General features: G+C 67.7%; 102 protein-coding genes and 1 pseudogene (1 of these 103 running past the window's edge). 67 read left to right on the forward strand and 36 right to left on the reverse strand.

What is annotated here, in order from left to right:
* Both LCM15_RS15225 and LCM15_RS15230 read left to right on the forward strand, forming a co-directional pair.
* On the forward strand, positions 1–423 hold the 3' portion of the coding sequence (locus LCM15_RS15225) for an ABC transporter ATP-binding protein (protein ID WP_007793709.1). 237 nt of this gene lie to the left of the window's left edge; the window shows 423 of its 660 coding nt (coding positions 238–660); its start codon lies beyond the left edge, outside the window; the stop codon is at positions 421–423.
* Positions 401–2,152 (forward strand): capsule biosynthesis protein, encoded by a 1,752-nt coding sequence (locus LCM15_RS15230; RefSeq protein WP_224857887.1) that lies wholly within the window; start codon positions 401–403, stop codon positions 2,150–2,152. The genes LCM15_RS15225 and LCM15_RS15230 overlap by 23 nt, the downstream gene beginning before the upstream one ends.
* Positions 2,153–2,231: 79 nt before the next feature.
* On the opposite strand, the gene LCM15_RS15235 is transcribed toward LCM15_RS15230, so the two are convergent.
* The 6 genes from LCM15_RS15235 to LCM15_RS15260 all read right to left on the reverse strand — a co-directional run bounded on the left by LCM15_RS15235 (position 2,232) and on the right by LCM15_RS15260 (position 9,697).
* Positions 2,232–2,798, reverse strand: coding sequence for an NADPH-dependent FMN reductase (locus tag LCM15_RS15235; RefSeq protein WP_224857889.1), 567 nt, complete (start codon positions 2,796–2,798; stop codon positions 2,232–2,234).
* A 171-nt stretch (positions 2,799–2,969) separates the two neighbouring features.
* Complete coding sequence (locus tag LCM15_RS15240) at positions 2,970–3,896, reverse strand: electron transfer flavoprotein subunit alpha/FixB family protein (RefSeq protein ID WP_224857891.1); 927 nt, start codon at positions 3,894–3,896, stop codon at positions 2,970–2,972.
* Positions 3,896–4,654 carry an electron transfer flavoprotein subunit beta/FixA family protein gene (locus tag LCM15_RS15245; protein WP_224857893.1) on the reverse strand — a complete coding sequence of 253 codons (759 nt, stop codon included), beginning with the start codon at positions 4,652–4,654 and terminating at the stop codon, positions 3,896–3,898. The genes LCM15_RS15240 and LCM15_RS15245 overlap by 1 nt, the downstream gene beginning before the upstream one ends.
* Positions 4,655–4,826: 172 nt before the next feature.
* Positions 4,827–5,975: a M48 family metallopeptidase gene (locus LCM15_RS15250; RefSeq protein ID WP_224857895.1), complete on the reverse strand. Its 1,149-nt coding sequence runs from the start codon at positions 5,973–5,975 to the stop codon at positions 4,827–4,829.
* A 5-nt stretch (positions 5,976–5,980) separates the two neighbouring features.
* Positions 5,981–7,186, reverse strand: a complete 1,206-nt coding sequence (locus tag LCM15_RS15255; RefSeq protein ID WP_224857897.1) for a DUF898 domain-containing protein — start codon at positions 7,184–7,186, stop codon at positions 5,981–5,983.
* A gap of 87 nt (positions 7,187–7,273) precedes the next feature.
* Positions 7,274–9,697 carry a DNA topoisomerase IV subunit A gene (locus tag LCM15_RS15260; protein WP_224857899.1) on the reverse strand — a complete coding sequence of 808 codons (2,424 nt, stop codon included), beginning with the start codon at positions 9,695–9,697 and terminating at the stop codon, positions 7,274–7,276.
* Between the two features lie 183 nt (positions 9,698–9,880).
* Here LCM15_RS15260 and LCM15_RS15265 point away from each other — a divergent pair, with 183 nt between their 5' ends.
* Genes LCM15_RS15265 through LCM15_RS15280 form a run of 4 tightly spaced genes read left to right on the forward strand, consistent with a single transcriptional unit; the run spans position 9,881 to position 12,269 of the window.
* A complete protein-coding gene (locus LCM15_RS15265; RefSeq protein WP_224857901.1) occupies positions 9,881–10,537 on the forward strand; it encodes an SH3 domain-containing protein in 657 nt (218 codons plus the stop codon).
* 59 nt (positions 10,538–10,596) lie between these two features.
* A complete protein-coding gene (locus tag LCM15_RS15270; RefSeq protein ID WP_224857903.1) occupies positions 10,597–11,430 on the forward strand; it encodes an SDR family NAD(P)-dependent oxidoreductase in 834 nt (277 codons plus the stop codon).
* A 60-nt stretch (positions 11,431–11,490) separates the two neighbouring features.
* The gene (locus LCM15_RS15275; protein WP_224857905.1) at positions 11,491–11,694 is read left to right on the forward strand and encodes a twin transmembrane helix small protein; all 204 of its coding nucleotides are present in this window, start codon (positions 11,491–11,493) and stop codon (positions 11,692–11,694) included.
* A gap of 2 nt (positions 11,695–11,696) precedes the next feature.
* Positions 11,697–12,269: a cob(I)yrinic acid a,c-diamide adenosyltransferase gene (locus tag LCM15_RS15280; RefSeq protein WP_224857907.1), complete on the forward strand. Its 573-nt coding sequence runs from the start codon at positions 11,697–11,699 to the stop codon at positions 12,267–12,269.
* A gap of 306 nt (positions 12,270–12,575) precedes the next feature.
* On the opposite strand, the gene LCM15_RS15285 is transcribed toward LCM15_RS15280, so the two are convergent.
* Both LCM15_RS15285 and LCM15_RS15290 read right to left on the reverse strand, forming a co-directional pair.
* Positions 12,576–13,853, reverse strand: coding sequence for an acetylornithine deacetylase/succinyl-diaminopimelate desuccinylase family protein (locus LCM15_RS15285; RefSeq protein ID WP_224857909.1), 1,278 nt, complete (start codon positions 13,851–13,853; stop codon positions 12,576–12,578).
* Between the two features lie 136 nt (positions 13,854–13,989).
* On the reverse strand, positions 13,990–14,940 hold the full coding sequence (locus LCM15_RS15290) for a DUF2125 domain-containing protein (RefSeq protein WP_224857911.1): 951 nt from the start codon (positions 14,938–14,940) through the stop codon (positions 13,990–13,992).
* Positions 14,941–15,007: 67 nt separating this feature from the next.
* Between LCM15_RS15290 and LCM15_RS15295 the strand changes: the two genes are divergently transcribed.
* The 4 genes from LCM15_RS15295 to serB all read left to right on the forward strand — a co-directional run bounded on the left by LCM15_RS15295 (position 15,008) and on the right by serB (position 19,708).
* The gene (locus tag LCM15_RS15295; protein WP_224857913.1) at positions 15,008–15,550 is read left to right on the forward strand and encodes a gamma-glutamylcyclotransferase; all 543 of its coding nucleotides are present in this window, start codon (positions 15,008–15,010) and stop codon (positions 15,548–15,550) included.
* A gap of 54 nt (positions 15,551–15,604) precedes the next feature.
* Positions 15,605–16,837, forward strand: a complete 1,233-nt coding sequence (locus LCM15_RS15300) for a biopolymer transporter ExbB (RefSeq protein ID WP_224857914.1) — start codon at positions 15,605–15,607, stop codon at positions 16,835–16,837.
* Positions 16,838–16,840: 3 nt separating this feature from the next.
* A complete protein-coding gene (locus LCM15_RS15305; protein ID WP_224857916.1) occupies positions 16,841–18,724 on the forward strand; it encodes a peptidoglycan -binding protein in 1,884 nt (627 codons plus the stop codon).
* Positions 18,725–18,838: 114 nt separating this feature from the next.
* Entirely contained in the window at positions 18,839–19,708 is an 870-nt protein-coding gene (serB, locus tag LCM15_RS15310) for a phosphoserine phosphatase SerB (protein ID WP_224857918.1), read from the forward strand.
* Between the two features lie 41 nt (positions 19,709–19,749).
* On the opposite strand, the gene LCM15_RS15315 is transcribed toward serB, so the two are convergent.
* A complete protein-coding gene (locus tag LCM15_RS15315; protein WP_224857920.1) occupies positions 19,750–20,748 on the reverse strand; it encodes an asparaginase in 999 nt (332 codons plus the stop codon).
* Between the two features lie 174 nt (positions 20,749–20,922).
* Between LCM15_RS15315 and LCM15_RS15320 the strand changes: the two genes are divergently transcribed.
* Positions 20,923–21,453 (forward strand): invasion associated locus B family protein, encoded by a 531-nt coding sequence (locus LCM15_RS15320; protein ID WP_224857922.1) that lies wholly within the window; start codon positions 20,923–20,925, stop codon positions 21,451–21,453.
* Positions 21,454–21,533: 80 nt separating this feature from the next.
* On the opposite strand, the gene LCM15_RS15325 is transcribed toward LCM15_RS15320, so the two are convergent.
* Positions 21,534–22,334: a helix-turn-helix transcriptional regulator gene (locus LCM15_RS15325; RefSeq protein WP_224857924.1), complete on the reverse strand. Its 801-nt coding sequence runs from the start codon at positions 22,332–22,334 to the stop codon at positions 21,534–21,536.
* Positions 22,335–22,448: 114 nt separating this feature from the next.
* On the opposite strand from LCM15_RS15325, the gene LCM15_RS15330 reads away from it, so the two are divergent.
* The 10 genes from LCM15_RS15330 to argE all read left to right on the forward strand — a co-directional run bounded on the left by LCM15_RS15330 (position 22,449) and on the right by argE (position 32,140).
* The gene (locus LCM15_RS15330) at positions 22,449–23,516 is read left to right on the forward strand and encodes an ABC transporter ATP-binding protein (protein WP_224857926.1); all 1,068 of its coding nucleotides are present in this window, start codon (positions 22,449–22,451) and stop codon (positions 23,514–23,516) included.
* Positions 23,516–24,436, forward strand: coding sequence for an ABC transporter permease (locus LCM15_RS15335; RefSeq protein WP_224857928.1), 921 nt, complete (start codon positions 23,516–23,518; stop codon positions 24,434–24,436). The genes LCM15_RS15330 and LCM15_RS15335 overlap by 1 nt, the downstream gene beginning before the upstream one ends.
* Positions 24,433–25,245: an ABC transporter permease gene (locus LCM15_RS15340; protein WP_224857930.1), complete on the forward strand. Its 813-nt coding sequence runs from the start codon at positions 24,433–24,435 to the stop codon at positions 25,243–25,245. Before LCM15_RS15335 ends, LCM15_RS15340 begins: the two co-directional genes overlap by 4 nt.
* A 20-nt stretch (positions 25,246–25,265) precedes the next feature.
* Positions 25,266–26,291, forward strand: a complete 1,026-nt coding sequence (locus tag LCM15_RS15345; protein ID WP_224857932.1) for an extracellular solute-binding protein — start codon at positions 25,266–25,268, stop codon at positions 26,289–26,291.
* 9 nt (positions 26,292–26,300) lie between these two features.
* Entirely contained in the window at positions 26,301–27,068 is a 768-nt protein-coding gene (locus LCM15_RS15350; protein WP_224857934.1) for a carbon-nitrogen hydrolase family protein, read from the forward strand.
* Positions 27,069–27,070: 2 nt separating this feature from the next.
* Entirely contained in the window at positions 27,071–28,435 is a 1,365-nt protein-coding gene (locus LCM15_RS15355; RefSeq protein ID WP_224857936.1) for an aminotransferase class III-fold pyridoxal phosphate-dependent enzyme, read from the forward strand.
* A gap of 300 nt (positions 28,436–28,735) precedes the next feature.
* Positions 28,736–29,860, forward strand: coding sequence for an aromatic ring-hydroxylating oxygenase subunit alpha (locus LCM15_RS15360; RefSeq protein WP_224857938.1), 1,125 nt, complete (start codon positions 28,736–28,738; stop codon positions 29,858–29,860).
* Positions 29,861–29,926: 66 nt separating this feature from the next.
* Positions 29,927–30,343 carry a RidA family protein gene (locus LCM15_RS15365; protein WP_224857940.1) on the forward strand — a complete coding sequence of 139 codons (417 nt, stop codon included), beginning with the start codon at positions 29,927–29,929 and terminating at the stop codon, positions 30,341–30,343.
* A gap of 37 nt (positions 30,344–30,380) precedes the next feature.
* Positions 30,381–31,058, forward strand: a complete 678-nt coding sequence (locus LCM15_RS15370) for a DUF1028 domain-containing protein (protein WP_224857942.1) — start codon at positions 30,381–30,383, stop codon at positions 31,056–31,058.
* Positions 31,058–32,140, forward strand: a complete 1,083-nt coding sequence (gene argE, locus LCM15_RS15375; protein ID WP_224857944.1) for an acetylornithine deacetylase — start codon at positions 31,058–31,060, stop codon at positions 32,138–32,140. Before LCM15_RS15370 ends, argE begins: the two co-directional genes overlap by 1 nt.
* 2 nt (positions 32,141–32,142) lie before the next feature.
* On the opposite strand, the gene LCM15_RS15380 is transcribed toward argE, so the two are convergent.
* The 8 genes from LCM15_RS15380 to LCM15_RS15415 all read right to left on the reverse strand — a co-directional run bounded on the left by LCM15_RS15380 (position 32,143) and on the right by LCM15_RS15415 (position 38,545).
* The gene (locus LCM15_RS15380) at positions 32,143–32,844 is read right to left on the reverse strand and encodes a glycosyltransferase family 2 protein (protein ID WP_224857946.1); all 702 of its coding nucleotides are present in this window, start codon (positions 32,842–32,844) and stop codon (positions 32,143–32,145) included.
* Complete coding sequence (locus LCM15_RS15385) at positions 32,841–33,413, reverse strand: DedA family protein (protein ID WP_224857948.1); 573 nt, start codon at positions 33,411–33,413, stop codon at positions 32,841–32,843. Before LCM15_RS15385 ends, LCM15_RS15380 begins: the two co-directional genes overlap by 4 nt.
* Before the next feature lie 3 nt (positions 33,414–33,416).
* Positions 33,417–34,553 (reverse strand): ceramide glucosyltransferase, encoded by a 1,137-nt coding sequence (locus LCM15_RS15390; protein WP_224857950.1) that lies wholly within the window; start codon positions 34,551–34,553, stop codon positions 33,417–33,419.
* Positions 34,550–35,371: a UDP-2,3-diacylglucosamine diphosphatase gene (locus LCM15_RS15395; protein WP_224857952.1), complete on the reverse strand. Its 822-nt coding sequence runs from the start codon at positions 35,369–35,371 to the stop codon at positions 34,550–34,552. Before LCM15_RS15395 ends, LCM15_RS15390 begins: the two co-directional genes overlap by 4 nt.
* A 149-nt stretch (positions 35,372–35,520) precedes the next feature.
* Positions 35,521–36,621, reverse strand: a complete 1,101-nt coding sequence (gene modC / locus LCM15_RS15400; protein ID WP_224857954.1) for a molybdenum ABC transporter ATP-binding protein — start codon at positions 36,619–36,621, stop codon at positions 35,521–35,523.
* Complete coding sequence (modB, locus tag LCM15_RS15405; RefSeq protein ID WP_224857956.1) at positions 36,618–37,310, reverse strand: molybdate ABC transporter permease subunit; 693 nt, start codon at positions 37,308–37,310, stop codon at positions 36,618–36,620. The genes modC and modB overlap by 4 nt, the downstream gene beginning before the upstream one ends.
* An 8-nt stretch (positions 37,311–37,318) precedes the next feature.
* Entirely contained in the window at positions 37,319–38,089 is a 771-nt protein-coding gene (modA, locus tag LCM15_RS15410; protein ID WP_224857958.1) for a molybdate ABC transporter substrate-binding protein, read from the reverse strand.
* Between the two features lie 60 nt (positions 38,090–38,149).
* Positions 38,150–38,545: a winged helix-turn-helix domain-containing protein gene (locus LCM15_RS15415; protein ID WP_224857960.1), complete on the reverse strand. Its 396-nt coding sequence runs from the start codon at positions 38,543–38,545 to the stop codon at positions 38,150–38,152.
* A 76-nt stretch (positions 38,546–38,621) separates the two neighbouring features.
* On the opposite strand from LCM15_RS15415, the gene LCM15_RS15420 reads away from it, so the two are divergent.
* Positions 38,622–39,230 (forward strand): CDP-alcohol phosphatidyltransferase family protein, encoded by a 609-nt coding sequence (locus LCM15_RS15420; protein WP_224857962.1) that lies wholly within the window; start codon positions 38,622–38,624, stop codon positions 39,228–39,230.
* 75 nt (positions 39,231–39,305) lie between these two features.
* Here the strand turns inward: LCM15_RS15420 and LCM15_RS15425 are convergent, their stop codons facing one another.
* Entirely contained in the window at positions 39,306–39,512 is a 207-nt protein-coding gene (locus LCM15_RS15425; RefSeq protein WP_224857964.1) for a cold-shock protein, read from the reverse strand.
* Between the two features lie 218 nt (positions 39,513–39,730).
* Between LCM15_RS15425 and LCM15_RS15430 the strand changes: the two genes are divergently transcribed.
* Complete coding sequence (locus LCM15_RS15430) at positions 39,731–39,913, forward strand: hypothetical protein (RefSeq protein WP_224857966.1); 183 nt, start codon at positions 39,731–39,733, stop codon at positions 39,911–39,913.
* A 308-nt stretch (positions 39,914–40,221) separates the two neighbouring features.
* On the opposite strand, the gene ettA is transcribed toward LCM15_RS15430, so the two are convergent.
* A complete protein-coding gene (gene ettA / locus LCM15_RS15435; RefSeq protein ID WP_224857968.1) occupies positions 40,222–41,877 on the reverse strand; it encodes an energy-dependent translational throttle protein EttA in 1,656 nt (551 codons plus the stop codon).
* A gap of 230 nt (positions 41,878–42,107) precedes the next feature.
* On the opposite strand from ettA, the gene LCM15_RS15440 reads away from it, so the two are divergent.
* Together LCM15_RS15440 and dacB are read left to right on the forward strand one after the other, a co-directional pair.
* A complete protein-coding gene (locus tag LCM15_RS15440) occupies positions 42,108–42,722 on the forward strand; it encodes a nicotinate-nucleotide adenylyltransferase (RefSeq protein WP_224857970.1) in 615 nt (204 codons plus the stop codon).
* A 58-nt stretch (positions 42,723–42,780) separates the two neighbouring features.
* A complete protein-coding gene (gene dacB / locus LCM15_RS15445; protein ID WP_224857972.1) occupies positions 42,781–44,280 on the forward strand; it encodes a D-alanyl-D-alanine carboxypeptidase/D-alanyl-D-alanine-endopeptidase in 1,500 nt (499 codons plus the stop codon).
* Between the two features lie 332 nt (positions 44,281–44,612).
* Here the strand turns inward: dacB and LCM15_RS15450 are convergent, their stop codons facing one another.
* Positions 44,613–45,038, reverse strand: a complete 426-nt coding sequence (locus LCM15_RS15450) for a tellurite resistance TerB family protein (protein ID WP_224857974.1) — start codon at positions 45,036–45,038, stop codon at positions 44,613–44,615.
* A 151-nt stretch (positions 45,039–45,189) separates the two neighbouring features.
* On the opposite strand from LCM15_RS15450, the gene LCM15_RS15455 reads away from it, so the two are divergent.
* The 3 genes and pseudogenes from LCM15_RS15455 (at position 45,190) to LCM15_RS15465 (ending at position 49,703) form a co-directional block, all read left to right on the forward strand.
* Entirely contained in the window at positions 45,190–46,767 is a 1,578-nt protein-coding gene (locus tag LCM15_RS15455; protein WP_224857976.1) for a lysine--tRNA ligase, read from the forward strand.
* Positions 46,768–46,825: 58 nt separating this feature from the next.
* Positions 46,826–47,230, forward strand: coding sequence for a DUF4864 domain-containing protein (locus LCM15_RS15460; protein WP_224857978.1), 405 nt, complete (start codon positions 46,826–46,828; stop codon positions 47,228–47,230).
* A 191-nt stretch (positions 47,231–47,421) separates the two neighbouring features.
* Positions 47,422–49,703 (forward strand): annotated as a pseudogene (locus LCM15_RS15465) (right-handed parallel beta-helix repeat-containing protein).
* A 57-nt stretch (positions 49,704–49,760) separates the two neighbouring features.
* Here LCM15_RS15465 and LCM15_RS15470 read toward each other — a convergent pair.
* Entirely contained in the window at positions 49,761–50,219 is a 459-nt protein-coding gene (locus LCM15_RS15470) for a HugZ family protein (RefSeq protein ID WP_318246065.1), read from the reverse strand.
* Positions 50,220–50,285: 66 nt separating this feature from the next.
* On the reverse strand, positions 50,286–50,957 hold the full coding sequence (locus LCM15_RS15475) for a hypothetical protein (RefSeq protein WP_224857980.1): 672 nt from the start codon (positions 50,955–50,957) through the stop codon (positions 50,286–50,288).
* A gap of 121 nt (positions 50,958–51,078) precedes the next feature.
* Between LCM15_RS15475 and parA the strand changes: the two genes are divergently transcribed.
* Both parA and LCM15_RS15485 read left to right on the forward strand, forming a co-directional pair.
* A complete protein-coding gene (parA, locus tag LCM15_RS15480) occupies positions 51,079–51,720 on the forward strand; it encodes a ParA family partition ATPase (protein ID WP_224857981.1) in 642 nt (213 codons plus the stop codon).
* A 53-nt stretch (positions 51,721–51,773) separates the two neighbouring features.
* Positions 51,774–52,616 (forward strand): DUF6206 family protein, encoded by an 843-nt coding sequence (locus tag LCM15_RS15485; protein WP_224857983.1) that lies wholly within the window; start codon positions 51,774–51,776, stop codon positions 52,614–52,616.
* 83 nt (positions 52,617–52,699) lie between these two features.
* Here the strand turns inward: LCM15_RS15485 and LCM15_RS15490 are convergent, their stop codons facing one another.
* A complete protein-coding gene (locus tag LCM15_RS15490) occupies positions 52,700–52,999 on the reverse strand; it encodes a hypothetical protein (protein ID WP_224857985.1) in 300 nt (99 codons plus the stop codon).
* 44 nt (positions 53,000–53,043) lie between these two features.
* Positions 53,044–53,697 carry a fructose-6-phosphate aldolase gene (gene fsa, locus LCM15_RS15495; protein ID WP_224857987.1) on the reverse strand — a complete coding sequence of 218 codons (654 nt, stop codon included), beginning with the start codon at positions 53,695–53,697 and terminating at the stop codon, positions 53,044–53,046.
* Between the two features lie 107 nt (positions 53,698–53,804).
* Between fsa and LCM15_RS15500 the strand changes: the two genes are divergently transcribed.
* The 17 genes from LCM15_RS15500 to LCM15_RS15580 all read left to right on the forward strand — a co-directional run bounded on the left by LCM15_RS15500 (position 53,805) and on the right by LCM15_RS15580 (position 71,973).
* Entirely contained in the window at positions 53,805–55,994 is a 2,190-nt protein-coding gene (locus LCM15_RS15500) for a primosomal protein N' (RefSeq protein WP_224857989.1), read from the forward strand.
* A 388-nt stretch (positions 55,995–56,382) separates the two neighbouring features.
* Entirely contained in the window at positions 56,383–57,180 is a 798-nt protein-coding gene (locus LCM15_RS15505) for a S49 family peptidase (protein WP_224857991.1), read from the forward strand.
* A 1-nt stretch (position 57,181) separates the two neighbouring features.
* Positions 57,182–57,349, forward strand: coding sequence for a hypothetical protein (locus LCM15_RS15510; protein WP_050768403.1), 168 nt, complete (start codon positions 57,182–57,184; stop codon positions 57,347–57,349).
* A 2-nt stretch (positions 57,350–57,351) separates the two neighbouring features.
* Positions 57,352–58,314: a calcium/sodium antiporter gene (locus LCM15_RS15515; protein ID WP_224857993.1), complete on the forward strand. Its 963-nt coding sequence runs from the start codon at positions 57,352–57,354 to the stop codon at positions 58,312–58,314.
* 13 nt (positions 58,315–58,327) lie between these two features.
* Positions 58,328–59,119, forward strand: a complete 792-nt coding sequence (locus tag LCM15_RS15520) for an SDR family oxidoreductase (protein ID WP_224857995.1) — start codon at positions 58,328–58,330, stop codon at positions 59,117–59,119.
* A gap of 308 nt (positions 59,120–59,427) precedes the next feature.
* Complete coding sequence (gene uvrC / locus LCM15_RS15525; protein ID WP_224857997.1) at positions 59,428–61,308, forward strand: excinuclease ABC subunit UvrC; 1,881 nt, start codon at positions 59,428–59,430, stop codon at positions 61,306–61,308.
* 96 nt (positions 61,309–61,404) lie between these two features.
* Positions 61,405–62,268 carry a branched-chain amino acid aminotransferase gene (locus LCM15_RS15530; protein WP_224858003.1) on the forward strand — a complete coding sequence of 288 codons (864 nt, stop codon included), beginning with the start codon at positions 61,405–61,407 and terminating at the stop codon, positions 62,266–62,268.
* Between the two features lie 79 nt (positions 62,269–62,347).
* On the forward strand, positions 62,348–62,803 hold the full coding sequence (locus LCM15_RS15535) for a universal stress protein (protein WP_224858007.1): 456 nt from the start codon (positions 62,348–62,350) through the stop codon (positions 62,801–62,803).
* 243 nt (positions 62,804–63,046) lie between these two features.
* Positions 63,047–63,607 (forward strand): NifU family protein, encoded by a 561-nt coding sequence (locus LCM15_RS15540; RefSeq protein WP_224858009.1) that lies wholly within the window; start codon positions 63,047–63,049, stop codon positions 63,605–63,607.
* 58 nt (positions 63,608–63,665) lie between these two features.
* Complete coding sequence (gene tsaB, locus LCM15_RS15545; protein ID WP_224858011.1) at positions 63,666–64,289, forward strand: tRNA (adenosine(37)-N6)-threonylcarbamoyltransferase complex dimerization subunit type 1 TsaB; 624 nt, start codon at positions 63,666–63,668, stop codon at positions 64,287–64,289.
* Positions 64,286–64,705 (forward strand): GNAT family N-acetyltransferase, encoded by a 420-nt coding sequence (locus LCM15_RS15550; RefSeq protein WP_224858013.1) that lies wholly within the window; start codon positions 64,286–64,288, stop codon positions 64,703–64,705. The genes tsaB and LCM15_RS15550 overlap by 4 nt, the downstream gene beginning before the upstream one ends.
* A 150-nt stretch (positions 64,706–64,855) precedes the next feature.
* Positions 64,856–65,860: a BMP family lipoprotein gene (locus LCM15_RS15555; RefSeq protein WP_224858014.1), complete on the forward strand. Its 1,005-nt coding sequence runs from the start codon at positions 64,856–64,858 to the stop codon at positions 65,858–65,860.
* 129 nt (positions 65,861–65,989) lie between these two features.
* Positions 65,990–67,588 carry an ABC transporter ATP-binding protein gene (locus LCM15_RS15560; RefSeq protein WP_224858015.1) on the forward strand — a complete coding sequence of 533 codons (1,599 nt, stop codon included), beginning with the start codon at positions 65,990–65,992 and terminating at the stop codon, positions 67,586–67,588.
* A gap of 101 nt (positions 67,589–67,689) precedes the next feature.
* Positions 67,690–68,784, forward strand: coding sequence for an ABC transporter permease (locus LCM15_RS15565; RefSeq protein ID WP_224858016.1), 1,095 nt, complete (start codon positions 67,690–67,692; stop codon positions 68,782–68,784).
* Complete coding sequence (locus LCM15_RS15570) at positions 68,784–69,749, forward strand: ABC transporter permease (protein WP_224858018.1); 966 nt, start codon at positions 68,784–68,786, stop codon at positions 69,747–69,749. Before LCM15_RS15565 ends, LCM15_RS15570 begins: the two co-directional genes overlap by 1 nt.
* A gap of 65 nt (positions 69,750–69,814) precedes the next feature.
* Positions 69,815–70,729: a methionyl-tRNA formyltransferase gene (gene fmt, locus LCM15_RS15575; protein WP_224858019.1), complete on the forward strand. Its 915-nt coding sequence runs from the start codon at positions 69,815–69,817 to the stop codon at positions 70,727–70,729.
* 257 nt (positions 70,730–70,986) lie between these two features.
* Positions 70,987–71,973 (forward strand): glutathione S-transferase family protein, encoded by a 987-nt coding sequence (locus LCM15_RS15580; protein ID WP_224858020.1) that lies wholly within the window; start codon positions 70,987–70,989, stop codon positions 71,971–71,973.
* 6 nt (positions 71,974–71,979) lie between these two features.
* Here the strand turns inward: LCM15_RS15580 and LCM15_RS15585 are convergent, their stop codons facing one another.
* Complete coding sequence (locus LCM15_RS15585; protein ID WP_224858021.1) at positions 71,980–72,348, reverse strand: response regulator transcription factor; 369 nt, start codon at positions 72,346–72,348, stop codon at positions 71,980–71,982.
* Between the two features lie 176 nt (positions 72,349–72,524).
* On the opposite strand from LCM15_RS15585, the gene LCM15_RS15590 reads away from it, so the two are divergent.
* A complete protein-coding gene (locus tag LCM15_RS15590; protein WP_224858022.1) occupies positions 72,525–73,700 on the forward strand; it encodes a lytic murein transglycosylase in 1,176 nt (391 codons plus the stop codon).
* 64 nt (positions 73,701–73,764) lie between these two features.
* Positions 73,765–74,187, forward strand: a complete 423-nt coding sequence (locus LCM15_RS15595; RefSeq protein WP_224858023.1) for a hypothetical protein — start codon at positions 73,765–73,767, stop codon at positions 74,185–74,187.
* Here the strand turns inward: LCM15_RS15595 and ade are convergent, their stop codons facing one another.
* Entirely contained in the window at positions 74,188–75,885 is a 1,698-nt protein-coding gene (gene ade, locus LCM15_RS15600) for an adenine deaminase (RefSeq protein WP_224858024.1), read from the reverse strand.
* Positions 75,886–76,030: 145 nt separating this feature from the next.
* On the opposite strand from ade, the gene LCM15_RS15605 reads away from it, so the two are divergent.
* On the forward strand, positions 76,031–78,130 hold the full coding sequence (locus LCM15_RS15605; protein WP_224858025.1) for a methyl-accepting chemotaxis protein: 2,100 nt from the start codon (positions 76,031–76,033) through the stop codon (positions 78,128–78,130).
* 272 nt (positions 78,131–78,402) lie between these two features.
* Positions 78,403–79,017, forward strand: a complete 615-nt coding sequence (locus LCM15_RS15610; protein WP_224858026.1) for a response regulator transcription factor — start codon at positions 78,403–78,405, stop codon at positions 79,015–79,017.
* A gap of 28 nt (positions 79,018–79,045) precedes the next feature.
* Here LCM15_RS15610 and hemF read toward each other — a convergent pair whose 3' ends face one another.
* Genes hemF through clpS form a run of 4 tightly spaced genes read right to left on the reverse strand, consistent with a single transcriptional unit; the run spans position 79,046 to position 82,210 of the window.
* Positions 79,046–79,942, reverse strand: coding sequence for an oxygen-dependent coproporphyrinogen oxidase (gene hemF / locus LCM15_RS15615; protein WP_224858027.1), 897 nt, complete (start codon positions 79,940–79,942; stop codon positions 79,046–79,048).
* Between the two features lie 55 nt (positions 79,943–79,997).
* On the reverse strand, positions 79,998–80,798 hold the full coding sequence (locus LCM15_RS15620) for an SDR family NAD(P)-dependent oxidoreductase (RefSeq protein WP_224858029.1): 801 nt from the start codon (positions 80,796–80,798) through the stop codon (positions 79,998–80,000).
* Between the two features lie 46 nt (positions 80,799–80,844).
* Complete coding sequence (locus LCM15_RS15625) at positions 80,845–81,822, reverse strand: class I SAM-dependent methyltransferase (RefSeq protein WP_224858031.1); 978 nt, start codon at positions 81,820–81,822, stop codon at positions 80,845–80,847.
* A gap of 25 nt (positions 81,823–81,847) precedes the next feature.
* Positions 81,848–82,210, reverse strand: a complete 363-nt coding sequence (clpS, locus tag LCM15_RS15630; protein WP_224858033.1) for an ATP-dependent Clp protease adapter ClpS — start codon at positions 82,208–82,210, stop codon at positions 81,848–81,850.
* A 95-nt stretch (positions 82,211–82,305) separates the two neighbouring features.
* Here clpS and LCM15_RS15635 point away from each other — a divergent pair, with 95 nt between their 5' ends.
* Complete coding sequence (locus tag LCM15_RS15635) at positions 82,306–83,004, forward strand: HAD family hydrolase (RefSeq protein ID WP_224858035.1); 699 nt, start codon at positions 82,306–82,308, stop codon at positions 83,002–83,004.
* A 300-nt stretch (positions 83,005–83,304) separates the two neighbouring features.
* Positions 83,305–84,777, forward strand: coding sequence for a D-alanyl-D-alanine carboxypeptidase family protein (locus LCM15_RS15640; protein ID WP_224858038.1), 1,473 nt, complete (start codon positions 83,305–83,307; stop codon positions 84,775–84,777).
* Between the two features lie 314 nt (positions 84,778–85,091).
* Here the strand turns inward: LCM15_RS15640 and hemC are convergent, their stop codons facing one another.
* On the reverse strand, positions 85,092–86,051 hold the full coding sequence (gene hemC, locus LCM15_RS15645; protein WP_224858039.1) for a hydroxymethylbilane synthase: 960 nt from the start codon (positions 86,049–86,051) through the stop codon (positions 85,092–85,094).
* Between the two features lie 91 nt (positions 86,052–86,142).
* Between hemC and hemE the strand changes: the two genes are divergently transcribed.
* The 7 genes from hemE to LCM15_RS15680 all read left to right on the forward strand — a co-directional run bounded on the left by hemE (position 86,143) and on the right by LCM15_RS15680 (position 92,134).
* Positions 86,143–87,174 (forward strand): uroporphyrinogen decarboxylase, encoded by a 1,032-nt coding sequence (hemE, locus tag LCM15_RS15650; protein WP_224858041.1) that lies wholly within the window; start codon positions 86,143–86,145, stop codon positions 87,172–87,174.
* Between the two features lie 84 nt (positions 87,175–87,258).
* Positions 87,259–88,047, forward strand: coding sequence for an exodeoxyribonuclease III (locus LCM15_RS15655; protein WP_224858043.1), 789 nt, complete (start codon positions 87,259–87,261; stop codon positions 88,045–88,047).
* Positions 88,048–88,117: 70 nt separating this feature from the next.
* A complete protein-coding gene (gene cls / locus LCM15_RS15660; protein WP_224858045.1) occupies positions 88,118–89,539 on the forward strand; it encodes a cardiolipin synthase in 1,422 nt (473 codons plus the stop codon).
* 28 nt (positions 89,540–89,567) lie between these two features.
* Positions 89,568–90,239 (forward strand): endonuclease/exonuclease/phosphatase family protein, encoded by a 672-nt coding sequence (locus LCM15_RS15665; RefSeq protein ID WP_224858047.1) that lies wholly within the window; start codon positions 89,568–89,570, stop codon positions 90,237–90,239.
* A gap of 108 nt (positions 90,240–90,347) precedes the next feature.
* A complete protein-coding gene (locus LCM15_RS15670; RefSeq protein ID WP_224858049.1) occupies positions 90,348–91,265 on the forward strand; it encodes a thioredoxin family protein in 918 nt (305 codons plus the stop codon).
* Between the two features lie 27 nt (positions 91,266–91,292).
* Positions 91,293–91,940 (forward strand): LON peptidase substrate-binding domain-containing protein, encoded by a 648-nt coding sequence (locus tag LCM15_RS15675; RefSeq protein ID WP_224858051.1) that lies wholly within the window; start codon positions 91,293–91,295, stop codon positions 91,938–91,940.
* Positions 91,937–92,134 carry a Trm112 family protein gene (locus tag LCM15_RS15680; RefSeq protein WP_224858053.1) on the forward strand — a complete coding sequence of 66 codons (198 nt, stop codon included), beginning with the start codon at positions 91,937–91,939 and terminating at the stop codon, positions 92,132–92,134. Before LCM15_RS15675 ends, LCM15_RS15680 begins: the two co-directional genes overlap by 4 nt.
* Positions 92,135–92,356: 222 nt before the next feature.
* On the opposite strand, the gene LCM15_RS15685 is transcribed toward LCM15_RS15680, so the two are convergent.
* The gene (locus LCM15_RS15685) at positions 92,357–93,328 is read right to left on the reverse strand and encodes a threonine/serine dehydratase (RefSeq protein WP_224858054.1); all 972 of its coding nucleotides are present in this window, start codon (positions 93,326–93,328) and stop codon (positions 92,357–92,359) included.
* Positions 93,329–93,429: 101 nt separating this feature from the next.
* Between LCM15_RS15685 and LCM15_RS15690 the strand changes: the two genes are divergently transcribed.
* From LCM15_RS15690 to rpsO, 3 genes are all read left to right on the forward strand, one after another.
* Positions 93,430–93,969 carry a DUF1643 domain-containing protein gene (locus LCM15_RS15690; protein ID WP_224858056.1) on the forward strand — a complete coding sequence of 180 codons (540 nt, stop codon included), beginning with the start codon at positions 93,430–93,432 and terminating at the stop codon, positions 93,967–93,969.
* A gap of 78 nt (positions 93,970–94,047) precedes the next feature.
* A complete protein-coding gene (locus LCM15_RS15695) occupies positions 94,048–94,980 on the forward strand; it encodes a calcium-binding protein (protein ID WP_224858058.1) in 933 nt (310 codons plus the stop codon).
* Between the two features lie 168 nt (positions 94,981–95,148).
* A complete protein-coding gene (gene rpsO, locus LCM15_RS15700) occupies positions 95,149–95,418 on the forward strand; it encodes a 30S ribosomal protein S15 (RefSeq protein ID WP_224858060.1) in 270 nt (89 codons plus the stop codon).
* A gap of 62 nt (positions 95,419–95,480) precedes the next feature.
* Here the strand turns inward: rpsO and LCM15_RS15705 are convergent, their stop codons facing one another.
* Entirely contained in the window at positions 95,481–95,972 is a 492-nt protein-coding gene (locus LCM15_RS15705) for a DUF3280 domain-containing protein (RefSeq protein WP_224858062.1), read from the reverse strand.
* A gap of 487 nt (positions 95,973–96,459) precedes the next feature.
* Here LCM15_RS15705 and pnp point away from each other — a divergent pair, with 487 nt between their 5' ends.
* On the forward strand, positions 96,460–98,604 hold the full coding sequence (gene pnp / locus LCM15_RS15710; RefSeq protein ID WP_224858064.1) for a polyribonucleotide nucleotidyltransferase: 2,145 nt from the start codon (positions 96,460–96,462) through the stop codon (positions 98,602–98,604).
* A gap of 107 nt (positions 98,605–98,711) precedes the next feature.
* Here the strand turns inward: pnp and LCM15_RS15715 are convergent, their stop codons facing one another.
* Positions 98,712–99,533: a hypothetical protein gene (locus LCM15_RS15715; RefSeq protein WP_224858066.1), complete on the reverse strand. Its 822-nt coding sequence runs from the start codon at positions 99,531–99,533 to the stop codon at positions 98,712–98,714.
* Positions 99,534–99,957: 424 nt separating this feature from the next.
* Here LCM15_RS15715 and LCM15_RS15720 point away from each other — a divergent pair, with 424 nt between their 5' ends.
* Complete coding sequence (locus LCM15_RS15720; RefSeq protein ID WP_224858068.1) at positions 99,958–101,472, forward strand: catalase; 1,515 nt, start codon at positions 99,958–99,960, stop codon at positions 101,470–101,472.
* Between the two features lie 273 nt (positions 101,473–101,745).
* On the opposite strand, the gene LCM15_RS15725 is transcribed toward LCM15_RS15720, so the two are convergent.
* Entirely contained in the window at positions 101,746–102,432 is a 687-nt protein-coding gene (locus LCM15_RS15725; RefSeq protein ID WP_222602751.1) for a response regulator transcription factor, read from the reverse strand.
* A gap of 156 nt (positions 102,433–102,588) precedes the next feature.
* Here LCM15_RS15725 and ribA point away from each other — a divergent pair, with 156 nt between their 5' ends.
* Both ribA and LCM15_RS15735 read left to right on the forward strand, forming a co-directional pair.
* Complete coding sequence (ribA, locus tag LCM15_RS15730) at positions 102,589–103,683, forward strand: GTP cyclohydrolase II (RefSeq protein WP_224858070.1); 1,095 nt, start codon at positions 102,589–102,591, stop codon at positions 103,681–103,683.
* Positions 103,684–103,700: 17 nt separating this feature from the next.
* On the forward strand, positions 103,701–104,201 hold the full coding sequence (locus LCM15_RS15735) for a L,D-transpeptidase family protein (RefSeq protein ID WP_224858072.1): 501 nt from the start codon (positions 103,701–103,703) through the stop codon (positions 104,199–104,201).
* Positions 104,202–104,293: the final 92 nt, after the last annotated feature.

Below are 104,293 nucleotides of genomic sequence, written 5' to 3' on the forward strand. Positions count from 1 at the left end.
TCGAAGATCTCGGCGCGCGAGAACGCCCGCTTCATCGCGCGCATGTATGGCATTGATCCCGATTACGTCGAGAGCTTCTGCCGCTGGCTCTGCGGGCTGGGCGAGTATTTCGACCAGCCGATCGGCACCTATTCCAGCGGGATGCGGTCGCGGTTCACCTTTTCGCTGATGCTGGCGCTCGACTTCGACATCTACCTGATCGACGAGGGGATGCCGAACTCCACAGATGTCGAATTCAATCGCAAGGCGGGCGATATCCTGGCCGAGCGGCTGCGCACCACGACGATCATCATCGTCTCGCACCAGCCGCAGATCCTCGAGAAGTTCGCGCGCAAAGCGGCCGTGCTGATGGACGGCAAACTGCATATGTTTGAAACCTTGGAAGAAGCGAAGCAGCTCTATGACTACGAAACCCAAGGCTAGAAAATTCCGCGTCCGCCGTAGTACCGCCGTCTCTCCCGCAGGCGGAGAGGCCCGCGGCCCGAAGGACGTCGCTCAGCCGCCCCGGAGCGCGGCGGAGCCGGCCAGCGCGTTGTCGCAGCGCACGCGGGCTGCATCGGTGCCGCCCTCGTCGGAGGCGCCGCGTCCGCAATTCTCGCCCTCGCAGGAGGCGCCCACGTCCCGCGCGGACGAGGCCCGCGCGCCAGCTCAGGGCGCAGGCGATGCCGATATCGACGCGATCCGCCGCGAGGAGCTGACCGGGCGCCAGTTGCGCATGGCCCGGCGGGTGGCGCAGAAGCACGGGCTCGCCCCGACCTCGGATTTGGACGCGGTGCGCCTACTCCGCGCCCGCGGCATCGATCCGTTCCAGCGCGCCAACATGCTCGAACTGGTGGTGCCGGAGGCCGGCGGCGCTGGTGGGGCAGGGGCACTTCCGCCCGCCGGCACGGCCCCGGCTCAGCCGCCCGCGCCGCGCCCGGATGGCAAGGTGCAACTGCCGCAGACCGTTCCCGCCGGCGGCAACCGGATCCAGCTGCCCTCGACCGAAACCGCGAGCCCGGCCGAGCGTCGCGCCGCCGAGATCTTTAAGATCCAGCGCGAGCTTGCCGCGCGGCGTCGCAAGCGGTTGATGCTGCTGCTGACCCGGCTGGCCTTTTTCGTCATGCTGCCGACGCTGATCGCGGGGTATTACTTCTACGTCGTCGCCACGCCGATGTACGCCACGAAGTCGGAGTTCCTCATCCTCAAGGCCGAGAACGGGGGCTCTTCGATGGGCAGCCTGTTCTCGGGCACCCAGTTCGCCACCAATCAGGACGCCATCGCGGTGCAGAGCTACCTGCTCTCGAAGGATGCCATGCTGCGGCTCGACGGGGACGAGGGCTTCAAGGCGCATTACGAGCAGGACTGGATCGACCCGATCCAGCGGCTCGACCCCGGCGCCTCGAACGAGGAAGCCTACAAGCTCTACAAGCGCAATATCGAGATCGGCTACGACCCGACCGAAGGCGTTCTGAAGATGGAGATCATGGCCGCAGATCCCGAAACCGCCGCCCGGTTCAGCCGCGCGCTGATCGGATACGCCGAGGAGCGGGTCGACAACCTGTCGCTGCGCAAGCGGTCGAACGCGGTGACCGATGCCGAAGCGGGCCTTGCCGAGGCCGAGCAGGCCCGTGCCGCGGCGCAGGAGAAGCTCGTGCGGATGCAGCAGGAGGGCGCGGTGATCGACCCGCAGGGGCGCATCGCAGCCCTGCGCAGCCAGATCAACAATATCGAGATCCAGTTGCAGGAAAAGGAGCTCGCGCTGCAGGCCCAGCTCGACAACGCTCGGCCCAACTCGGCCCGCGTGCAGGGCGCCGAGGGCGAGGTGCGCCGGCTTGAGAACCTGCTGGCCGACCTCAACACGCAGATGACCACCGCCACCACGGGAGAGAACTCGCTGGCCGAGATCGCGGTGCAGGTGCAGCTTGCCGAGGCCGATCTGGCGACCCGCGACCTGATGCTGCAATCGGCGCTGGAGCGCCTCGAACAGGCGCGCCGCGATGCCGACAGCCAAGCGCGCTATCTGACCACCTCGGTGGTGCCGGTGGCGTCCGAGGATCCGAGCTACCCGCGCAGCTTCGAGAACACCATCCTCGCCTTTCTGATCTTCTCGGGCATCTACCTGATGATCTCGCTCACCGCCTCGATCCTTCGCGAGCAGGTCTCGAGCTGAGCATCCGGTGAGATGTGGTAAAGCGAAACGGGCGCCGGATCTCTCCGGCGCGCGTTCTTTGTCGTGATGTCTGTTAGGCTCAGCCGCGGGTCGGCTTGAGTGCCTCGGCCCAGACGTGAAGCTCGTCGAGGAGGCCGGCGGCGCCCTTCTGCACTTCTTCGTTCGGGCTCAGGGTCTGCTCTTCGGTGATGTCGCCGAAGACCATCGGGATCGGCACCACCTGCTTGAGCGGCATGACGTTCATGTTGGCCAGCAGCGCGCGCAGTTCCTGTGCACCGCGCATGCCGCCCGAGATGCCGCCGTAGGAGACGACGCCGGCGGGCTTGCGTGCCCATTCCAGCACCAGCGCTTGGATGCCGTTCACGATCGCGGCGGGCGGGAAGTAGTTGTATTCCGGGGTCACGAAGATGAACGCGTCGGCATCGGCGATGGCGGCGCTCCATTTCTTGGTGTGCTCGTGCTGGTAGTCCTGCATCGCCGGGTGGTTCGGCTCATCGAGCAGCGGCAGGTCGAACGAGTCGAGGTCGACGATCTCGACATCGAACTTGCCCTGGGCCTTCGCCTGCTCGGCGGTCCAGTTGCTGACGATCGGACCGATGCGGCCCGGGCGCGTGCTTGAGGTGACGATCTTGAGCTTCAGTGCCATGGTGTCAGTCCTTTCCAGCATGGGATTTGGCTGGATAGCTAACATGTTGCTGCGTCGCGGCAACGGCCGCGATCGCACACTGCCCCTGCGTCTTTGCACGGGCCCGAGTGCCTTGAAACGAGAAAGGCCCGCCGTTTCCGGCGGGCCTGATGCTGTGGTCCGGGGTGCGGCTCAGACCTTGTCGGTCAACTCGGGCACCGCTTCGAACAGGTCGGCGACGAGGCTGTAATCGGCGACCTGGAAGATCGGTGCCTCTTCGTCCTTGTTGATCGCGACGATGATCTTGCTGTCCTTCATCCCTGCGAGGTGCTGGATCGCGCCCGAGATGCCGCAGGCGATGTAGAGATCCGGTGCCACGACCTTGCCGGTCTGGCCCACCTGCCAGTCGTTCGGGGCAAAGCCCGAGTCGACCGCGGCGCGCGAGGCCCCGACGGCGGCGCCGAGCTTGTCTGCGAGCTTCTCGATGATCGCGAAATCCTCTTCCGAGCCCACGCCACGACCGCCGGAGACGACGATCTTGGCCGAGGTCAGCTCGGGACGATCGCTCTCGGCCATCTTGTCCGCGACCCATTCCGACAGCGCCGGGTCTTCGGCCGCGGCGATGTCCTCGACCGAGGCCGAGCCGCCGGTGCCGGCGGCGTCGAAGGTCGACGTGCGGAAGGTGATGACCTTCTTCTCGTCCTTCGATTTGACCGTCTGCACGGCGTTGCCGGCATAGACCGGGCGCTCGAACGTGTCGCCATCGACGACTGCGGTGACATCGGTCAGCACCATCACGTCCAGCAGCGCCGCAACGCGGGGCAGGATGTTCTTGGCGTCGGTGGTCGCCGGGGCCACGATGTGGCTGTAATCGCCCGCGAGTGACACGATCAGCGCCGCGGTGGGCTCTGCCAGGCGGTGGCCGTAGAGGGCATCCTCGGCCACCAGAACCTTGGACACACCCTCGATGGTGGCGGCCTCTGCGGCGGCATCCTTGGCGGTGGCGCCCACGGCCAGCACGGTCACGTCGCCCAGCGGCGCGGCGGCTGCCACGGTCTTGGCGGTGGCGTCCATGGCCAGCGTGCCGTCATTGATTTCTGCAATAAGAAGAACAGCCATCAGATCGCACCCTTTTCCTTGAGTTTCTCGACCAGCTCGTCGACCGAGCCGACCATGACGCCCGCAGCGCGTTCGGCCGGTTCGTCGGTCTTGACGATCTCGAGCCGCGGCGACACGTCGACGCCGTAATCGGCGGGGGTCTTCTCTTCGAGCGGCTTCTTCTTTGCCTTCATGATGTTGGGCAGCGAAGCGTAGCGCGGCTCGTTGAGACGCAGGTCGGTGGTGACGATGGCGGGCAGCTTGACCTTGATGGTCTGCAGGCCGCCGTCGACCTCGCGCGCCACGGTGGCGGCGTCGCCGTCCACCTCGAGGGAGTTGGCGTTGGTCGCCTGTGCGTAGCCGGTCAGCGCCGCCAGCATCTGGCCGGTGGCGTTGAGGTCGTTGTCGATGGCCTGCTTGCCGCAGATCACCAGACCCGGCTCTTCTTCCTTGACGATGGCGGCCAGCAGCTTGGCCACGGCCAGCGGCTCGATATCCTCGTGCACATCGTCGGCGGCGGTCACCAGGATGGCGCGGTCGGCCCCCATGGCGAGACCGGTGCGCAGGGTCTCCTGCGCCTGCTTGACGCCGACGGAGACAACGATCACTTCCTCGGCCTTGCCGGCCTCCTTGAGGCGGATCGCCTCTTCCACGGCGATCTCGTCGAACGGGTTCATCGACATCTTCACGTTGGCCAGATCGACGCCGCTTCCGTCCGCTTTGACACGAACCTTCACGTTGTAGTCGATCACACGCTTCACAGGCACAAGCACCTTCATCGGCGGTATCTCCCTTGAGTGTGTCGCGTCAGGCGCGACTTGGAAACTGTCTCACAGGGTGTGATAGCGAAGAGGACGCGATGGAAACAGGTCTAAAACGACATGTTGGCCCTAACAGACGCCGCGTTTTTCGCCGAAACCGGGTGGCTAGGGCTTTGAAAACAGCTCCGTGTCAGTCGCTGTCCCGTGTGTTGGCGCGAATGTCGCAAATGTCCTGCAGCGCGCGCCAGTCCTGCGGGCTCAGGGCGGGGCGGTGAGGTGAGTCGCCGGTCGAGGCCGCGCCGGCGGCCGCGATGCGGTCGCTGAGTCGCGGGTGGGAGGCGAAATGCGCCCCCGGGCCGTCGTCATCGCCGAATTTCTGCCGAAACCGCTCGAACATGTCGCCAAGCGCCGAGGGGGGCAGCCCCGCGCTGCGCAGCATGTCGAAGGCGAAGGCATCGGCCTTGGCCTCGGCGTTCCGGCTGTAGCTCGCGCTGATCATGCGCTCGCCCAGAAAGACCATCGCCGCGCCGCCGCTGAAATCGCCGAAGAGGAGTCCCAAAAGTCCGACCGAGCCCGCGGTGCGCAGGGCGTTGCGGGTCGGGTCGCGATGCACCACGTGGCCGATCTCGTGGGCCAGCACGGCGGCCACCATATCGGGCCCGTCGGCGCCCTCGAGCAGGCCGCGCATCACCACGATCTGGCCGCCGGGCATCGCGAAGGCGTTCATCATCTCGTGGTCGATGACGCTCACCTCGAGCGGGTAGCCGATCTCCTGTCCCTCGGTCAGCCGCGCGACCATCCGGTCGAGCGCCGCCAAGCCATCGGGGCCGGAACAGTCGAGCTCCCCGGCCTCGGTGGCACCGAAGACGCGCTCGATCTGGGCCTTCACGTCACGCCCGAAGGCAATCTCCTTCTCCATCGGGATCAGCCGCGACAGGGTCCCCGCGAGCGCCGGCAGGATGACGAAGATCATCAGCAGGACTGCCGCCAGCGCCCCGCCGGCCCGCAGCCCGATGCGCCGCCACGTGCCGGCGCGCAGATCGCGGCGGGCGAGGCGGGGCCGGGTGCGGCGCAGCCACGCGGCCATCTCGGGATCCTCGATCACCAGCCGGGCGGGGTCGCGCAGCGATTCGTCCCCGGTCTCGAGATGGCGGGTCAGGATCAGCTGGCCCTCATCGGCGTGGTCGTGCAGCTCGCGCAGGTCCTGCAGCGGCCAGACCAGCGGCGCCGCGTGGCCTGCGCCGGTGATGACCAGCGCCTGCCGTTCGCGGGACAGCACCACCTGAACCGGGTGTCGCGTCGCCGACTGGCCGTCGTAGAGATGCGCCGCGCCCTGCATGGCGCTCAGATCGCCCCGCCGATGTCGAGCGCGTCGGCAAAGCCCTCGGCGTCAGCACCGGTATCGGCAGCGCGCTGACGGATCTCGGCCAGCGCCGGGAGGTTGGTGACGCCGAGCGTGGTCACGTAGTGCTTCAGAATGGGCTGGGTGATCAGCGCCAGTGCACCGGCACGCGCCGCGATCAGCGTCAGGAGGTAGCCGGCAACCGTAATCAGCACCGGCGGGATCATCGCGGGCTGCAGGCCGCCACCGGTGGGGTCGATGTCGCGCCCGAAGAGCAGGAAGGCCGCGATGCCACCGAGGACCCCGGTGACGACGGAGAGGCCGAGACCCAGCAGAAGGGCGCCCAGCAGGTAGGTGCCGATCACCGTGCGGGTGCGGGGGGACGCCTCGAAGGCGACGGTGCCGCCCAGAACCTTGTGGCGCGACAGGTAGGCGAAGCTCTGCACCTGGTACGAGATCACCCCGATCACGAGCCACACCGCGCCCACCGGCAGCAGCAGCACCGCCAGCATCGGCGTGTCCAGCACGAGGCTGAGCGCGCCGCAGGCGAAAAGCGCCAGCCCGTTCAAGATATGCCACATACAGCCGTAGAGCGCCGTCCAGCGACCCTGCTGCACGAAGCGCGCGGTGCCGAACCAGCTTCGGTCGGTCATGTATTTCTCGAGCCGGAAGGTCATCAGCGGCGTCAGCAGCCCGAGCGAGAGCAGGGTGAGCGCCCAGTATCCCATCGCCCTGAACGCATAGCCCCAAGCGGCCTTCTCCATGCCGAAGCGGATGCCACGCCAGCGGGTGCGGGCCATCTTGTAGCGCCGTGCGCGATAGATCGCGAAGAAGATGAACGGCAGCACCGCCACCGCCGACAGCGAGAAACCGGCCATCTGCAAGAGTGCCTGCCCGGGGGTCTGCGGCTCGGCAAGGATCGTCAGGCCGAACCAGAACAGCAGGATCTGGATCAGGCCGAGATAGACCGCGAGGAACACCACCGCGAGCAGGAAGCCGAGGAACATCTCGAGACCGGTGCCGGTATACTCGAACCGCGAGCCCTCGAGCCGGGCAGAAGACCAGATGTAGCGGCGGATCCGCGTCTTGCCCCAGAACCGGTAGATCCCGAGGGTGAGCAGGGTCAGACACCCGGTGCGCAGCGCCAGCCAGAACAGTGCCTTGCCGTCACCGGTATATTCGCCTTGGCCAAAATTGCCGTCATTCATGCTAAAATCTTTCTGTCTTCGTAATGTGCAGGCACGCTGCACGCGCTGCCCCCGCGCAGAAATCGGCGGGGGCAGGGCGGTCTTCGATCAGGTGAAGGTGTTGTCGCGGGGGAAGCCGCGCGGCGCCATCCGGCCCGAGCCGGCGCGCTTGCCGATCCACTCGTCGAGCGCGGCCTCGGTGCGGGTGCGGCCGGCCGGATCCTTCCAGCTCAGGCCGAGAGCCAGCGTGAAGGTGGTGGCATCCGAGAGCCCGCCATCCTTGTACTTCTGCAGCCGAACGCCCTTGCCGCGGCCCATTTCGGGCAGCTCGTCGAGCATGAAGACCAGCACCTTGCGGTTCTCGCCGACCACGGCCACCGCATCGCCGGTGACCGGCTTGCAGACCTGCGTCTTGACGCCGTCCTTGACGTTGAGCACCTGCTTGCCGCTGCGGGTCTGCGCCACCACGTCGTTTTCGGGCACGATGAAGCCGTCGCCGGCCGAGGAGGCCACCAGCAGCTTGCGTCCGGGGGTGTGCACGAAGAGGTCGTGGATCTCGGCCTCGTTGGGCAGGTCGACCATGAGGCGCACCGGCTCGCCCATGCCGCGCCCGCCGGGCAGGTTGGCCGCCGACAGGGTGTAGAAGCGCCCGTTCGATCCCACGACCAGAAGTTTGTCGGTGGTCTCGGCGTGGAAGATGAAGCGCGGGCCGTCGCCATCCTTGAACTTCAGTTCGCGGTTGAGGTCGATATGGCCGGTCATGGCGCGGATCCAGCCCATCTGGCTGCACACCACGGTGATCGGCTCGCGCTCGATCATCGCCTCGAGCGGCACCTCCTCGACCTCCCCGGCCTCGGCAAAGGTGGTCAGGCGGGCGCCGCGGTCGAGATCCTTGGCGAAGGCCTTTTTGACCTCACGAAGCTGCTCGGAGACGCGCTTCCACTGCAGGTCTTCGCTGGCGAGCAGGTCCTCGAGACCGGCGCGCTCTTCCATCAGCTTGTCGCGCTCGTTGACCAGCTCGAGCTCCTCGAGCCGGCGCAGGCTGCGCAGGCGCATGTTGAGGATGGCCTCGGCCTGAACGTCCGAGAGGCCCTCGGACCGGCCGCCAAAGCGCTGCGGGATCTGCGTCGGCGTGCCTTCGGCGGCAAGTACGCCACGAGCCTCGGCCTCGGGATCGGCGCGCAGTTCGAGCGCCTTCACGTCGATGCCCGCGAGCGGCGAGCGGTAGTCGCGCTCGTCGGTGGCGCGGGCGATCGTCGCCTGATGCGGCTTCGACCAGTCCTCGTACATCAGCGCCGCCTTGGGATCGTCGTCGTAGCGGATGATGTCGATCACGCGGTCGAGGTTGAGGAAGGCGATGATCAGGCCTTCGAGCACCTCGAGCCGGTTGTCGATCTTGGCCATGCGGTGCCGGGCACGCCGGCACAGCACGTCGCGGCGGAAGTCGAGGAAGGCGCGCAGGACTTCCTTGAGCGAGCAGACCTTGGGCGTCACGCCGTCGATCAGCACATTCATGTTGAGCGAGAAGCGGGTCTCGAGGTCGCTGTTCTTGAACAGCATGTTCATCAGCAGGTCCGGGTCGACGTTCTTCGACTTCGGCTCCAGCACCATGCGAATGTCCTCAGCGCTCTCGTCGCGGATATCGGCGAGGATCGGCACCTTCTTGGTCTGGATCAGCTCGGCGAGCCGCTCGACCAGCTTGGACTTCTGCACCTGGTAGGGGATCTCGGTGACCACCGCCTGCCACTGGCCGCGGCCAAGGTCCTCGACCTCCCACTTGGCGCGCAGGCGGATCGAGCCACGCCCGGTGCGATAGGCCTGTGCGATGTTGTCACGCGGCTCGACGATCACCCCGCCGGTGGGGAAATCGGGGCCGGGCACGTATTGCAGCAGCGTGTCGTCGCCGGCGCCGGGCGCCTTGATGAGATGCAGACAGGCGTCGATCAGCTCGCCGATATTGTGCGGCGGGATGTTGGTCGCCATGCCCACCGCGATGCCGCTCGAGCCATTGGCGAGCAGGTTCGGGTAGGACGCCGGGAGCACCGACGGCTCTTCGAGGCGACCATCGTAGTTGGGGCGGAAATCGACCGAGTTCTCGTCGAGCCCGTCGAGCAGCGCCTCGGCCATGATCGTCATGCGCGCCTCGGTGTAGCGCGAGGCCGCCGGGTTGTCGCCGTCGATATTGCCGAAGTTGCCCTGACCGTCGACCAGCGGGTAGCGGATGGTGAAATCCTGCGCGAGTCGCGCCATGGCGTCGTAGATCGCCGCGTCGCCATGCGGGTGGAAGTCCCCCATGGTGTCGCCCGAGATTTTCGCGGACTTCAGGAAGCCCCCGTTGGAACTCAAACGCAGTCTGCGCATTGCATATAGGATACGACGATGAACGGGCTTGAGCCCGTCCCGGGCATCCGGGAGGGCGCGGTTCATAATCGTCGACAGCGCATAGGTCAGGTAGCGGTCGCCGATGGCGCGGCGCAGAGGCTCGGCCACGTCACGGGGGTTCATATTGGGGTCATCGACGATGTCATTCATAGATGCTGAAATATCTGCCGAGCGCGGGGCGGTAAAGCCGTCCGCGACCGCGCGGCGAAAATTTTCCGGCTCTGGCGCTCGTACGCGTCGGAAATCTGCTATGATGGTGCCATCCGCACCGGCGTCGCGTGCCACATTTATTGACTCTTTTTATGATCAGTTTTGCAAGGGGGGCCGTTCGTCATGATCCGGTTCGTTCTCATCGTCTCGACCTTCGGATTTCTCTCGCTGGCGTGGTACCAGATGTCCGGCGGCGCGGATTTCGAACCCGGCACGCAGACCGCAGGCCTGCCTTCGCTGAGCTTTCCGGACGATAGTGGCGCCACATCTGCCGACGCGGCCGCTCCGCAGGTGGCGCGGGCCGATCTCAGCGGTGCCGATCTGACCTCCGTTGCAAAGGTGGCCGGCGCATCCACGGGGTCTGCGGACTCCGATGTCATCGCGCCGAAACTCGACGTGACGCTCGCGGCCGCCGCTGGGAAGCCGAAGGCCGCCGTGGCGCCTGAGAAGGCCGTTGAAGTGGCTGCGCTCGATACCCGCACCGATGCGGTGGTCGCGACTTCGTCTTCGAACGCCGTCGTCCAGCGGGTCGTGTTCGGCGGCGCGGCTCAGGAACAGCCCGAGGCTGCGGATGCGGCGATGGATCTGCGTCTGGTGACCGGCAATGTCGTCAATGTTCGCAACGGTCCCGGCACCGGCTACTCGGTGGTCAACCAGCTTCGCCGTGGCGAAGAGGTCAAGGTGTTGACCGATCCGGGTGACGGCTGGGTGAAGCTGCAGGCGCTCGAGACCAAGCGGATTGGATGGATGTCCGCCCGTTTCCTCGACGCCGCCGACTGAGCGACGCTTGATCTGCCGCAGGGCTTGGCTTACCCGGCCCGCAGCAGGAAAGGGCGCGCATGACCGGCAAGACGATCCTCATCACCGGATGTTCCTCGGGCATCGGCTACGACGCCGCCCACGGCTTGCGCGCCCGCGGCTGGAGGGTTTTCGCCTCCTGCCGTCAGGAACATGACTGCGACAGGCTCCGCGACGAGGGGTTCGAGAGCCCGCAGCTCGATTACGGTGACGAGGCGAGCATCCATCGCGCCCTCGGCGAGGTGCTCGAGGCGACCGGCGGCGCGCTCGATGCGCTCTACAACAATGGCGCCCATGCGGTGCCCGGCGCGCTTGAGGATCTTCCGACCGGCGCGCTGCGCGAGATCTTCGAGGCCAACGTCTTTGGCTGGCACACGCTGACTCGCGCGGTGATCCCGGTCATGCGCGCGCAGGGCCACGGCCGCATCATCAACTGCTCCTCGGTCCTGGGGCTGGTGCCGATGCCGTGGCGCGGGGCCTATGTCTCGACCAAGTTCGCGCTTGAGGGGATGACGGATGTGCTGCGGATCGAGATGCGCGACACGCCGATCAAGGTGATCCTCATCGAACCCGGCCCGATCACCTCCCGCATTCGGGCGAACTCCGTGCCGCATTTCGAAACCTGGATCGACTGGCGCGCCTCGCCCCGGTCGAAGCAATACGAGGCCTCTCTGCTCAAGCGGCTCTATGCCGCGCCCTCGAAGGACCGGTTCGAACTGCCGCCCTCTGCGGTGACGGAGAAGCTTGCCCACGCGCTTGAGCACCCCCGGCCGAAGCCGCGCTATTACGTGACTTTCCCGACCCATCTGATGGGACGCCTGCGGCGTCTCCTGCCGACCCGTGCGCTCGATGCGCTGATCGACCGCGCCCGATAACCGGTTCGCTTTTTCCGCCCGACCGGCTATGTCTCGCACAAAGCCGCGGAGGAGCTGCCAATGAAAGACGATCCCCTGTTCATCGTGATGGCCATCGCCATGCTTGTGGTGGTCGGTATCCTGTTGTTCGGCATCGGCACCTTCGCCCGGGGCGGCGAGTTCAACAAGAAATACGCGAACAAGGCGATGCGCTGGCGCATCATCGCGCAGTTCCTCGCGGTGGTGCTGATCATCCTGTTCGTGCTGATCCGCGGAGGAAGCTGAGCATGGTCGTTCTGAGCAAGATCTACACCCGCACCGGCGACAAGGGCGACACCGCGCTGGTCGACGGCACCCGCGTGCCCAAGTTCAACGCCCGGGTCGAGGCCTATGGCACCGCGGACGAGCTGAACGCGGTGCTGGGGGTGACGCGGCTGCACGCCGATGCCGATCTCGACGCGGCTCTGTCGCGGATCCAGAACGACCTGTTCGATCTCGGCGCCGATCTGGGCCGGCCCGACGTGGCCAAGGACGCCGAGGCCGGTTACCCGGTGCTGCGCATGGTGGCGCGGCAGGTGGACCGGCTCGAGGAAGAAATCGACGCGATGAACGCCCGGCTCGAGCCCTTGCGCAGCTTCGTTCTGCCGGGTGGGTCGGCGGTCTCCGCGCATCTGCACCAGTGCCGCACCGTGGCCCGCCGCGCCGAACGCCGCGCGGTGGAGCTGGCCTCGGTCGAGGAGGTGAACGAGCACGCGGTGAAATACCTCAACCGCCTCAGCGACTGGTTCTTCGTCGCCTCGCGTATCGCCAATGACGACGGCAAGGCAGATGTCTTGTGGGTTCCGGGAGCGAACCGCTGACAAGCGGCGGGGCGTCCAGTGGACGGCCCGGCTCCCGGAAGCGCCGGCAGGCGCCGGCCCGGAGGGCGGGCGCGAACCGCTGACAAGCGGCGGGGCGTCCAGTGGACGGCCCGGCTCCCGGAAGCGCCGGCAGGCGCCGGCCCGGAGGGCGGGAGCGAACCGCTGACAAGCGGCGGGGCGTCCAGTGGACGGCCCGGCTCCCGGAAGCGCCGGCAGGCGCCGGCCCGGAGGGCGGGAGCGAACCGCTGACAAGCGGCGGGGCGTCCAGTGGACGGCCCGGCTGAGGCGGCAGACGGTTGAACAGGGCTATTTCGGCAACAACAACCGCTCGAGGCTCCGCCCCATCACCCGCGCGCTGTCGAGCATGTCGGTGACGCCGATCCATTCGTCGGGCTTGTGCGCCAGTTCCAGCACCCCGGGGCCATAGGCGATGCAGTTCCTCAGCTTGCCGATCCGGTCGATGTGCTTCTGGTCGTAGCTGCCGGGCGAGGCGACGTAGGTCGCCTCGGTGCCCAGTTCCTCGCGGATCGCCTCGGTCACCGTTGTCACCACCGGTGCGTCGCGGTCGGTCATCGAGGGGATGACGCGGTTGAGCTCGCGCAGTTCGTAGTCGAAGTTCTCGCGCCGCGCCTTAAGGTCCTCGAGCAGCGCCACCACCTCGTCGCGCACCCCGTCGGCGGTCTCCTCGATGAGGAAACGCCGGTCGATCACGATACGGCAGCTGTCCGGAACGCAATGGGCCGGCAGCCCGTCGAACTCCGGCGGATTTTCGGGCTGGCCGCCGTGGATCGCGTTGATGTTCATCGTCGACTGCCGGGCGCCTTCGGGCACCACCGGCATCTCGGTGTGCCGCGCCGCCATCGCCGGGAACAGCCGTTCCTCGAAGGCGGCCAGCACCGCACCCATGTGGCGCACCGCGCAGTCGCCGAGGAAGGGCATGGAGCCGTGGGCGATCTCGCCCTTGGTCTCGATCTCGGCCCACCAGCCGCCGCGGTGGCCGAGGCAGATGCGGTCCTTGTTGAGCGGCTCGGGAATGATCACGTGCTGCACCCGCTCGGGTGCGAACCAGCCTTTTTCCGCTAGGTAGGCCACGCCGCCATAGCCGCCGGATTCCTCGTCCGCCGTGGCGCTGATCTCGATGGCGCCGGCATAGTCGGGATGGGCCTCGATGAAAGCCTCGGCGGCGATCACCGAGGCAGCAAGGCCGCCCTTCATGTCACACGCGCCGCGCCCGAAGATGCGGTCGCCGTCGAGCTCCGCGCCGAACGGGTCGCGGGTCCAGCCGTGGCCGACCTCGACCACGTCGTGATGCGAGTTGAAATGCACGCAGTCGCCGGGGCGGGTGCCCTCGTGGCGGGCGACGAGGTTCCAGCGCGGGAAGCGCGCGCTGTCGCCGGGCGCGCCCTCGGCTCGGACCAGCTCGCAGGCTAAGCCGCGGGCGGCGAGCCGGGTCTTCAGGGCATCGCAAATCGCGCGGTAGTTCTCGCCGGGCGGGTTCAGGGTCGGGATGCGGATCAGCGCCTGCGTCAGCGCGATCAGCTCGTCGCGCTTGGCCTCGATCCGCCGGGAAAGGCTGTCACTCATGGCGCCACTGTTCCCGGGATTGGCGCCCGGCGCAAGGGTGATGCCGGTCGCACGGGTGCAAGGAATTTTCGGCGAAAATTCCTCTTCGCGGCGGGCGGGAGAAGAAAATTCGGACGAATTTTCTTGGGTGCCGAGCTCAGTGCATTTGCGGGGCGGCGCCGAGCGGCAGGATGCCGAGCCAGGTCCGGCGGTCGCGGAACTCGAAGGTGACGTCGATCGTGTCGCGCCGCCCGGACAGCCCGGCGAGCAGTTGGGTACCGCCCTCGATCAGCGCCAGTAGCTCCTCGGGCACGCGCCCGGCGCGGCGCTCGGTCTCGATGGCCTCGGCCACGTTCTCCACCCGCAGGGAGAGCTCGCCCTCGGGATAGCCGTCCTCGTCCACATCCATCTCGCCGGCGGCGGCGATGCGCAGCGCGTCCTTGCCGATCTCGGCGCGGGCGATCTCGATCCGCGTCGGCCGGGGCTCGCCGGCGGCGCCGAGCGACAGAGGCTCGGCCAGCGTCACCTGTGCCTCGAGCTCCAGACCGTCCTCGCTGCCGCCGGGCAGGGCGGCACCGCCGGTGGCGATGCCCTCGGCATTGACGGCAATGCGGTAGCGGCGGTCGCTGTCCTCGGTGCGGCCGATCGCGGCGGTCAGGTCGCGCAGCGCCAGCGGCGCCTCGCCCGAGATGTTGAGCAGCGCGGCCTCGGCATTGGCGCGCACCAGCAGCTCGCCGTCGCGCACGAGGCTGGCGCGCAAGCCCTCGGAGGTGACCTCGTGCCGCGCGCCGTCGCGTGTCAGGACCTGTGTCTCGGGAAAGGCCACGATGATGTGGTTGGGGTTGTAGACCACCTGAAGCACCTGCAGGACAGGCGCCTCCCAGACGGTTTCGGTCTCGGGGTCGGCCAGCAGTAGCCCGGTGAACGTGGTGTCGAGCCGGTTGGGAAAGCCGCGCACCGCCAGATCCTCGTAGGAGGCCGCCCAGCCGTCCGCGCGCTGCGCGTCGAACCACGCCTCTATGGCGCTGCGCTGCATCCAGGCCGACCAGCCCCAGAAGGCCGACCAGGCCAGCGCCGCCGCGATCACCACCAGTGTCAGACGTTTCACCGCAGCTCCCCCTTTTCCGGACACGCCCGATGGTGTTTACAGCCCGCCAAAGGAAAGGACCAGAACCATGGCGCTATGGGTCTTCGGCTACGGCTCGCTCTTGTGGAACCCCGGCTTCGAGGTGGCGGAGGCGGCGCAGGCCAGCCTGCCCGACTATCACCGCAGCTTCTGCATGCGCTCGATCCACCATCGCGGCAGCGAGGCCGAGCCCGGCCTCGTTCTGGCGCTCGACGAACAGCCCGGCGCGCTCTGCGAGGGGCTGGCCCTGCGGGCCGCCGAGGGCACCGAGGAGGCGACCCTCGCCTACCTGCGCGAGCGCGAGCTGATCTCGTCGGCCTATCTCGAGAAGCGGCTCGACGTCGATCTGCAGGACGGCCGCCGGGTCGAGGCGGTGACCTACGTGATCGATGCCGCCCACGTGCAATATTGCGGCGGCCTGCCGCTCGAGGAGCAGGCGGGCATCATCGCGCGCGCCGTGGGCGGACGCGGTCCGAACACCGAATACCTCTACAACACCGCCGCGCATCTCGACGAACTGGGCATACCCGATGCGGAACTGCACTGGTTGCGGGACCGTGTGCGGCAGCTTGTGGATAACGGCTTGGCTTGATGCGGCCCCCGCAATAGGGTCGGGCCAACGCGAATTACTCCGTCAGGGACTTAGATGCACAAGGCCGATTTCGAGGCAGAACCGCATTTCAGCCAGCCGTTCCGCCAGATCGCCATGATGCTGGCGGTGCTCGGGCTGTGCGGGGCCGGCGGCTTCGTGGCGCTGCCACGGGTGCTGCCGGTGATCGAGGCCAACCCTTGGCTCAACGGCTTCATCATCTTCGTGTTCTTCCTCGGGGTGATCGCCTGTTTCCTGCAGGTGGCGCAGCTGATCCAGTCGGTGCGCTGGATCGAGCAGTTCGTCACCGACCGCGATGCCGGCAACCAGCCGCCGCGCCTGCTGGCGCCGCTCGCCGCCCTGCTGCGCCGCCGCGACCGCCGGCTGCAGATCACCACCAGCTCGACCCGCTCGATCCTCGACTCGGTCGCCACGCGGATCGACGAGGCGCGCGAGATCACCCGCTATCTGGTCTCGCTCCTGATCTTCCTTGGCCTGCTCGGCACCTTCTACGGCCTCGCCACCACGGTGCCGGCGCTGGTCGACACGATCCGCAGCCTCGCGCCCAGCGAGGGCGAGACCAATATGGAGGTCTTCACCCGCCTGATGTCGGGGCTGGAAAGCCAGCTTGGCGGCATGGGCGTGGCCTTCGCCTCCTCGCTGCTGGGCCTTGCCGGCTCGCTGATCGTGGGGCTGCTCGAGCTGTTCGCCGGGCATGGCCAGAACCGGTTCTACCGTGAGCTCGAGGAATGGCTCAGCACGATCACCAAGCTCAGCTTCTCGAGCGACGGCGAACAGGCCGGCGACACAGGCATCGTCGAGCAGGTGCTTGACCAGATGACCGACCAGATGGAGCGGCTCACGCTGATGTTCTCTCGCGCGCAGGAGGGCCAGAACGAGGTCGACGCGCGGCTCGGGCAGCTGGCGGATTCCGTCGAGCGGATGACCGAGCGGCTCGAGGCCACGGCGCCGTCTGCGAACTCGCTGGCCCGCATCGCCGAGGGGCAGGAGCGGCTGGCCGAGGTGCTGGCCGAGCGCGAGACCTCCGAGGGGCTGGATGCCGAAAGCCGGATGCGCCTGCGCTCGATCGACGTGCAGATGCTGCGCCTGCTCGAGGAGGTCGCCGCCGGCCGGCAGGAGAGCATGGCCGAGCTGCGCACCGATCTCGCGGCGCTGAACCGGACCCTGACCAAGCTGTCGCACGCGCCTCAGGGGCAGCCGCAATCGGTGACCTTCCGCCCGTCGCGCCCCGGCGGCTCGGGTGGCGCCGGCGGCACGAGCGGGGCCTGAGCCATGTCGCTGTCGCGACGCACCGGGGCCCGCTTCCAGGCCAATATCTGGCCCGGCTTCGTCGATGCGATGACCGGCCTTTTGCTGGTGCTGATGTTCGTGCTCACCATCTTCATGGTGATCCAGTCGGTGCTGCGCGACACCATCAGTGGGCAGGAGGGCGAGCTTGACCGCCTTTCCTCGGAAATCGCCGAGCTGTCGCGCAGCCTCGGGCTGCAGGAGCGACGCAACACCTCGTTGACCTCCCGCATCGGCGAGCTCGAGACCACCATCGATGATGCCGAGACCCGGTTGAGCGAGCAGCAGAGCCTCATCGCCTCGCTCACCGCCACCCGCGACCGGCAGGCCGAGGACCTCACCGCCGCCGCGAGCCGGATTTCCAGCTTCGAGGAGCAGGTCGCCGCGTTGCTGGCCGACCGCGACGCCGCCGAAAGCGAGGTCGCGGCGCTCACCGCCTCGCAGGACGAGCTCGAAGCGGCCCGGGACGCGCTGACGTCCGAGCGCGACGCACTGGATCTGGCGCTGGTTCAGGCGCGCAGCGAGGTCGATGCGCAGGCCGAGGCGGCCCGGCTGGCCGCCGCCCGCCGCGAGGCGCTGCAGGCGCTGGTCGAGGACCTGCGGGCCGACGCCGCGGATCGCGAGGCGCAGGTCGATGCGCTGCAGGCCGAGCTCAGCGACGAGGAGGCGCAGCGGCTGGCCGAGGCCGAAGCCGCCGCCGCTCTGCGCGCGCGGCTCGAGAGCGCCGACAGCGAGCTCACCGCGATGACCATGGCGCTGGAAGAGCAGCGCCGCCGCGCCGAGGAGACTCTGACGCTTCTGGCCGCAGCGCGCGAGGCGGAGGAGGATCTCGACGCCCGCCTCGCCGCCGCGCTCCTGCAGCAGGACGAGACCGAGGCGGCGCTTCAGCGCGCGCGGAACGCGGCCGGCAATGCCGAGACCCTGCAGGACGATCTTGCCCAGGCGCAGGCCACCGCCGAGGACCTGCGCAGCCGTCTCGCGGCGCTGCTCGAAAAGCAGGGCGCGGCCGAGATCACCGAGGAAGAGCTGCGCGATCGCCTGACCGCGGCGCTGGCGGCGCAGAAGGCCGCCGAGGCCGAGGCCGGCGCGCGGATGAGCGAGGCCGAACAGCGCGCGGCGCTGCTCTCGGAGGCGCGCAGCGAGCTGAGCCAGACCGAGGCCCGCGCCAGCGAGGCCGAGCGCCAGCGCGAGCTGCTCAATCAGCAGGTCGCGGCGCTGCGCTCGCAGCTGTCGCAGCTTCAGGGCCTGCTCGACGAGGCGCGCGAGAGCGACGCCGAGGCGCAGGTCCAGCTTCAGAACCTCGGCTCCGAACTCAACGCCGCGCTGGCGCGGGTCGCCGCCGAGGAACGCCGCCGCCGTCAGCTCGAGGAGGCAGAACGCCGCCGGCTCGAGGCCGAGGCCAAGGATCTCGAACGCTACCGATCGGAATTCTTCGGGCGCCTGCGCGAGGTGATCGGCGATCAGGACGGCATCCGCATCGAGGGCGACCGCTTCGTGTTCTCCTCCGAGGTGCTGTTTGCCCCCGGCGAGGCGAGCCTGTCGAGGCCGGGCGAGGGCGAGATCGCCAATATCGCCGATATCCTGCAGCGGGTGATGTCCGACATCCCGCCGGGCATCGACTGGATCCTCCGCGTCGACGGCCACACCGACGACACGCCGCTGCGCCCCGGTGCGCGGTTCGCCGACAACTGGGAACTCAGCCAGGCCCGGGCGCTCTCGGTCGTGCGGTTCCTCGTCGAAGAGATGGGCATCCCGCCGCAGCGCCTTTCGGCCAACGGCTTCGGCGAATACCAGCCCGTGGACCCCGCCGACACGCCCGAGGCGCGCGCGCAGAACCGGCGCATCGAGCTCAAGCTCACCGAACGCTGATCAGAGGCCAAGAATTTTAGCTAAAATTCTTGGCCGCGCTCCGCCCGTCGGCAGGTCTGGCAAAATGGGCCGGCCCATGCCAGAAGCGCCGGCAACGCTCAGGAGGCCGCGCCCATGTTCATTCTATCGCTCATCGCCCGTCCCGGCACGCTCGAGACCGCTCTGGTGTCGTCGCTGCGCAACGCCACCGGCGGCGGCGCGGCTGTCTGGCTGTCGCAGGGCGAGGCGGCGGAATTCCCGCTCGATCATGCGCCGTCCAATCTCGAGGAGCTGCGCGCGGCGGTGGCCGATCAGGCCGACCTGAACCTCCTGCCCGCGCTCGGACGCCGTAAGACGATGCTGCTGGCCGACATGGATTCGACGATGATCGAGCAGGAGTGCATCGACGAGCTCGCCGAGGAGGCGGGCGTGGGTGCGCATGTGAAGGAGATCACCGCGCGGGCGATGAACGGCGAGCTCGATTTCGAGGGCGCGTTGACCGAGCGGGTGGCGCTGCTGAAGGGGCTGCCCGAGACGGTGATCGACCGGGTGCTCGAGACCCGCATCTCCTTCATGCCGGGCGGGCGCGAGCTGGTGGCCACGATGAAGGCCAATGGCGGTCACGCGGCGCTGGTCTCCGGCGGCTTCACTGCCTTCACCGCCAAGGTGGCGGGGCTGGTGGGGTTCGACGAGAACCGGGCCAACACGCTGCTTGTGGAGACCGGCACGCTCACCGGCGAGGTGGCGCGTCCGATCCTCGGGCGCGAGGCCAAGGTGCAGGCGCTCGAGGAAATCTCGGCGCGGCTGGGCATCTCCGAGTCGGATGTGCTGGCGGTGGGCGACGGCGCCAACGATCTCGGCATGTTGGGCCGCGCCGGCATGGGCGTGGCGCTGCACGCCAAGCCCTCGGTGCAGGCGCAATGCGATCTGCGGGTGAACCACGGCGACCTGACCGCGCTGCTCTACCTGCAGGGCTACAGCCGCGACGAGTTTGCCAAGGTCTGAGCCGGGATGCGCGGGGCACGCGGCCCCGCGCCCCCGATGTTTCACGGGAAGCTGGGCGCCGTCGCGATGCGGCCGACCTCGATGCCGGCGCGGTTGTGGATCGGCGGGCAGAGAAAGCGCTGCACCTCCGGATCGGCCGCGTCGAGCACCCCGAGCTGCACCAGCAGCGCCGCCACGGCGCAGTCGGAGGCGCGGGTGGCGCCGTCGGTGATCTTCAGCGCCAGCCCCAGTCCGCGCTGCGGCAGGATGGCCACGAAATAGCCCTCGGCCCCGGTCTTGATCGCCACCGGCTCCTTGGCCGCGCGCATCAGGTGGGTGCAGGCGCGGCCCTCGCCCGCGACATGCTCGGGGAAGGCAATCATCGCCTCGACGAGCTGCGCCGCGGCCTGGCTCAGCGCGTCGGGGCGCTTGTGGGCGCTGGCGTACCACGCCATGGCGCGGGCCATGCCCTCCATCGTGCTGGCGAAGTTCGGCGCCGAGCAGCCGTCGATGCCGAAGCCCGGGCTTTCCATGCCGGTCACGGTCTCGAAAAGCGCGCGCACCTCGCGCTGCACCGGGTGGCCGGGATCGCAATATTCTGCGTCCCCGCCGAGGTGCTTGTTGTAGGTCAGGAAGCCGGCGTGCTTGCCCGAGCAGTTGTTGTGCGCCTGGCAGGGACACTTGCCTTCGCGGATCATCTCGAGCTTCAGGGCCTTGTCGCGCGACGCCTCGGGGCCGCAGCGCAGGTCGTCATCGCCGAGGCCAAGCTCGGCCAGCCACGCTGTGACCGCCTCGACATGCAGGAGCGCGCCCTGATGCGAGGCGCAGGCCAGTGCCAGCTGCGCGGGCGTCAGGCCGAACGCCTTTGCCGCGCCCGAAGCGACCAACGGCAGCGCCTGGATCATCTTGGCCGAGCTGCGCGGCAGGATCACCTTGCCGGGGTCACCCCAGGCCTGCACGATCTGGCCGCTGTCGTCGCAGATCACCGCGTGACCGGAATGGGCGCTTTCGGCCAGAGGCCCGCGGTGGATTTCGACCATCAGTTCGGGCGCGTTCGACATGCTCGGATCCTTCACAACTAAGCGATATCTTGCCAACAGGGGGTTTATGGCGGCAGGTTTTTCAGTCTATCTTCCCGACGTCGAGTAGAAAATCGGAAGCGCGCGCGATTGGGCCGAAACCGGCCGGGCGCCGACCGCGTGATTGAGGCACAAGACAGCTGGAGGCTGCACGGTATGAAATCAATTCTCGGTGGAGTTCTTGGCGGAGCCCTGCTGGCGCTGACAACCACGGCAGCGCTCGCTCAGGAAGAGAGCCAGAACCGGGTCAACGCGATCACCGACTGGTCTGTGTTCGAGGGCAGTGACCCGCGCGAATGCTGGGCCGTCACCACCTACAAGGAAAGCGTGAACTCCAAGGATGGCCGCGTCGTCTCGGTGCGCCGCGGCGACATCCTTCTGATGGTGTTCTACCGTCCCGAGGGCGGGGTGAACGGTCAGGTGGCCTTCACCGGCGGCTATCCCTTCGCGCCCGGCTCGACGGTCGGCGTGAACATCGGCGGCTCGGAGTTCGAGCTTTACTCCGATGGCGAATGGGCCTGGCCGGCCACCTCGGGTGACGATGCCAAGATCATCGCCGCGATGAAGCGTGGCTCAGACGCGGTGCTGACCGCGCGCTCGGCCCGTGGCACCCAGACCAAGGACACCTTCTCGCTGCTGGGCTTCACCGCCGCGGTGGAAGACGCCCAGAAGCGCTGCGCCGGCTGAGCCGCGCGCCAGCCTGACAGAGATCAAAGCCCCTCGCAGGATGCTGCGGGGGGCTTTTTCGTGCCTGCTCGTGGGGGTGTTCAGAACTCCAGCGAGGACAGCATCGGCATCATCAGCGAGAACAGCTCCGCCTGCGAGGAGATCTCGCACTTGCGGTAGAGCTGCTTGCGGAACACCTTCACGGTCTGCGGGCTGATCTCGAGCCGCATGGCGATCGAGGCCGAGCTGTGCCCCTTGAGAATCAGCAGCGCGATCTCGGCCTGTCGCCCGGTGAGCGCCACGCCATGCTCCTGCACCATGCGCTTCTGCAGCGCCTCGGTGACGGCGGAATCTCGGAAATCGCCGGTCGAGCGCAGGTTCGACCAGTGCCGCGCCACCAGCGCACAGGCGATCGGCGCGATCTGCTCGGCGCGCTCCATGTCGCGCGAGGAGAACACCCGCCCCGAGCTGGCATCGCGCCCGAGGCAGATGTGCACCGACACGCCTTCGGACGGGTAGGCGACATAGGCGACCTCGTCGATCAGCGTGGTGCGCCGGTAATAGGCCGAGAAATATTCGTTGCGGGTGAACTGGTCGGGCGCGATGTCGCGCATCCGGTAAAGCCCCTCGGGTGCCCGCTCGATGTGCAGGGCATGGAACGGATCGAGCAGATAGGCCCCGGTGAGGTAGTCGTCCTCGAGCTTTTCGTGGACACGCTTTTCCCGCGCATGGGAAAACAGAAGCTCGGGCGGGCGGTTCTGGAAATAGGCCAGCATGGTGGTGTTGTCGATTTCGTAGCAGCGCATCAGCCACTGGAAGAACAGGCCGGCAAACGCCTCGGTTTCGAGCGCCGAGATGGCACGCCCAAGGAAATTCTCCGTCAGGTTCGGCAGTTTCCGCATCATACCTCTCTGGGGGTATATACCCCCTGAATGACCTCTGCCTAGGTTATACCCAATAGAACGGGTGGTATAGCTCGAAACAGGGACAATAGCTGCAGGGGGTGGTTCGGCATCGTGACCGGGACCGTGATCAATATCGACCGCGTGGTGAAGCGCTTCGGCACGTTCACTGCGCTCCACGAGGTGTCGCTCGACATCGCCGAGAATGAATTCTTCACGCTGCTCGGGCCGTCGGGCTGCGGCAAGACCACGCTTTTGCGCTGCATTGCCGGGTTCGAGCCGGTGAGCGGCGGACAGATCCGGCTGCATGGCGAGGACATCGCGCCGCTGCCGCCGTTCAAGCGCCCGGTCAACACGGTGTTCCAGCACTACGCGCTGTTCCCGCACATGACGGTACTCGAGAACGTGATGTTCGGCCTGCAGCGGCTGGGCTGGTCGGTGGTGGATGCCGAGGGCCGCGCCAAGCAGGCGCTCGAGCTGGTGCACCTGTCGCAATTCCTCAAGCGCCGCCCCGGGCAGCTCTCGGGCGGGCAGCAGCAGCGCGTGGCGCTGGCCCGCGCGCTGGCGCCGGAGCCCAAGGTGCTGTTGCTCGACGAGCCGCTCTCGGCGCTCGACCTGAAGCTCCGGCAGGCGGTGCGCATGGAGCTCAAGCAGATCCAGCGCGAGACCGGCATCGCCTTCGTCTTCGTCACCCATGATCAGGAAGAGGCGCTGACCATGTCCGACCGCATCGCGGTGATGTCGGACGGGCATGTGCAGCAGATCGGCGCCCCGCGCGAGATCTACGAGGCCCCGGTAAACCGCTTCGTGGCGGATTTCATCGGGGAGACCAACCTCATCGAGGTGCCGGTGCTGGGCATCGCGGACGGCATGGCCGAGGTCTCCTTGCCCGGCGGCCGCGCCCTGCGCTGCCCGACGCCGCTCAACCGCGCGGTGGGGCAGGGGGTGCTGTCGCTGCGCCCCGAGCGCATCGACCTGTGCCCGGCCTCGGAGGCCGACCTCACGGTGATTGCCACCGATCAGGTCTATCTGGGCACCGATATCCAGCTCAAGGCGCAGCTTGCCGGCGGTCAGGAAATGACCGTGCGGCTGCAGAACGCCCAGGCCACGCGCCTGCCCGAGCGCGGCGCCGAGGTGGGGCTGAAATTGGAAGCAGGCGCCGCCCGCCTGCTCTCGGCCTGATGGCGGCGATGGCGCCGGGCGGCGCATCTTCGTCGGAGATCTACAAGGGCCACGCCAAGCGGCTGCTGTTGCCGACATGGCTGGTCATCGGGGTCTTCCTGCTGGTCCCGGTGGCGCTGATGGCGACCTATTCGGTCCTCACCAAGGAATTCCGCGGCGGCGTGATCTGGGAGTTCTCGCTCGCCGCCTATGACCAGTTCTTCCTCGACCGCGGCCTGTTCGGAGACGAGCCGCCGCGCATCGAATGGACCTATCTCACCATCTTCTGGCGCTCGATCTGGCAGGCCGGGCTGGCAACGCTCCTCTGCCTGCTGATCGGCTTTCCGACCGCGTGGTTCATCGCCACTCGCGACGCCCGGATGCGCACGGTCTGGCTGCTCATCGTCACCGTGCCCTATTGGGTCAACCTGCTGATCCGCACAGTGTCGATGAAGTTCCTGATCCGCGACGAGGGCCCGCTCAACGCGGTGCTGCTCTGGAGCGGGCTGATCGACCAGCCGTTGGGGCTGATCAACACCAACCTCGCGGTGCAGCTGGGGCTGTTCTACTCCTACCTGCCGTTCATGGTGCTGCCGATCTACGCCGCGGTCGAGCGCTACGACTTCGCGCTCTCCGAGGCGGCGGCGGATCTCTATGCCGGGCGCTGGACGACGCTGCGGCTGGTGATCCTGCCGGTGGTCAGGCCGGGGCTCATCGCGGGCTGCATCCTCGTCTTCGTGCCCTCGCTCGGCGCCTTTCTCGCGCCCGATCTGCTGGGCGGCGCCAAGAGCTTCATGATCGGCTCGCTGATCGAAGAGCAGTTCAAGGGCGCCGCCGGCAACTGGCCCTTCGGGGCCGCGGCGGCGATGATCCTGATGAGCATCGTGATGGTGGTGCTGCTGGTCTATGCCCGCGCGCAGACCCGGGAGGCCACGGCATGAAGCAGCTCGACCTGCGCCGCTTCCCCGGCTTCTTCGCGATCACGCTGCTCTGCGTGGTGGTGCTTTACGCACCGCTGCTGGTGGTTTCGGTCTACAGCTTCAACGCCTCGACTTCGATCACCAGCTGGGGCGGCGCCTCGCTCGCGTGGTATGTCGACGTGTTCACCGGGCCGGAGTCGCCGAAATTCCAGCGCGCGGCGATGAACTCGCTGATCATCGCGGTGCTGGCCGGGATCTGCGCCACTCTGATCGCCACCTCGGCGGCGGTGGCGATGCACCGGGCCGGGCGCTTCCGGGGCAAGACCGCCACCTTCGCGCTGATCAACCTGCCGCTCATGGTGCCCGAGGTGGTGACCGCCGTCGCCAGCCTGATCTTCTTCACCGCCATCGGATTCTCGGGCGGGATCGGGACGATCCTGCTGGCCCATATCACCTTCTGCATCCCCTTCGCCTACCTGCCGATCGCGGCGCGGATGCAGAGCGTGCCCGACAGCTACGAGCAGGCGGCGATGGATCTCTACGCCACCCCGTGGGAGGCGTTCCGGCTGATCCTGCTGCCGCTGATGATGCCCGGCATCTTCTCGGGCTTCCTGCTCGCCTTCATCATCTCGCTCGACGACTTCCTGATCACCAACTTCGTGAAGGGCGCCGGGGTCGAGACCTTGCCGACCGCCATCTTCGGCGCGGTGAAACAGGGCATCAAGCCCAACATCATGGCGATCTCCACCCTGATGCTCGCCGTCTCGGTGGTGTTCGTCACCCTCTCCTGGCTGATCGGACGCAGCGGCCAGGCAAAGAAAACAGAATGACCCAACAGCGGAGACACCCCATGAAGAAGATCCTTGTTCCCTCCCTGATCGCGCTGGCCGCCGCCTCGGCGGCGCAGGCCGAGGGCGAGCTGAAGCTCTACAACTGGTTCGAGTACATGCCGCAGGAGCTGCTCGACAAGTTCACCGAAGAAACCGGCATCACGGTCACGATGGACACCTATGACAGCAACGAGGCGCTGCTGGCCTCGCTCAAGGCCGGACGGCTCGGGGCCTACGATCTCGCGGTGCCGGGCGACTACATGGTCAAGATCCTCGCCGATGAGGGGATGCTCGACACCTTCACCCCCGAGGAGCTGACGAACTACGGCAACATCGAGGAGCAGTGGATCGATGTGCCCTTCGACGAGGGCCGCAAGAGTTCGGTGCCCTACCAGTGGGGCTCGACCTCGTTCGCGGTGAACCGCGAGGTGTTCGACGGCGACATCCAGACCACCGGCATCATCTTCGAGCCGCCCGAAGCGCTGAAGGGCAAGATCAACGTGCTCGACACCGCGGGCGAAACCCTGACGCTGGCCTCGCTGCATCTGGGCATCCCGCAATGCAGCTCGGACCGCGAACAGCTCAAGGCGCTGAACGCGCTGGTGACCGAGGCCAAGGCCGACTGGGCGTCCTTCGGATCGGACGTGGCCAAGGACGTGCTGGTCTCGGGCGATGCGGCTGCGGGCATGATCTGGTCGGGCTTCGCCGCCAAGGCCCGCGGCGAGGGCGCGCCGATCGAGTATGCCTTCCCGAAAGAGGGCGTCATCGTCTGGATGGACAACATCGCGCTGCTGAAGGACGCGCCGAACCGCGACAACGCACTGGCGTTCATGGACTTCATGCTCGAGCCCGAGAACGCCGCCGCGCTGACCAACTTCGCGCAGTATTCCGCAGGCGTCGGGGGCGTGACCGAGTTCCTCGATCCCGAGGTCGCCAATTCGCCCGAGTCGAACCCGCCGGAAGGCACCGACACCGTCTTCGTCGAGGCCTGCCCGGAAGAGGTTCAGGTGCTCTACGACGCGATCTGGACCAACCTCAAGAAGTAAGCCCAACGCATGAAACTCGCGCTTTATCAGGGCCCCGCGATCAGCGGGGCCACAGAGGAGACGTTTGCCTGCGTCTCCACCCAGCTCACCGCCGCCGCCGCCGCGGGGGCCACCATGCTGGTCATGCCCGAGCTGTTCCTGCCGGGCTACAACCAGCCTGCCCTGCATGACCGGCTGTCGCAGCCGCGCGGCGGCGCATGGGAGAGCCGGCTGGCTGGCATGGCCCGCGAAGCGGGCTGCGGTCTGACCATCGGCTGGGCCGAGCGCGAGGGCGATACGGTCTACAACGCCGCCACCGCCTTCGGGGCGGATGGCGGCGTGCTCGGGCATTATCGCAAGATCCAGCTCTTCGGGCCGATGGAGCAGGCGTCCTTCGCGCCCGGAGACGCCTACTGCACCTTCGAGCTGGGCGGCCTGAAGGCGGCCCTGCTGATCTGCTACGACGTGGAGTTTGCACCGCATGTGCGGGCGCTGGCCGAGCAGGGCGTCAGCCTCATCCTCGTGCCGACCGCCAACGCGGTGGGATTCGACCACGTGCAGCGCGCCACGGTGCCGGGCCGCGCCGCCGAGCTCGGCCTCACCATCGTCTACGCCAATTACTGCGGCCTCGAGGACGGGCTGGCTTTCGGAGGCCTGTCGCTGATCGCAGACCCGCTGGGCCAGCCGATGGTCTCTGCCGGGCGCGGCGAGGCGCTGCTCGTCGCCGATCTGGGCGTGAACGACGACCTGCCCAAGCCCTCTCTCTCCACCCAACTCGCTGATTTCCGGGAGCTCTGACCATGACCTTCGATCTGCCCAAGACCACCGACGACATCCTCACCGAGGACGTGCACCTCGTGCAGTCCTTCGCCGATCTCAACGCGCTCAAGCAGGACGGCGCGCGCACCGCCATCGTCGGCGCCGAGGGCAGCATGGTCACCGACAGCGAGGGCAACGAGCTGATCGATGGGATCGGCGGGCTGTGGTGCGTCAACGTCGGCCACAAGCGCCGCGAGATCATCGATGCGATCCACCAACAGCTCGAGACGCTGGATTTCTACTCGACCTTCTACAGCTTCACCCACCCGACCGCGGCGGCGCTCGCCGCCAAGCTGGCCGAGCTGGCGCCGGGATCGCTCAACAAGGTGCATTTCGGCAATTCAGGCTCGGTCGCCAATGACAGCGCGGTGCGCATCCTGCACCACTATTACCAGCGCCTCGGCCAGCCCCAGAAGCGCAAGGTGCTGAGCCGCCACGGCGCCTATCATGGCTCCACCCACCTCGCCATCGCCATGACCACGCCGGAATATTCCGAGGGCTGGCACAAGGCCGAGGGCATCGTGCACCACCTTCGCAAGCCGCATTACTGGCGCGAGGGAGATGGCATGACCGAGGCCGAGTTCACCGACGCGCTGCTCGACGACATGAAGACCGAGATCGAGAGCCTCGGCGCCGAGAACATCGCCTGCTTCATCGGTGAGCCGATCATGGGCGCGGGCGGGGTGATCGTGCCGCCTGAGGGCTATCACGCCCGCGTCGCGGATCTCTGCCGCGACTACGAGATCAAGGTGATCTCGGACGAGGTGGTGACGGCGTTCGGGCGGCTCGGGCATTTCTTCGCCTCGAAGGACGTGTTCGGGTTCCAGCCCGACATCATCACCACGGCCAAGGGGCTGACCTCCGGATATCAGCCGCTCTCGGCGACGATCCTGTCGGACGAGATCCACGAGGTGATCTCGGGGCCCGGCGGCATGTTCCTGCACGGCATGACCTATTCCGGCCATCCCGCCGCCTCGGCCGCGGGGCTCGCCAACATCGCGCTGATGGAGCGGGACCAGATTCCGCAGACCGCGCGCAGCACGGGCAAGCTCTTCGAGACCACGCTCAAGGGCCTCGGGGATCTCGATATCGTAGGCGAGGTGCGCGGCAGCCACTTCATGATCGGCATCGAGTTCGTCAGGGACAAGGCCAGCAAGGAGATCTTCGACCCGAGCCTCAACATCGGCCTCAGGGTGGCGCAGAAGTGCCAGGAGAAGGGGCTGATCGCCCGTCCGCTGGGACATATCCTGATCTTGTCGCCGACGCTGATCCTCACGCCCGAGCAGATCGCCACGATCGGGGCCATCCTGCGCGAGAGCATCACCGAGGTGATGGCGGAGTTGTGACCTCGGTGGGCTTGGGCTTTGCCCGGTTCCGGGTATTCCACCGACAGGCGTCTGAGCCTTAGGCTTTTCCTAATTGCAGCGTCGGAAGGCTGTTCTTTTCCCGAAGCAATGGCTCTGCCACTCTCGACGCTGATCGCCGCTCCGGCTCGACCCCGGGGCGGCGATGTCTGGTCCGGCGCCCGCCCACCGCATCGATCTGTGCGAGAGGCTTGACCGGCGGCGATCCAGGTTCGACGAAAGAGGTCTCGACCCGGCGGCGGGCACGTCCGTCTCCGGCGCGAGTGGCAGGGAAGCACGACGATGAACATTCACGACCCCGCAGCAGAACTCCGCGCCAACGTGGCCACCCCCTTCGAAGCCGCACAGGCGATGCCGGTCTCGGTCTACACCAGCGAGGATTTCCTCGCGCTGGAGCAGGAGCATGTGTTTGCCAAGAGCTGGCTCTGCGCCGGCCGCGCCGATGCGCTCAAGGCCCCGGGCGACTACCTGACCATGGAGATTGCCGGCGAGCCGGTGATCGTGCTGCGCGACCGCGAGGGCACACTGCGCGCCATGTCCAACGTCTGCCGCCACCGGATGTCGATCCTGCTGGAAGGGCGCGGCAACGTGCGCGCCATCACCTGCCCCTACCACGCCTGGACCTACAATCTCGACGGCAGCCTGCGCGGGGCGCCCGCGATGGAGATGAACCGGAGTTTCTGCAAGGCCGAGACCAGCCTGCCGGAGGTGCGCTGCGTCGACTGGAAGGGCTGGATCATGCTGACGCTCGATCCCGACCTGCCCGAGCCGCACGAGACGCTTCGCGAGATCGACGACCTCGTCGGCTACCTGCCGATGCAGGACTATGTCGAGGTGTTCCGCGAGGAGCATCACTGGAACACCAATTGGAAGATCCTCGCCGAGAATTTCATGGAAAGCTACCACCTGCCGATGTGCCATGGCGGCACCATCGGCGGGGCGGTGGATCTGAAGAAGATGACCTGCCCCGAGGGCTATCCCGGCTTCAACTTCCACCACATCCTCAAGGATGACAGCATCGCGCTGTCGATCGCCCACAAGGGCAACACCGCGCTCAAGGGCGAGGACCGCTACCGCACCTGGCTGATCTCGGTCTACCCGTCGCTGATGATCACGCTGACGCCGGGCTATTTCTGGTACCTCAGCCTGACGCCGGACGGCCCCGGCCACGTCAAGATCATCTATGGCGGCGGGCTGCATCCCGATTTCGCCGCCGATGCCGAGGTGGATCAGCATTTCGAGACCCTCAAGGGCCTGCTTGACCACGTCAACGACGAGGACAAGGGCTGCACAGAGCGGGTCTGGCGGGGAATGCAGTCGCGCCACGCGTTGCCGGGTGCGTTGTCGCATCTCGAGCGCCCGAACTATGAGTTCGCCACGTGGATCGCCGGCAAGATCCCGACCTGAGGCGCCGTGCCCGACCGGCTCGCGCGGCCCCGCAGGGCGCGAAAGACTGACCAACAAGAGGACCACATGGCCCATACCCGCATCCGCCCGTTCAACACCAAGGACACCTACCCGGAGCAGAAGCTCGACAACGATCTTGCGCAGGCCGTGGTCACCCGGGGCGGTCGCACCGTCTGGCTGCGTGGCCAGTGCCCGCAGAACCTCGACGATGCCAGGAACATCGATAGTCACGATCCGGTCGAGCAGACCCACAAGGTGATGCAGAACATCCGCCAGCTGATCGAGGAGGCCGGCGGCTCGATGGAGCATCTGGTCAAGGTGGTGGTCTACATCACCGACGTGCGCCACCGCGAGGCGGTCTACCGCACGATGGGAGAGTATATCAAAGGCGTGCACCCGGTCTCGACCGGGCTGGTGGTGCAGGCGCTGGCGCGACCCGAATGGCTGGTCGAGATCGACGGCACGGCGGTGATCCCCGACTGAGCCCGCGCCGGACGAACGACAGACCCAAGGAGACCACATGACGTTTTCCCTCGTGGCGCGCTGCGCCAAGACCGGCCAGTTCGGCGTGGCGATCTCGTCCTCGTCTCCGGCGGTGGCGGCGCGCTGCGCCTATGCCCGCGCCGGGGTGGGGGCGGTGGCCTCGCAGAACGTCACCGACCCGCGGCTCGGGCCGTGGGCGATTGATCTGATGGCGGAGGGCGCCAGCGCCGAGGCAGCGATCAGGACGCTGCAGGACAGCGCCGATCACATGGCCTACCGGCAGGTGCTGGCAGTGGACGGGCAGGGCGGCACGGCGATCCATTCCGGGCCGAACTCGCTGGGCATCTGGACACAGGCGCAGGGGCGCGACGTGGCGGCGGGCGGCAACCTGCTGGCCAATGACCGCGTGCCGCAGGCCATCGTCGACGGCTTCGAGGCGGCCACCGGCGCGCTGGGCGACCGGCTCATCGCGGCGATGCGCGCCGGGCTCGCGGCGGGCGGCGAGGCGGGGCCGGTGCATTCCGCCGGGCTGCTGATCGTCGACCGCGAGTGCTGGCCCTATGCCGAGCTGCGCTGCGACTGGATCGACGACGGCTGCCCGATCGAGGCCATCGCGCGCGCGTGGGAGGTCTACCAGCCGCAGGCGGTGGATTATGTCACCCGCGCACTCGATCCGTCTGCCGCGCCCTCCTACGGCGTGCCGGGGGACGCGTGATGCGGGTGCTCGAGCTGCTCGACCGGCTCATCGCCTTCCCGACGGTGTCATCCGAGAGCAACCTCGCGCTGATCGATTGGGCGCAGGCCCATCTCGAGGCTTGCGGCTTTGCCGTCACCCGCGTGCCCTCGCCCTGCGGCGAGAAGGCGGGGCTGATCGCCAATCGTGGCGGGGCGGGCGGCGTGGTGCTCTCGGGTCACACCGACGTGGTGCCGGCCGAAGGTCAGTCATGGACCCGCGACCCCTTCAAGCTGACGCGCGACGGCGCGCGGCTCTATGGGCGCGGCACCGCCGACATGAAGGGTTTCGTGGCCTGCGCGCTGGCACTGGCCGAGCAGCCCGCCGCGGCGCAGGGGCCGGTGTCGATCGTGCTGTCTTGGGACGAGGAGGTGGGCTGCCGGGGCATCCCGGAGATGATCCCCCACCTAGCGGCAGCGCTAGGACCACAATCACTGTGCGTGGTGGGCGAGCCGACCTCGCTGGTGATGGCGACGGGCCACAAGGGCAAAGCGGCCTATCGCGCCACCTGCCACGGCGAGGCCGGGCACTCGGCGATGGCGCCGCAGTTCCGCAACGCGCTGCACGGGGCCTGCGATCTGGTGGCAAACATCCGGGCCGAGCAGGCGCGGCTGATGCGCCACGGCGCGCAGGACGCGGGCTACGACGTGCCCTGCTCGACCCTGCACGTGGGCAAGATGCAGGGCGGCACGGCGCTCAACATCGTGCCCGACCGCGCCACCGTCGACTGGGAGATCCGGCATCTCGCCGCCGAAACGCCGGACGAGATCGTGCCGCGGGTCATGGCAGGCCTCGCGCATGTCGAGCTGGAACAGGTGTTCGCCTATCCCGGCCTCGACACCGATCCCGACCAGCCGGCGTTGGCGCGGCTGCGCGGGCTGGCGCGCGGGGTGTGCAAGGTGTCCTACGGCACCGAGGCGGGGGTGTTCGCACCGACCGGCATTCCCACCGTGGTCTGCGGGCCGGGCGACATGGCGCAGGGCCATCAGCCGGACGAGTTCATCGAACTCGACCAGCTTACCGGCTGCATGGAGATGCTCGAGGCGCTGGTGGCGCGGGGCTGAGCTCAGACCCGTCGGCTGCGCAGCGCCACCACCTGCCGCATGGTCTCGGTCGGCGGCACGGTGCGGAAGATGTCGCCCAACATGGCGATGTCGGCGCGCAGACCGTCGATCCAGCCACCGCGCTTGGCGTGTTTGTAGGGGCTTTCGACCTCAGGCCAGCGCACGATGGCGATGTGCAGCCCCTCGGCCAGCCACAGCCGGTTTATGAACACCTCGAGCCCGAAGCGCGGCAGGTTGAGCAGCGCCTCGGTCTGGTTCGCCAGCAAACGGCGCGGCATGACGCGCTCGCCCGAGATGTAGTCGATGCCGATCATCCGCCAGATCAGCGGCGCGTTGCGGCGCAGGCTGATCGTGGCCTCGGCGCGGTGCTCCAACACCGGCAGGATCAGGGCGCTGAGATGCTCGGGCCCGAGGCCGAGCAGGTCGCTGTCGAGCAGCAGGACATGGCTGCCGCGCGCCTCGGTGATGCCGCGGGTCACGGCGCGGGTCTTGCCGCCGTTGCGCGGCTGGCGCACCACCCGAAGCGCCGGGGCTTCCTGCCCCCGCGCCTCGGCGGCCTCTGCGGTGCCGTCGGAGGAGCCGTCATCGACCACGATGACCTCGTCGATCAGCGCGTGGCCGAGCACCGCATCCAGCACCGCGCCGATGCGCGGGGCCTCGTTATAGGCCGGGATGATGCAGGAGATGGACAGCGCGCCGGTCATTTCTGTGTCGTCCTCTTGAGAATCCAGGCGATGCCGCCCAACACCAGAACGCCCAGCAGCAGCAATGAGATCCGCGCGATCCAGTCGTCGATCCGGGAATAGGCGGCGCCGAAGGCGTAGCCGATGACCACGAAGAACAGGCTCTTGGGGATGGTGGCGAGCAGGTTGACCCAGAAAAAGCGCAAGAGCGGCATCCTGGCGAGCCCGGCCGCCACCAGCACCGCCGCTCCGGCGGAATGGGTGATCTTGCCCAGCACCAGCGTGCGCGCGCCGTGACTTTCGAAATGCCCCGAGACCTGCGCCAGCCGCGCCCGGCTCAGCCCCATGCGGTAGCGCCAGCGCAGCGGCAGGCGGTGCAGGCCCCAGCGCCCGAGCGCGTAGAACAGCAGGTCTCCGAACAGATCGGCAAGGATCACCACCACGCTGACGCTCCAGACGTCGAGCAGACCACGGCTTGCCAGCCACGCCGCGATCACCGTGACGATCGGTCCCTCGAGCACCGCGATCGGTGCGAGGATGGCCAGCCCGTTCTTGGCGAGCAGGGCGGTGACGGTTTCCAGTCCGAACAAGGCTTACTCCGCGGCGCCTGCGGCCTCGGCGGGCGCCATGTCGGTGCCGCGCCATGTAAAGCCACGCCCCGTCCATGTGGCGACCCAGAGCGCCGGAAGCAAGGCGTCCCGCATCCCCATGGCCGCCAGATCACGCAGCCCGGCAGGCCAGCCGGCACGGCGGGCCAGCGCCATCTCGGCTCCGTACCACAGCGCCACGAGCGCCGGCAGCGCGCCGAGCGGCGCGGCGCCCGTTGCGACCAGACCGAGCGTTGCGGCCAGCGGCAGCAGCGGCCCCTGGGCGATCTCGGCGCAGAAGATCAGCGCAAAGCCGTCGCGGCGCACCTTGCTCCAGCGCAGCTGCCGCTCCCAGACCGCGCGCGCATGGCGCGTCCCGATGGGCTGGGCGAAGAGCCGCGGGGTCAGGCGCACCCGCTTGCCCTGCGCCCGCACCAGCTTGGTCGCGGCCACGTCCTCGGCAAGGTTGCGTCCGAGCGCCGGAAGGCCGCCGCCCGCCTCGAGGATGTCGCGGCGCCAGAACAGCGTCTTGCCCTGTGCAAAACCCAGCCCGAGGCTGTCGGCGGCGAGCTGCCACCGGCCCTGCGAGCTGTTAAGGAAGGCGCATTCCACCGCGCCCCAGAAATTCCCGGGGCGCGTCCCGGCGGGCGGCGAGGTGACCAGCCCGGTGTCGCTGCGCCACGTGGCAATGAGCGTGCGCAGGTAGTCGGACGGCAGCAACAGGTTGCTGTCGGTCATCGCCAGCCACTCGCCGCGCGCCTCGCGATAGCCCTTGTGCAGGTTGTTGAGCTTGGGATTGCCGCTGATCGGGGTCTCGCCGAAGAGCAGCGTCGCCTCGACCTGCGGGTTCTCGGCGATCAGCGCGCGCACCAGCGGCACCGAGGGGTCGGTCTCGGACGGCGCACAGAAGACCACCTCGTAGCGCGGGTAGCCCTGTCGGAACGACGAGCCGAGTGTCTCGCGGTCGAACGAGTCGAGGCCGCAGACCGGGCGCACCAGCGAGATATAGGGCAGCGTGGTCTCATCCTTCGGCGCCGCGGGGCGCCTTCGATACCGCCATGCCGCCAACAGGGCGCTGAGCAGATGCGCGGCGAGGGTGACACCGAGGATCGCGGCGAGCGCGGAGATCAGCAGGTCGGTCATGCGATGCCTTCCGCCAATGCGCCAGTGCCCGCGGCGGGTGTCACGGCGGCCGGGGACGGCGCCGCGGCGGCGGTGAATTCGACGAGGCTCAGGGTGCCATGCGCGTCCTCTGTCATCGCGGTGAGGCTGTCGATCCAGTCGCCGCAATTGGCATAGACCATCTCGCCATGGCGGCGCAGGCCGGGCTTGTGCGAATGGCCGCAGATCACGCCGCCGGTGCCGGCGGCACGGGCCAGCTTGATCAGGCGACGTTCAAAGCGATCGCCCATCGCCAGAAGCTGGTTGGCCCGCGCGATGACCCGCTGGGCGGGACTTTGTGTCCCCGCGGGGACATCTCCGCGCCGGCGCTGCCAGTCGTCGACCTGCCGCAGCACCGCGTCGAGCCGGCTGCCGAGGCGGGTCATGGCGTGCCAGCGCAGGATGCGCGGGTCGCACTGGTCGCCGTGGAGCACGAGATAGCGCCGGCCATCGGCGGCGTGATGGATCACCGCTTCGCGCAACTCCCAGCCCTCGACCGCCGCGTCGGGGGCGCGCATCGCCGCGTCGTGGTTGCCGGGAAGATAGACGATCCGCGTGCCGTTGCGGCGCCGCATCCGGAACTCGGCCATCAGGGTTTCGTGGGCGCCGGTCCAGTGCAGGCGCCCCCCGTGCCAGAGGTCGAAGATGTCGCCGACGAGATAGATCGTTTCGGCTTCGATGTTTCGGAGAAAGGCGAGAACCTGCGACGGGCGGCTGGCGCGGGCCCCGAGATGCAGGTCCGACAGGAACAGGCTGCGTATCGTGCGGCGGGCGTCATTGCCGGCGGGAGAAGACGGCATCGGAAGGTCTTTCTTGTTCGCTCGCCCGCCTTATGGCGGCAGCGTGTATCGGGAGTGTGACGGATCACGACCCGTGCCCGAACGCCGTTGGCGGTGATCGGGTTCCTTCGAGATCTATGGAAAATGCTGCAGTGCAGAAAGCGCGGCGATCAGCCGGGGCGCGGGCCGCCCGCGATGGCGCCCTTGGCCACGGAAACCGCTTTTAGAACGGCGAAAACCTCCTGCCCGTCGCAGAGCCCCAAGGCCGAGACCGAGCGCTGCGTGACCCGCGCGAGCAGCAGGTTGCCGCAGGCGTCGAGCTGGACCAGCGCGCCGGGGCCGTTGCCCATGCGCAACGCCCGGATGCGGCAGGGAAGGATGTTGAGGGCCGAGATCCGCTCGGGCCGCGTGGTGGCGAGCATCACGTCCTGCGCCTCGATATGAACCCGCAGCGGCGTGCCGGGCGCGCGGGGAACCGAGGGGATGAGCAGGCGCAGCCCGCCCGCCGCCTCGAGCTCGGTCAGCCCGTCCTCGTGGTGGCGCAGGATGCTGGCCTCGATCACCGCGCCGGCGGCGCCCGCCCCCAGCGGTGTCACCTCCGGGTCGCCAAGCACGTCGGTGGCGCTGCCGTGGCGTGTCACCCGGCCATCCTGCAGCGCCACAACCGAGGTGGCGAGCCGCGCGACTTCGGCTGGGGCGTGGCTGACATAGAGGATCGGCACCTCGGTCTCGTCCCGGAGGCGCTCGAAATAGGGCAGGATCTCTGACTTTCGCGCCTCGTCCAGCGCCGCGAGCGGCTCGTCGGCGAGGATCAGGCGGGGCCGGGCCAGCAGGGCACGCCCGATCGCCACGCGCTGGCGCTCGCCACCGGAAAGCGCGCCGGGGCGGCGGGAGAGCAGCGGCGCGATGCCAAGCATGTCGATGACGCGGTCGATCTCGTCGGGGGGGCTGTCGCGGGGAGCGAACCAGCGCCCGTAAAGCAGGTTCTGCCGCACGGTGAGATGCGGGAAGAGCCGCGCGTCCTGAAAGATGTAGCCGAGGCGGCGGCGATGCGGCGGCTGCCAGATGCGGCGCGCGCTGTCGAACAGCACCTGATCGCCAAGCGCGATGCGGCCCGCATCCGGGCGCAACAGCCCGGCCACCGCGTTGACGATGGTGGTCTTGCCCGAGCCGGAGCGCCCGAACAGCACGGTCAGGCCCGGCGGGGCCTCGAAGCCGAGGTCGAGCTGGAAGCCGCCGAAACAGTGGCGGATCGAAACCCGAAGGCTCATGCGCCCGCCACCCGTTTCGCGATGCGGCGCGAGAGCACTTCCGACAGGATCAGCGCCGCCATGGCGATGGCCACCGAAACCGCCACCAGCCGCAGCGCCGAGGCCTCGCCCCCCGGCACCTGCAGGAAGGCGTAGATCGCCGAGGGCAGGGTCTGGGTCTGGCCGGGGATGTTGGAGACGAAGGTGATGGTGGCGCCGAACTCGCCCATCGCCTTGGCGAAGGCGAGGATGGCGCCGGCGAGGATGCCGGGCAGGGTGAGCGGCAGCGTGACGGTGGCGAACACCCAGAGGCGCGAGGCCCCGAGCGTCGCCCCGGCCTGCTCGAGCTTGGGGTCCACCGCCTCGATCGACAGGCGGATGGCGCGCACGAGCAGCGGGAAGGCCATGATCCCGGCGGCCAGCGCCGCGCCGGTCCAGTGGAAGGCGAAGACGATGCCGATCTCCTTCAGGGCGGCGCCGATGGGGCCGCGGGTGCCGAAGGTCAGCAGCAGCAGGTAACCGGTGACCACCGGCGGCAGGATCAGCGGCAGGTGCACCAGCCCGTTCAGCACCTGCTTGCCGGGAAACTCCCAGCGCGCCAGCGCATAGGCCACGAGGATCCCCGGCGGCAGGCCGGCCAGCGTCGCCCAGAGCGCCACGCGCAGCGACAGCGCGACGGCTTGCCATTCGTCGGGGCCGAGCAGGGACATGGGGGCGACTACTCCGTCAGGACGGTGAAACCCTGCCGCTCGAAGGCGGCGCGCGCAACCGGGCCCTGCAGATAGGCGAGGAATGCGTCGGCAACCGCGCTGTCGCTGTCACGGATGCGCGCCACGGGGTAGGTGATCGGAGCGTGGCTGTCTTCGGGGAAGCTCCCCAGCACGGTGACCGACGGTTCGGCATGGGCGTCTGTGGCGTATACGATGCCCAAGGGCGCCTCGCCGGTGGCGACAAGCGCCAGTGCTGCGCGCACGTTGTCGGCCTGCGCCACCTTGGGGGCGCCGGCGTTCCAGAGGCCGAGGGCCTCCAGAGCCGCCTTGCCGTAGATCCCCGCGGGGACCGCCTCGACCAGCGCCATGGCGAGGTGGTCCTCCCCCAGCATATCGGCAAGCGGCAGATCGGAGGTGATCTCGACCGCGCCTGCCTCGGGATCGTGGGCGATCAGCACGAGGCTGTTGCCAAGCAGGTCGGTGCGTGTGGCGTCATCGATCAGTCCGTCGGCCTCCAGTGTGTCCATCCAGCCGGGATTGGCGGAAATGAACAGATCCGCCGGTGCGCCCGCCTGGATCTGCCGCGCCAGAGCCGAGGAGCCGGCGAAGGAGACCCGCGCGGTTTCGCCGGTCTCTTCGGTGAAGCGGGCGGTGATCTCGTCCATCGCGGTCTTCACGCTGGCGGCGGCGAACACCGTCACCTGCTCGGCGCACGCGCCGGAAGCCGCGACAGCAACCAGGGCGAGGGCGGCGAGCGAGGGCGGGGTGAAGAGGGGCATGGCGGCTCCGGACGCAATATGTTTCCAGAAACATATCGGGCGGCCCCCGTGTGACAAGCGCTATTTCTCCTGCGACATATCGCTGAGCAGCGACTTCAGCGCGGCGATGTCCTCGGCGCCGGCGGCGGCGGCGGCGCGTTCGACGCGGCGGTAATGCGACAGCACCCGCACGCCGGTCTCGGTCAGCCGCGCGCCACCGCCGCGGGTGCCGCCCCGGTTGCGTTCGACCAAGGGCGCGCGGAAGGCGTGGTTCATCTCTTCGACGAGGCTCCATGCGCGTTTGTAGCTCATCGCCATGGCCCGCCCGGCGGCGGCGATGGAGCCGGTCTCGGCGATTCGGTCGAGCAGCTCGGCCTTGCCGGGGCCAAGCATGGCGCTGTCGCCGAACAGGATGCGCAGGCGCAGGCGGGGATCGGGGGCGTCGTCGCGGTCCGGGGGCGGGGGAAGCTCTGTCATGGCTCAACTTTCCGGGATCGCGGTTGCGCTTGCAAGCGCGGCGCGAAACAGTCGCGCAGGACCACCGGGAGGCCCCATGTTCGACGCCAAGCTCCTGCCGCTGCAGCGGCGCCTGATTCACCCTCTGGCGGGGCGCCTGCACGCGGGCGGCGTGAAGGCCGACACGATCACGCTGGCGGGGTTCGCGCTGGGGCTGCTGGGGGTGCTGGCGGCGGCGGGCGGGCTGTTTTGGCTGGCGCTCGTCGGGCTCGTGGCGAACCGGCTGGCGGACGGTCTCGACGGGGAGGTGGCGCGGCTGGCGGGGCCGACGGATCGCGGCGCCTTCCTCGACATCGCGCTCGACTTTCTGTTCTACGCGCTGTTCCCGCTGGGCTTCGCCATGGCCGATCCGGGGGCGAACGCGCTGCCCGCGGCGGTTCTGGTGGCGAGCTTCGTGGGCACCGGCTCGTCCTTCCTCGCGTTTTCGATCATCGCCGAGCGGCGTGGGCTCACCTCGGAGGACTACCCCTCGAAGGGCATCTTCTATCTCGGCGGGCTGACCGAAGGCGCCGAGACAATCGGTCTTTTCGTGCTGATCTGCCTGCTGCCGGGGTGGTTCCCGGTGCTGGCGCTGGCGTTTGCCGCCGCCTGCTTCGTCACCACGCTGACGCGCTGGCTTGCCGGTTGGCGGCTGTTCGGCGGTTGAGGGGGCTGGACGCGAGGCCGCAAACGAAAAAGGCGCGCCCTGGGGCGCGCCTTCCGGCTGGCCTGATCGGATCGATCAGAGCAGCTCGAGATTCACGGCGCTCTCGCGGCCATCACGGCCGGATTGCAGCTCGTAGGACACTTTCTGGTTGTCCTTGAGCTCGGACAGGCCGGAACGCTCGAGTGCGGAGATGTGCACGAACACGTCCTGGGAGCCGCCCTCGGGAGCGATGAAGCCGTAGCCTTTGGTGGTGTTGAACCACTTCACGGTACCAGTTGGCATGGGATGAACCCTTTCCTTGTCTTGCCGCACGCGTAGATGCTGCGGCCCGGCGTCGTCGTCTAGTCTCGACAGCGGCCGTGAAAGGAACGGGTCGGATAGAGAGTAGCAGTCTGAGATATGACATGACGGTTTGAGTCGCACAAGCTTTGACGCGAGGTGCGGAACGGCTTTCCCGCTCAGGGCGTTTCTAGCGCAGAACCAACGCTTAGGAGAGAACGATGTCGATTCAGCGTCTCGCAAAGAAGGCCCTGTCGGCCTATGCCCGCAGCAAGCGTGGGGGCCATCACGCCGGCACCCCGGTCCGGAACCGCCCGGTGCGTCATCACAAGGTGAAGCGCGGCCGCAGCGTCGAGAGCCAGATCGCCTCGAAGGCGGTGCGGGCGATCCGCAGGGCGCTGTGAGGTACAGTGGTCGTACGTTCCGCGGGCGCGGGACAAGGCCGTAGGCCGCCGCGCCATCGCCGGCCCGCCCCCCGGGCTGGCGATTTGGTGACATCCGAGCCGCGTTTCGAGGTCCTTCGGACTTGGCTGCGATAAAACAAGAGGCTCCTCGGGTGGATCGCCATCCCGCGAGCCGGCAATGGCGCGGCGGCGTCTGACACCTCCAAAGGGTCACTTTCGACCGAGAGTTTTGCAGCGCGCTCTACGAAAAAAGGCGGGGAGATCCCCGCCTTTTCCGTCTTCATATCTCACCGATCCAAGCGTTTTGCTCAGCGCGTGAACTTCTTGAACTTCACCCGCTTGGGCTCGACCGCGTCGGGGCCGAGGCGGCGCTTCTTGTCTTCCTCGTAATCCTCGAAGTTGCCCTCGAACCATTCCACATGCGCCTCGCCCTCGAAGGCGAGGATGTGGGTGCAGATCCGGTCGAGGAAGAAGCGGTCGTGCGAGATCACCACGGCACAGCCGGCGAAATCGACCAGCGCGTCCTCGAGCGCCCGCAGGGTCTCGACGTCGAGGTCGTTGGTCGGTTCGTCGAGCAGGATGACGTTGCCGCCCGACTTCAGCAGCCGTGCCATGTGCACGCGGTTGCGTTCACCACCCGAGAGCAGGCCGACCTTCTTCTGCTGGTCGCCGCCCTTGAAGTTGAACGCCCCGCAATAGGCGCGCGAGTTCATCTGCGCATCGCCAAGCTGGATGATCTCCGCCCCGCCCGAGATGGCCTCCCAGACCGTGGCGTCGGACTCGAGATCGTCGCGCGACTGGTCGACATAGGACATCTGCACCGTGTCGCCGAACTCGATATGGCCCGCGTCGGGCTGTTCCTGTCCGGTAAGCATCTTGAACAAGGTCGACTTGCCGGCGCCGTTGGGGCCGATCACGCCGACGATGCCGCCCGGCGGCAGCGAGAAGCTCAGATCCTCGATGAGGAGCTTGTCGCCCATCGCCTTCTTCAGGCCCTCGACCTCGATCACCTTGGAGCCGAGGCGTTCACCGTTCGGGATGACGATCTGCGCCTTGCCGACGCGCTCGCGCTCGGACTGCGAGGCGAGATCGTTATAGGCCGAGATCCGTGCCTTCGACTTGGCCTGACGCGCCTTGGCGCCCTGCCGCATCCACTCGAGCTCGCGCTCCAGCGTCTTCTGCTTGGCCTTGTCCTCGCGGGCTTCCTGCTCGAGGCGCTTGGCCTTCTGCTCCAGCCACGCGGAGTAGTTGCCCTCGTAGGGGATGCCGCGCCCGCGATCGAGTTCGAGGATCCAGCCGGTGATGTCGTCGAGGAAGTACCGGTCGTGCGTGACGCACAGGATGGTGCCCTTGTACTCGATCAGGTGGTTCTGCAGCCACGCGATGGTCTCGGCGTCGAGGTGGTTGGTCGGTTCGTCGAGCAGCAGCATGTCGGGCGCTTCGAGCAGCAGCTTGCAGAGCGCCACGCGGCGGCGCTCACCGCCCGACAGGGTGGTGACGTCGGCATCGTCGGCGGGGCAGCGCAGTGCCTCCATGGCGACGTCGATCTGGCCGTCGAGATCCCACAGGTCGTTTGCGTCGATCTCGTCCTGCAGCGCCGCCATCTCCTCGGCGGTCTCGTCGCTGTAGTTCATCGCGAGCTCGTTGAAGCGGTCAAGCTTGGCCTTCTTCGCGGCGACGCCGAGCATGACGTTCTCGCGCACGGTGAGCTCGGGCTCGAGATGCGGCTCCTGCGGCAGGTAGCCGACCTTGGCGCCCTCGGCGGCCCAGGCCTCGCCGGTGAAGTCCTTGTCGATGCCGGCCATGATTCGCATCAGGGTCGACTTACCGGCGCCGTTGACGCCGACGACACCGATTTTCACACCCGGCAGAAAGCTCAGGCGGATGTTTTCGAAGCACTTCTTGCCGCCCGGATAGGTCTTGGAGACTCCATCCATGTGGTAGACGTACTGATAGCTGGCCATGCTGTCCTCCGGTGACTGGTTGGGCGCCTGTATCGCACCGGGACGGGGGAATGCAAAGCCCCCGACCGCTCGGGGCGCAAAGGGTCTTTGCGACGGCCTTGGCAGGGGCCGTGCAGGCGTGGCGCCGCCGTCAGGGTGCCGGGCCGAGGCTGCCTGCGGTCGGGTTTTCTGTTGTCATTCGCGCGTGTTCCGGTGTCTTTTGCCGCCACTTCGGAAACGGAAGGGCCGGGATGGCTTGGAATGCGCATGAGGCGGGGCTGCATCTGACCCCGGGGATGACCGTGGGCCTGCTGGGGGGATCGTTCGATCCGCCGCACGCCGGGCACGTGCACATCACCCGCGAGGCGCTGCGCCGCTTCGGGCTCGACCGGGTGGTCTGGCTGGTCAGCCCGGGCAATCCGCTCAAGGCGCACGGGCCGGCGCCGCTGGCCGAGCGCATCGACGCGGCGCGGCGGATCATGGATCATCCCCGGGTTATCGTGAGCGATGTCGAGCGGCTGCTCGGCACCCGCCACACCGCGCGCACGCTGGCGCATCTGCAGGCGCGGTTTCCGGGGGTGAACTTCGTCTGGCTGATGGGCGCCGACAACCTCGCGCAGCTGCATCGCTGGGAGGACTGGCGCGAGATCATGGAGCGCGTGCCGGTGGGCGTGCTGGCCCGGCCCGGCTCCCGGATGGCGGCGCGCGGCTCGGTGGCGGCGGATGTCTACCGCCACGCGCGGCTGCCGGATCGTGCCGCCGGACAGCTGGCGCGCGCGGTGCCCCCGGCCTGGTGCTTCGTCAACGTACCGTTGGTGAATCTGAGCTCGACCGAGCTGCGCGGCGCCGCGGGCAGCAAAATGTGATCATTTGCTGCGACTCCCCCGCTTGTCGGCGGACAATCGCTGCGGTTACATCGGCGCCATGACTCAAGGCTTCTCCAGGCGTGCATTCCTGACCTCACTCGCGGCCGCCGGCGCTGGCGCCGCGCTCCCGGCCTGGGCGGATGCGCCCACCGCTTCGCTGCGTCCCGTCGCCCGCGGCGAAGACGTGCGCCTGCGCACGCTCAAATCCGCCGAAGAACTGATCGAGGCGGCGCGGCTCGACGGGATCGTCGGCTTCGCGGCGATCAACCTCGCCAACGGCGCGGTGATCGAGCAGCACGACGGCACGACCGGTATGCCGCCTGCGAGCGTGGCCAAGGCGCTCACGGCGTCCTACGCGCTCGACGTGCTCGGGCCGGACTATCGCTTCCCGACCGAGATCCTCGCCACCGGCCCGGTAAAAGACGGCGTGGTCGAGGGCGATCTGGTTCTGCTTGGCGGCGGTGACCCGACGCTCGACACCGACGGTCTCGGCGAGCTTGCGGTGCAGCTCAAGGAGAAGGGCATCACCGGCGTGACGGGCAAGTTCCTCGTCTGCGGCTCGGCCCTGCCGTTCACCCGCACCATCGACCCCGGCCAGCCGCCGCATCTGGGCTACAGCCCGGCGGTGTCGGGGCTGAACCTGAACTACAATCGCGTGCATTTCGAATGGGCGAAGGCCGGCGACGGCTATGATATCACGATGGATGCGCCCTCGAACACGCTGCGCCCTGCCGTCCGCATGGCGCGCATGGGCATCGTGTCGCGGCAGGGGCCGGTCTACACCTACGCCGATGGCGGCGTGAGCGACGAATGGACCGTGGCCCGCGGGGCGCTTGGCGATGGCGGGTCGCGCTGGCTGCCGGTGCGCAAGCCCGAGCTTTACGCTGGGGAGGTCTTTCAGGCCCTCGCCGAGTTCCGCGGTGTGAAATTGCCGGCGCCGGAGATCGTGCTGGAGCGTCCGGAGGGCGACACGCTGGCGCGCCGCGAGAGCGGGAAGCTGGTCCAGATCCTGCATGACATGCTGAAATACTCGACCAACCTCACCGCCGAGATCGTCGGGCAGACGGCCACGCGGGTGCGCACCGGCATGGTGACCTCGCTCGAGACCTCGGCGGCGGCGATGAACGCCTGGGCCCGGGAGGAACTGGGGCTCGTGAACGTCGCTCTGGTCGATCACTCGGGGCTGAGCGGCCTGAGCCGGATCGCGGCGGTCGACATGGCGACGGCGATGAAGGAGGCGCGCACGCGGCTCGAGCTGAAGCCTCTGCTCAAGAGCTTCCGGATGCGCGGCGAACTGAACGCCGGCGGGGAGGAACATCCGGTCAAGGTGTTGGCCAAGACCGGCACGCTGAACTTCGTCAGCGGACTGTCGGGCTTTGCCGAGCTGCCGGACGGATCGGAACTGGCCTTCGCGATCTTCTGCGGTGACATTCCGCGCCGCGAGGCGCTCAGCATGGAACAGCGCGAGCGCCCGGACGGGGCGCGGGCCTGGAATTCCCGCGCCAAGGTTCTGCAATCGCGGCTGATCGAGCGCTGGTCCGTTCTGGTGAGCGCCTGAGGTCTTGCTGGCCGTCCGAGGGCGGCGGGCTAGACGGTCAGAGGTGGTTTACCCTCGTGGCGGGCCTCAGAACCCGGCCACGAACCATGCCGAAATCCCGGAGGCCCCGAGGATCGGTAGCAGGCAGAGAATGGCGGCCCCCAGCAGGGTAAGGCGAATGCGGGTCATGGAATGCTCCCGGTTCAAAAAGGCGTGTGAAACAAACGAACGGCGATAATTGCCACGTTTCAGACTGCCCGATGCGGGAGATTATGTAGAGTTTTTCAAGCCGAGAGCGCGTGCGGTCGGCGCATCTCTGCCCCGGTGTGGGGGGATGCGCCGAAGCTTCGCCGTCAGGCGGGGAGGTGCCGGGCGCGGGCGCCGCGCTCGATCGCTGCGGCGTGCAGGCGATCTATATCGAGCTCGTAGCGGATTTCTTCCAGCAAGCGCAGCTCTTCCTCGCGCAAGGTGCCATCGGCGGCGGCCACGTCGCAGGCCAGCGCATAGGCGGTCTCGAACAGGCGCTCGGGCAGGTTGTCGCGGATCAGGCCGAACAGCGCATCGAGCCCGTCTTCCTGATCGAAGAGCTGGAACACGAGGTCGGACATGTTGCGGATGCGGTCGATATCGTACTCTGCGAAGATCGGCAGCAGGTTGACCGAGGACTCGATCTTCACGAGTTCCGCGGTGCGGATGTTCTGGTCCGATGCCGAGACGGCGATCATCACGGCGACGAGACAGTCCTGGGACGTCAGCGGGTGCGGGGTGGCTTCGTTCACGGCTGCTCTTTCTTCGGTTGACCCTTTGGCGTCAATTTATTGACCGCGCCCCCTGTCTGCAATAGGAGGCGGGCGCAACCGCCACGGACTCACCGTGGGCGGTCCTTCCCCCGTGTTGCCAAATCACACGCGATCCAATGGAGTGTTTCAGATGTCCGATCTGCGCGAAGCCGCGATGAGTTCGAAGGCCTGGCCCTTTGAAGAGGCGCGCCGCGTCCTGAAACGCTACGAGAAAAAGCCGCCCGAGAAGGGCTTCGTGCTGTTCGAAACCGGCTACGGCCCCTCGGGCCTGCCGCATATCGGCACCTTCGGCGAGGTCGCGCGCACCACGATGATCCGCCGCGCCTTCGAGCTGATCTCGGACATCCCGACCCGGCTGATCTGCTTCTCCGACGACATGGACGGGATGCGCAAGGTGCCCGAGAACGTGCCGAACCAAGAGCTGCTGCAGGCCAACCTGCAGCGCCCGCTGACCGCGGTGCCGGACCCGTTCGAGGAATACGAGAGCTTCGGCCACCACAACAACGCCATGCTGCGGCGTTTCCTCGACACGTTCGGGTTCGAGTACGAGTTCTACTCGGCCACCGATTTCTACAAGAGCGGCAAGTTCGACGAGATCCTGCTGCGCTGCGTCGAGAATTATGACGACCTGATGGCGATCATGCTGAAATCGCTCCGCGACGAGCGCCAGCAGACCTATTCGATCTTCCTGCCGATCCACCCCGAGACCGGCCGGGTGCTCTATGTGCCGGTGAAGCATGTCGACCCCAAGGACGGCACCATCACCTTCGACGACGATGACGGCAAGGAATGGACCCTGCCGGTCACCGGCGGCAACGTGAAGCTGCAGTGGAAGCCGGATTTCGGCGCCCGCTGGGCCGCCCTCGGTGTCGATTTCGAGATGTACGGCAAGGACCACTCGACCAACACGCCGATCTATGACGGCATCTGCCGGACCCTCGGCGTGCGCGCGCCCGAGCACTTCACCTACGAGCTGTTCCTCGACGATCAGGGCCAGAAGATCTCGAAGTCGAAGGGCAACGGCCTGTCGATCGACGAGTGGCTGACCTACGCCTCGACCGAGTCGCTGTCGTATTTCATGTACCAGAAGCCCAAGACCGCGAAGCGGCTGTGGTGGGACGTGATCCCCAAGGCGGTGGACGAGTATCACCAGCAGCTTCGGGCCTTCCCGGGGCAGGATGCCAAGGCGCAGCTCAACAACCCGGTGTGGCACATCCACGGCGGCAACGTGCCCGAGTCGAAGATGGTGGTGCCGTTCTCGATGCTGCTCAACCTCGCCTCGGCCGCCGGTGCCGAGGACAAGGAGACCATGTGGGGCTTCATCCGCCGCTACGCTCCCGAGGCGACCCCGCAGAGCCACCCCGATCTCGATCAGGCAGCCGGGTTCGCGGTGCGCTACTACGACGATTTCGTGAAGCCCACCAAGCAGTTCCGCGCCCCCGACGAGAAGGAGCGGGCGGCGATGGAGGACCTTGCGGGCCGTCTGCGCGGCTATGATGGCGAGGTCTCGGACGAGGCGCTGCAGACGCTGGTCTTCGCGGTCGGCAAGGAGCACGGCTTCGAGAACCTGCGCGACTGGTTCAAGGCGCTGTACGAGGTGCTGCTGGGCCAGAGCCAAGGGCCGCGCTTCGGCGGCTTCGTCGCGCTCTACGGCGTCGACGAGACCGTGGCGCTGATCGAGAAGGGCCTCGCGGGCGAGCTCGGCTGAGGCCGGTTTTGACCGCCTGACCGCTTGCGCTACCTCTTTGTCAGGAGGAGGTGGCGTGATGCGGACATGGGTAATGAACCTGATCGTGGGGCTGGCGCTCGCCGGGCCCGCGATCGCACAGGACAACGCCGAGATAGAAGGCGTCATCCGCCAGCAGCTCGACGCCTTCGACGCTGGAGACGTCGAGACGGCGTGGGGTTTTGCCAGCCCCGAGATCCAGCGCCTGTTCGGCAATCCCGAGAATTTCGGCCGCATGGTCGAGCGCGGCTATCCCATGGTCTGGGCGCCCGGCGAGGTGCGCTTCGGGGCGCTGTCGGAAAGCGATGGCGGGCTGTGGCAGACGGTGATCGTGCAGGATGCCGAGGGCGCGCTGCACGCGCTGCAATACCAGGTGGAGCAGATCGACGGAGACTGGCGCATCGCCGGTGTGCGGTTCGCGCCAGTGCCTGAGGTCTCGGCCTAGATTTGCCCCCTTGATCGGCCTCCTGACCGCGGCCTGCGGGCCGGGTGTTGCCGTTGCGCCGCGGCCGAGTTGCGGCGCGGTGGCCGGAGATCCTCTTAACGCCTCGAGATTATCTGCAGTTTGCGCGGGATGTTACGCCGCCCGCGCGGCGGCGATCCCCTGCACCCTGCGGGCAACAGAGGATCGAACGGATGAACAAGGCGGTAACCGATGGCGTGGTCTTCATGCCGACACCCTTCTCGGACGGGCTGGATATGTGGTCGCGCGGCGACGGGACGCCGGGCTCGGACACTTATGACGGCGTCGCCTCGGCCGCCTTCGTGCCGGCGGACGCGGATTTCTCCGGCTGTCTCGAGATCCTCAAGACCGACGCCACGCAGCGCCTGCGCTACATGGGCGACACAGCGATCCTGCCGGGCTGCTACCTGCGCGTGACGGCACGGGTCAAGGCGATCTCCGGCGCGATGCCGGCGGTGCGCATCGCCGCTTGGGCCGGGCGCGATAACGGCGCGGAGGTGACGGGCCTGACCGTCACCGGCCCGATGGTGCAGCTCACCAGCTATGGCGCGGTGGTCGAGGTCTCGGCGATCGTGGGCGTGGGCAATCGCGCCGGTGTCGACATGGTCTGGGGCGCCGAGCCGGACCTTGGCCATTTCGGGCTCGACCTCACCGGGCCGAACGGTGGCGTGGTGCGGATCGATGACATCGTGATCGAGGATGTCACCGCGGTCTTCCTGCGCAGTCTGATGAACCGGGTCGACGTGCGCGACTATGGCGCCATCGGCGATGGCAGCACCGATGACAGCGCCGCCTTCGAGGCCGCCGACGCGGCGGCGAACGGGCGCCGGGTGCTGGTCTCGGCGGGCACCTACCGGCTGGCGAGCTCGGTGACCTTCGAGAACCACGTGGAATTCGAGGGTCGCGTGACGATGCCCGACGCGGCGATCCTGTCGCTGACCAAGGATTTCGAGCTCTCCAGTTACGTCGATGCCTTCGGCGGGGACGAGGAGACGGCGCTGAAGAAGGGGCTTCAGTCGCTGCTCAACAACGCCGATCACGAGAGCTTCGATCTTTCGGGGCGCCGGGTGTCGCTCTCGGCCCGATCGATGTGCGTGCCGCGGTCAACACCCGCGACAGCTATGCCCAGCGGCGGGTGCTGCGCAACGGCCAGCTCCGCGCCGAGACCGGCACCGGTTGGGACAGCAGTACCGTCACCAGCCAGGCCACCTACTCGGCGGCGAACCAGTGGCAGCTAACCGGCGTGAGCAACATCGCCAATATCGAGATCGGCAGTCTGGTCGAGGCCGCGGGCGTGGGCCGCGAGATCTACGTCACGGAGGTCAATGTCGGGGCCCAGACCCTGACCCTGTCGCAGCCGCTTTCGGACGCGGTGGGCACCCAGACCTACACCTTCACGCGCTTTCGCTACCTGCTCGATTTCAGCGGCTTCAGCCGGCTCGACAAGTTCGAGATCGAGGACGTGGAGTTCCAGTGCAACGAGATCTGCAGCGGCGTGATGCTGCCGCCCACCGGGGTGGTCAACGTGATCCGCAACTGCGTCTTCAACCGCCCCCGGGATCGCGGCATCACCTCGATCGGCGAAGGCTGTCAGGGGATGCTGATCGACTACAACCAGTTCAACAGCGCCGAGGGCGGGCTGACCACGCAGAACCGCCGCTCGGTGGCGATCAACACCAACGCCAATGACGTCAAGATCCGCAACAACCGCGCCTCGCAATTCCGGCATTTCGCGGTGGTCTCGGGCGGCAACGGGGTGATCGCCAACAACCACTTCTTTCAGGGCGACACAAGCGGCATCCGCAGCGCGGGCATCGTGCTGTGTTTGAAGAACACCAACACCACCGTGTCGGGCAACTATGTCGACAACTGCTTCATCGAGTGGACCAACGAGCGCGATCCCGAGCCGGATTTCGTTTCCGGCTTTGGCTTCTCGGGCCTGTCGGTGACCAACAACGTGTTCCTGTGCTCGGACATGTCGGCGCAGTTCTCGTTCCTCATCGTGAAGCCCTACGGCCAGAACCACCGGGTCAACGGCATGAACGTCTCGGGCAACCTGTTCCGGTCCTCGGGCGGCACCATCGACCGGGTCGACCGGGTGGACACGTCGTTTGCCGGGCTGAACCTTGGGGCGATGCGCAACATCCATTTCACCAACAACACCTATCTCAACGTCAGCAACGGGGTCGAGAACCCGCTGCTCCTGAGACATGCGCAGAACACCCACGCACAGACATGGGTGATCGACACCGACAACCGGCTGCCGTTCGGGGGCTACACGCTGCAGGTCGAGAGCCTCGTGCTCAGCTCGCGTCCGCGCGTCACCAGCAATGTCAGCCTGTTCGCCACGCCCTACACCTCGGTGCGCGAGGGCGGGGGGCAGGATCAGGTGCATGCAATCTGGCCCGAGCCGGTGCGCGGCGATGTCACGCTGCGGGTGCGCATGGACAGCTGAGCGGCGCGCGGCTCTGCAAGGCGGCCGGTGACCATGGGGGTGCCGGCCGTTTGCGTGTCAGCCTGCGAGATCTTCAGGGGTGAGCACGAAGGCCTTGCCGAAGCCGCCGTTGAGCAGGCCGCGGCGGATCTCGAAGCGCAGCAGCGAGAAATCCGCGAAGCCGATATAGAGCTTCGCCTTGGGCTGGAGGGTCAGGTAATGCGCCGCTAGGTCCGCGTGCCCGGCCTCGCCGTGGCGGATGAACCGCGCGCTGGCCTGAAGGCTCAGGCGCGGATGGGTGAGCGGGTCGCCCTTGGGGCCGGGCTCGCCCAACAGCAGCGCACAGGCCGGGTCGGCCTTGAGCGCAGTGGCGTGAAAGGCAAGGTCGGAGACGAGGCTCAGCGGCAGCCCATCGGGGCCGGGCACTACCGATACCCGGCTGATCATCGGTGTGCGGGTCTCGGGATCTGTCACGCCGAGCGCCGCGAAGCGGGCGGTTGCGATCAACTCGCGGGCAAGGGCGGCGGGCCTCGTCATCGGTGGGGCGGATCGGGTCTGTCATGGCGGGGAGACTAGCGCGGGGCCGCGGCGGGCGGAAGTGGCTCAGAACTCTGCCCAAAGGCCGAAGGTGAGCCCCATGGAGGTATCGCCGAGCAGCCCGTAGCTGCCGCCTACTTGGGTTTTCAGCCGCTTGGTGAGCGGCTGCACGAGGGTCGGCTCGATGCGGATGAAGGCCGGGTCGCCGAACTGCTGCCCGGTCTGGAACTGGACGATGAGCTTGCGCTCTTCCCAGAGCGTCAGGCCCCATGTGAGGTCGAGCTTGTAATCCGTCTCACCGCTGCCGAGCGAGATCTCCGCCAGCCCGTCGGCGGAGAGCCAGCCGTGTCCCAGCCCGAGGCCCAGCGAGAGCCCCGGGCGCAGCACCGCGTTGCCCTCGATCTGGCCCAGCCCCAGTTCGGCGGCGAGCTTCAGGCGGCGCTCGGCCCGCCCGAGCGGCATCCGGGCGAAGGCCACGTCCTTGCCCCCGCCCGAGATCGCCCGGCCCAGATCGAGCCCGACGGTCAGCCGCTCGGTCAGTCCGTACTCGACATAGAGCGTGTAGTATTCCCCGGTCGGCTCGTACGAGGTCCAGGTGGTGGTGTCCTGCGGCCAGGACAGCCGGGCGAGGCTGCTGAGAAACAGGCTGCCTTCCTCGCGCGGCCAGGCGCCGGCAGAGGCGGTTCCGGCCAGCCCTGCCAGCGCCACGGCCAGTCGCAGCCCCCTGATCATCGCCATCGCGCTTTTCCCTTGCCACCGGAAAACCTTGCGTCCAGCGTGGTTAACGCGCCGTTAAGCGGCGCTTTACCGGTGGCGGCATTCGCCTATGCTGCAGGTGCAGAACCGCGAGGGGGATGGAATGGCAGGATCGGTGATCACGGTGGCCCAGCAGAAGGGTGGGTCGGGCAAGACCACGCTCTCGGCCAATCTGGCGATCGGGCTGCGCCTTGCAGGGCATTCGGTGGCGCTGATCGACACCGATCCGCAGGGCAGCCTCGGGCGCTGGTTCATGACCCGGCTCGAACACAATCCCGAGGCCGTCGAGGGGATGGAGTTCGCCACTTCCTCCGCCTGGGGCATCACCTACGAGTGCCGCAAGCTGGCCGAGCGTTTCGACGTGGTAATCGTCGACACCCCGCCAAAGGCCGACAGCGACCTGCGCCCGGCGCTGCGCGCCGCCGATCTCGTGCTGGTGCCGGTCTCGATGAGCCATCTCGACCTCTGGGCCACCGAAAGCGTGCTCGACCTCGCCCGGCGCGAGAACCGCGAGGTGATGATGGTGATGAACCGCACCCGGCCCGGCACGCGCCTTTCGGGCGAGATCACCGCCGCCGCCACCAAGATGGCCGCGCGCATCGCCGAGGCGACGCTGGGCAACCGGGTGGGCTATGCCGAGGCCTTCGGCCACGGGCTCAGCGCCGCGGAGGGCCGTAAGACCCCAGCCCGCGACGAGGTCGCGGCGCTGTCGGCAGAGGTGGCGCAGGTGCTGGCGAACGGGTAAAGGGGGCGTCAGGCGCGGGATGTCCGCGCCAGAGGAGTGCCGGAGGCTTGCCCATGATCGATCACGCCGCCCTTGCCGAGACCATCCGCCGCCACGAGGCCGCGCAGGGCCAGCCGATCTCGCGGCTGGGCTATTTCTGCGCCCCGTTCCGGCCCGCGGAAGGGCCGTTCTCGGATCATGTGATCAAGGTCTATCGCGGCCTGCCGGATGCCGGCGCGCTCGACCGGCTGGCCGCCGCGCATGACGATTACGTCGCGGCGCTGCGCGAGACCGGCGTGCCGCTGCCCGACACCACCTTCCTGCTGCTCGAGAGCGAGGGCGCACGGGTGCCGGTGATCGTGCAGGAGGCGCTTCCCGAGGCGTCGCTGATGCGGCCGCGGATGCAGACCGAGGGACTCGAGGCGACGCTGGAGATGATGGAGGCTGCGGGCCAAGTCATCGCGCGGTTCTGGAACGCGGCGGACCGCTTCGACGCGCGCATCGGCTTTCATCCCTCGATCCGCAACTTCGCCGTCGTCGACGGCACCGCGGTGTTCTACGACACCTTCCCGCCGCTGATCCATTACAGCCGCGAGGAGATGGGGCGGATGCTGCTGCTGTTCTCGGAGAAGCGGCTGATGCGACTGGTGGGCCCGCTGATGCGCAAGCGGGTGACCGGCATCCAGGACGAATGGTACTCGGCCCCCGAGACGCTGGTGGGTCTCGTCGGCTCGGCCTGCCGCCTGCGCCCCGAGCATGGCGAGCATTATCTGGCCTGGGGGCGGGCGTTCGCCGCGCGCGAGATGCCGCGCTGGCAGGACGAGGCGATCGCGGAGATGCAGGAGATGCCGCGCCTGCCGGGCTACTGGACGGGCTTTCGCAAGCTGCTGGGGCTTCAGGGCGAGCCCAACGTCTGAGGAAGAATTTTCTTCGAAAATTCTTGGCTGCGGCGTGGGGTGAGGAAGATTTTTCGGAGGAAAAATCTTCGCGCGGGGCCGCGCTATCCGGGGGGATCGATCGATCCCATCACTGTGAGGAAAACATGCTCGGGCAGGGCCGCTGCGAGGCAGTCGCGCAGGATTGGCCACTCGTCCTCGTCATCCTCGGCGATCTCGCGCAGGTCCATGATGACATCGTGCACGCCGTAAGTCAGCACCCCCAGCCGGTCGCCGGTGGACAGCGCCGTGTCGAGGTACTCGTCGAAGGCGTCGCCGAACACGTCCGGCGGCACCCCGTGCATTTCAAGCTGATACGATTGCCACGCGAGGATCACCGCCCGCTTGTCCAGCAGGCTCAACACAGCCTCCGCCTGTCGGACAGAGGGCGGGATCCGTCGCGGCATGATCAGACGATCTTGATGCCGGCCGTCTGGGCGTCCGACAGGAACGCCGCGAGGCCTTTGTCGGTCAGCACGTGGTTGGCCATCGCCTTGATCACGGCCGGCGGGGCGGTCGCCACGTCGGCACCGATCTTGGCGCAATCCGACATGTGGTTGGCGCTGCGGATCGAGGCGGCGAGGATCTGCGTCTCGTAGCCGTAATTGTCGTAGATCTGGCGAATGTCCGCGATCAGTTCGAGACCGTCGATATTGATATCGTCGAGACGGCCGACGAAGGGCGAGATGAAGGTCGCGCCGGCCTTGGCCGCCAGCAGGGCCTGGTTGGCCGAGAAGCACAGGGTCACGTTGACCATCTGGCCTTCCGAGGTGAAGGTCTTGCATGCGCGCAGGCCGTCGAGGGTCAGCGGCACCTTGATGGCGATGTTCGGCGCGATCTCGGCCAGCTTGCGGCCTTCCTCGATCATCGCCTCGTACTCGGTGGCGACCACCTCGGCCGAGACCGGCCCGTCGACCATGTCGCAGATTTCCTTGGTGACTTCGAGAATGTCACGGCCGGATTTGGCGATCAGCGACGGGTTCGTGGTCACGCCGTCCACGAGGTTCAGGTCGTTGAGCTCGCGGATCGCGTCCACGTCGGCGGTGTCTACGAAAAATTTCATCGGCGTCAGCCCTCCCGGCTTTGCTTGGCATTCTGTCGCGCGTGTCATACCCCATGCAGGGGTTCTCAGGAAGCCCCTGCAGTTTTGCGCTAACGGAAACCCTGCTGATGGATGCGTTCTACGACGAGGGCACGCTGGTCGCGGTGCTCACTACGCAGCCGCTGGACCGGCTGCTCGACTACAAGGCGCCGGAGGGCGGCTGCTGGGAGGGCGCCTTCGTCGAGGTGCCGCTCGGACCGCGCAAGGTGCTGGGCGTGGTCTGGGGGCCGGGCAGGGGGGATTTCGACTATGCCAAGGTGCGGCCGGTCACGCGGGTGCTCGACGTGGTGCCGATGCGCGCGGAACTGCGCAGTTTCCTCGAGCGCGCCGGAGAGTACACCCTGACGCCGCTGACCGCGATGCTGCGGCTGGCCACCCGCGCGCCGGGGCTGGGCGAGGCGCCGTCGATGCGCAAGATCTACCGGCTGGGCGATGTCGAGCGCGAGCGCATGACCGACGCGCGCCGCCGGGTGCTCGAGGTGCTGTCCGAGATGGGCGGGCTGTCGCTGACACAGGGCGAACTGGCCGATGCGGCGGGGGTGACGCCTTCGGTGATCAAGGGGCTCGCCAAGATGGGCGCGGTGCGCGAGGAGGAGGCGCCGCGCGACACCGCCTTCCCGCGGCTCGATCCCGATTATGGTGGCAAGGCGCTGGCCGAGGATCAGGCGGCGGCGGCGCAGAGCCTGCGCGAGGGCGTGGCTTCCGGGCACTACGGCACGGTGCTGCTCAAGGGGGTCACCGGCTCGGGCAAGACCGAGGTCTATCTCGAGGCGGTGGCCGAGTGCCTCGCGCAGGGGCGGCAGGCGCTGGTGCTGCTGCCCGAGATCGCGCTGACCTCGGAGTTCCTCACCCGCGTCGAGGCGCGCTTCGGTGCGAAGCCGGCCGAGTGGCACTCGGGCGTGACGGTGACCGAGCGGCGGCGGGTCTGGAAGCAGGTGGCGCAGGGCGGTGCGCAACTGGTGGTGGGCGCGCGCTCGGCGCTGTTCCTGCCGTTCCGGGATCTCGGCCTCGCGGTCGTCGACGAGGAGCACGACACCTCCTACAAGCAGGACGAGGGCGTGCTCTACAACGCCCGCGACATGGCGGTGTTGCGGGCCTCGATCTGTTCGGGCCGGGTGGTGCTGGCCTCGGCCACGCCGTCGCTCGAAAGCTGGGCCAATGCCGATGCCGGCAAGTACCAGCGGCTCGATCTGGTGTCGCGCTTCGGCGCCTCGGTGATGCCCGAGATGCGCTCGCTCGACATGCGGGCCGAGACGCTGCCCTCGAACCGCTGGGTCTCGCCCTCGCTGCAATCCGAGGTGCTGGCGCGGATCGAGCGCGACGAGCAGGCGATGCTGTTTCTCAACCGCCGCGGCTATGCGCCGGTGACCATCTGCCGGGCCTGCGGCCACCAGATCGGCTGCCCGCATTGTGACGCCCGCATGGTCGAGCACCGCTTCCTGCAGCGCCTCGTCTGCCACCAGTGCGGCGAGACCGTGCCCAAGCCGGAGGTCTGCCCGTCCTGCGAGGCCGAGGACAAGCTCGCCGCCGTGGGACCGGGGGTCGAGCGGTTGGCGGAAGAGGCCGCCGAGCTTTTCCCGCAGGCGCGGCTGGCGGTGCTGTCCTCGGATCTCTTCGGCTCGGCGCGGGCGCTGAAGGAGGAGATCGAGAAAATCGCCTCCGGCGGTGCCGACATCGTCATCGGCACCCAGCTGGTGGCCAAGGGGCACAACTTCCCGCTGCTCACGCTGGTGGGTGTGATCGATGCCGATCTCGGCCTTCAGGGCTCGGACCTGCGCGCCGCCGAGCGCACGTTTCAGCTGATGCGGCAGGTGGCGGGGCGCGCGGGCCGGGCCGAGAAGCCGGGCGTGGCGCTGCTGCAGACCTACCAGCCCGAGCACCCGGTGATCCGGGCGATCCTCTCGGGTGACGAGGAAGGGTTCTGGCAGGCCGAGGCCGAGGAACGCCGCGCTGCAGGGATGCCGCCCTATGGCCGCCTCGCGGGGGTGATCCTGTCCTCGACCGAGGCGCAGGAGGTGTTCGATCTCGGCAACGCCATGGCGCGGCAGGACGCGCCGCTGCGCCGCATCGGGGCGCAGGTCTACGGGCCGGCGCCGGCGCCGATCGCCAAGGTGCGCGGGCGGCACCGGGTGCGCCTGCTGGTCAAGGCACCCAAGGGCGCGGCGCTGCAGCCGGCCTTGGCCGACTGGGCCGGACAGTTCCGCTTGCGGGGCGAGCTGCGCATGGCGATCGACATCGACCCTCAGTCCTTCTTCTGAGGCGTCCGGCCCTAGCCTTTAAGGCGGGAGGGAGGGGGCGCTGCCCCCCCGTCGCACCGAAGGCGCGCATTACGGAGAGAAGAAGGGGCTCTGTCTCCTGTCGCACAGGAGGTGCGCCTTTCATAAAGATAGAGAAGGGGCTCCGCCCCCTCTTGGCCTGCGGCCAATTCACCCCCGGGATATTGTCGGCCAGAAGAAGACCTGGGCGCTGCGCCCCTGGCTTCTCTTCGTCAAAAATACTCCCGCCGGAGGCAGGCCGACGATCGCGGACTGGAGCGGCGCTTGGGATGGGCGCGGCGGTGGCGCGTAACGGGTCTCGGGCGCGGGGCGTTGGGTTCTTTCGGGCGTTGCCTTGTTTGTCCCGCATCTGCCCTCTACATCTCCACGCATGAAGACTTGGTTTCCGTTCCTGAAGAAGAGGCCCACGGTCGCGGTCGTGCGCCTGCAAGGGGCTATTGGCACCGGCGGGCGCATGGCGCTTTCCGACCAGAGCCTGCAGCCGCTGCTCGAGCGGGCGTTCCGCAAGGGCAAGCCGGTGGCCGTCGCGCTCGAGATCAACTCGCCGGGTGGATCGCCGGTGCAGAGCTCGCTGATCGGGGCGCGCATCCGGCGGCTGTCGCAGGAGTGCGATGTGCCGGTCTTTGCCTTCACCGAGGATGTGGCGGCCTCGGGCGGCTACTGGATCGCCAGCGCGGCGGACGAGATCCACGCCGACCCGAGCTCGATCCTCGGGTCCATCGGGGTGATCTCGGCCGGGTTCGGCGCGCATGTCTTCCTTCAGCGGCAGGGCATCGAGCGCCGGGTGCACACGGCCGGGCGCTCGAAGAGTATGCTCGACCCGTTCCGCCCCGAAAACGAAGAGGACGTGGCGCGGCTCAACCGCCTGCTGGGCCAGCTGCACGAGACCTTCATTGCCCAGATCAAGGATCGGCGCGGCGCCAAGCTGGCCGACGACCCGGACCTGTTCACCGGCGAGGTGTGGATCGGCAAGGCGGCCTGCGACGTCGGGCTCGCCGACGGCATCGGCCATCTGGTGCCGGTGATGAAGGACAGGTTCGGCGACAAGGTCCGCTTCCGCCGCTACGAGCAGAAGCGCCGCCTGCTGCCGCGGCTCGGCGCCACGCTGGCGCAGGACGCGCTCGCGACGATCGACGAGCGCGCCGCCTTCGCAAGGTTCGGTCTCTGACGTGCTGGCAAAGATCGTTGCGATATTCCTTGTGGTGATTGCCCTGCTCGGCATGTTCGGAAAGCTCCGGATGCCGGGCGCGGCGCGCCTCTCACAGATGAAATGCCCGCGCTGCGGCCGTTACCGGATCGGTAAGGGCCCCTGCGACTGCGGCAAGAAGAAGGGCTGATCATGGTCTTTGTCTACGCGGCCCTCGGCCTCGTGATCCTGCTACTCGCCGGTGACGCGCTGGTGAAGGGCGCGGTGAACCTGTCGCTCCGCGTCGGCATCCCGGCGCTGATCGTCAGCCTCACCATCGTCGCCTTCGGCACCTCGGCGCCTGAGCTTCTGATCTCGATCCAGGCGGCGCGGGCCGAGGTGCCGGGCATCGCGCTGGGCAACGTGGTGGGCTCCAACACCGCCAACGTGCTGCTGGTGCTGGGCATCCCTGCGCTGATCGCGGTGATGCACACCTCGGCGCATGACACCCGCAAGAGCTATGTGGTGATGCTGGGCGCCTCGGTGCTGTTCATCGCGCTGGCCTTCCGCGGCGTGTTCGACTGGTACGCAGGCATCCTGATGCTGCTGGTTCTGGCGGTGATCCTCGCTGACCAGACGCGCGAGGCTTTGCGCCACCGCCGCAACGGCAAGGCCGAGGCCGCGGCGGAGGATCTGGAAGATCCCGAAGGCGCCGACCCGGACATGCCGTGGTGGAAGATCGTGCTGTTCCTGGTGCTGGGCCTGATCGGCCTGCCGCTGGGCGCCGATCTGCTGATCGACGCGTCGACCGAGATCGCGCTGATGTTCGGCGTGTCGGACACGGTGATCGGCCTGACGCTGGTGGCGCTGGGCACCTCGCTGCCCGAGCTCGCCACCACGGTCATGGCGGCGCTGCGCCGGCAGGCGGACGTGGCGCTTGGCAACGTCATCGGCTCGAACCTGTTCAACCTGCTGGCCATCATCGGCATCGCCTCGCTGCTCAAACCGATCCCGGTCGATCTCGAGATGCTGTATTTCGACTTCTGGGTGATGCTGGGCGCCTCGCTGCTGCTGATCCCCTTCGTGTTCCTGAAGCAGGATCTGGGCAAGGTCTGGGGCGTGGTCTTGTCGGCGCTCTACGTGGGCTATGTCTCCATCGTGCTGATGGGTGGATGAGGGAGAGCAAGGCATGACATTGCAGGTGAAGCGCGCACTGGTCACCGGCGCGGGCAAGCGGCTGGGCCGGGCGATGGCGCTGGATCTGGCCGAGCGCGGCTTCGACGTGGCGGTGCATTACGCGGGCTCCGAGGAGGCCGCGCAGGAGGTCGCCGGTATGATCCGCGCCAAGGGCCTGAGGGCCGAGGCGCTGCAGGCGGACCTTCTCGAGGAGGACGCGACACAGGCGCTGCTGCCGCGCGCCGCCGAGGCGCTTGGCGGCCCGCTGAGCGTGCTGGTCAACAATGCCTCGATCTTCGAGTACGACAATATCGAGAGCACCACGCGCGAGAGCTGGGACCGGCATTTCGAGTCGAACCTGCGCGCGCCCTTCGTGCTGACGCAGGCGCTCGCGGCGCAGGTGGGCGAACCGCTTCGCGACGACATGGACGAGCCGGTGGCGCAGGGCGTAGTGGTCAACATGATCGACCAGCGCGTGCGCAAGCTGACGCCCGAGTTCATGAGCTACACGCTGGCCAAGTCGGCGCTCTGGACGCTGACCCGGACCGCCGCCATGGCGCTGGCACCGAAGGTGCGGGTCAATGCCATCGGCCCCGGGCCGACGTTGCAGGGGGCGCGGCAGAGCGACGATCACTTCGCCCGGCAGCGCGCGGCCACGGTGCTCGAGCGCGGGGCCAACCCCTCCGACATCACCGCGGCGCTGGGGTATATTCTGGCGTCGCCGGGGTTCACCGGGCAGCTTTTGTGCGTCGACGGGGGCCAGCATCTGGCATGGCAGACGCCGGACGTGCTGGGCGTTGAGTGACTACCCCTGCGTCAGGTTGTGCACCGGGTCACAGAGCTGTTTCGAAAGCGTTACAAAAGCGACGTGTCTTCAAGGGTTTGGCGGGTTTCCAGAAAAGTTTCCCCCTAAATCAAGAACTTACAAAACCGCCTAAAAATTCATCTTTTGACGGAAAGCGCCATCTAACAAGGGAAAATCGCGGTTCCCCAGAATTTGCCCAAAGGCTTATCCACAAGATCCGTGGATTACATACAGGTTGATCTCGGGGGTCGGGCATTGCAGCAGAGGTCGGGAATCACGAGATTGAAAGCATTCGGGCACAAACGATCATGACCGAGGAGCACGACACCCACGAAACGCCCGACCTGCGCGGCTACGAGCTCATCCACTCCTATCTCAGGACGCTGGATTCGAGCCCGGGCGTCTACCGTATGCTCGATGACCAGAGCCGCGTGCTCTATGTCGGCAAGGCCCGGAACCTGAGGGCGCGGGTGTCGAACTACTCGCGGCCCTCGGCGCAGCATTCGCGGCGCATCTCGCGGATGATCGCGGACACCGCGTCGATGATGTTCCTGACCACGCGCACCGAAACCGAGGCGCTGCTGCTCGAACAGAACCTGATCAAGCAGCTCAAGCCCAAGTTCAACGTGCTGCTGCGCGACGACAAGTCGTTTCCGAACATCCAGGTCACCACCGAGCACGCCTTTCCGCAGATCCGCAAGCATCGCGGCGCCAAGACCGAGAAGGGCGCCTATTACGGCCCCTTCGCCAGCGCCGGGGCGGTGAACCGGACGCTGAACCAGCTGCAGAAGGCGTTCCTCTTGCGCAACTGCTCGGACTCGATGTTCGAGGGGCGCACCCGGCCCTGCCTGCTCTACCAGATCAAGCGCTGTTCGGCGCCCTGCGTGGGCTACATCTCGGAGGCGGATTACGCCGCCAGCGTGCGCGACGCCGAGCGCTTCCTGTCGGGCAAGTCGACCCGGGTGCAGGAAACGCTGGCGGCGCAGATGGCCGAGGCGTCGGAGGCGATGGAGTTCGAGCGCGCCGCGGCGCTGCGCGACCGCATCCGCGCCCTGACGCAGGTGCAGACGGTGCAGGGCATCAACCCGCAGACCGTGGCCGAGGCCGACGTGATCGCGCTCCACATGGAGGGCGGGCAGGCCTGCGTTCAGGTGTTCTTCATCCGCGCCAACCAGAACTGGGGCAACAAGGATTATTACCCCCGCGTCGGCGAGGACGTGGAGCCGCAGGAGGTGCTCGAGGCCTTCCTCGGGCAGTTCTACGACACCAAGGAGCCGCCGCGCCTGCTGCTGCTGAACCACGAGATCGAGAACCCCGACCTGATGTGCCAGGCGCTGAGCGACAAGCTCGGCCGCAAGGTCGAGATCGCGGTGCCGCTCCGGGGCGAGAAGGCCGAGCTGGTCGAGGGCGCGGCCCGCAACGCCCGCGAGAGCCTCGCCCGGCGCATGGCCGAGACCGCGACGCAGGCCAAGCTGCTGCGCGGGCTGGCCGAGGCGTTCGGGCTCGACGGTCCACCGCAGCGCATCGAGGTCTACGACAACTCGCACATCATGGGCACCAACGCGGTGGGCGGGATGATCGTGGCGGGGCCGGACGGGTTCATGAAGAACCAGTACCGCAAGTACAACATCAAGGGCGAAGAGCTCGTCCCGGGCGACGATTTCGGCATGATGAAGGAGGTGCTGAGGCGCCGCTTCACACGCTTGCTGAAGGACGACCCGGACCGCGAGAAGGGGCTGTGGCCGGATCTTCTGCTGATCGACGGCGGCGCCGGGCAGGTCTCGGCGGTGGCCGAGATCATGCGCGAGTTCGGGGTCGAGGATGTGCCCATGGTGGGCGTCGCCAAGGGCATCGACCGCGACGCCGGCAAGGAAGAGTTCCACCGCGTCGGCCAGCGCCCCTTCGCGCTGCGCCACAACGACCCGGTGCTCTACTTCGTGCAGCGCCTGCGCGACGAGGCCCACCGCTTTGCCATCGGCACCCACCGCGCCAAGCGCGCCAAGAGCCAGATGGCGAACCCGCTCGACGAGGTGCCGGGCGTGGGCGCATCGCGCAAGCGGGCGCTGCTGTCGCATTTCGGCTCCGCCAAGGCGGTGAGCCGCGCCAACCTTGCCGATCTCAAGGCGGTGGACGGGGTCAGCGCCGCGCTGGCCGAGCGGATCTACGCCTTCTTCCACGAGAAGGGCTGAGCGCCGCCCGCGCGCACGCCGATTTGCGGCGCTGTGCACTGGACCTCGCCCGCGCCCGGCCCTAGGTTGGCGGCGCAATTCGAAGAGGGCGCACACATGGCAGTCGGCAAGAACATCCGCACCTATTTCCAGGGCACCTGGCACGACGGTGATATCTCGGTGATGCGCGCCGCCGATCACGGCGCGTGGCTCGGCAGCACGGTGTTCGACGGGGCGCGCTTCGTGAACGCGCTGGCGCCGGACCTCTGGGCGCATTGCGCGCGGGTGAACCGCTCGGCCAAGGCGCTGATGCTGCGCCCGACGGTCAGCACCGAGGAGATGGTGGAGATCGTCTGGGAAGGCCTCCGCGCCTATGGCGAGGGCGCGGCGGTCTATATCCGCCCGATGTACTGGGGCATCGGCGGCGACCAGACCGCGATCGTGCCCTCGGAAGAGCAGACCGGCTTCGCCATCTGCCTCGAAGAAATCCCCATGGCCCCCGAAAGCGCCACCACCACGCTCGCCCGGACGCGGTTCCGCCGCCCGGTGATGGAGGATTCGGTGGTCAACGCCAAGGCGGGCTGCCTCTATCCAAACAACGCCCGGATGCTGGCCGAGGTGAACGCGCGCGGTTTCGGCAACGCGCTGGTGGCCGATGCCATGGGCAACGTCGCCGAAAGCGCCACCGCCAACGTCTTCATGGTCAAGGACGGCGTCGCCTTCACCCCCATCGCCAACGGCACCTTCCTGTCGGGCATCACCCGCGCCCGCCACATCTCGAACATGCGGGCCGACGGCATGGAGGTGCACGAAGCGGTGCTGAGCTTCGCCGATTTCGAGGCCGCCGACGAGGTCTTCCTGTCGGGCAACATGAACAAGGTCACCCCGGTGACGGCGTTCGAGGAGGTCTCCTATCAGGTTGGGCCGGTCACCCGCCGGGTGCGCGAGCTGTATTGGGACTGGGCCAAGACCACCGGCTGATCTGCCGCAGGGACCGGTTGCGAAGCCCCGTTGCCAAGGGCTTTGCCCTGCACCATGATCCCGACAAGGGAGAGCCATGATGCGCAAGTTTCTCGTCATTCTCGATGACAGCCGTGAATGCCTCAACGCCATGCGCTTCGCCGCCATGCGCGCGGAGAAGACCAAGGGCGGGGTGACCATCCTGTCGGTGATCCCGCCGGACGAGTTCAACCACTGGATCGGCGTCGGCGACCTGATGCGCGAGGAGGCGCGGGAGCGCATCCACGCCCATTACGAGGTCTTCGCCAAGTGGATGCGCGACCGCCACAACGTCAATCCCGAGCTGGTGATCCGCGAGGGCGACGTGGTGACCGAGATCCTCGACCAGGTGAAGGCCGACGAGGCGATCGGCGTGCTGGTGCTGGGCGCCGCCTCGGACAAGAAGGGGCCGGGGCCACTGGTCAGCCAGCTCAGCCGCGGCTCGGGCAGCCTGCCGATCCCGGTGACCATCGTGCCGGGCGATCTCTCGAAGGAGCGGCTCGAGGACATCACCTGAGCGCTGCGCCGCGTGGCAGGCGTCGGGATGTGAGTATTTAGGGACGTAGAGAAGCAGGGGGCGTGGGCTGTGGGCGGGCAGGGCGCGGCCATGTGCGAGCGCGGGTGGTCCTCCGTAGGGCCGGGCGGCTGCGTTAAATCTCGGGGGTGCCTGGCGTCAGGCTCGTCTTAGAATGGTTCTAAACCTTGACGCTCCGCCGGGAGAGGCGCATATAGGAGGGGCCCGGAGAAAGGTACCCAAGCGATGTTCATTCAGACCGAATCCACCCCGAACCCAGCGACGCTGAAGTTCCTGCCCGGCCAGACGGTGCTAGGTGCAGGCACCGCCGACTTCCCGAGCGCCGAGGGCACCGATGCCTCGCCGCTGGCCAAGCGCCTGTTCGCCGTGACCGGTGTGAGCGGCGTCTTCCTCGGTTCGGACTTCGTCACCGTGACCAAGGCCGACGGGGCCGACTGGGATCACGTGAAGCCCGCCGTGCTGGGCGCGATCATGGAGCACTTCCAGTCCGGCGAGCCGGTGATGGCCGGTGAGGGCGGGGCCTCGGGCCATGCCGCCTTCGAAGGTGAGGACGAGGAAATCGTCGGCCAGATCAAGGAGCTGCTCGACAGCCGCGTGCGCCCGGCCGTGGCGCAGGACGGTGGCGACATCACCTTCCACGGCTTCGAGCGTGGCGTGGTCTACCTCCACATGCAGGGCGCCTGCGCCGGTTGCCCGTCCTCGACCCTGACGCTGAAGATGGGCATCGAGAACCTGCTGCGCCACTACATCCCCGAAGTGACCGAGGTGCGCCCGGTCGCCGTCTGACGGCGTCCCGCGACACCGGTCCCGAGACCCGGGCGGATCCGCCCGGGCGCAGGGTTGCATGACCGACACCGTTCTTGCCTTCGACACCTCCTCTGCCTGCGTCGCGGCCTGCCTGCTGCGCGGGACTGAGGTGCTGTGCCTGCGGCAGGAGGAGATGGCGCGCGGTCAGGCCGAGCGGCTGGTGCCGATGCTCGAGGAGATGCTGGCGGAGGCGGCGCTCGACTGGGGTGATCTCGACGCGCTCGGGGTCTGCACCGGGCCGGGCAATTTCACCGGCATTCGCATCTCGGTGGCGACGGCGCGCGGGCTGGCCCTGTCGCTGGGCATCCCGGCGGTGGGCGTGACGGCGCCGGAAGCGACGGTCTGGGGCGCGGCACGCCCGGTCGCCGCGGCGGTGTTCGGCTCGAAGCGGATGTCCTATGCGCAGCGTTTCGGCGCGGACGGCGCCGGGCCGGTGCTGTCTCTGGAAGATGACGCGGCGATCGCGGCAGAGCTGGGCGAGACGCCGGTCCTCAGCCATTCGCTGCCCTTCGCGCGCCCGGCGCAGAGCCTTGTCGAGGGCGTCGCGCGGGTGGCGGGTGAGCGCTTCCGCGCCCCGGATCTGCCGCGTCCCAGCCCGGTCTATGTGCGCCCCGCCGACGCTGCCCCCTCGCGCGAGGCGCCGCCGGCGATCCTGACGTGAGCCCGGCCGAGCTGGCCGCTCTGGCGGCGCGCGCCTACCGTCACGCACAGCCGTGGTCGGAGGCCGAGTTCGCCGCCACGCTTTCCCATCCCACCGCCTTGCTGACCTGCGCCGAGGGCGCCTTCGTGCTCGGGCGGGTGATCGTCGACGAGGCCGAGATCCTTGCGCTGGCCAGCGATCCCGACGGCCAACGGCAGGGCCGGGCGCGCAAGGTGCTCGCGTCCTTCGAGCATGATGCGCGGGCGCGAGGGGCGGTCTCGGCTTTCCTCGAGGTGGCGGCGGAAAACGCTCCGGCGCGGGGGCTTTACGCCGCCTGCGGCTACGGCGAGACCGGTCGGCGCAAGGGCTATTACCGGCTGGCCGACGGCTCCCGCGACGATGCGCTGCTCATGACCAAGGCGCTGACCCTGCGTTAGCAGTCACGGTGCGGAAATCGCCGCGTCACGGGGTGCAGAATCCGGTTGACCCTGTTGCTTCCCAAGGCCTTAAATCGAGGATGATCTGCACGGATCAGGCATAAGAGCTGCGCGCGAGCCCGCGCCGCCACCACCACCTGGGAGCAACCAATGACCCTGATGACCAAATTCCTCGGCGCGAGCGCCGCGCTGGCGCTGACCGCAGGTGCCGCGCTGGCCGATCCGGCGCTGGTCTACGACCTTGGCGGAAAATTCGACAAGAGCTTCAACGAGGCCGCCTATAACGGCGCCGAAGCCTATGTCGCCGCGACCGGCGGCAGCTATCGCGATATCGAGCTGCAGTCCGAAGCGCAGCGCGAGCAGGCCCTGCGCCGCTTCGCCGAGGCCGGCTTCAACCCGGTGGTCACCACCGGCTTCTCCATGTCGACCCCGATCGCCTCGGTGGCGGCGGATTACCCGGACACCAAGTTCGTCACCATCGACGGCTTCGTGAACCCCGAAGAGCACCCCAACGTGCTCTCCATCCTCTTCTCCGAGCACGAAGGCTCGTATCTCGTCGGCATGATGGCGGCGATGGCCTCTGAAAGCGGCACCGTGGGCTTCGTGGGGGGCATGGACGTGCCGCTGATCCGCAAGTTCGCCTGCGGCTATGCGCAGGGCGTGATGGCCGCCAACCCCGACGCCACGGTGATCGCCAACATGACCGGCACCACCCCGGCAGCCTGGAACGATCCGGTGAAGGGCTCGGAGCTTGCCAAGGCGCAGATCAGCCAGGGCGCCGACGTGATCTATGCCGCCGCCGGTGGCACCGGCCTCGGCGTGCTGCAGACCGCCGCCGACGAGGACATCCTGTCGGTCGGCGTGGACAGCAACCAGAACCACCTGCACCCGGGCAAGGTGCTGACCTCGATGCTCAAGCGAGTCGACGTGGCGGTGCAGGAAGCTATGACCGCGGGCGACGAACTCGAGACCGGCGTGATGGTGCTGGGTCTGGCCGAGAACGGCGTCGGCTACGCGCTCGACGACAACAACGAGGCGCTGATCACCGAAGAGATGAAGACCGCGGTCGACGAGGCGCGCGAGCAGATCATCGCAGGCGAGGTCGCGGTGCACGACTACTCGTCCGACGACAGTTGCCCCGTGCTGAACTTCTGAGTACATGCGGGCCGGTGATCCCGGCCCGTTCCTAGAATGGGCCGGCTCCTCCGCCCTTGCGGGCATCCTCGCGATGACGCCCGCTCGGGCCGGGGAGCCGCGCTACCAGACACGACCCGGGAACCTGCCATGACCGCCCCCGCCATCGAGCTGCAAGGCATCTCCAAGGCCTTCGGCCCCGTCCAGGCCAACAAGGACATCTCGATCCGCGTCATGCCGGGCACGATCCACGGCATCATCGGCGAGAACGGCGCCGGGAAGTCGACGCTGATGTCGATCCTGTACGGTTTCTACAAGGCCGATTCAGGCGACATCTTCATCAACGGCAAGCGCACCGAGATCAACGACAGCCAGGCGGCGATCACCGCCGGCATCGGCATGGTGTTCCAGCATTTTAAGCTGGTGCAGAACTTCACCGTGCTCGAGAACGTCATCCTCGGGGCCGAGGACGGCCCGATGCTCAACACCTCCCTGGCCCGCGCCCGCGGCGTGCTGCGCCAGCTGTCCGAGGAATACGAGCTCTCGGTCGATCCCGACCAGCTGATCGAGAATCTCAGCGTCGGCCACCAGCAGCGGGTCGAGATCCTCAAGGCGCTCTACCGGCAGGCCGACATCCTGATCCTCGACGAGCCGACCGGCGTGCTCACCCCCGCCGAGGCCGACCACCTGTTTCGCATCCTCGACAACCTCCGGGCCGAGGGCAAGACGATCATCCTGATCACCCACAAGCTGCGCGAGATCATGGAGATCACCGACACCGTCTCGGTGATGCGCCGCGGCCAGATGACCGCCACCGTCAAGACCCGCGAGACCTCGCCCGAGGAGCTGGCCGAGCTGATGGTCGGCCGCAAGGTGCTGCTCAGGGTCGACAAGGCGCCGGCCCAGATCGGCGCGCCGGTGCTGCAGGTCGAGGGCCTGCGCCATGTCGACAGCCACGGGGTCGAGCGGCTCAAGGGCGTCTCGCTCGAGGTCCGCGCCGGCGAGATCCTCGGCATCGCCGGCGTCGCCGGCAACGGCCAGTCTGAGCTGCTCGAGGTGCTGGGCGGCTATGCCGACGCCACCGGCCGGGTGCTGGTCAACGGCTCCGAGATCGACCTGACCGGCGCCAAGTCCGACGGCCAGTCGCGCCGCGCCCGCGGCATTGCCCACGTCCCCGAGGACCGGCAGACCGAGGGCCTGATCATGTCCTACACCGCGTGGGAGAACATCGTCTTCGGCTATCACCGCGACCCGCGCTACCAGTCCGGCCTGCTGATGAACAACGCGCTGATCCGCGAGGAGGCGCAGGACAAGATGACCCGCTACGACGTGCGTCCGCCGGACCCGCAGCTCGCGGCGCGGAACTTCTCCGGCGGCAACCAGCAAAAGATCGTGCTGGCGCGCGAGATCGAGCGCGACCCGGATATCCTGCTGATCGGCCAGCCGACCCGCGGCGTCGATATCGGCGCCATCGAGTTCATCCACCAGGAAATCGTGCGCCTGCGCGACAAGGGCAAGGCGATCCTGCTGGTCTCGGTCGAGCTTGACGAGATCCTGTCGCTGTCCGACCGCATCGCGGTGATGTTCGACGGCCAGATCATGGGCGAGCGTCTGCCCTCCGAGACCGACCAGACCGAGCTTGGCCTGCTGATGGCGGGCGTCACCGAGCGGCCCGACAAGCCGCTGATCGAGGCGGTCGATGCGGCACTGCACGAGAAGGAAGCCCGGGAGGCACGGCAGCATGACTGAGCCCGCCCGCACCAACGCGTCCCCTGCTTCTTTACGTCCCAAATACTCCCGCCGGAGGCACCCGCGCCCGCAGGGCGCGCCAATGAACCAAGAGGCCCCGAATGGATAAGATGCCCGCCTGGGCCGACGCGGTGCTCGTGCCCCTGATCTCGATCCTGCTTGCCGCCGCGCTCTCGGCGCTGGTGATCCTCGCCATCGGCGAGAACCCGGTCGATGCCTTCAAGCTGATGGTCGAGGGCGCGCTGATGCGCAGCGCCGGCTGGGGCTACACGCTCTACTACGCCACCAACTTCATCTTCACCGGGCTCTGCGTCGCGGTGGCCTTCCACGCCAAGATGTTCAACATCGGCGGCGAGGGGCAGGCGATGATCGGCGGGCTCGGGGTGGCGCTGGTCTGCCTGTTCATCCCGTTCCCGCACTGGAGCATCGCGCTTCTGGTGGCGATGCTGGCCGCCGGCCTTTTCGGTGCGCTCTGGGCGCTGATCCCGGCCTATCTTCAGGCCAAGCGCGGCAGCCACATCGTCATCACCACGATCATGTTCAACTTCATCGCCGCGGCGGTGCTGAACTACGTGCTCGTCAACGTGCTGCGCCCCACCGGCGCCATGGACCCGGCCACCGCCGAGTTCCCCGCGGCAACCCATCTGCCCACCTTTCAGGACATGTTCGCCACCGCCGACAACCCGCTGTTCCGCGGCTCGCCGGCCAACGTGACCTTCTTCCTCGCGGTGCTGGCCTGCCTCGCCTTCTGGTTCCTGATGTGGCGCACCAAGCTTGGCTACGAGATCCGCGCCTTCGGCTTCTCCGAGAGCGGCGCGCGATATGCCGGCATCTCGCCGGTGCGGATCACCATCGTGGCGATGCTGATCTCGGGCGGTCTGGCCGGCATGATGGCGCTCAACACCACGATGGGCGAGGCCGAGCGGCTGGTGATGAACGCCACCGAAGGGGCGGGGTTCATCGGCATCGCGGTGGCGCTGATGGGGCGCTCGCACCCGGTGGGGATCTTCCTCGCGGCGCTGCTCTTCGGCTTTCTCTACCAGGGCGGGGCGGAGCTGGCGCTCTGGACCAATATCCCGCGCGAGCTGATCACCGTGATCCAGGCGCTGGTGATCCTGTTCACCGGGGCGCTCGACAACATGGTGCGGATGCCGCTTGAACGCATCTTCATGGCGACCCGGCGGAGGAACGGCTGATGGATTTCGCAACCCTGCTGCAGGTGCTCGATTCCACCGTGCGCCTTGCCACGCCGCTGCTTTTCGCCTGCCTCGCCGGGCTGTTCTCCGAGCGCTCGGGCGTCGTGGATATCGGCCTCGAGGGCAAGATGCTCGCCGCCGCCTTCGCCTCCGCCGCCATCGCGGCGGTGACCGGCTCGGTCTGGCTCGGCCTGCTGGCCGGGATCGTCTCGGCCACGCTGATGAGCGCCATTCACGGGCTCGCCTCGATCACCTTCCGTGGCAACCAGCTGATCTCCGGGGTGGCGATCAACTTCCTTGCCTCGGGCCTGACGGTGCTGATCGCGCAGAGCTGGTTCGGGCAGGGCGGGCGCACGCCCTCGCTGATCGGGGCCGGGCGCTTCACCGGCATCACGCTGCCCTTCGCCGAGGCGCTCTCGGACGTGCCGGTGATCGGGCCGATCTATGCCGAGCTGATCTCGGGCCACTCGATCCTCGTCTATGTCGCCTTCCTGATGGTGCCGCTGACGTGGTTCATCCTGTATCGCACCCGCTTTGGCCTGCGCCTGCGCGCGGTGGGCGAGGCCCCCGAGGCGGTGGATACCGCCGGGGTCTCGGTGATCGGGCTGCGCTATGCCGCCATCGCCATCTGCGGCCTGCTCTGCGGTCTCGCGGGCGCCTATCTCGCCACCGGCCTGCAGGCGGGCTTCGTGCGCGAGATGACCGCCGGGCGCGGCTACATTGCGCTGGCGGCGCTGATCTTCGCCAAGTGGCGGCCGTGGTACGCGCTCTGGGCCTGCCTGCTCTTCGGCCTGCTGCAGGCGGTGGCGCTGCGCTACCAGAACATTGATCTCGGCGCCTTCGTGGTGCCGGTGCAGGTGATGGACGCGCTGCCCTATATCCTGACGGTGATTATCCTCGCGGGCTTCGTCGGCAAGGCGATCCCGCCGCGCGCCAGCGGCGAGCCCTACCTCAAGGAGCGCTGAGCACTGGCCTCCGCCCCTCCGAGCGACTATCTCGGACGGGAATGAGCGCAGCAAGGAGCAGGCCAATGCGGGTGATCTTCATGGGAACGCCGGACTTCTCGGTGCCGGTGCTCGACGCGCTGGTCGAGGCCGGGCACGAGATCGCCGCGGTCTACTGCCAGCCGCCGCGCCCCGCCGGACGTGGCAAGAAGGACCGGCCGACGCCGGTCCATGCCCGCGCCGAGGCGCTGGGGCTCGAGGTGCGCCACCCGGTGAGCCTGAAGCCCGCCGAGGAGCAGGCCCGCTTCGCCGAGCTGAAGGCCGACATCGCGGTGGTGGTGGCCTACGGGCTGATCCTGCCGCAGGCCATCCTCGACGCGCCCGCGAAGGGCTGCCTCAACATCCACGCATCGCTGCTGCCGCGCTGGCGCGGGGCCGCGCCGATCCATCGCGCGATCCTGTCGGGCGATGCGCAGACCGGCATCTGCATCATGCAGATGGAGGCCGGGCTCGACACCGGCCCGGTGCTATTGCGCGAGGCGACGGAGATCGGCGCGGAGGAAACCACCGGCGAACTGCACGACCGCCTCAGCGCCATGGGCGCGGATCTGATCGTGCAGGCGCTGTCGCAGCTGGACGGGCTCACCCCCGAGGTGCAGCCCGAAGAGGGCGTCACCTACGCGCAGAAGATCGACAAGGTTGAGGCGGCGGTGGACTGGTCGCGCCCGGCGGAGGAGATCTCGCGCCAGATCCGCGGGCTGGCCCCGTTCCCCGGCGCGTGGACCACGCTGGGCGAGCACCGCATCAAGCTCCTGGGCGCCCGCGTGTTCGACGGGCAGGGGGCGCCGGGCACCGCGCTCGACGATGGCTTCACCATCGCCTGTGGCGCGGGGGCGGTGCAGGTGACCCGGGCGCAGCGCGCCGGCAAGGGGGCGCAGGACGCCGAGACCTTCCTGCGCGGCATGGCGATCCCGCAGGGTGTAACGCTCGGGGCAGGCTGATAGTCTCCACGATGATCGGCGCGGTCAGGGAACACCGGGCATGGCGGCGCGGCAATGGCCCTGTGGCCGATCGGGCGCGCGGGTGTCATGGCGCCGTGGAGTGGCGCGCCGTCCGTCAAAAACCCCGCCTTCGACACCGCCCGCGCGCCGGTTCCGTGCTGCCCTGTGCGGACGCGCGAAGACCCTGCGCGCCGCGCCGCAATTGCCTGCAGGCGCCCAGAGCCTAATTCTTCTCGCAACCAAAGAGGAGAGAGCCAATGGGTTTGCTGGTTGACGGCGAATGGCAGGACCGCTGGGACTACAACGACGACAGCGGCAAATTTCAGCGCAGCGAGACATCGTTTCGCAACTGGGTCACCGCCGATGGCAGCGCCGGCCCCTCGGGCAAGGGCGGCTTCAGGGCCGAGCCGGATCGCTATCATCTCTATGTCAGCTATGCCTGCCCGTGGGCGCACCGGGCGCTGGTGTTCCGCGCGCTCAAGGGGCTCGAGGAGCTGATCCCGGTGAGCGTGGTGCACCCCGACATGCTTTCGGACGGCTGGACCTTCAAGACCGATTTCCCCGGCGCCACCGGCGACCGGCTCTATGATCTGCCGTTCCTGCGCGATATCTATACCAAGGCAGAGCCCAAGATGTCGGGGCGCGTCACGGTGCCGGTGCTCTGGGACAAGCAGCGCGAGACCATCGTGTCGAACGAGAGCGCCGAGATCATCCGCATGTTCAACGAGGCCTTCGACGGGCTGACCGGCAACAGCGACGATTACTGGCCCGAAGAGCTGCGCGAGGCCATCGAGCCGGTCAACGCGCGGATCTACGACACCGTCAACAACGGCGTCTACAAGGCCGGCTTCGCCACCTCGCAGGAGGCCTATGACGATGCGGTCGGGCCGCTCTTCGAGAGCCTCGACTGGATCGAGGAGCGTCTGTCCAAGGGCCGCTACCTGATGGGCGACCGGATCACCGAAGCCGACTGGCGCCTGTTCACAACGCTGATCCGTTTCGACGAGGTCTATTACGTGCACTTCAAGTGCAACAAGTCGAGGATCGTCGACTATCCCAACCTCTGGGCCTACACGCGCGAACTCTACCAGTGGCCGGGCGTCGCCGACACGGTGCATTTCGATCATTTCCGGCGGCACTACTATTACAGCCACGACATGATCAATCCCAACCGGATCATCCCGGCAGGGCCCGATCTCGACCTGATGGCCCCGCATGGGCGCGAGGCGCTCGGGGGCGCCTGAGCCGTCTTAGCGCGGCTCGTGCTGGCCGAAATGCTCGACCATCGCGGCAAGGTCTGACGGCGGCGTCGCGCTTGGCACGAAGGCGCAGGCGTTGCTGCAGAGCTGGAAGATCGAGCCGTCGGAAAAGAACGAGGTGTTGGTGACGAAGATCACCTTCGCCTCGGGCCAGCGGTAATTGGCGAAATCGGCGACGGCGAGGGCGCTGCCCTCGGCGAGCACGAGATCAAGGACGATGATGTCGATCGGCGTGTCGTGTAGGTGCTCCGTCGCCGCCTCTTCGGTCTGCGCGACGGTGACCGTCGCACCAAGCCGCGCCAGATGGCGCGACCACAGGCCACCCAGTTCTTCCCGACTTTCGACGATAAGCACGTTCATGCGCGTCTCCGATGGCTCCGGGGCCCGGCGATGAGGCCTTTGTCCTCCTCAGTTCTAAACAAATGTTTAACGCTATCATAACGAATGTGAACGAAACGCAAACATCGGCAGGATGCCGCTTCTTGCACCGCGTCGCGGGGCTGCTACTGTGCCGCCAAACGCGAAAAGAGGTTCACATGCGCGCGCTCTCCTGTCTCCTCGCCCTTGCGATCTCCGGTGCCGCCGCCGCTCAGGAGGTGCCCTGCGGTGGCGACTTCCAGACCTTCAAGGCAGGGCTGCGGGACGAGGCGGTGGCGATGGGGCACGACCCGCAGGTGGCGCGGCGCTTCCTCTCGGGTGCACGGCAGGACCCCCGCGTGCTGCGCCGCGATCGGGCGCAGGGCATCTTCCAGACGCCGTTCATCGAGTTCTCGCGCAAACTGATCAGCCAGGACCGGCTCGACCGGGGGCGGGCGCTCTCGCAGCGCTGGGACGAGGTCTTCGACCGGATCGAGCGCGACTACGGCATCTCGCGGGGCGTGCTGCTGGCGTTCTGGGCCTTCGAGACCGATTACGGCGCCTTCCAGGGCGACTTCAACACGCTGAACGCGCTGGTCACGCTGGCGCATGACTGCCGCCGCCCCGAGATTTTCCGGCCGCAGATCTTCGCCGCGATGGAGCTTTACGCGCGCGGCGATTTCGATCCCGCCACCACCACCGGTGCCTGGGCGGGCGAGATCGGGATGGTGCAGATGCTGCCCCGCGACATCCTCGAGAACGGCATGGACGGCGACGGCGACGGCCATGTGACGCTGAAGACCTCTGCGCCGGACGCGCTGCTCTCGGGCGCCAAGATGCTCTCGGAGTTGGGCTGGCGCCACGGCGAGCCGTGGCTGCAGGAGGTGGTCCTGCCCGCCGGGATGGACTGGTCGCTGACCGGGCTCGAGACCACGATGAGCGTCGCCGAATGGGAGCGCCTCGGCGTGCGTGCCCGCGAGGGGGCGCTGGACGACGGCCGGCTCGAAGCCTCGATCCTTCTGCCGCAGGGGCGCGGTGGGCCGAGCTTCATCGCCTACCCGAACTTCCGCGTCTATTTCGAGTGGAACCAGAGCTTCACCTACGTCATGACCGCCGCCTATTTCGCCGCCCGGCTTGAGGGGGCGTCGGTCTACGATCCGGGCAATCCCGATCCCGGCCTGTCGGGCGAGCAGATGCTGGCGCTGCAGCGCGCGCTCGACGCCAAGGGCTACGACGTCGGCGGCATCGACGGCATTCTCGGGGCGGGCACGCGCTCGGCGGTGCGTGACCTGCAGACCCGGCTGGGGCTCCCGGCGGATGGCTGGCCCACGACCGAGCTGCTGAACATGCTCTGAGCCCGGCCTGACCGGCATCTGAACAGCGCTGGAACCCGGTCCGGCGCCGTCTCGTTATATCGCCATGATACGGGATTTCGCATTGCCGTTCGCCCTGCTTTCGCTGTTGCAGGTCGGTTTCTGTGCGCCGGACCAGGCGTCGACCCCATCCGAGGTGGTGGAGCTCGAGGTGTTGCCCGACGAGATGCGGGGGCGCTGGGGGCTGAGCGATGCGGACTGCTCGCGGGGCGGGGCCGATGCCGAAGGCCTGATGGTCGTCACCGCCCGCCACTTCACCGTTTACGACTCGCGCGCCACACTGCGCGAGGTGGCGCAACTCGGCCCCGAGACGGTGAAGGCTGAGTTCGCCTTCACCGGCGCCGGCGCCACGTGGTCGCAGGACGTCTCGCTCACCCTCGCCGAAGACGGAGACACCCTGCGACGGCAGGAGACCGGGCCCGATGCCGATTCCGTGGACCTGACTTACCGGCGCTGTGACCCCGGCTGATCAGCCGGGTATGATCTCGAACTTCAGCACGTCGACCATGCCGCGGTCGGTGATCTTCAGCGACGGGATCACCGGCAGCGCAAGGAAGGCGAGCTGCAGGAACGGCTCTTCCAGCGTCACGCCCAGCGTCCGTGCCGCGGCGCGCAGTTCGACCAGCCGGTCTCGCACGTCCTCGAAGGGCGCGAGGCTCATCAGCCCCGCCACCGGCAGCGCCAGCTCGGCGAGGATCTCTCCGTCCCGCGCCACCACGAAGCCGCCCTCGATCTCTGCGAGCCGGTTCGCCGCCAAGGCCATGTCGTCGTAGTCGACGCCGACGCAGGCGATATTGTGGTGATCGTGGCAGACCGTCGAGGCAATCGCGCCGTGCGTCAGGCCGAAGCCTTTCACGAAGCCGGTCGCCACGTTGCCGTTCTTTCCATGCCGCTCGGCGACCGCGATGCGCACGAGGTCGCGGCCCGCGTCGGGGCGCTTGTCGCCGTCCTCGATCGCAATCGTCTCGCGCAGGTGGTCGGTGAGGATCTGGCCCTCGCGGATGCCGATGACATCGGTCTCTTCGCGATTGCCGGTGGCGCGGAACTGCTCGGGCATAAGCTGCGGCGCCTTGACCGAGCCGCGCCCCACCGGCGCGACCGTTCCGCGCGCCGCGAAAGCGGCGTCGTCCGCCACCACGCCGCCCGCCAGAACCAGTTGCGCGTGGCAGCCCTCGAGCGAGTCGATGGCGACGATATCGGCGCGCTTGCCCGGCGCGATCATGCCGCGATCCTTGAGCCCGAACGCCTCCGCCGCCGACAGGGTGGCCGCGCGGTAGACCGCCAGCGGCGGGGTGCCGAGCGCGATCATGGTGCGGATCATGTAATCGAGGTGGCCATGCTCGGCGATGTCCAGCGGGTTGCGGTCGTCGGTGCACAGGCACATGTAGGGCGCGGTCCGCTCGCTCAGCAGCGGCTGCAGCGCGTGCATGTCCTTCGAGACCGAGCCCTCGCGGATCAGCACCCGCATCCCCTTGCGCAGCTTCTCGAGCGCTTCCTCGGCGCTGGTCGCCTCGTGCTCGGTGCGGATGCCGGCCGCCACGTAGGCGTTGAGATCCTTGCCCGAAAGCAGCGGGCAGTGGCCATCCACGTGGCCGCCCTCGAACAGCCGCAGCTTCTTCATCGCCTCGGGATCGCGGTGGATCACGCCCGGATAGTTCATGAACTCGGCCAGCCCGATGCCCGACGCATGCCCCATGAGCGCCGCCAGATCCTCGGCCAGAAGCTCCGCCCCGGCGGTCTCCATATGGGTCGACGGCACGCAGGAGGACAGCTGCACGCGGATGTCCATCAACGTGTGCGCGCTTGCCTCCTGGAAGTAGCGGATGCCCGCGGCGCCGATCACGTTGGCGATCTCGTGCGGGTCGCAGATCGCGGTGGTGACCCCGCGCGGGGTCACGCAGCGGTCGAACTCGAACGGGGTGACGAGGCTGCTTTCGATATGCAGGTGGGTGTCGATGAAGCCGGGCACGAGGATCAGCCCGCTCACGTCGATCACCTCGCGCGCCTCGTAGGACTCGAGGATGCCGACGATGGTGCCGCCGCAGATCGCCACGTCGCCCTCGAGCAGGTCGCCGGTGACGAGATCGAGGATGCGGCCTCCGCGCAGGACGCGGTCTGCCGGGGCGTCGCCACGCCCCTGGGCGATGCGGGTTTCGAGATCTGCCATGCCGGCCTCCGTTGTTTCGCCGGATTTTGGCACAGCCGTCCCCCGAGCGACAGGCCGCGATGGCCGGGGGGGCGGTGTTCAAGGGATCTTAACGTCTCATGGCGCACATGAGGAGGAGGATCGTGTTGAAACGGGATGCCCTGGAATGAGCCTGCGCCTGATGTTGCTGAGCGCCATCGCGCCCCTCCTGATGCTCGTGCTGTACCTCGCGAGCAACGGCCTGACGGCCTTGTCCGCGCTGTCCCAGCGCGAAGAGCTCGTGTCTCAGGTCGCCGCGGAATCGGAAACCGTGGCGGATCTCGTGCATGAGTTGCAGAAGGAGCGCGGCTATTCCGCGGGGTTCAGCGCCTCTCTCGGGCGTACGTTCCGCACCGAGCTTGCCACCCAGCGCGAGGCGACGGATGAAGCGATCCGGGCGCATGTGGCGGATCGCGCGGTGCTGTCGGACATCGCGCCCGAGCAGGTCGCCGCGGTCGAGGCCGGCGTCGCCGACCTCGAGAGACGGCGCAAGCAGATCGATACATTGTCACTGAAGGTGCCCGATCTTGCCGCCTATTACACCGGAATCATCCAATCGCTTCTGGCGGCGTCGAACCGGGTGCGGCTTGGCGCCGGGGGCGACCCGGAGGCCACGCTGATGGAGGCGGCGGAGCTGATTGCGCTCGCCAAGGAAAGCGCGGGGCTCGAACGGGCGATGGGCGCCACCGGGCTTGGCGGGGGGCGGTTCACCGACACGGTGCACCGCCGCTTCACCGACCTCGGCGCCCAGCAGCGCGCGTTCCTGACCCGGGCCGGGGCGGTGCTCGGACGGTCGGATTTCGTGGCCGGGCTGACCGAGGCGCCGGCGGCGCAGGCGCTCGAGCCGATGCGCCAGACCATCCTTGCGCTGCCCTATGGCGGCGCGCGGGGCGGGCTGTCCTCCCCGGCATGGTTCGCGGCCTCGACCGCCTGGATCGACGATCTGCGCGCCGCCGAGGCGGCGCTTGTCGCGGAGCTCGAGGAGGCGACCGCCGCCGGCGCGATCGCAGCGCGGGAGGCCCTTCGGTTCGAGGTGCTGCTGACGGCGGCGGTGGTGCTGCTCAGTACCGCCTTCGCCCTGTTCCAGTCCGAGCTTGTCACGCGGCGGCTGCGCCGCCTAACGGCGGTGATGAACGACGTGATCGGCGGCGAGTTCGACATCGCGGTGCCGCATGTCAAGGCGCGCGGGGAAATCGGCGTGATGGCGCGGTCGATCTCCCGCTTCAAGGAGATCACGCAGGCGGCCATCGAACGGCGCGAGCAAGAAAAGGCGACATTGCACGACAAGCATCGCCAGGTGGTGGAGCTGGTCACCGAGGGCCTGCACGCGCTGGCCCATGCGCGGTTGACCTTGCGCTTCGACGCGCCGCTGGCGCCGGAATACGACTCGATCCGGACCGACTTCAACACCGCCACCGCGCGGCTGCGCGAGGTCATGCTGACCCTCGCGGGCACGGTCTCGGAACTGCGCGATCAGGCGTCGGAGATGCAGGTCTCCGCCTCCGATCTTGCCGACCGGACGACCCGGCAGGCCGAGATGATCGCGCGCACCTCCGACACGGTCTCGGGCCTCACCGCGACACTGCGCGAGACCAGCGAATCCCTGAGGGACGCGAAGGACCTTGCCGACGGCGCGCGCGAACGCGCCAACCTCTCGGGCACGGTTGTCGACCGCGCGGTGAACGCGATGGACCGGATCGCCGATTCCTCGGGGCGCATCGCGCAGATCACCGGGGTGATCGAGGATATCTCCTTCCAGACCAACCTGCTGGCTCTGAACGCCGGGGTCGAGGCCGCGCGCGCCGGCGAAAGCGGCAAGGGCTTCGCCGTCGTGGCGATGGAGGTGCAAAGCCTCGCCGGGCGCTCTGCCGACGCGGCGCTCGAGATCAAGGCGCTGATCGAAGAGAGTGCCGCCGAGGTCAAGAACGGCGTCGATCTGGTCGGAGAGACAGGTCTCGCCCTGCAGACCATCCTCGAACAGATCCGCAAGGTGGACGAGGTGCTCTCGGACGTGAGCACCGCCGCCGACGGGCAGAGCCGGGAACTCGAAGAGATCAACGATGCCATCCGCCGCCTCAACGAGCTCACTGCCCAGAACGGCACGGCGGCGGAGGGTGGGCGCGACAGCTCGCACGAGATCGCGGAGCGGGTGAAACATCTGGCCGCGCTGGTGTCCGAGTTCGAGCTGAAAGCCTCCGGCCCGGATGGCAAGCTGAGGGCCGCGTGAGGGCGCTCGAGCACGGCTTTGAGAGGGTGCTCGAGCACGGCTTTGAAAATGTGTATCTGAGGGACTGCTTTTCAGAACGAATCTGTTAAGTTGTGCGCGTGACCAGTGGGATCGCCGTGTAGTTACGTAGCGGAATCATCGCCTTCCTTATTTTTTCCTCCTTTCCGCACCAGCCTGATGGGACAACCATTAAGTGATTCTTGGAATTTGAAAGGGCTTTTGGGGTGAAGGTTGATTTAGCGATGCGGCCGGAGACCGGACAGGCCGCTGCCATGCGTGTTCTTATCGCCGATGACCATGACCTCCTGCGCGATACGCTCGAGCTTTTTCTCGAGGGGGAGGGCAGCTTCGAGACCACCGGGGTTTCCACCTATCCCGAGGCCGAGGCGCGGGTCGCGACGGACGGCCCGTTCGACCTCGTGCTGCTTGATTACTCGATGCCCGGGATGAACGGTCTGACCGGCTTCACGCGGATGCAGGCGCTCGCCGGCGCGCGCCGCGTCGCCATCATCTCCGGCACCGCCAGCCGCGAGGTGGCGGAACAGGTGCTCGAGGCCGGGGCCGCGGGGTTCCTGCCCAAGACGCTCTCGGCCAAGTCGCTGGTCAACGCGGTGCGCTTCATGGCGATGGGCGAGCAATATGCGCCGCTCGATTTCATGCGCGCCGAGGAAGAGACCGAGGTGAACCCGCTGGCGGCGATGCTCTCACCGCGCGAGCTCGAGGTGCTCGAGGGGCTGACGCAGGGCAAGTCCAACAAGGAGATTGCCCGAGATCTCGACGTTCGCGAGCCCACGGTCAAGCTGCATGTGAAGTCGCTCTATCGCAAGATCAACGCCTCGAACCGCACCCATGCGGCGATGATCGCCAAGGAAGCCGGGCTGTTCTGACCGCCCGGCGCCGCGTGTCACCCCGAGATCAGACCCATTTCGCCAGCGGCGGCAGGCTCATCAGCACCGCGTTGGCGTCATGGCCGGTGGCCAGCCCGAACTTGGTGCCCCGGTCATAGACGAGGTTGTACTCGGCATAGAGTCCGCGATGCACCAGCTGCGCCTCGCGGTCCGCGGCATCGCAGTCCATCACCCGGCGGGTCGCCACCAGCGGCAGATAGGCCGGCAGGAAGGCGCGACCGATATCCTGCGTCAGCGCGAAATCCGCCTCCCAGTCGCCGCTGTTGCGGTCGTCCATGAAGATGCCGCCGACACCGCGCGCCCGCTTGCGGTGCGGGATGAAGAAATACTCGTCGGCCCAGGCCTTCAGCTCGGGGTAAAGCGCAGGGCCGTGCGGGTCGAGATGCGCCTTCTGGGTGGCGTGGAAATGCGCCGTGTCCTCGTCGTATTCGATGCAGGGGTTGAGGTCGGAGCCGCCGCCGAACCACCATGCGTTCGGGGTCCAGAACATGCGGGTGTTCATGTGCACCGCCGGAACGTGCGGATTGCGCATGTGGGCGACGAGGCTGATGCCACTGGCCCAGAAGCGCGGATCGCTCTCGATGCCGGGCACGCCGCGCGCCGCCATCGACGTCTGTGCCGCCGCGCCCAGCGTCCCGTAGACGGTCGAGACGTTGACGCCCACCTTCTCGAACACCCGGCCGCCGCGCATCACGCTCATCAGCCCGCCACCGGCATCGGAGCCGTCCTCGGCGGTGCGGCTGGTTGGGGTGACCTCGAAGGCGCCGGGCGCTTCGTCGGAGAACGGGCCGGTGTCGTGGCTCTGCTCGAGCCCCTCGAAGGCCGCCACGATCTCGTCGCGCAGGGCGCGGAACCAGTCCGAGGCGCGGGTCTTGCGCTCGGCGAAGTCGTCGGTGTCGGTCATTGCGGCTCTCCTCGCTGTGCGGGCCCGTGTTAGACCCAAGCGGGGGCGGGGGCAATCAATGCGCGGGGGCGACCACCGGGTCGATCAGCGTCCGGCCGCCATCGACAGTGAGGATCTGGCCGGTCATGAACCCGGCCCCGTCGGAGGCGAGGAACTGGACCGCCTCTGCCAGTGCGCCCGGCGCGGCGATGCGGCCGAGCGGCGTGTTGGCCTCGATTTCCTTGCGGTAGTCCGGATTGTCCTTGAGCTTGTCCTTGAGGCTGGCCGACATCACCGAGCCGAAGCCCACGCCGTTGACGCGAATGCGCTCGGGCGCCAGCGCCACCGCCAGCGAGCGGGTCATCTGATCGAGCGCGGCGCAGGAGACGGAGTAGGACAGGATCTGCTTCTGGGTGCGGCGCGAGGCGATCGAGGACAGGTTGATGATCGCACCGGCCTGCCGGTCGCTGTCGCCGCTCGATTGCTTCATCATCCGCTTGGCGACGATCTGGCTGAGCCGGTAGGCCGGCATCAGGTTCTGCCCGATCAGCGTCTCCATGGTGTCGTCTTCGAGATCGAGCGGATCGGTCGGCATCATCTGCCGCGCGCCGTTGATCAGGATGTCGACCCGGTCGAACTGGTCGAGCGTGGCCGAGAGCAGGTTGTTCAGCGTCAGCTTCTCGCGCAGGTCGCCGGCAAAGTAGCACATGTTGCCGCCGTCGGTTTCCTGCCCGCATTCCTTGGCCAGCCGGTTCTCGTCCATGTCGGCGAACATGACGTTCGCGCCCCGGTCCGCGAAATGCCGGGCGATGGCGAGGCCGACCCCGTTCGCGGCCCCGGTGACGATGGCGGTCTTGCCTTCGATCGAATAGCTCATTCGGCGTTCCCTGAGAGTTGGCGCGTCGCAGCGACGCTAGCGAAGATCAGCGGTTCGGACGAGAGCCGTGCAGGATCTTGAAGCGGCTGTCACCCGCAATCTCGTCGCTGTTGCGGAATTGGGCGGCAAGCGTGGTCTCGTAGGGCAGGTGGCGATTGGCCACCAGCCAGAGCTGCCCGGAGGGTTTCAGCATCCTGCGTGCGGCGGCGATGAAGGCCTGCCCGAGGGAGGGATCGGCGCGTCGGCCCTGGTGGAACGGCGGGTTCATCACCACGGCGTCAAGCAGCTCGGGCGGGGTCCAGGCGGTGGCGTCGGCCCAGTGGAACTGCGCCCGCGGGTCGGTGACGTTGCGGCGCGCGCAGGCAAGCGCGGCGTGGTCGGCCTCGACCATGTGCAGCGTCCTGATGCTGTCGCGGGCCAGCAGGCCGGCCCCGAGCCCGCCCCAACCGGCGCCGAGATCGGCGACCTGCCCGCCGAGCTTCTCGGGCAGCGCGGAAAGCAGGGCGGCAGAGCCCGGGTCGGGCGCGTCTGCCGAGAACACGCCCGGCGCGGTCCAGATCCCGTGGGAATTGGGAGCGGCCTCACGGGCCCAGTCGGCGAAGGCCTCGGTGGCCGTGAACCAGACCGTCTTGCCATGCGCCTTGGAGACTTGACCGAGCAGCGGCGAGCGCGCCTTCACCGCCTTGGCGATCGGCTCGATGCCGTCGGTCTTCTGGCCGTCGATGACGATCAGCCCGCCGGGGGCGGCGGCACAGGCCATGGCGATGCGGGCCTCGGCCAGCTCTCGGGCGCGGGGCAGGAAGACGATGGCGGCGGCGAAATCGCCCTCGGGCGCCAGCGCCACCGGCACGCCACGGCGCTCCCAGAGGTCGTGATCGGGCTTGAAGCCCTGCACCACGGCACAGCGCTCGAGCGGCAGGGCCTCGGAGGCCAGGTCACCGGGGGCGCCGATCAGCAGGATGCGGCCATCGTCGGGCAGGGCGAGGCCTGCCTCTGTTGCAAAACTCAATCTGTCGGTCGTCATGGCGGGGCCGGCGCGGGGGCGCGGCTCACTCCTTTTCCATGGTGCATTGCAGCGGATGCTGATGGCGGCGGGCGAAATCCATCACCTGTCCGACCTTTGTCTCGGCGATCTCGTGGCTGAACACGCCGACCACCGCGACCCCCTTCTTGTGCACCGTGAGCATGATTTCGAAGGCCTGGGCATGGGACATGCCAAAGAACCGTTCGAGCACGTGGACGACGAATTCCATCGGGGTGTAATCGTCGTTCAGCAAAAGCACCTTGTACAGCGGCGGCCGCTTGGTCTTGGGCTTGGTCTGCAGCACAACATCAGCATCGCCATCGCCGTCTCCCGGCAGGGAGGGCGTTGTCGCGAGGCGGATGGTCTGTTCCGTGATGGTGATTGTCATCTCGGGCTCAAGGCGCTTTGCGGTGGGTGGCTCGAAGGGTCTATATAAATCGGTGATTGCCCGGAGAAAAGGGTTCAGGACGGAGTCTTCGCGTTATGGCCGCGAAATTGCTGACAATCGGTTTCGATGCGGATGACACGCTTTGGCACAACGAGCGGTTCTTCAAGCTCACGCAGGCGCGATTCGCGGAGCTGCTGCAGGACCATGTGGAGGCCGATCACCTCGATGCACGGCTGCTCGAGGCGGAGCGGCGCAATATCGGGCATTACGGCTTCGGCGTGAAGGGCTTCGTGCTCTCGATGATCGAGACCGCGATCGAGGTCACCGAGGGGCGGGTGCCGGGCCACGTCATCGGCGAGATCCTCAAGGCCGGGCAGGACATGCTGGCCCATCCCATCGAGCTGCTGCCTCACGCGCAGGAGACGGTCGAGGCACTTGCGGCTGATCATCACCTCGTGCTGATCACCAAGGGCGACCTGCTGCATCAGGAGCGCAAGCTGGCGCAATCCGGGCTCGGCGACTGGTTCGATGCGGTGGAGATCGTCTCGGACAAGACACCCGAGACCTATGCCCGGATCTTCGCGGCCAGCCCGGGTGGGGCAGGGGGCGCGATGATGGTCGGCAACTCGCTGAAATCGGATGTGCGTCCGGCGATCGAGGCGGGCGGCTGGGGCGTCTATGTGCCGCAGGAGTTGATGTGGTCGCTCGAGGCGGCGGAAAAGCCCACGCACCCGCGGTTCGCAGAGCTCGCGGATCTGGGCGGGCTGGTGAGTCTGGTGCGCGAGATCGGCTGAGGGGGGCGGTTCGCCGCATTTCCGCCTTAATCGCCGTGGTAGTCGATGGTGCGAAACCGCCCCCAACATCTGGACTCGCGTGCTTCTGAAAGAGGCAGAGAATCAACATATTGCGGTCTTCCGCGATGTGATCTTCCGTGCTACGCTTCGAAATAATCATAAAGACAAGTTCACCGGAAAAACCGGGAACACCTGAGGCAGACAAAAAGGCGGAATACCGTGACGGGACGGCACAGGCAAAAGCCGGGCCGAGCAGGCCTGCAATTCATTGCACTACTCTGGTTTCTCATCGCTGCTCCGATGAGCGCGCTCGCTGCGCCCTACGCGGCGATGGTGATGGATGCCAGATCCGGCGAGGTGCTGCATTCGGAGAATGCCGACACCCCGCTGCACCCAGCATCTCTGACCAAGATGATGACGCTCTATATCGCCTTCGAGGCGGTCGAGCATGGCGAGCTGACCATGGACACGGTGGTCACGATCTCGCGCAATGCCGCGGCAGAGCCGCCCTCGAAGCTGGGGCTGCGCTCGGGGCAGAAGATCAAGCTGCGCTATCTGGTGCGGGCGGCGGCGGTGAAATCCGCCAACGATGCCGCCACCGCCATCGGCGAGGCGATCTCGGGCAGCGAGGCGGCCTTCGCGCGGCGGATGAACCGGACCGCGCAGGCGATGGGGATGTCGCGCACCACGTTCAAGAACGCCAACGGCCTGACCGAGAGCGGTCACATGTCGACGGCGCGGGACATGACGCTGCTCGGGCGGCACATGATCTACGACTATCCGCAGTACTATAACCTGTTCTCGCGCATCACCGCCCATGCCGGAATGCGCGAGGTCTACAACACCAACCGGCGGTTCCTCGGGTCCTACAAGGGCGCCGACGGCATCAAGACCGGCTACACCAATGCGGCCGGCTTCAACCTCGTGGCCTCTGCCGAGCGCGGCAGCGAGCGGGTGGTGACGACGGTGTTCGGTGGCCGCTCCACCGCGTCGCGCAACGCCAAGGTGGCGGAGCTGATGGATCTCGGCTTCAAGCGCACCAAGCCGCGCGTCGCCCTGCGGGCGCCGGGCAAGCCGCCCTATCTTGGCAACAGCGGGCTCGGCAATGTCGAGGTGGCGCGCAGCGCCGATCCCTCGCCGGACGGGGCGCAGGGCAAGACGATCCGCGTGGTGTCGGCGGCGGTGAGCCGCAGCCTGCGACCGCAATCCCGCCCCGGCGCCTCGAGCGCCGATGTCGCCCCGCTGGTGGCGAGCGTGGAGAGCGATATCGAGACCGTGCTGGCCAGCGTGCAGACCGCCGAACAGAAGACCGTGTCGGAGGTCGAGATCGCCGAAGCGGTCCCTGCGGTCGCAGAGGCCGATGCCTCGGGCGTGGCGCCCAACGCGTCGGTCAAGCCGGTGCGCCGGCCACAGGGCATCCTGATGGCCTCGGCCTCCGCCGCCGCGCCGGCGGCCCCTGCCGAAACGCAGGCGGTGGCGGTCTCTGCACCGGCGCAGGAGCCGCAGGAGGTCGTGACGCGGCTGTCGACCTCGGGTGGTCGTCACTGGGGCATCAATGTCGGGCGCTATCCCAGCCGCTACGCGGCCGAGAAGGTGCTGCTGAAGACCGCGCTGATGGAGACCTCGACGCTGGATGGTTCGCTGCGCAAGGTGGTCGACCGCAGCTCCGGCTACGACGCCAACTTCATGGGGCTGAGCCGCGAGACCGCGGATCTCGCCTGCCGCCGGCTGCAGGCGCGGCAGGTGACCTGCTTCATGATCGGGCCGAGCTGAGGCGACGCTCCTTTACCACGGCACCGGCAAAGATCCGGGCCGACTTCCAGAGCCCTGCCCCCGGTCGCAACGCCGGGGGCTTTTTCTTTGGCAACCTATCAGGCGGTGCAGCCCTGCGGGCTGCACAGGTTCAGCCCGGCCCCGTCTGCGCCGGGTCCGGGCCGTGACGGGGGCGCTGCCCCATCTTGGCCTGCGGCCAATTCACCCCCGAGGTATTTTTGAACCAAAGAAGCCAGAAGCGCTGTGCCCCTTGGCTTCTCTTCGTCAAAAATACTCCCGCCGGAGGCGTCCGGCCTTTGTCGCCTGCGACGGGGTCAGTCGCGCCAGGCGAAGAACCCGGGGCCGGCCCTGTCGAGGAGGTCCTGGGCGAGCGCGCGGCCCATGGCGGGGCCATCGGCGGCCGGGCCGTTCCGTTCGCCGGCATGGGAGGTGCTGCCGTCGGGGGAGAGGATTTCGCCGCGCAGGCGGAGCCGGCCGCCCTCGAGCTCGGCGAGGCCGGCGATCGGGGTCTCGCAGGAGCCGTCGAGGGTGGCGAGGAAGCTGCGTTCGGCGGCGAGGCGGGTGGCGGTGTGGACATCGTGGATCGCCGCCAGCATGTCGCCGGTGCGGGCGTCGTCGGAGCGGCGCTCGATGCCGATGGCGCCCTGCGCGATGGCCGGCAGCATGTCGTCGGGAGACATCGCGGTCATCGGGATGTCGGTCATGTCCATGCGGCGCAGCCCGGCCATGGCGAGGAAGGTGGCGGCGGCCACACCGTCGACGAGTTTCTTCAGCCGGGTCTGCACGTTGCCGCGGAACTCGACCACCTGAAGGTCGGGGCGGCGGTTCAGCAGCTGCGCCCGGCGGCGCAGCGACGAGGTGCCGACCACGGTGCCCTCGGGCAGGGCGGCCAGACCGGCATGGCCCGGCGAGATGAAGGCGTCGCGCACGTCCTCACGCGGCAGGTAGCAGTCGAGCACGAGGCCCTCGGGCTGCACGGTCGGCATGTCCTTCATCGAGTGCACGGCGATGTCGATGCCGCCCGAGAGCAGCTGCTCCTCGATTTCCTTGGTGAACAGCCCCTTGTTGCCGATCTCCTTCAGCGGACGGTCGGCGGCGATCATCGCGCGGTCGTCGCCGGTGGTCTTGATGACGACGATCTCGAAGGCGTCCTGCGGCAGGTCGAAGGCGGCGGCGAGGCGGTCGCGGGTCTCGTGGGCCTGGGCCAGCGCCAGCGGCGATCCGCGGGTGCCGATCCTCAGGGGCGCGGCGGGGGAGGGAAGTGTTGTCATCATGGGCAGGAGCTTTATGTCGCGTGTTCGCCTGTGGCAATGGGGCGTGAATTGACATATTGCCGCCTGCGATACCATCTGGGAGGCCGCGATAATGACCAAGACCATCCTCAGGGCGCTTGCCGGCGAGACCCTGCCCGTGCCGCCGATCTGGATGATGCGCCAGGCCGGGCGCTACCTGCCGGAATACAAGGCGACGCGGGCGCAGGCCGGCGACTTCCTGTCGCTGTGCTACAACCCCGAGCTTGCCGCCGAGGTGACGCTGCAGCCGATCCGGCGCTACGGCTTCGACGGGGCGATCCTGTTCGCCGACATCCTGCTGGTGCCGCAGGCGCTGGGCAACGACCTGTGGTTCGTTACCGGCGAAGGGCCGCGCCTGTCGACCATCACGACGCAGGCGGAGTTCGACAAGCTCGGTCGTGGCGAGATGATCCACGACACGCTGAACCCGATCTACGAGACGGTGAAGATCCTGCGCCGCGAGTTGCCGGAAGAGACCACGCTGATCGGCTTTGCCGGCGCGCCGTGGACCGTGGCAACCTACATGATCGCCGGGCGCGGCACCAAGGACCAGGGCCCGGCGCACGCGCTCAAGGCCGAGAACCGGCCGCTCTTCGAAGCGATCATCGAGCGGCTGACCGAGGCCACCATCGATTACCTCTCGGCGCAGGTCGAGGCGGGCGCCGAGGTGGTCAAGCTGTTCGACAGCTGGGCCGGCTCGCTGTCGGGCGAGGATTTCCGGCGCTACGCGCTGGAGCCTGCCCGGATCATCACGCAGGAGCTCAAGGCGCGCCATCCCGGGCTTCCGGTCATCGTCTTTCCGCGGCAGGCGGGGCAGGGCTATGTCGGTTTCCACGAGGCGACCGGCGCCGATTGCGTTGCCGTCGACGACAGCGTGAGCCCGGAATGGGCGGCCGAGCACGTGCAGGTCTCGGGCTGCGTGCAGGGCAATCTCGCCTCCTCGCACATGGTGACCGGCGGCGATGCGCTGGTGGCCGAGACCCGGCGCGTGGTGAAGGCGTTCTCCGGCGGGCCGCACATCTTCAACCTCGGCCACGGCATCACCCCCGATGCCGATCCCGAGAACGTGCAGCTGATGATCGACACGGTGCGCGAGGGCGCCTGAGCCCCCCGGCTGCGGCACGATCCGGGTTGCGATGACCCTGCCCCGGTGCGATTGGGGCAGGGGACACAGCCGGAGACCCAAGACATGCCCTTCACTCTCGCCACCTGGAACATCAACTCGGTCCGCCTGCGCGAGGCGCTGGTCTGCAAGCTGCTGACCGAAGAGGCGCCGGACGTGCTCTGCCTGCAGGAGTGCAAGAGCCCGGTCGAGAAGATCCCGATAGAGGCGTTCCGCGCGCTTGGCTACGGCCATGTCGTGGCGCGGGGGCAGAAGGGCTACAACGGCGTGGCGATCCTGTCGAAGCTGCCGCTGCGCGACGTGGGTGATCGCGATTTCGCCGGGCTGGGCCATGCCCGCCACGTGGCCGCCGAGCTCGAGAACGGGGTGACGGTGCACAATTTCTATGTGCCCGCCGGCGGCGACGTGCCCGACCGCGAGGTCAACGAGAAGTTCGGCCAGAAGCTCGACTATCTCGCCGAGATGCGCGACGTCTTCCGCGACGACGCGCCGCAGAAATCCATCCTCGTCGGCGATCTCAACATCGCCCCGCGCGAGGATGACGTCTGGTCGCACAAGCAACTGCTGAAGGTGGTCTCGCACACCCCGGTGGAAGTCGAGGCACTGGTCCAGGCACAGGAGGCCGGCAACTGGGTCGACATCACCCGCAAGGACATCCCCGAGGGCCAGCTCTATTCGTGGTGGTCCTACCGTGCGCGCGACTGGGATGCCGCCGACAAGGGGCGCCGTCTCGATCACGTCTGGGCCACGCCGGACATCGCCGGTGCGGCGCATTCGAGCCGGGTGCTGCGGGCGGCGCGGGGCTGGGAGAAGCCCTCGGATCACGCGCCGGTTTTCGCAACCTTCGATCTCTGAGCGCGCCGGGTGGGGGCTGGGAACCGGAAGCGCTTGGCAGGGTTGAGACAAACCCTGTAGGCATTGGTTCATGTTCATCGCCGATCTGCGCATCCTGATCTCGGTTCTTGTTGCCATCCTGCTGCCGCTGGCGGTGGGGGTGGCGCTCTGGCGGGTGCTGCGGCAGGCGCGCACGCCGCAGGGCTCGGTTGCATGGGTGGTTTTCCTGCTCGCCGCGCCGTGGTTCGCGCTGCCGTCCTACCTGCTGTTCGGTCATCACAAGCTGCACGGCTACACCAAGCGCCGGCGCGCCAGCCACCAGCTGATGAAGACCTACGGCGCCTATGCCCGCACCGTTCAGCCAAGCCGCGACCGCGCCGCCTACCGGCTTTACGAGAGCATCTCGGAACTGAAGGTGGTCGGCGGCAACCGCTTCGAGCTGCTGATCGACGGGGCGCAGACCTTCCCCGCGATCCACGACGCCATAGACGCCGCCGAGAGCTACGTGCTGGTGCAGTATTACACCATCGCGGATGACGATACCGGCCGGGCCCTGGCCGACCGCCTCATCGCGGCGGCGCAGCGCGGCGTCGAGGTGCGTGTGCTCTATGACGGCGTGGGCAGCTATACCCTGCCGGCGAGCTACCGCGACCGGCTGGTCGAGGCCGGCGTCACCGTGCTCGATCCGAGCGCGGCGCGCGGCCCGACCTCTCGGTTGCAGATCAACTTCCGCAACCACCGCAAGACCGTCATCATCGATGGCGAGACGGGGTTCACCGGCGGGCTCAACGTCTCCGACACCTATCGCGGGCTGAACCCGGAATTCGGACCGTGGCGCGACACCCACCTGAGGCTCTCCGGGCCGACCGTGGCGCAGCTTCAGCTGGCCTATGTCGAGGACTGGCACTGGGCCACGGACGAGTCGCTGGGCGAGACGCTGCACTGGACGCCGGCGGCGCAGGAGGATGGCGCCGATGCGGTGGTGGTGCCCTCAGGCCCGGTCGACGAGCTCGACAGCGGTTCGCTGTTCTATTTCTCCGCGATCAACGCCGCCCGCGAGCGGCTGTGGATCTCGTCGCCCTACCTCGTGCCCGATGAGGAGGTCATGGCGGCGCTGAAGGCGGCGGCGCTGCGCGGGGTCGACGTGCGGTTGCTGGTGCCCGAGGTCCGCGATCACTGGCTGACTTGGCTTGCGGCGTTCACCTATTTCGACGAGTTGCGCGCCGCCGGGGTGCAAGTCTGGCGCTATCAGCCGGGCTTCGTGCATCAGAAGGTCGTGGTCTGCGATGACGATTTCGCCGGTGTCGGTACCGCCAATCTCGACAACCGGTCGTTCCGGCTCAACTTCGAGACCATGGTGGCGGTGTTCGACGAGCGCTTCGCCGGCGAGGTGGCGGCGATGCTGGAGGCGGATTTCGAGGTCTCCGAGAAGCTCGAGATCAGCTTTGACGAGCAGCCGCTGTGGCTGCGCGCCGGCGCCCGCGTCACCCGGCTGTTCTCGCCGGTGCTCTGAACCAGCGCTCTGAAAAGGAAGACGCGGCATGAAGATCGCGAGTTACAACATCCGCAAGGCGCTGGGGACCGATCGCCGTCGAGACCCGGCGCGCATCCTCAAGGTGCTCAACCAGATCGACGCGGACGCGGTGCTGTTGCAGGAGGCCGACCTGCGGCTCGGGGCGCGCCCCACCGCGCTGCCGCGCTTCCTGATCTCGCAGGAGACCGACTACGTGGTCGCGGATCTTGCCATCAACGATGTCAGCATCGGCTGGCACGGCAACGCGATCCTGCTGCGCCGGGGGCTGACGCCTTCCCGGCTCGAGCGCATCGACCTGCCGGGGCTGGAGCCGCGCGGCGCGGTGCTGGCCGAGGTTGACGGCGTGACGCTGGTCGGCGCGCATCTGGGGCTGATGCGGCGCTACCGCCTGCAGCAGATGACCGCGATCCGCGAGCATCTCAAGGGACGCGAGGCGCGCGCCCTGATCGCTGGCGATTTCAACGAGTGGTCGGACGTGCGCGGCTACGAGCCGTGGGAGAAGAACTTCACCCTGCTGCTGCCGGGGCGCAGCTATCACGCGCGCCGCCCCTTCGTGGCGCTCGACGGCATCGCACATGGGCGCGGGCTGCGCGTCGCCGAGATGGGGGTCGAGAGCGGCGGCGCGGCGCGGGTCGCCTCGGATCACCTGCCGATCTGGGCCCGGATCGAGCACGACTGACGCGGCTTTTCGGCGCTTTGAACGCAGGCGCCGGCCCGATCCCCTTGCAACAGAAGGACTCATGCGCCATCTGTCCCTGCAACGTGACCGCAAGCAGCGGAGGACAAGATGCTGGAATTGGGTGGCAATGCGCAGGCGCCGAAGGGCGATCTGATCAAGGACGTGAGCGAAGCCGACTTCATGGCCGAGGTGGTCGAGAAGTCGCAGGAGGTCCCGGTGATCGTGGACTTCTGGGCGCCGTGGTGTGGCCCCTGTAAGCAGCTCGGACCGGCGCTCGAGGCCGAGGTGACCGCCGCCAAGGGCGCTGTGGTCATGGCCAAGGTCAATGTCGACGAGGCGCAGATGATCGCCGGCCAGATGCGGATCCAGTCGATCCCGACGGTCTATGCCTTCTACAAGGGCCAGCCGGTCGACGGCTTCCAGGGCGCTCTGCCGCCCTCCGAGCTCAAGGCCTTTGTCGAGCGCGTGATCCAGGCGGCTGGAGGCGAAGCCGCGGATGACGGTCTCGACGCCGCGATCGATGCCGCCGAGGAGATGCTCGAGCAGGGGGCTGCCAGCGATGCGGCGCAGACCTTTGCCGCGATCCTCGAGGAAGACCCGCAGAACGCCCGCGCCTATGGCGGCTTCGTGCGTGCCCATATCGCGATGGACGATCTCGAGCAGGCCGAGGCGGTGCTCAACGGCGCCCCGGTCGAGATCTCGAAAAGTCCCGAACTGGAAGCGGCGCACGCCCAGCTCGAGCTGGCGCGGCAGGCCGCGAATGCTGGCCCGGTGGCGGATCTGACCGCCGCCGTCGAGACCGATCCGGCCAACCATCAGGCCCGCTTCGACCTTGCGCAGGCGCTCTACGCCAAGGGCGATGCGGCAGGCGCGGTGGACCAACTGCTCGAGCTCTTCAAACGCGATCGCGAGTGGAACGACGGGGCGGCGAAAGCCCAGCTTTTCACCATCTTCGAAGCGCTCAAGCCCAACGATCCGGTGGTGCTGAACGGGCGGCGGAAACTTAGCTCGATGATATTTGCCTGAGGCCTCCGGCGCGCTAGCTGGGCTTGCATGGCGAAACACATCGATCTGCCGGGAACGATCCCGATCTTTCCCCTTCCGGGCGCGCTGCTTTTGCCGCGTGCTCGGCTGCCCCTGCACATTTTCGAGCCGCGCTATCTGGCGATGTTCGATGACGCGCTCAAGACCGAGTCGCGCCTGATCGGCATGGTTCAGCCCGACCCGCTGTCAAAGCGCGAAGGCGGCGACGGGCTGCACCGCATCGGCTGCGCCGGGCGGGTGACGCAGTTCTCGGAAACCGAGGACGGCCGCTACATGATCACCCTCACGGGCATGTCGCGGTTCCGCGTCCGGCAGGAGATCGACAGCTTCACGCCCTATCGCCGCTGCGAGGTGAACTGGGACGGGTTCGACCGCGATCTCGAGCCGATCGAGACCGACCCGACCTTCCAGCGCGAGCGCTTCCTGGCGCAGCTCGACCGGTATTTCGAGGCCAAGGGCCTGTCGGCGGACTGGGGCACCTTGAAAGAGGCGGATGACGAGCTGCTGGTGAACTCGCTCTCCATGCTGCTCGAGTTCGACGCCGAGGAAAAGCAGGCGCTGCTCGAGGCGCCGTCTCTGCAGACCCGGCGCGAGACGCTGGTGACGCTGATCGAATATGCCCTGCGGGGCGGTGGCGGAGAGGACCGCGTGCAATGACCGAAGCCGAAACATCCCCCGCGGCGTTCGACCGCCGTATGCTCGAGGCACTGGTCTGCCCGGCGACCCAGAACCGGCTGAAATACGATGCCGAGCGGCAGGAGCTGATCAGCAAGGGCGCAGGCCTTGCCTACCCGATCCGCGAGGGCATCCCGGTGATGCTGGTCGACGAGGCACGCCGGATCGACGACTGAAGCGAGCCGGCTGGAGGCTCTCTCCCAGAGCCTTCGTAAGGCTGGCGGTAGAGGCTCTCTTTACGTGCGGCGCGGCCTTTACGTGCGGGGCGGCGCCGGGCGTCGTGATCACGTCAGACCGGCGAGCGAGGCGTTGGTGCCGCAGACCCACGCAGAGCCGGGAGTCGGAACCTACCCCCCCGCATCGGGCTCAGCTACGTCCCGCCCGGTCCCCGCGCCGCGTCACAGAGGCGTGTCGAGCGCCCGCTTGAACATCTCCGGATCGACATTGCCGCCCGAGATCGTGCAGACCACCGCGTCGCCTTCGATGTCCTCGCCACGGAACAACGCCGCGGCCAGCGCCACCGCGCCGCCCGGCTCGGCCACCACCTTGAGGTGGCGGAAGGCAAGCTGCATGGCCTTCAGCACCTCGTCTTCGCTGGCCGCAAGGCCCGGACCGCAGAGACGGCGCATGATCGGGAAGGTCAGTTCGCCGGGCTGCGGCGTCACGATCGCATCGCAGATGCTGCCCGAGAGCTGCGCGTTGCGGGCAATCTCGCCCGCCGCCAGCGACCGCTTCACATCGTCGAACCCCTCGGGCTCCGCGGGACGCACCCGCAGCCCCGGCGCCCGCGCCTCAAGCGCCAGCGCGATCCCCGAGGTCAGCCCGCCGCCGCCGCAGCACACGAGCACGTCGGCCTCGCACACGCCGGCCTCGGCGGCCTGCTCGGCGATCTCGAGCCCGCAGGTGCCCTGTCCGGCGATCACCTCGGGTTCGTCGTAGGGCCGGATCAGCGTCAGCCCGCGGTCTTCCGCGAGCCGCGCGCCGATGGCGTCGCGGTTCTCGGTGGCGCGGTCATAGGGCACCACCTCGCCGCCAAGCCCCTTGGTGCCGGCGATCTTGGCGGCGGGCGCGTCCGAGGGCATGACGATCACCGCCGGGATGCCGTGCATCCGCGCCGCCGCGGCGATGCCCTGCGCGTGGTTGCCCGAGGAAAACGCGATCACGCCCTGTTTGCGGCTGTCGGGATCGAGGGCCGAGATTGCCGACAACGCGCCGCGGAACTTGAAGCTGCCGGTGTGCTGCAGGCACTCGGCCTTGACCAGAACCCGGCGCCCGGCGATCTCATCGAGGAACGGAGAGGAAAGCAGCGGCGTGCGGCGGGCGTGACCAGCGAGCCGCTCTGCGGCCGCCTCGATGCGGGCGATGTCCATGAGATGTCCTGTGGTGCGGAGTTTGGCCGGAGCGTGCGCCGGGGTCTTTCCGGTGTCAACGGGGTTGCGGCGCGGGCCGCGCGGAGGCAGTGTCCGGCGCCATGATCGAACGGGAACACAGCGCGGACGGGGTGACATCGCGGGCGCTTTACTCGCCCTGCGAGCGCTACCGCTACGGGCTCGAGCGGGTCTGGGGGCAGGGGCCGTCGCTCCTGTATGTCATGCTCAACCCCTCGACCGCGGATGAGCTGCGCAACGATCCCACCATCGAGCGCTGCCAGCGCCGCGCGGTTCAGCTTGGCTTCGGCGCCATGCGCATCGCCAACCTCTTCGCATGGCGCGCCACCCGGCCCGAGGATCTTCGCAAGGCGCGCGCGCCTTTGGGCCGCGAGAACGACGCGCTCTTGCGCGCGTGGCATGATGAGGCCGACATGACCCTCGCCGCGTGGGGCGTGCACGGCGCCTTGATGGGGCGCGGTAAGGCGCTGGCGGCGGCTTTGCCGGGCGCGCTGCATCACCTTGGCCTGACCCGCGACGGCCACCCGCGCCATCCGCTCTACGTCTCCTACAAGATCGCGCCGGCGCCCTGGCCCGCGCCAGAGCGCTACGCTGAGGCGCCTGCCCGGCGGGCCGGCGGTTAACCTTCGGCAGCGATATCCGTTGAGTTGCGGCCTCCGGCGCGGGAAACCCTCACCCGTTCATGTGTGAGAGGTTGGCGGATGCTGTGGTTGGCGGGTCTGATGGGAATGATGGTGCTGGGATCGGTCGCGGTGGTCGGTGTGCAGGATCTTGGCGAGGGCGACGGGGACGACGCTCCCGACGGGTTTGACGAGACCGGGCCGCGCGGGGTCATCGCCTCGGGCAGCGAGGGGGCTGACACGCTTGCGGGCAGCGAAGAGACCGATCTGCTCGCAGGGCGCGGCGGCGATGACCTGCTCGACGGGCAGGGCGGGGACGACGATCTCGCGGGGGGCGCGGGGAACGACACGGTGCTCGGCGGCGACGGCAACGATACGCTGCACGGCGATGCCGGCGGCGACCTGCTGATGGGGCTGGCCGGGGCGGACCACCTCTTTGCCCATGACGGCGGCGGTGTGCTTGACGGTGGCGACGATGATGACGAGCTCGAGGGCGGCCTGTCGGCGGATATGCTGCTGGGCGGCGCCGGAGACGATGCGCTGCACGGGCGCGAAGGCGATGACACGCTGATCGGCGGCGCCGGGCAGGACACCCTGTTCGGCGGCTGGGACGATGACGTGATCTCGGGCCTGACGCCGGGCGAAGAGGGTGACGATCTCGACTATCTCAACGGCGGCGACGGTGACGACCGGATCGAGATCGGCGCGCGCGACGTGGCCTCCGGCGGGGCGGGGCAAGACCAGTTCGTACTCGGCTCGTGGATCCGCGAGGACCAAAGCGCCATGCTGATGGATTTCGATCCCGCTCAAGACCAGATGCTCATCGTGTACGATGACAGCGACGGGGCCGGGGCGCCCGAGCTTGCGCTGCGCAGCAGCGTCGAGCTGCCCGGCCTGACCGAGGTCGTGGTGGATGGTGATGTCATCGCCGTGATGCCCGATGCCCACGCGCCGGCGCTCGAGACCATCGTCGTACTGGGCGAAAGCGCGGCGGCGCTGGTCGGCGTGCACTGAGCGCCCGGGCGCGGCCACAGCCCCTGACGGCGGGGATTTTCCTTTTCAAAGCGCCGGAATCGCCTTATACGCGCGCATCCGCTCCGGTCCGGGGCGGATTTCTCCACGGGCCCTGCTGGACGACATCCCGGCTTGTGCCATCCACACCAACCTAGCAAGGAGACCCCGATGTCGATCACCGTCGAAGAAAAGAACCGCCTGATGAAGGAATTCGCCACCAAAGAAGGCGATACCGGCTCCCCTGAAGTTCAGGTCGCCATCCTCACCAGCCGCATCACCACCCTGACCGAGCACTTCAAGACCCACAAGAAGGACAACCACTCGCGTCGTGGCCTTCTCAAGCTCGTGGCACAGCGCCGCAAGCTGCTGGACTACCTGAAGGGCAAGGAAGAGGCCCGTTACCTGGACCTCATCAAGCGTCTCGGCATCCGCCGCTGATCGCTTCGATCTTCGGATTACGGAACGCCCGCTCATCACGAGCGGGCGTTTTGCGTTTCGCCTCAGGGGTTTTCGGCGAGCAGACGGTTGTCGATCAGGAAGTCCAAGCCGCGGAGCCACGCGATGTCGGTGTTGCCGCGGATGTCGGTCTGGTAGAGCGCCAGAACCTCGCCGGTGGCGGCATCGCGTTCGCGCAGGATGACGGTCTGCACCAGCACCGACATCTTCTGCACCGCCCCGGTGATCGACAGGTCGGCCCCTGCCGCCCGCGCCAGCTTGGCCTCGCAGGCGTTGCAGGTGAAGACCTCGCCATGCATCCGCTGCGCCTCGGCGGTGGCCTCGGTGTCGACCAGCGAAAAGCGCGGGCTGGCGTTGAGCCTGTCGCGCAGATGATCCGACAGCATGGCGATGCGGGCCTGTTCGGCGTCGTTGCGGGCGCCGTAGTCGACCTCCTGGCTGAAGTTGATGAAACTCATATCGAACACCGCCACGGGCACCGGATCGGCGCAGGCGGGCAGCGCGCTCAGGCAGAGAACAGCGAGCGTCTTGATCATGCGGTCATCCTCCGTGCGGCCAGTATCGCGCGAAAGCCGGCGCGGGGTCTTCCTATCCGATCGTCGCGGTCGGCATGTGTTCGCTGGTGTCGTGCGGGGGCAGGGGCACGGCACGCCCCGAGGCAACGCGCCTGCGCAGAGACATCGCACCCGCCCCACACGCTGGCGATGGACTTTCGCGGACATCGTGCCGCGGGTGGTCGGGGTTGATTAAGCCGGCCCAACGCGCCTGATCGCCGCGCAGAGGCACGTCGGCTGCCGGGGGAGCGGGCGGCTGGCCTGTGTCGAGGGGGCGCCGTGAGGCGCCTACCCCGCAGGGTTTTTCTTTCAATCGGTGGCAAAACCATGTATGGGCGCCCACATCTGAGACGTGACGCCTCCAGCCCCTGGGCGCGTGCAAGAGGATGAAGGGGCGGCGGCAATGGGGCCGCCACGCAAAACGGGAGACGCGGGAGGGCCCGCGAGTGCTCCCTCACAGGATATGAACATGTTCAACATTACGAAGAAATCGATGCAGTGGGGCGAAGAGACGCTCACGCTGGAATCGGGCAAGGTCGCCCGTCAGGCCGACGGCACCGTCATCGCCACGCTGGGCGAGACCTCCGTCATGGCCAACGTGACCTTCGCGAAAGAGCCGAAGCCGGGTCAGGATTTCTTTCCGCTGACCGTCCACTACCAGGAAAAATACTACGCCGCGGGCAAGGTGCCCGGCGGCTTCTTCAAGCGTGAAGCGCGTCCGACCGAGAAAGAGACGCTGACCGCACGCCTGATCGACCGTCCGATCCGCCCGCTGTTCGTCCCCGGCTTCAAGCATGAAGTGCTGGTGATGTGCACCGTGCTGAGCCACGACCTCGTCAACGACCCCGACATCGTCGCGATGATCGCCGCCTCGGCCGCGCTGACCATCTCGGGCGTGCCGTTCATGGGCCCGATCGCCGGCGCCCGCGTCGGCTTCGAGGATGGCGACTACGTGCTGAACCCGACCGTCGACGACATGCAGGGGCTGCGCAACAACCCCGAGCAGCGTCTCGACCTCGTCGTGGCCGGCACCAAGGACGCCGTGATGATGGTGGAATCGGAAGCCTACGAGCTGACCGAGGAAGAGATGCTGGGCGCGGTGACCTTCGCGCACGAGCAGATCCAGCCGGTCATCGACCTGATCGTCTCGCTGGCCGAAGATTGCGCCAAAGAGCCGTTCGACTTCCAGCCGCCGGACTACTCGGCGCTGTACGAGGTCGTGAAGGGCCTTGGCGAAGACAAGATGCGTGCCGCCTACGCGATCACCGACAAGCAGAAGCGCGTTGCCGCTGTCTCTGCCGCCAAGGAAGAGATCAAGGGCCAGCTTTCGGAAGAGCAGCTCGAGGACGCGAACCTCGGGTCCGCCCTGAAGAAGCTCGAGTCGACCGTCCTGCGCGCCGACGTGGTCAAGAACAAGCGCCGCATCGACGGCCGTGCGCTCGACCAGGTCCGCCCGATCCAGTCGGAAACCTCGGTTCTGCCGCGGACCCACGGCTCGTCGCTGTTCACCCGCGGTGAAACCCAGGCGCTGGTCGTGACCACGCTGGGCACCGGCGATGACGAACAGATCATCGACGCGCTGCACGGCAACTTCCGCTCGAACTTCCTGCTGCACTACAACTTCCCGCCGTACTCGGTCGGTGAAGTGGGCCGCGTCGGCTCCCCGGGCCGTCGCGAGATCGGCCACGGCAAGCTGGCATGGCGCGCCCTGCAGGCGGTGCTTCCGGCGCCGACCGACTTCCCCTACACCATCCGTCTGGTCTCCGAGATCACCGAGTCGAACGGCTCGTCGTCGATGGCCTCGGTCTGCGGCGGCTCGCTGTCGATGATGGATGCGGGCGTTCCGCTCAAGGCCCCGGTGGCCGGTGTGGCCATGGGTCTGGTGCTCGAAGACGATGGCGAATACGCCATCCTGACCGACATCCTCGGCGACGAGGATCACCTCGGCGACATGGACTTCAAGGTCGCAGGCACCGAGAACGGCATCACCTCGCTGCAGATGGACATCAAGGTCGCGGGCATCACCCCCGAGATCATGAAAAAAGCGCTGGCACAGGCCAAGGACGGCCGGATGCACATCCTGTCCGAGATGGGCAAGGCGCTGTCCGAGGCCGGCGAGTTCTCGGTCCACGCTCCGCGCATCGAGATGATGCAGATCCCGACCGACAAGATCCGTGAAGTGATCGGCTCGGGCGGCAAGGTCATCCGCGAGATCGTCGAAGTGTCGGGCGCCAAGGTCGACATCAACGACGAAGGCCTGATCAAGATCGCATCGCCGAACGGCGAGTCGATCCAGAAGGCCTACGACATGATCCACTCGATCGTGGCCGAGCCGGAAGAGGGCAAGGTCTACAAGGGCAAGGTCGTGAAGATCGTCGATTTCGGCGCCTTCGTGAACTTCTTCGGCAAGCGCGACGGTCTGGTGCACGTGTCCCAGATCGAGAACCGCCGCCTGAACCACCCCAGCGACGTGCTGAAGGAAGGCCAGGAAGTCTTCGTGAAGCTGCTGGGCTTCGACGATCGCGGCAAGGTGCGCCTCGCCATGAAGATGGTCGATCAGGAGACCGGCGAGGAAGTCGCCGCCGACGCGAAAAAGGAAGAGGCGGCCGACTGAGCCCCTCTTGCCTGACTGCAGATAAAAGAACGCCCCGGCCATTGGCCGGGGCGTTTCGCGTTTCGGGGGGGCGGTGATTTGCGCGTGGCCTCTCCAGTGGCGCCGGGTCAGTTGCGACGCGACGGCGGCGGGGCGCCTTCGGGGGCAAACACCAGCGAGGTGGTGTCTGCGCCGGCCCAGTAGCCCTCGAAATAGTCGGCCGGGTTGGCGCGGGCGCGCTGCGCCTCGGTCAGCGCCAGAAGCCCGGCGATATCGTCGTAGCCCCAGCTCAGCAGCAGGCCCGGCGCCGCCACCGCCGAGAGCTTCTCGCCGGGAAGGCCGGAGGCCGGGTTCTCGCGCGCGAAGGTCTCGAGCGGCGCAAGGCGTGACACCTCGCGCCATTCGCTCCACAGCATCACGTCGGTCTGGCCAAGCGCCGCAAGGTAGCGCCCCAGCACCGGCTCCATCGCCGCTGGCAGGAGGTCTTCCTCTGGGTGGTAGAGGCCGGTGCGCTCGCAATACTCGGCCAGCCGCGCGGCGAGCTCCTGGTCCGCCTCGGGGATCTCCCCGCCGATCGCCTGCAGCCAGACGGTGCGCGCGAAGCGGTCGAAATCCGTGGCGCCGATGGCAAAGGCGACGTCGGACCACGCCACCGCCTCGCCGGTCTGCTTGATGAGATCCTCGAAGCCTTCCGGGGCGGGGTTGAGCGGCTCGGGCATGTCGCCCTCTTCGATCCGCTCCATCAGCGTCTCGGGGTCCATGGAAACCCGCATCGGGCCGAAGCTGGCGGTCTCGGGGGTGTAGCCGGGCACCCGGTAGAACGGGTTGAGCACGACGAAAACGTGGTCGTAGTCGTACTTCCACCAGTCGAGGACCGGCACGTTGTCGTAGGGATGCTCAAGCCGGCGGGGCACCGGGCTCAGCGTGTCGTTCTGAAGGTCGAAGTCCATTGCGTCCTGTGTAGCACGGTGCGTCGGCGCGCGCCAAACGCTCTTGGCCGTCGCCATGCGGTGGAAGGTGGGGAGGCGGTGTTGCGGTCCGGGGCCTTGCGCTCGTCTGACGAAAAAAGGCCGGGCGAGACGCCCGGCCCAGTCCAACAGGGAGGTGCATGTGATTGCCCGCACATGCAACGGGGTCTTTGTCATATAGGGCCTAATGTTATCTGAACAATGACACATTGATCTGACGCAAACCTCGTCCCGCCAGTGCGCGAAGAGATGCCGATACCGGGGCGGCGCGTCCGCGGGGAGCCGCGGGGCGCCGGGGAACAAAACCGCCGCCGTTGCCGTTGGGCGACGACCGCCGGGCGCGCTGCGCGTCGCCCGCGATCGCCAGATCGCCCTTCCCGCACGACAGCCAGAAAGCCAAAGACCTATGTCCGACAAGCCGACCCTCACCTCCACCTCCGGCGCGCCTTCTCCCACGAACCGCACGTCGCAAACCGCCGGCAGCCGCGGCCCGGTGCTCATGCAGGATCACCATCTCATTGAAAAGCTTGCGCATCAGAACCGCGAGCGCATTCCGGAGCGGGTCGTTCATGCCAAGGGCTGGGGTCTTCAGGGCAGCTTCAAGGTCACCCACGACATCTCCAGATACACCTGCGCCAAGCTGTTCTCCGAGGTCGGCAAGACCACCGAGGTGCTGTCGCGCTGGTCGACCGTGGCAGGCGAACGCGGCGCCGCGGATGCCGAGCGCGATGTGCGCGGCTTCTCGCTGAAGTTCTACACCGAGGATGGCAACTGGGACATGGTGGGGAACAACACCCCGATTTTCTTCGTCCGAGATGCGTTCAAGTTTCCCGACTTCATCCGCACGCAGAAGCGGCACCCCAAGACCAACATGCGCTCGCCCGAGGCGATGTTCGACTTCTGGGCCGGCCAGCCCGAATCGGTGCATCAGGTCACCATCCTGATGTCGGATCGCGGCATCCCGCGCTCCCCGGCCCATATGAACGGCTACGGCTCGCACACCTTCTCGATGTGGAATGCCGAAGGTGAGCGCCACTGGGTCAAGTTCCACTTCAAGACCCAGCAGGGGCATGAGTGGCTCTCCGACGCCAAGGCGGCCGAGATCATCGGCCAGACCCGCGAGAGCTATCAGGAAGAGCTGTGGAACATGGTCACGAACGGGCAGTTCCCGAAATGGACCATGTTCATTCAGGTGATGACCGAGGAGCAGGCGCTCGAGACGCCGTTCAACCCCTTCGACCTGACCAAGGTCTGGCCGCATGCGGACTATCCGCTGATCGAGGTGGGCGAGCTCGAGATGCACACCATCCCGGAGAATTACTTCCAGATGGTGGAGAACGCCGCCTACAACGTGAACAACGTGGTGCCGGGCATCGGCTTCTCGCCGGACAAGATGCTGCAGGCGCGGATCCTCTCCTACGCCGATGCCCACCGCTACCGCCTCGGCACCCATTACGAGGCGCTGCCCGCCAACGCCCCGAAGAACGCCAAGGTGAACCACTACCACAAGGACGGTGCGATGCGGTTCTTCACCAACGATTTCGGTAACCCCGATGCCTATTACGAGCCGAACCAGTATGATGGCCCGGTCGCGGATGAGAGCGTGCAGGAACCGCCGATGCGCATCGACCCCGAGGCCGTCGCGGCGCGCTTCGATCAGGAGGAGAGCGAAGTCGACTACGTCCAGCCGCGGGCACTCTATGCCGAGGTGTTCGACGACGACGAGCGCGACCGCCTGCACCGCAACATGGCCGGCGGCATGGCGCCCTGCACCGACGCCGTAAAGGAGCGCTGGCTTGCTGTGCTGAAGAAGGTTCACCCCGATTACGAGGCCGGTGTGCGCCGCGCGCTGGAAACCGGTCAGCATGGCGACCCGTCGCTTCCGGTGACCGACAACACCCCGATCCGCGCCGCGGAGTAAGCCAGCCTGCTTTAAAGTGTCCAAGGCCGCCCGATAGCCCGGGCGGCCTTTCTGATTGCAAAGGTCGAAGGGGGGCGCTGCGCCCTGTCGCACCGAAGGTGCCCTTCTGAAAAAGAAAGGAGGGGGCGCTGCCCCCTCTTAGCGCTTTGCGCCAATTCACCCCCGAGGTATTTTTGAACCAAAGAAGCCAGGAGCGCTGCGCCCTTGGCTTCTCTTCGTCAAAAATACTCCCGCCGGAGGCAGGCCGGCCCGCACGTCCGGGCGCGCCGCGGCTTAAGCCACCAGACGGTATCCGCCCGACTCGGTCACGAGGATGCGCGCGTTGGAGGGATCGGGTTCGATCTTCTGGCGCAGGCGGTAGATATGGGTCTCGAGCGTGTGGGTCGTCACCCCGGCATTGTAGCCCCAGACCTCGTGCAGCAGCACGTCACGCGGCACCACGCCCTCGGTCGAGCGGTAGAGGAACTTGAGGATGTTGGTCTCTTTCTCGGTGAGGCGGATCTTGCGGTCGTCCTCGGTCACCAGCAGCTTCATCGACGGCTTGAACGTGTAGGGGCCAACGGTGAAGACCGCGTCCTCGGACTGTTCATGCTGGCGCAGCTGGGCGCGGATGCGAGCGAGCAGCACCGGGAACTTGAATGGCTTGGTGACATAGTCGTTGGCGCCGGCATCGAGTCCAAGGATCGTGTCGGCGTCGGTGTCGTGGCCGGTGAGCATGATGATCGGCGCCTTCACACCCTGCTTGCGCATCAGGCGGCAGAGCTCGCGCCCATCATTGTCGGGCAGGCCCACGTCGAGGATGATGAGCTCGTAGTTCTGCTCCTTGACGCGGCCCATCGCGGCGCTCGCGGTCTCGGCCTCGAAGACCTCGAAATCCTCGGTCATCACCAGTTGTTCGGCCAGCGCCTCGCGCAGGTCGTCGTCGTCGTCGACCAGAAGGATGTTCTTGATCTGAGCCATGTGTCTGCCTCCATTCACGTTTCCCCTCACATGGAAACACCGTTGCGTGCGGGCAAGTTTTGCTGCACCAGTCTCACGCCCTCGTGTTGCGAGAGGGCTTTTGTTACAAGTCCGATGCTGGTTTGTTACAGCGCCGCTGTCCCGGAAGGCCGTCCCATGCCGCTTGCACCCAACCTGATGGAGATCCTCGCGCGCGCCCGCGCCGACCTGCGCATGGGCGTGCCGGTGGTGTTGTCGGGCGCCGGGGGCCGGGGGCTTCTGGTGCTCGCCGCGGAGACGGTCTCGGCCGACCGGCTGGCGCTGGTGCGCGAGGCGGGCGGCGCGCTCGATCTGGTGCTGACGGCGCGCCGCGCGGCGACGCTCAAGGCGCGGGTCTACGACGGCGATCTGGCGCGGGTGGCGCTGCCGGGGGATGCGGGGCTCGACTGGGTGCGCAGCATCGCCGATCCGGCCGACGATCTGGCGATGCCGATGAAGGGGCCGCTGCAGGAGCGGCGCGGCGGCGACGTGGCGCTGCACCGGCTGGCGATCACTCTGGCGAAATCGGCCCGGCTGCTGCCGGCGGCGCTGGTGCTCGAACTCGATGCGCCGCAGGGCGTGGCGCTGCGCGAGAACCTGACGCTGGTGGACGGGGTGGCGGCGGCGCCGTCGATGCTGCTGTTGTCGAACCTCGATCACGTGGTGTCCGCGCGCGTGCCGCTGTCGACGGCCGAGAACGCGCGGCTGCACATCTACCGCCCGCAGGACGGCTCCGAGGAGCATTACGCCATCGAGGTCGGACGCCCCGACCGCGATGCACCGGTGCTGGCGCGGCTGCACTCGGCCTGTTTTACCGGTGACGTTCTGGGCTCGCTGAAATGCGATTGCGGCCCGCAGCTGCACGCGGCGCTGTCGAAGATGGGCGAGGAGGGGCACGGGGTGCTGCTCTACCTCAACCAGGAAGGGCGCGGCATCGGGCTTGCCAACAAGATGCGCGCCTACGCGTTGCAGGATCAGGGCTTCGATACGGTCGAGGCCAACCACCGGCTGGGCTTCGAGGATGACGAGCGGGATTTCCGCCTCGGCGCCGAGATCCTGCGCCGCATGGGGTTCGGCTCGGTGCGGCTGCTGACCAACAACCCCAACAAGCTGGCCATGATGGAGCGCAGCGGCATCGCCGTGGCGGAGCGGGTACCGCTGAAGGTCGGCAAGACCGCGTTCAACGCGCACTACCTTGCCACCAAGGCGGCCAAGTCCGGTCACCTGCTCTAGGCGCGGAGGCGGATCGCATGGAGATGGTACTCACGCCGATGGGCCTGCGCTTTGCCGGGCGCCTCTGGCCCTGCTCGGTGGGCAGGGGCGGCATCCGCTGCGACAAGCGCGAGGGGGATGGCGCGACGCCGGTGGGGGTGCATCGCATCGCCCTGTGCTTTCATCGCCCCGACCGGGTCGCGGCGCCGGCGCCGTGGTCGCGCCCGATCCGGCCCGGCGACTTGTGGTCGGATGCGTCCGGGGAGGCGGACTACAACACGCTGGTGCGGGCGCCCTACGGGCCGAGCCACGAGCGGATGCGGCGGGCGGATCCACTTTACGATATCGTGCTGACCACCGACTGGAACTGGCCCGACGCGCAGGCGGGGCGCGGCTCGGCGATCTTCCTGCACCAGTGGCGACGACCGGGTTATCCGACAGAGGGCTGCCTCGCGTTCCGCCGGGACCATGTGCGCGAGATCGCCGCGCTTGCGGTGCCCGGCACGCGCCTGATCGTGCCGGAGACGCTGGCGGGATAAAAGCGGGTTGGGTCAGACATGGGTCTCTGAGCTGTTGGGCAGGGGAGGGACGCAGCGCCCTGTCGCAACGGAGGTTCGTCTGGAAGGGGAAG

Origin of the sequence: Salipiger bermudensis, assembly GCF_020171625.1 — a bacterium.
GTDB lineage: Bacteria > Pseudomonadota > Alphaproteobacteria > Rhodobacterales > Rhodobacteraceae > Salipiger > Salipiger bermudensis_B.

What these genes read in the sequence shown, in the direction of transcription:
- LCM15_RS15565 (WP_224858016.1), top strand. Translation starts at nt 67,690, where the DNA reads ATGGATAAGATGCCCGCCTGGGCCGACGCGGTGCTCGTGCCCCTGATC.
- serB (WP_224857918.1), top strand. Translation starts at nt 18,839, where the DNA reads ATGTTCATTCTATCGCTCATCGCCCGTCCCGGCACGCTCGAGACCGCT.
- LCM15_RS15395 (WP_224857952.1), bottom strand. Translation starts at nt 35,371, where the DNA reads ATGCCGTCTTCTCCCGCCGGCAATGACGCCCGCCGCACGATACGCAGC.
- LCM15_RS15235 (WP_224857889.1), bottom strand. Translation starts at nt 2,798, where the DNA reads ATGGCACTGAAGCTCAAGATCGTCACCTCAAGCACGCGCCCGGGCCGC.
- LCM15_RS15420 (WP_224857962.1), top strand. Translation starts at nt 38,622, where the DNA reads ATGTTCGACGCCAAGCTCCTGCCGCTGCAGCGGCGCCTGATTCACCCT.
- LCM15_RS15335 (WP_224857928.1), top strand. Translation starts at nt 23,516, where the DNA reads ATGGCGGCGATGGCGCCGGGCGGCGCATCTTCGTCGGAGATCTACAAG.
- LCM15_RS15430 (WP_224857966.1), top strand. Translation starts at nt 39,731, where the DNA reads ATGTCGATTCAGCGTCTCGCAAAGAAGGCCCTGTCGGCCTATGCCCGC.
- LCM15_RS15475 (WP_224857980.1), bottom strand. Translation starts at nt 50,957, where the DNA reads ATGGCGATGATCAGGGGGCTGCGACTGGCCGTGGCGCTGGCAGGGCTG.
- LCM15_RS15555 (WP_224858014.1), top strand. Translation starts at nt 64,856, where the DNA reads ATGACCCTGATGACCAAATTCCTCGGCGCGAGCGCCGCGCTGGCGCTG.
- LCM15_RS15255 (WP_224857897.1), bottom strand. Translation starts at nt 7,186, where the DNA reads ATGAATGACGGCAATTTTGGCCAAGGCGAATATACCGGTGACGGCAAG.
- LCM15_RS15260 (WP_224857899.1), bottom strand. Translation starts at nt 9,697, where the DNA reads ATGAATGACATCGTCGATGACCCCAATATGAACCCCCGTGACGTGGCC.
- LCM15_RS15665 (WP_224858047.1), top strand. Translation starts at nt 89,568, where the DNA reads ATGAAGATCGCGAGTTACAACATCCGCAAGGCGCTGGGGACCGATCGC.
- LCM15_RS15295 (WP_224857913.1), top strand. Translation starts at nt 15,008, where the DNA reads ATGGCGCTATGGGTCTTCGGCTACGGCTCGCTCTTGTGGAACCCCGGC.
- LCM15_RS15440 (WP_224857970.1), top strand. Translation starts at nt 42,108, where the DNA reads ATGGCTTGGAATGCGCATGAGGCGGGGCTGCATCTGACCCCGGGGATG.
- uvrC (WP_224857997.1), top strand. Translation starts at nt 59,428, where the DNA reads ATGACCGAGGAGCACGACACCCACGAAACGCCCGACCTGCGCGGCTAC.
- LCM15_RS15350 (WP_224857934.1), top strand. Translation starts at nt 26,301, where the DNA reads ATGAAACTCGCGCTTTATCAGGGCCCCGCGATCAGCGGGGCCACAGAG.
- LCM15_RS15705 (WP_224858062.1), bottom strand. Translation starts at nt 95,972, where the DNA reads ATGATCAAGACGCTCGCTGTTCTCTGCCTGAGCGCGCTGCCCGCCTGC.
- LCM15_RS15535 (WP_224858007.1), top strand. Translation starts at nt 62,348, where the DNA reads ATGCGCAAGTTTCTCGTCATTCTCGATGACAGCCGTGAATGCCTCAAC.
- LCM15_RS15425 (WP_224857964.1), bottom strand. Translation starts at nt 39,512, where the DNA reads ATGCCAACTGGTACCGTGAAGTGGTTCAACACCACCAAAGGCTACGGC.
- LCM15_RS15485 (WP_224857983.1), top strand. Translation starts at nt 51,774, where the DNA reads ATGATCGATCACGCCGCCCTTGCCGAGACCATCCGCCGCCACGAGGCC.
- LCM15_RS15240 (WP_224857891.1), bottom strand. Translation starts at nt 3,896, where the DNA reads ATGGCTGTTCTTCTTATTGCAGAAATCAATGACGGCACGCTGGCCATG.
- LCM15_RS15520 (WP_224857995.1), top strand. Translation starts at nt 58,328, where the DNA reads ATGACATTGCAGGTGAAGCGCGCACTGGTCACCGGCGCGGGCAAGCGG.
- LCM15_RS15270 (WP_224857903.1), top strand. Translation starts at nt 10,597, where the DNA reads ATGACCGGCAAGACGATCCTCATCACCGGATGTTCCTCGGGCATCGGC.
- LCM15_RS15500 (WP_224857989.1), top strand. Translation starts at nt 53,805, where the DNA reads ATGGATGCGTTCTACGACGAGGGCACGCTGGTCGCGGTGCTCACTACG.
- LCM15_RS15725 (WP_222602751.1), bottom strand. Translation starts at nt 102,432, where the DNA reads ATGGCTCAGATCAAGAACATCCTTCTGGTCGACGACGACGACGACCTG.
- LCM15_RS15415 (WP_224857960.1), bottom strand. Translation starts at nt 38,545, where the DNA reads ATGACAGAGCTTCCCCCGCCCCCGGACCGCGACGACGCCCCCGATCCC.
- LCM15_RS15515 (WP_224857993.1), top strand. Translation starts at nt 57,352, where the DNA reads ATGGTCTTTGTCTACGCGGCCCTCGGCCTCGTGATCCTGCTACTCGCC.
- LCM15_RS15735 (WP_224858072.1), top strand. Translation starts at nt 103,701, where the DNA reads ATGGAGATGGTACTCACGCCGATGGGCCTGCGCTTTGCCGGGCGCCTC.
- LCM15_RS15605 (WP_224858025.1), top strand. Translation starts at nt 76,031, where the DNA reads ATGAGCCTGCGCCTGATGTTGCTGAGCGCCATCGCGCCCCTCCTGATG.
- LCM15_RS15505 (WP_224857991.1), top strand. Translation starts at nt 56,383, where the DNA reads ATGAAGACTTGGTTTCCGTTCCTGAAGAAGAGGCCCACGGTCGCGGTC.
- LCM15_RS15230 (WP_224857887.1), top strand. Translation starts at nt 401, where the DNA reads ATGACTACGAAACCCAAGGCTAGAAAATTCCGCGTCCGCCGTAGTACC.
- clpS (WP_224858033.1), bottom strand. Translation starts at nt 82,210, where the DNA reads ATGACAATCACCATCACGGAACAGACCATCCGCCTCGCGACAACGCCC.
- LCM15_RS15245 (WP_224857893.1), bottom strand. Translation starts at nt 4,654, where the DNA reads ATGAAGGTGCTTGTGCCTGTGAAGCGTGTGATCGACTACAACGTGAAG.
- LCM15_RS15340 (WP_224857930.1), top strand. Translation starts at nt 24,433, where the DNA reads ATGAAGCAGCTCGACCTGCGCCGCTTCCCCGGCTTCTTCGCGATCACG.
- LCM15_RS15250 (WP_224857895.1), bottom strand. Translation starts at nt 5,975, where the DNA reads ATGCAGGGCGCGGCGCATCTCTACGACGGCCAGTCGGCGACGCGACAC.
- ade (WP_224858024.1), bottom strand. Translation starts at nt 75,885, where the DNA reads ATGGCAGATCTCGAAACCCGCATCGCCCAGGGGCGTGGCGACGCCCCG.
- LCM15_RS15680 (WP_224858053.1), top strand. Translation starts at nt 91,937, where the DNA reads ATGACCGAAGCCGAAACATCCCCCGCGGCGTTCGACCGCCGTATGCTC.
- LCM15_RS15325 (WP_224857924.1), bottom strand. Translation starts at nt 22,334, where the DNA reads ATGCGGAAACTGCCGAACCTGACGGAGAATTTCCTTGGGCGTGCCATC.
- LCM15_RS15635 (WP_224858035.1), top strand. Translation starts at nt 82,306, where the DNA reads ATGGCCGCGAAATTGCTGACAATCGGTTTCGATGCGGATGACACGCTT.
- LCM15_RS15460 (WP_224857978.1), top strand. Translation starts at nt 46,826, where the DNA reads ATGCGGACATGGGTAATGAACCTGATCGTGGGGCTGGCGCTCGCCGGG.
- LCM15_RS15640 (WP_224858038.1), top strand. Translation starts at nt 83,305, where the DNA reads ATGAGCGCGCTCGCTGCGCCCTACGCGGCGATGGTGATGGATGCCAGA.
- LCM15_RS15265 (WP_224857901.1), top strand. Translation starts at nt 9,881, where the DNA reads ATGATCCGGTTCGTTCTCATCGTCTCGACCTTCGGATTTCTCTCGCTG.
- LCM15_RS15365 (WP_224857940.1), top strand. Translation starts at nt 29,927, where the DNA reads ATGGCCCATACCCGCATCCGCCCGTTCAACACCAAGGACACCTACCCG.
- LCM15_RS15320 (WP_224857922.1), top strand. Translation starts at nt 20,923, where the DNA reads ATGAAATCAATTCTCGGTGGAGTTCTTGGCGGAGCCCTGCTGGCGCTG.
- rpsO (WP_224858060.1), top strand. Translation starts at nt 95,149, where the DNA reads ATGTCGATCACCGTCGAAGAAAAGAACCGCCTGATGAAGGAATTCGCC.
- LCM15_RS15690 (WP_224858056.1), top strand. Translation starts at nt 93,430, where the DNA reads ATGATCGAACGGGAACACAGCGCGGACGGGGTGACATCGCGGGCGCTT.
- LCM15_RS15695 (WP_224858058.1), top strand. Translation starts at nt 94,048, where the DNA reads ATGCTGTGGTTGGCGGGTCTGATGGGAATGATGGTGCTGGGATCGGTC.
- LCM15_RS15455 (WP_224857976.1), top strand. Translation starts at nt 45,190, where the DNA reads ATGTCCGATCTGCGCGAAGCCGCGATGAGTTCGAAGGCCTGGCCCTTT.
- hemC (WP_224858039.1), bottom strand. Translation starts at nt 86,051, where the DNA reads ATGATGACAACACTTCCCTCCCCCGCCGCGCCCCTGAGGATCGGCACC.
- LCM15_RS15380 (WP_224857946.1), bottom strand. Translation starts at nt 32,844, where the DNA reads ATGACCGGCGCGCTGTCCATCTCCTGCATCATCCCGGCCTATAACGAG.
- LCM15_RS15610 (WP_224858026.1), top strand. Translation starts at nt 78,403, where the DNA reads ATGCGTGTTCTTATCGCCGATGACCATGACCTCCTGCGCGATACGCTC.
- LCM15_RS15625 (WP_224858031.1), bottom strand. Translation starts at nt 81,822, where the DNA reads ATGACGACCGACAGATTGAGTTTTGCAACAGAGGCAGGCCTCGCCCTG.
- LCM15_RS15530 (WP_224858003.1), top strand. Translation starts at nt 61,405, where the DNA reads ATGGCAGTCGGCAAGAACATCCGCACCTATTTCCAGGGCACCTGGCAC.
- LCM15_RS15595 (WP_224858023.1), top strand. Translation starts at nt 73,765, where the DNA reads ATGATACGGGATTTCGCATTGCCGTTCGCCCTGCTTTCGCTGTTGCAG.
- LCM15_RS15355 (WP_224857936.1), top strand. Translation starts at nt 27,071, where the DNA reads ATGACCTTCGATCTGCCCAAGACCACCGACGACATCCTCACCGAGGAC.
- argE (WP_224857944.1), top strand. Translation starts at nt 31,058, where the DNA reads ATGCGGGTGCTCGAGCTGCTCGACCGGCTCATCGCCTTCCCGACGGTG.
- LCM15_RS15390 (WP_224857950.1), bottom strand. Translation starts at nt 34,553, where the DNA reads ATGACCGACCTGCTGATCTCCGCGCTCGCCGCGATCCTCGGTGTCACC.
- LCM15_RS15670 (WP_224858049.1), top strand. Translation starts at nt 90,348, where the DNA reads ATGCTGGAATTGGGTGGCAATGCGCAGGCGCCGAAGGGCGATCTGATC.
- LCM15_RS15275 (WP_224857905.1), top strand. Translation starts at nt 11,491, where the DNA reads ATGAAAGACGATCCCCTGTTCATCGTGATGGCCATCGCCATGCTTGTG.
- LCM15_RS15285 (WP_224857909.1), bottom strand. Translation starts at nt 13,853, where the DNA reads ATGAGTGACAGCCTTTCCCGGCGGATCGAGGCCAAGCGCGACGAGCTG.
- LCM15_RS15540 (WP_224858009.1), top strand. Translation starts at nt 63,047, where the DNA reads ATGTTCATTCAGACCGAATCCACCCCGAACCCAGCGACGCTGAAGTTC.
- parA (WP_224857981.1), top strand. Translation starts at nt 51,079, where the DNA reads ATGGCAGGATCGGTGATCACGGTGGCCCAGCAGAAGGGTGGGTCGGGC.
- LCM15_RS15620 (WP_224858029.1), bottom strand. Translation starts at nt 80,798, where the DNA reads ATGAGCTATTCGATCGAAGGCAAGACCGCCATCGTCACCGGGGCCGCG.
- hemE (WP_224858041.1), top strand. Translation starts at nt 86,143, where the DNA reads ATGACCAAGACCATCCTCAGGGCGCTTGCCGGCGAGACCCTGCCCGTG.
- LCM15_RS15360 (WP_224857938.1), top strand. Translation starts at nt 28,736, where the DNA reads ATGAACATTCACGACCCCGCAGCAGAACTCCGCGCCAACGTGGCCACC.
- LCM15_RS15560 (WP_224858015.1), top strand. Translation starts at nt 65,990, where the DNA reads ATGACCGCCCCCGCCATCGAGCTGCAAGGCATCTCCAAGGCCTTCGGC.
- LCM15_RS15685 (WP_224858054.1), bottom strand. Translation starts at nt 93,328, where the DNA reads ATGGACATCGCCCGCATCGAGGCGGCCGCAGAGCGGCTCGCTGGTCAC.
- LCM15_RS15590 (WP_224858022.1), top strand. Translation starts at nt 72,525, where the DNA reads ATGCGCGCGCTCTCCTGTCTCCTCGCCCTTGCGATCTCCGGTGCCGCC.
- LCM15_RS15370 (WP_224857942.1), top strand. Translation starts at nt 30,381, where the DNA reads ATGACGTTTTCCCTCGTGGCGCGCTGCGCCAAGACCGGCCAGTTCGGC.
- pnp (WP_224858064.1), top strand. Translation starts at nt 96,460, where the DNA reads ATGTTCAACATTACGAAGAAATCGATGCAGTGGGGCGAAGAGACGCTC.
- LCM15_RS15315 (WP_224857920.1), bottom strand. Translation starts at nt 20,748, where the DNA reads ATGTCGAACGCGCCCGAACTGATGGTCGAAATCCACCGCGGGCCTCTG.
- LCM15_RS15580 (WP_224858020.1), top strand. Translation starts at nt 70,987, where the DNA reads ATGGGTTTGCTGGTTGACGGCGAATGGCAGGACCGCTGGGACTACAAC.
- fmt (WP_224858019.1), top strand. Translation starts at nt 69,815, where the DNA reads ATGCGGGTGATCTTCATGGGAACGCCGGACTTCTCGGTGCCGGTGCTC.
- LCM15_RS15300 (WP_224857914.1), top strand. Translation starts at nt 15,605, where the DNA reads ATGCACAAGGCCGATTTCGAGGCAGAACCGCATTTCAGCCAGCCGTTC.
- LCM15_RS15585 (WP_224858021.1), bottom strand. Translation starts at nt 72,348, where the DNA reads ATGAACGTGCTTATCGTCGAAAGTCGGGAAGAACTGGGTGGCCTGTGG.
- hemF (WP_224858027.1), bottom strand. Translation starts at nt 79,942, where the DNA reads ATGACCGACACCGACGACTTCGCCGAGCGCAAGACCCGCGCCTCGGAC.
- LCM15_RS15280 (WP_224857907.1), top strand. Translation starts at nt 11,697, where the DNA reads ATGGTCGTTCTGAGCAAGATCTACACCCGCACCGGCGACAAGGGCGAC.
- modA (WP_224857958.1), bottom strand. Translation starts at nt 38,089, where the DNA reads ATGCCCCTCTTCACCCCGCCCTCGCTCGCCGCCCTCGCCCTGGTTGCT.
- fsa (WP_224857987.1), bottom strand. Translation starts at nt 53,697, where the DNA reads ATGAAATTTTTCGTAGACACCGCCGACGTGGACGCGATCCGCGAGCTC.
- modC (WP_224857954.1), bottom strand. Translation starts at nt 36,621, where the DNA reads ATGAGCCTTCGGGTTTCGATCCGCCACTGTTTCGGCGGCTTCCAGCTC.
- LCM15_RS15470 (WP_318246065.1), bottom strand. Translation starts at nt 50,219, where the DNA reads ATGACGAGGCCCGCCGCCCTTGCCCGCGAGTTGATCGCAACCGCCCGC.
- tsaB (WP_224858011.1), top strand. Translation starts at nt 63,666, where the DNA reads ATGACCGACACCGTTCTTGCCTTCGACACCTCCTCTGCCTGCGTCGCG.
- LCM15_RS15720 (WP_224858068.1), top strand. Translation starts at nt 99,958, where the DNA reads ATGTCCGACAAGCCGACCCTCACCTCCACCTCCGGCGCGCCTTCTCCC.
- LCM15_RS15305 (WP_224857916.1), top strand. Translation starts at nt 16,841, where the DNA reads ATGTCGCTGTCGCGACGCACCGGGGCCCGCTTCCAGGCCAATATCTGG.
- ettA (WP_224857968.1), bottom strand. Translation starts at nt 41,877, where the DNA reads ATGGCCAGCTATCAGTACGTCTACCACATGGATGGAGTCTCCAAGACC.
- LCM15_RS15715 (WP_224858066.1), bottom strand. Translation starts at nt 99,533, where the DNA reads ATGGACTTCGACCTTCAGAACGACACGCTGAGCCCGGTGCCCCGCCGG.
- ribA (WP_224858070.1), top strand. Translation starts at nt 102,589, where the DNA reads ATGCCGCTTGCACCCAACCTGATGGAGATCCTCGCGCGCGCCCGCGCC.
- modB (WP_224857956.1), bottom strand. Translation starts at nt 37,310, where the DNA reads ATGTCCCTGCTCGGCCCCGACGAATGGCAAGCCGTCGCGCTGTCGCTG.
- cls (WP_224858045.1), top strand. Translation starts at nt 88,118, where the DNA reads ATGTTCATCGCCGATCTGCGCATCCTGATCTCGGTTCTTGTTGCCATC.
- LCM15_RS15345 (WP_224857932.1), top strand. Translation starts at nt 25,266, where the DNA reads ATGAAGAAGATCCTTGTTCCCTCCCTGATCGCGCTGGCCGCCGCCTCG.
- LCM15_RS15675 (WP_224858051.1), top strand. Translation starts at nt 91,293, where the DNA reads ATGGCGAAACACATCGATCTGCCGGGAACGATCCCGATCTTTCCCCTT.
- LCM15_RS15570 (WP_224858018.1), top strand. Translation starts at nt 68,784, where the DNA reads ATGGATTTCGCAACCCTGCTGCAGGTGCTCGATTCCACCGTGCGCCTT.
- LCM15_RS15655 (WP_224858043.1), top strand. Translation starts at nt 87,259, where the DNA reads ATGCCCTTCACTCTCGCCACCTGGAACATCAACTCGGTCCGCCTGCGC.
- dacB (WP_224857972.1), top strand. Translation starts at nt 42,781, where the DNA reads ATGACTCAAGGCTTCTCCAGGCGTGCATTCCTGACCTCACTCGCGGCC.